98 protein-coding genes, 3 tRNA genes, 3 rRNA genes, 1 pseudogene and 2 riboswitches (2 of these 107 cut by a window edge) are annotated in these 115343 nt (G+C 65.0%); of the genes and pseudogenes, 45 read left to right on the top strand and 60 right to left on the bottom strand.

Annotated elements, in window-relative coordinates:
• From SBP01_RS03980 to SBP01_RS03970, 3 genes are all read right to left on the bottom strand, one after another.
• Nucleotides 1-247: the beginning of a C40 family peptidase gene (locus SBP01_RS03980; protein WP_275214560.1), read on the bottom strand. The gene continues 431 nt to the left of window position 1, outside the view; 247 of the gene's 678 nt are visible here — the first part of the coding sequence; its start codon is at nucleotides 245-247; its stop codon lies off the left edge, out of view.
• 70 nt (nucleotides 248-317) lie between these two features.
• Nucleotides 318-478: riboswitch (cyclic di-AMP (ydaO/yuaA leader) on the bottom strand.
• A 148-nt stretch (nucleotides 479-626) separates the two neighbouring features.
• Complete coding sequence (locus tag SBP01_RS03975) at nucleotides 627-1454, bottom strand: M23 family metallopeptidase (protein WP_320537545.1); 828 nt, start codon at nucleotides 1452-1454, stop codon at nucleotides 627-629.
• Nucleotides 1455-1457: 3 nt separating this feature from the next.
• A riboswitch (cyclic di-AMP (ydaO/yuaA leader) is annotated at nucleotides 1458-1695 on the bottom strand.
• A 147-nt stretch (nucleotides 1696-1842) separates the two neighbouring features.
• Nucleotides 1843-2535, bottom strand: coding sequence for a metal-dependent transcriptional regulator (locus SBP01_RS03970; protein ID WP_275214562.1), 693 nt, complete (start codon nucleotides 2533-2535; stop codon nucleotides 1843-1845).
• Nucleotides 2536-2802: 267 nt separating this feature from the next.
• Between SBP01_RS03970 and serC the strand changes: the two genes are divergently transcribed.
• Complete coding sequence (serC, locus tag SBP01_RS03965; protein ID WP_320537544.1) at nucleotides 2803-3933, top strand: phosphoserine transaminase; 1131 nt, start codon at nucleotides 2803-2805, stop codon at nucleotides 3931-3933.
• A 42-nt stretch (nucleotides 3934-3975) separates the two neighbouring features.
• On the opposite strand, the gene SBP01_RS03960 is transcribed toward serC, so the two are convergent.
• The 3 genes from SBP01_RS03960 to SBP01_RS03950 are packed head-to-tail and all read right to left on the bottom strand — an operon-like array spanning nucleotide 3976 to nucleotide 6333.
• Entirely contained in the window at nucleotides 3976-5295 is a 1320-nt protein-coding gene (locus tag SBP01_RS03960; protein ID WP_320538280.1) for an MFS transporter, read from the bottom strand.
• Between the two features lie 45 nt (nucleotides 5296-5340).
• Nucleotides 5341-5940: a DUF3027 domain-containing protein gene (locus SBP01_RS03955; protein ID WP_320537543.1), complete on the bottom strand. Its 600-nt coding sequence runs from the start codon at nucleotides 5938-5940 to the stop codon at nucleotides 5341-5343.
• Between the two features lie 9 nt (nucleotides 5941-5949).
• A complete protein-coding gene (locus SBP01_RS03950; RefSeq protein WP_275214565.1) occupies nucleotides 5950-6333 on the bottom strand; it encodes a cold-shock protein in 384 nt (127 codons plus the stop codon).
• A 296-nt stretch (nucleotides 6334-6629) separates the two neighbouring features.
• On the opposite strand from SBP01_RS03950, the gene SBP01_RS03945 reads away from it, so the two are divergent.
• From SBP01_RS03945 to SBP01_RS03920, 6 genes are all read left to right on the top strand, one after another.
• Nucleotides 6630-6863, top strand: coding sequence for a hypothetical protein (locus tag SBP01_RS03945; protein ID WP_275214566.1), 234 nt, complete (start codon nucleotides 6630-6632; stop codon nucleotides 6861-6863).
• A gap of 10 nt (nucleotides 6864-6873) precedes the next feature.
• The gene (locus tag SBP01_RS03940) at nucleotides 6874-9369 is read left to right on the top strand and encodes a helicase-associated domain-containing protein (RefSeq protein WP_320537542.1); all 2496 of its coding nucleotides are present in this window, start codon (nucleotides 6874-6876) and stop codon (nucleotides 9367-9369) included.
• 13 nt (nucleotides 9370-9382) lie between these two features.
• A complete protein-coding gene (locus SBP01_RS03935; RefSeq protein WP_275214568.1) occupies nucleotides 9383-11026 on the top strand; it encodes a DNA repair helicase XPB in 1644 nt (547 codons plus the stop codon).
• A 61-nt stretch (nucleotides 11027-11087) separates the two neighbouring features.
• Complete coding sequence (locus tag SBP01_RS03930) at nucleotides 11088-11801, top strand: response regulator transcription factor (RefSeq protein ID WP_056346636.1); 714 nt, start codon at nucleotides 11088-11090, stop codon at nucleotides 11799-11801.
• A 2-nt stretch (nucleotides 11802-11803) separates the two neighbouring features.
• Nucleotides 11804-13396 carry a HAMP domain-containing sensor histidine kinase gene (locus tag SBP01_RS03925; RefSeq protein ID WP_320537541.1) on the top strand — a complete coding sequence of 531 codons (1593 nt, stop codon included), beginning with the start codon at nucleotides 11804-11806 and terminating at the stop codon, nucleotides 13394-13396.
• Between the two features lie 107 nt (nucleotides 13397-13503).
• On the top strand, nucleotides 13504-13791 hold the full coding sequence (locus SBP01_RS03920) for a WXG100 family type VII secretion target (protein WP_275214570.1): 288 nt from the start codon (nucleotides 13504-13506) through the stop codon (nucleotides 13789-13791).
• A gap of 21 nt (nucleotides 13792-13812) precedes the next feature.
• On the opposite strand, the gene SBP01_RS03915 is transcribed toward SBP01_RS03920, so the two are convergent.
• From SBP01_RS03915 to SBP01_RS03890, 6 genes are all read right to left on the bottom strand, one after another.
• Nucleotides 13813-14859 carry a ribonuclease HI family protein gene (locus SBP01_RS03915; RefSeq protein WP_320537540.1) on the bottom strand — a complete coding sequence of 349 codons (1047 nt, stop codon included), beginning with the start codon at nucleotides 14857-14859 and terminating at the stop codon, nucleotides 13813-13815.
• A 182-nt stretch (nucleotides 14860-15041) separates the two neighbouring features.
• Nucleotides 15042-16670: a chaperonin GroEL gene (gene groL / locus SBP01_RS03910; RefSeq protein ID WP_275214572.1), complete on the bottom strand. Its 1629-nt coding sequence runs from the start codon at nucleotides 16668-16670 to the stop codon at nucleotides 15042-15044.
• A 294-nt stretch (nucleotides 16671-16964) separates the two neighbouring features.
• Nucleotides 16965-18263 (bottom strand): ABC transporter substrate-binding protein, encoded by a 1299-nt coding sequence (locus SBP01_RS03905; RefSeq protein WP_414004260.1) that lies wholly within the window; start codon nucleotides 18261-18263, stop codon nucleotides 16965-16967.
• Complete coding sequence (locus SBP01_RS03900) at nucleotides 18260-18466, bottom strand: cold-shock protein (RefSeq protein WP_275214573.1); 207 nt, start codon at nucleotides 18464-18466, stop codon at nucleotides 18260-18262. Before SBP01_RS03900 ends, SBP01_RS03905 begins: the two co-directional genes overlap by 4 nt.
• A gap of 167 nt (nucleotides 18467-18633) precedes the next feature.
• Entirely contained in the window at nucleotides 18634-19263 is a 630-nt protein-coding gene (locus tag SBP01_RS03895; protein ID WP_320537539.1) for a LytR C-terminal domain-containing protein, read from the bottom strand.
• A 51-nt stretch (nucleotides 19264-19314) separates the two neighbouring features.
• The gene (locus SBP01_RS03890) at nucleotides 19315-19644 is read right to left on the bottom strand and encodes a DUF3263 domain-containing protein (protein ID WP_320537538.1); all 330 of its coding nucleotides are present in this window, start codon (nucleotides 19642-19644) and stop codon (nucleotides 19315-19317) included.
• A 123-nt stretch (nucleotides 19645-19767) separates the two neighbouring features.
• Here SBP01_RS03890 and SBP01_RS03885 point away from each other — a divergent pair, with 123 nt between their 5' ends.
• Together SBP01_RS03885 and SBP01_RS03880 are read left to right on the top strand one after the other, a co-directional pair.
• Complete coding sequence (locus SBP01_RS03885) at nucleotides 19768-20538, top strand: uracil-DNA glycosylase (protein ID WP_320537537.1); 771 nt, start codon at nucleotides 19768-19770, stop codon at nucleotides 20536-20538.
• 14 nt (nucleotides 20539-20552) lie between these two features.
• The gene (locus tag SBP01_RS03880; protein WP_320537536.1) at nucleotides 20553-21392 is read left to right on the top strand and encodes a siderophore-interacting protein; all 840 of its coding nucleotides are present in this window, start codon (nucleotides 20553-20555) and stop codon (nucleotides 21390-21392) included.
• A gap of 23 nt (nucleotides 21393-21415) precedes the next feature.
• Here SBP01_RS03880 and SBP01_RS03875 read toward each other — a convergent pair whose 3' ends face one another.
• The 3 genes from SBP01_RS03875 to SBP01_RS03865 form a co-directional block, all read right to left on the bottom strand.
• Complete coding sequence (locus tag SBP01_RS03875) at nucleotides 21416-22795, bottom strand: threonine/serine ThrE exporter family protein (protein ID WP_414004287.1); 1380 nt, start codon at nucleotides 22793-22795, stop codon at nucleotides 21416-21418.
• Nucleotides 22796-22940: 145 nt separating this feature from the next.
• Entirely contained in the window at nucleotides 22941-24257 is a 1317-nt protein-coding gene (locus SBP01_RS03870) for a peptidoglycan bridge formation glycyltransferase FemA/FemB family protein (protein ID WP_320537535.1), read from the bottom strand.
• 92 nt (nucleotides 24258-24349) lie between these two features.
• Nucleotides 24350-25438 (bottom strand): lipid II:glycine glycyltransferase FemX, encoded by a 1089-nt coding sequence (locus SBP01_RS03865; RefSeq protein WP_414004286.1) that lies wholly within the window; start codon nucleotides 25436-25438, stop codon nucleotides 24350-24352.
• 141 nt (nucleotides 25439-25579) lie between these two features.
• On the opposite strand from SBP01_RS03865, the gene SBP01_RS03860 reads away from it, so the two are divergent.
• The gene (locus SBP01_RS03860; RefSeq protein WP_275214581.1) at nucleotides 25580-26134 is read left to right on the top strand and encodes a TspO/MBR family protein; all 555 of its coding nucleotides are present in this window, start codon (nucleotides 25580-25582) and stop codon (nucleotides 26132-26134) included.
• A gap of 128 nt (nucleotides 26135-26262) precedes the next feature.
• Here the strand turns inward: SBP01_RS03860 and SBP01_RS03855 are convergent, their stop codons facing one another.
• Nucleotides 26263-26802 (bottom strand): TetR/AcrR family transcriptional regulator, encoded by a 540-nt coding sequence (locus tag SBP01_RS03855; protein ID WP_275214582.1) that lies wholly within the window; start codon nucleotides 26800-26802, stop codon nucleotides 26263-26265.
• 66 nt (nucleotides 26803-26868) lie between these two features.
• On the opposite strand from SBP01_RS03855, the gene SBP01_RS03850 reads away from it, so the two are divergent.
• A complete protein-coding gene (locus tag SBP01_RS03850) occupies nucleotides 26869-28446 on the top strand; it encodes an MFS transporter (protein WP_320537533.1) in 1578 nt (525 codons plus the stop codon).
• A gap of 149 nt (nucleotides 28447-28595) precedes the next feature.
• Here the strand turns inward: SBP01_RS03850 and SBP01_RS03845 are convergent, their stop codons facing one another.
• Nucleotides 28596-29075, bottom strand: a complete 480-nt coding sequence (locus SBP01_RS03845) for a Dps family protein (RefSeq protein ID WP_275214584.1) — start codon at nucleotides 29073-29075, stop codon at nucleotides 28596-28598.
• A gap of 201 nt (nucleotides 29076-29276) precedes the next feature.
• Here SBP01_RS03845 and SBP01_RS03840 point away from each other — a divergent pair, with 201 nt between their 5' ends.
• Nucleotides 29277-29753, top strand: a complete 477-nt coding sequence (locus tag SBP01_RS03840) for a hypothetical protein (protein ID WP_275214585.1) — start codon at nucleotides 29277-29279, stop codon at nucleotides 29751-29753.
• Nucleotides 29754-29827: 74 nt separating this feature from the next.
• On the opposite strand, the gene SBP01_RS03835 is transcribed toward SBP01_RS03840, so the two are convergent.
• On the bottom strand, nucleotides 29828-30376 hold the full coding sequence (locus SBP01_RS03835) for a hypothetical protein (RefSeq protein WP_275214586.1): 549 nt from the start codon (nucleotides 30374-30376) through the stop codon (nucleotides 29828-29830).
• 313 nt (nucleotides 30377-30689) lie between these two features.
• Nucleotides 30690-30992 carry a DUF4193 domain-containing protein gene (locus tag SBP01_RS03830; RefSeq protein WP_275214587.1) on the bottom strand — a complete coding sequence of 101 codons (303 nt, stop codon included), beginning with the start codon at nucleotides 30990-30992 and terminating at the stop codon, nucleotides 30690-30692.
• Nucleotides 30993-31164: 172 nt separating this feature from the next.
• Here SBP01_RS03830 and SBP01_RS03825 point away from each other — a divergent pair, with 172 nt between their 5' ends.
• Nucleotides 31165-31512, top strand: coding sequence for a hypothetical protein (locus tag SBP01_RS03825; RefSeq protein WP_320537532.1), 348 nt, complete (start codon nucleotides 31165-31167; stop codon nucleotides 31510-31512).
• A 101-nt stretch (nucleotides 31513-31613) separates the two neighbouring features.
• Nucleotides 31614-32270 carry a serine esterase gene (locus SBP01_RS03820; RefSeq protein WP_320537531.1) on the top strand — a complete coding sequence of 219 codons (657 nt, stop codon included), beginning with the start codon at nucleotides 31614-31616 and terminating at the stop codon, nucleotides 32268-32270.
• Nucleotides 32271-32398: 128 nt separating this feature from the next.
• Here the strand turns inward: SBP01_RS03820 and SBP01_RS03815 are convergent, their stop codons facing one another.
• From SBP01_RS03815 to SBP01_RS03795, 5 genes are all read right to left on the bottom strand, one after another.
• Complete coding sequence (locus SBP01_RS03815) at nucleotides 32399-33874, bottom strand: aldehyde dehydrogenase family protein (protein WP_320537530.1); 1476 nt, start codon at nucleotides 33872-33874, stop codon at nucleotides 32399-32401.
• 134 nt (nucleotides 33875-34008) lie between these two features.
• A complete protein-coding gene (locus tag SBP01_RS03810) occupies nucleotides 34009-35208 on the bottom strand; it encodes a cytochrome P450 (RefSeq protein ID WP_320537529.1) in 1200 nt (399 codons plus the stop codon).
• An 82-nt stretch (nucleotides 35209-35290) separates the two neighbouring features.
• On the bottom strand, nucleotides 35291-36256 hold the full coding sequence (locus SBP01_RS03805) for a PDR/VanB family oxidoreductase (RefSeq protein WP_275214592.1): 966 nt from the start codon (nucleotides 36254-36256) through the stop codon (nucleotides 35291-35293).
• 165 nt (nucleotides 36257-36421) lie between these two features.
• Nucleotides 36422-37264: an IclR family transcriptional regulator gene (locus SBP01_RS03800; RefSeq protein WP_320537528.1), complete on the bottom strand. Its 843-nt coding sequence runs from the start codon at nucleotides 37262-37264 to the stop codon at nucleotides 36422-36424.
• A 149-nt stretch (nucleotides 37265-37413) separates the two neighbouring features.
• A complete protein-coding gene (locus SBP01_RS03795) occupies nucleotides 37414-38214 on the bottom strand; it encodes an SDR family oxidoreductase (RefSeq protein ID WP_320537527.1) in 801 nt (266 codons plus the stop codon).
• Between the two features lie 157 nt (nucleotides 38215-38371).
• Here SBP01_RS03795 and SBP01_RS03790 point away from each other — a divergent pair, with 157 nt between their 5' ends.
• The 6 genes from SBP01_RS03790 to SBP01_RS19735 all read left to right on the top strand — a co-directional run bounded on the left by SBP01_RS03790 (nucleotide 38372) and on the right by SBP01_RS19735 (nucleotide 44416).
• Nucleotides 38372-39751, top strand: a complete 1380-nt coding sequence (locus SBP01_RS03790) for an aldehyde dehydrogenase family protein (protein WP_320537526.1) — start codon at nucleotides 38372-38374, stop codon at nucleotides 39749-39751.
• Nucleotides 39752-39779: 28 nt separating this feature from the next.
• Nucleotides 39780-40706: an MBL fold metallo-hydrolase gene (locus SBP01_RS03785; RefSeq protein ID WP_320537525.1), complete on the top strand. Its 927-nt coding sequence runs from the start codon at nucleotides 39780-39782 to the stop codon at nucleotides 40704-40706.
• A gap of 43 nt (nucleotides 40707-40749) precedes the next feature.
• Entirely contained in the window at nucleotides 40750-42036 is a 1287-nt protein-coding gene (locus SBP01_RS03780; RefSeq protein ID WP_320537524.1) for an MFS transporter, read from the top strand.
• A 77-nt stretch (nucleotides 42037-42113) separates the two neighbouring features.
• Nucleotides 42114-43571, top strand: a complete 1458-nt coding sequence (locus SBP01_RS03775) for an MFS transporter (RefSeq protein ID WP_320537523.1) — start codon at nucleotides 42114-42116, stop codon at nucleotides 43569-43571.
• Nucleotides 43572-43672: 101 nt separating this feature from the next.
• On the top strand, nucleotides 43673-44065 hold the full coding sequence (locus tag SBP01_RS03770) for a YidH family protein (protein WP_320538278.1): 393 nt from the start codon (nucleotides 43673-43675) through the stop codon (nucleotides 44063-44065).
• A gap of 3 nt (nucleotides 44066-44068) precedes the next feature.
• The gene (locus SBP01_RS19735) at nucleotides 44069-44416 is read left to right on the top strand and encodes a DUF202 domain-containing protein (RefSeq protein ID WP_414004259.1); all 348 of its coding nucleotides are present in this window, start codon (nucleotides 44069-44071) and stop codon (nucleotides 44414-44416) included.
• A gap of 41 nt (nucleotides 44417-44457) precedes the next feature.
• On the opposite strand, the gene SBP01_RS03755 is transcribed toward SBP01_RS19735, so the two are convergent.
• From SBP01_RS03755 to SBP01_RS03730, 6 genes are all read right to left on the bottom strand, one after another.
• Complete coding sequence (locus tag SBP01_RS03755; RefSeq protein WP_320537522.1) at nucleotides 44458-46026, bottom strand: long-chain fatty acid--CoA ligase; 1569 nt, start codon at nucleotides 46024-46026, stop codon at nucleotides 44458-44460.
• Nucleotides 46027-46083: 57 nt separating this feature from the next.
• Nucleotides 46084-47451, bottom strand: a complete 1368-nt coding sequence (locus SBP01_RS03750) for an MFS transporter (protein WP_320537521.1) — start codon at nucleotides 47449-47451, stop codon at nucleotides 46084-46086.
• Nucleotides 47452-47491: 40 nt separating this feature from the next.
• On the bottom strand, nucleotides 47492-47947 hold the full coding sequence (locus SBP01_RS03745; protein WP_320537520.1) for a MaoC family dehydratase: 456 nt from the start codon (nucleotides 47945-47947) through the stop codon (nucleotides 47492-47494).
• 106 nt (nucleotides 47948-48053) lie between these two features.
• Nucleotides 48054-49295 (bottom strand): acyl-CoA dehydrogenase family protein, encoded by a 1242-nt coding sequence (locus SBP01_RS03740; protein ID WP_320537519.1) that lies wholly within the window; start codon nucleotides 49293-49295, stop codon nucleotides 48054-48056.
• A 1-nt stretch (nucleotide 49296) separates the two neighbouring features.
• Nucleotides 49297-50187: an amidohydrolase family protein gene (locus tag SBP01_RS03735; RefSeq protein WP_320538277.1), complete on the bottom strand. Its 891-nt coding sequence runs from the start codon at nucleotides 50185-50187 to the stop codon at nucleotides 49297-49299.
• A gap of 31 nt (nucleotides 50188-50218) precedes the next feature.
• Nucleotides 50219-51157 (bottom strand): SDR family NAD(P)-dependent oxidoreductase, encoded by a 939-nt coding sequence (locus SBP01_RS03730; RefSeq protein WP_275214604.1) that lies wholly within the window; start codon nucleotides 51155-51157, stop codon nucleotides 50219-50221.
• A 238-nt stretch (nucleotides 51158-51395) separates the two neighbouring features.
• Between SBP01_RS03730 and SBP01_RS03725 the strand changes: the two genes are divergently transcribed.
• The gene (locus SBP01_RS03725) at nucleotides 51396-51887 is read left to right on the top strand and encodes a MarR family winged helix-turn-helix transcriptional regulator (protein WP_275214605.1); all 492 of its coding nucleotides are present in this window, start codon (nucleotides 51396-51398) and stop codon (nucleotides 51885-51887) included.
• An 82-nt stretch (nucleotides 51888-51969) separates the two neighbouring features.
• Here SBP01_RS03725 and SBP01_RS03720 read toward each other — a convergent pair.
• Nucleotides 51970-52046 (bottom strand) — tRNA-Thr (locus SBP01_RS03720).
• A gap of 184 nt (nucleotides 52047-52230) precedes the next feature.
• On the bottom strand, nucleotides 52231-53121 hold the full coding sequence (locus SBP01_RS03715) for a DsbA family protein (RefSeq protein ID WP_275214606.1): 891 nt from the start codon (nucleotides 53119-53121) through the stop codon (nucleotides 52231-52233).
• A gap of 179 nt (nucleotides 53122-53300) precedes the next feature.
• Between SBP01_RS03715 and SBP01_RS03710 the strand changes: the two genes are divergently transcribed.
• From SBP01_RS03710 to SBP01_RS03695, 4 genes are all read left to right on the top strand, one after another.
• Nucleotides 53301-54803 (top strand): alpha,alpha-trehalose-phosphate synthase (UDP-forming), encoded by a 1503-nt coding sequence (locus tag SBP01_RS03710; RefSeq protein ID WP_275214607.1) that lies wholly within the window; start codon nucleotides 53301-53303, stop codon nucleotides 54801-54803.
• Nucleotides 54793-55623, top strand: a complete 831-nt coding sequence (gene otsB, locus SBP01_RS03705) for a trehalose-phosphatase (RefSeq protein WP_275214608.1) — start codon at nucleotides 54793-54795, stop codon at nucleotides 55621-55623. Before SBP01_RS03710 ends, otsB begins: the two co-directional genes overlap by 11 nt.
• A 232-nt stretch (nucleotides 55624-55855) precedes the next feature.
• On the top strand, nucleotides 55856-56938 hold the full coding sequence (locus SBP01_RS03700) for a sn-glycerol-3-phosphate ABC transporter ATP-binding protein UgpC (protein WP_320537518.1): 1083 nt from the start codon (nucleotides 55856-55858) through the stop codon (nucleotides 56936-56938).
• A gap of 144 nt (nucleotides 56939-57082) precedes the next feature.
• On the top strand, nucleotides 57083-58501 hold the full coding sequence (locus SBP01_RS03695; RefSeq protein ID WP_275214610.1) for a DUF4032 domain-containing protein: 1419 nt from the start codon (nucleotides 57083-57085) through the stop codon (nucleotides 58499-58501).
• Between the two features lie 110 nt (nucleotides 58502-58611).
• On the opposite strand, the gene SBP01_RS03690 is transcribed toward SBP01_RS03695, so the two are convergent.
• Nucleotides 58612-60006, bottom strand: coding sequence for an FAD-binding oxidoreductase (locus SBP01_RS03690; RefSeq protein ID WP_320537517.1), 1395 nt, complete (start codon nucleotides 60004-60006; stop codon nucleotides 58612-58614).
• A gap of 178 nt (nucleotides 60007-60184) precedes the next feature.
• Here SBP01_RS03690 and SBP01_RS03685 point away from each other — a divergent pair, with 178 nt between their 5' ends.
• Nucleotides 60185-61912, top strand: a complete 1728-nt coding sequence (locus tag SBP01_RS03685) for a glycoside hydrolase family 13 protein (protein ID WP_320537516.1) — start codon at nucleotides 60185-60187, stop codon at nucleotides 61910-61912.
• Complete coding sequence (locus SBP01_RS03680; protein ID WP_320537515.1) at nucleotides 61912-62958, top strand: LacI family DNA-binding transcriptional regulator; 1047 nt, start codon at nucleotides 61912-61914, stop codon at nucleotides 62956-62958. Before SBP01_RS03685 ends, SBP01_RS03680 begins: the two co-directional genes overlap by 1 nt.
• Nucleotides 62959-62975: 17 nt before the next feature.
• Here the strand turns inward: SBP01_RS03680 and SBP01_RS03675 are convergent, their stop codons facing one another.
• The gene (locus SBP01_RS03675) at nucleotides 62976-63473 is read right to left on the bottom strand and encodes an SRPBCC domain-containing protein (RefSeq protein ID WP_320537514.1); all 498 of its coding nucleotides are present in this window, start codon (nucleotides 63471-63473) and stop codon (nucleotides 62976-62978) included.
• Nucleotides 63474-63792: 319 nt separating this feature from the next.
• On the opposite strand from SBP01_RS03675, the pseudogene SBP01_RS03670 reads away from it, so the two are divergent.
• Nucleotides 63793-65427, top strand: a pseudogene (locus SBP01_RS03670) (IS1634 family transposase).
• A 235-nt stretch (nucleotides 65428-65662) separates the two neighbouring features.
• Here the strand turns inward: SBP01_RS03670 and rrf are convergent.
• From rrf to SBP01_RS03640, 6 genes are all read right to left on the bottom strand, one after another.
• Nucleotides 65663-65779: ribosomal RNA gene (gene rrf, locus SBP01_RS03665) — 5S ribosomal RNA — on the bottom strand.
• Between the two features lie 218 nt (nucleotides 65780-65997).
• Nucleotides 65998-69138 (bottom strand): 23S ribosomal RNA (locus SBP01_RS03660).
• Nucleotides 69139-69687: 549 nt separating this feature from the next.
• Nucleotides 69688-71213 (bottom strand): 16S ribosomal RNA (locus SBP01_RS03655).
• Together the 16S, 23S and 5S rRNA genes form the textbook arrangement of a ribosomal RNA operon.
• Before the next feature lie 514 nt (nucleotides 71214-71727).
• Nucleotides 71728-75408: a 1,4-alpha-glucan branching enzyme gene (locus SBP01_RS03650; protein WP_320537513.1), complete on the bottom strand. Its 3681-nt coding sequence runs from the start codon at nucleotides 75406-75408 to the stop codon at nucleotides 71728-71730.
• 1 nt (nucleotide 75409) lies between these two features.
• On the bottom strand, nucleotides 75410-77206 hold the full coding sequence (gene treS, locus SBP01_RS03645; RefSeq protein ID WP_275216428.1) for a maltose alpha-D-glucosyltransferase: 1797 nt from the start codon (nucleotides 77204-77206) through the stop codon (nucleotides 75410-75412).
• Nucleotides 77203-79284, bottom strand: coding sequence for an alpha-1,4-glucan--maltose-1-phosphate maltosyltransferase (locus SBP01_RS03640; protein WP_320537512.1), 2082 nt, complete (start codon nucleotides 79282-79284; stop codon nucleotides 77203-77205). Before SBP01_RS03640 ends, treS begins: the two co-directional genes overlap by 4 nt.
• Before the next feature lie 152 nt (nucleotides 79285-79436).
• Here SBP01_RS03640 and glgP point away from each other — a divergent pair, with 152 nt between their 5' ends.
• Nucleotides 79437-82055, top strand: a complete 2619-nt coding sequence (gene glgP, locus SBP01_RS03635) for an alpha-glucan family phosphorylase (protein ID WP_320537511.1) — start codon at nucleotides 79437-79439, stop codon at nucleotides 82053-82055.
• Nucleotides 82056-82058: 3 nt separating this feature from the next.
• On the opposite strand, the gene SBP01_RS03630 is transcribed toward glgP, so the two are convergent.
• From SBP01_RS03630 to glgX, 3 genes are read right to left on the bottom strand one after another with little or no spacing between them, the layout of a single operon-like run.
• Nucleotides 82059-82415 carry a barstar family protein gene (locus tag SBP01_RS03630; RefSeq protein WP_275216433.1) on the bottom strand — a complete coding sequence of 119 codons (357 nt, stop codon included), beginning with the start codon at nucleotides 82413-82415 and terminating at the stop codon, nucleotides 82059-82061.
• 8 nt (nucleotides 82416-82423) lie between these two features.
• Nucleotides 82424-82912, bottom strand: coding sequence for a ribonuclease domain-containing protein (locus SBP01_RS03625; protein ID WP_275216434.1), 489 nt, complete (start codon nucleotides 82910-82912; stop codon nucleotides 82424-82426).
• Nucleotides 82913-82929: 17 nt separating this feature from the next.
• The gene (gene glgX, locus SBP01_RS03620) at nucleotides 82930-85041 is read right to left on the bottom strand and encodes a glycogen debranching protein GlgX (RefSeq protein WP_320537510.1); all 2112 of its coding nucleotides are present in this window, start codon (nucleotides 85039-85041) and stop codon (nucleotides 82930-82932) included.
• A 136-nt stretch (nucleotides 85042-85177) separates the two neighbouring features.
• Here glgX and SBP01_RS03615 point away from each other — a divergent pair, with 136 nt between their 5' ends.
• Nucleotides 85178-85972: a carbon-nitrogen hydrolase family protein gene (locus SBP01_RS03615; protein ID WP_275216436.1), complete on the top strand. Its 795-nt coding sequence runs from the start codon at nucleotides 85178-85180 to the stop codon at nucleotides 85970-85972.
• Nucleotides 85973-86151: 179 nt separating this feature from the next.
• On the opposite strand, the gene rlmB is transcribed toward SBP01_RS03615, so the two are convergent.
• From rlmB to SBP01_RS03590, 5 genes are all read right to left on the bottom strand, one after another.
• Entirely contained in the window at nucleotides 86152-87141 is a 990-nt protein-coding gene (gene rlmB, locus SBP01_RS03610) for a 23S rRNA (guanosine(2251)-2'-O)-methyltransferase RlmB (RefSeq protein ID WP_320537509.1), read from the bottom strand.
• 92 nt (nucleotides 87142-87233) lie between these two features.
• Nucleotides 87234-88691 (bottom strand): cysteine--tRNA ligase, encoded by a 1458-nt coding sequence (gene cysS / locus SBP01_RS03605; protein ID WP_320537508.1) that lies wholly within the window; start codon nucleotides 88689-88691, stop codon nucleotides 87234-87236.
• Between the two features lie 9 nt (nucleotides 88692-88700).
• Complete coding sequence (ispF, locus tag SBP01_RS03600; RefSeq protein WP_414004257.1) at nucleotides 88701-89216, bottom strand: 2-C-methyl-D-erythritol 2,4-cyclodiphosphate synthase; 516 nt, start codon at nucleotides 89214-89216, stop codon at nucleotides 88701-88703.
• A gap of 2 nt (nucleotides 89217-89218) precedes the next feature.
• Nucleotides 89219-90001: a 2-C-methyl-D-erythritol 4-phosphate cytidylyltransferase gene (gene ispD, locus SBP01_RS03595; protein WP_275214765.1), complete on the bottom strand. Its 783-nt coding sequence runs from the start codon at nucleotides 89999-90001 to the stop codon at nucleotides 89219-89221.
• A 179-nt stretch (nucleotides 90002-90180) separates the two neighbouring features.
• Nucleotides 90181-90663: a CarD family transcriptional regulator gene (locus SBP01_RS03590; protein ID WP_026266570.1), complete on the bottom strand. Its 483-nt coding sequence runs from the start codon at nucleotides 90661-90663 to the stop codon at nucleotides 90181-90183.
• A 270-nt stretch (nucleotides 90664-90933) separates the two neighbouring features.
• Here SBP01_RS03590 and SBP01_RS03585 point away from each other — a divergent pair, with 270 nt between their 5' ends.
• Nucleotides 90934-91485: a hypothetical protein gene (locus tag SBP01_RS03585; RefSeq protein WP_320538275.1), complete on the top strand. Its 552-nt coding sequence runs from the start codon at nucleotides 90934-90936 to the stop codon at nucleotides 91483-91485.
• 117 nt (nucleotides 91486-91602) lie between these two features.
• On the opposite strand, the gene SBP01_RS03580 is transcribed toward SBP01_RS03585, so the two are convergent.
• Both SBP01_RS03580 and SBP01_RS03575 read right to left on the bottom strand, forming a co-directional pair.
• Nucleotides 91603-92283, bottom strand: coding sequence for a response regulator transcription factor (locus SBP01_RS03580; RefSeq protein WP_190990219.1), 681 nt, complete (start codon nucleotides 92281-92283; stop codon nucleotides 91603-91605).
• Nucleotides 92280-93497: a sensor histidine kinase gene (locus SBP01_RS03575; RefSeq protein ID WP_320537506.1), complete on the bottom strand. Its 1218-nt coding sequence runs from the start codon at nucleotides 93495-93497 to the stop codon at nucleotides 92280-92282. The genes SBP01_RS03580 and SBP01_RS03575 overlap by 4 nt, the downstream gene beginning before the upstream one ends.
• A 191-nt stretch (nucleotides 93498-93688) precedes the next feature.
• On the opposite strand from SBP01_RS03575, the gene phoU reads away from it, so the two are divergent.
• The gene (gene phoU / locus SBP01_RS03570) at nucleotides 93689-94342 is read left to right on the top strand and encodes a phosphate signaling complex protein PhoU (RefSeq protein WP_275214761.1); all 654 of its coding nucleotides are present in this window, start codon (nucleotides 93689-93691) and stop codon (nucleotides 94340-94342) included.
• Nucleotides 94343-94434: 92 nt separating this feature from the next.
• Here phoU and SBP01_RS03565 read toward each other — a convergent pair whose 3' ends face one another.
• The gene (locus tag SBP01_RS03565) at nucleotides 94435-95181 is read right to left on the bottom strand and encodes a phosphoglyceromutase (RefSeq protein ID WP_320537505.1); all 747 of its coding nucleotides are present in this window, start codon (nucleotides 95179-95181) and stop codon (nucleotides 94435-94437) included.
• Nucleotides 95182-95259: 78 nt separating this feature from the next.
• Here SBP01_RS03565 and SBP01_RS03560 point away from each other — a divergent pair, with 78 nt between their 5' ends.
• Complete coding sequence (locus SBP01_RS03560; protein ID WP_320537504.1) at nucleotides 95260-96093, top strand: class I SAM-dependent methyltransferase; 834 nt, start codon at nucleotides 95260-95262, stop codon at nucleotides 96091-96093.
• Here the strand turns inward: SBP01_RS03560 and SBP01_RS03555 are convergent.
• Together SBP01_RS03555 and SBP01_RS03550 are read right to left on the bottom strand one after the other, a co-directional pair.
• The gene (locus SBP01_RS03555) at nucleotides 96081-96419 is read right to left on the bottom strand and encodes a DUF2516 family protein (RefSeq protein ID WP_320537503.1); all 339 of its coding nucleotides are present in this window, start codon (nucleotides 96417-96419) and stop codon (nucleotides 96081-96083) included. The two genes, SBP01_RS03560 and SBP01_RS03555, sit on opposite strands and share 13 nt — an antisense overlap.
• 9 nt (nucleotides 96420-96428) lie before the next feature.
• Nucleotides 96429-97619 (bottom strand): aminotransferase class I/II-fold pyridoxal phosphate-dependent enzyme, encoded by a 1191-nt coding sequence (locus SBP01_RS03550; RefSeq protein WP_320537502.1) that lies wholly within the window; start codon nucleotides 97617-97619, stop codon nucleotides 96429-96431.
• Between the two features lie 53 nt (nucleotides 97620-97672).
• Between SBP01_RS03550 and tmk the strand changes: the two genes are divergently transcribed.
• From tmk to SBP01_RS03525, 5 genes are all read left to right on the top strand, one after another.
• Entirely contained in the window at nucleotides 97673-98329 is a 657-nt protein-coding gene (tmk, locus tag SBP01_RS03545) for a dTMP kinase (RefSeq protein ID WP_320537501.1), read from the top strand.
• Nucleotides 98326-99468, top strand: a complete 1143-nt coding sequence (locus SBP01_RS03540; protein ID WP_320537500.1) for a DNA polymerase III subunit delta' — start codon at nucleotides 98326-98328, stop codon at nucleotides 99466-99468. Before tmk ends, SBP01_RS03540 begins: the two co-directional genes overlap by 4 nt.
• A gap of 22 nt (nucleotides 99469-99490) precedes the next feature.
• Nucleotides 99491-101056 (top strand): alpha/beta hydrolase, encoded by a 1566-nt coding sequence (locus SBP01_RS03535; RefSeq protein WP_320537499.1) that lies wholly within the window; start codon nucleotides 99491-99493, stop codon nucleotides 101054-101056.
• Nucleotides 101057-101152: 96 nt separating this feature from the next.
• Nucleotides 101153-101225 (top strand) — tRNA-Thr (locus tag SBP01_RS03530).
• Nucleotides 101226-101387: 162 nt separating this feature from the next.
• Nucleotides 101388-101888: a hypothetical protein gene (locus tag SBP01_RS03525; protein ID WP_320537498.1), complete on the top strand. Its 501-nt coding sequence runs from the start codon at nucleotides 101388-101390 to the stop codon at nucleotides 101886-101888.
• Nucleotides 101889-102017: 129 nt separating this feature from the next.
• Here the strand turns inward: SBP01_RS03525 and SBP01_RS03520 are convergent, their stop codons facing one another.
• Complete coding sequence (locus SBP01_RS03520) at nucleotides 102018-102365, bottom strand: hypothetical protein (RefSeq protein WP_275214751.1); 348 nt, start codon at nucleotides 102363-102365, stop codon at nucleotides 102018-102020.
• A 149-nt stretch (nucleotides 102366-102514) separates the two neighbouring features.
• Between SBP01_RS03520 and SBP01_RS03515 the strand changes: the two genes are divergently transcribed.
• The 4 genes from SBP01_RS03515 (at nucleotide 102515) to SBP01_RS03500 (ending at nucleotide 104976) form a co-directional block, all read left to right on the top strand.
• A complete protein-coding gene (locus SBP01_RS03515) occupies nucleotides 102515-102913 on the top strand; it encodes a nuclear transport factor 2 family protein (protein WP_320537497.1) in 399 nt (132 codons plus the stop codon).
• A 128-nt stretch (nucleotides 102914-103041) separates the two neighbouring features.
• Complete coding sequence (locus tag SBP01_RS03510) at nucleotides 103042-103425, top strand: Hpt domain-containing protein (protein WP_275214749.1); 384 nt, start codon at nucleotides 103042-103044, stop codon at nucleotides 103423-103425.
• A gap of 302 nt (nucleotides 103426-103727) precedes the next feature.
• Nucleotides 103728-104684: a hypothetical protein gene (locus tag SBP01_RS03505; RefSeq protein ID WP_320537496.1), complete on the top strand. Its 957-nt coding sequence runs from the start codon at nucleotides 103728-103730 to the stop codon at nucleotides 104682-104684.
• 103 nt (nucleotides 104685-104787) lie between these two features.
• Nucleotides 104788-104976, top strand: a complete 189-nt coding sequence (locus tag SBP01_RS03500; protein WP_320537495.1) for a hypothetical protein — start codon at nucleotides 104788-104790, stop codon at nucleotides 104974-104976.
• A gap of 41 nt (nucleotides 104977-105017) precedes the next feature.
• Here the strand turns inward: SBP01_RS03500 and SBP01_RS03495 are convergent, their stop codons facing one another.
• The 6 genes from SBP01_RS03495 to SBP01_RS03470 all read right to left on the bottom strand — a co-directional run bounded on the left by SBP01_RS03495 (nucleotide 105018) and on the right by SBP01_RS03470 (nucleotide 110542).
• Nucleotides 105018-105494 (bottom strand): hypothetical protein, encoded by a 477-nt coding sequence (locus SBP01_RS03495; protein WP_275214745.1) that lies wholly within the window; start codon nucleotides 105492-105494, stop codon nucleotides 105018-105020.
• 6 nt (nucleotides 105495-105500) lie between these two features.
• Nucleotides 105501-106154, bottom strand: a complete 654-nt coding sequence (locus tag SBP01_RS03490) for a bacterial proteasome activator family protein (RefSeq protein ID WP_275214743.1) — start codon at nucleotides 106152-106154, stop codon at nucleotides 105501-105503.
• 60 nt (nucleotides 106155-106214) lie between these two features.
• Entirely contained in the window at nucleotides 106215-106418 is a 204-nt protein-coding gene (locus SBP01_RS03485; protein WP_275214742.1) for a YbdD/YjiX family protein, read from the bottom strand.
• The gene (locus tag SBP01_RS03480) at nucleotides 106418-108718 is read right to left on the bottom strand and encodes a carbon starvation CstA family protein (RefSeq protein WP_320537494.1); all 2301 of its coding nucleotides are present in this window, start codon (nucleotides 108716-108718) and stop codon (nucleotides 106418-106420) included. The genes SBP01_RS03485 and SBP01_RS03480 overlap by 1 nt, the downstream gene beginning before the upstream one ends.
• A gap of 211 nt (nucleotides 108719-108929) precedes the next feature.
• Nucleotides 108930-109556 (bottom strand): PadR family transcriptional regulator, encoded by a 627-nt coding sequence (locus SBP01_RS03475; RefSeq protein WP_275214740.1) that lies wholly within the window; start codon nucleotides 109554-109556, stop codon nucleotides 108930-108932.
• A gap of 2 nt (nucleotides 109557-109558) precedes the next feature.
• Nucleotides 109559-110542: an NAD(P)H-quinone oxidoreductase gene (locus SBP01_RS03470; RefSeq protein WP_320537493.1), complete on the bottom strand. Its 984-nt coding sequence runs from the start codon at nucleotides 110540-110542 to the stop codon at nucleotides 109559-109561.
• A 109-nt stretch (nucleotides 110543-110651) separates the two neighbouring features.
• On the opposite strand from SBP01_RS03470, the gene SBP01_RS03465 reads away from it, so the two are divergent.
• From SBP01_RS03465 to SBP01_RS03455, 3 genes are all read left to right on the top strand, one after another.
• Nucleotides 110652-110739 (top strand) — tRNA-Ser (locus tag SBP01_RS03465).
• Between the two features lie 145 nt (nucleotides 110740-110884).
• Nucleotides 110885-111652 (top strand): VOC family protein, encoded by a 768-nt coding sequence (locus tag SBP01_RS03460; RefSeq protein ID WP_320537492.1) that lies wholly within the window; start codon nucleotides 110885-110887, stop codon nucleotides 111650-111652.
• A 284-nt stretch (nucleotides 111653-111936) separates the two neighbouring features.
• Nucleotides 111937-115343, top strand: the 5' portion of a protein-coding gene (locus tag SBP01_RS03455; RefSeq protein ID WP_320537491.1) for an ExeM/NucH family extracellular endonuclease. Its footprint extends 1156 nt past the window's final position; the window shows 3407 of its 4563 coding nt (coding positions 1-3407); it begins with the start codon at nucleotides 111937-111939; the stop codon falls past the right edge of the window.

Here is a 115343-nt window from a genome sequence, read left to right as displayed (position 1 = left end):
CCGGCGCGATCACGGGTGCAGCCGTGGTCTTGACTACCGGGCGCTCGAAAGACACGGTGGCAGTGGGTGCGGCGGTGACGGCAAGAGCAGCCTGGGCAGATCCGGACTCGGTAGACGCGGACACACCAGCGGTGGTGTCCGCGGCGTTGGCCGGAAGCCCCATGGTCAGGATGAGACCTGACGCGGCTGCGATAACAGCAGCCTGGCGACCTACGGTCCCGGCGTTTGCACTTACTGCCTTGGACACGGAGCCCAAAGGATTGGTGCGAACCGTTTGCGCACGGTGGCGCGCAGAATTATGGCGTGAAGACACGAAGGTAGCCTCTCCCAATGCCTGCGAGGTGAGCTGTCGGATTCGGATGGGAGTCACCCGGCCGCGCTGCTTCCTGGGAAGCTTTGCGACTTAACCCCAAGGCCTTCAGAATCGAAGACCAAAATTGGTTCCCCCGCCCCTGCCAGACGATGTCATGCGAACGGACCTTGAGCGGTGGCAGAGCTAGGCAATCCACTCAAGAACGTCAACTTCGGAAAAGTTGACGCGACTTAGACGTTACAGGACTTCAGAGCGAATGTCACATTCAGGTCACGGCAAGCCGAAGAGATTTGAGAGTTTGCCATCATTTGGCTCAGAGCCAGCCTGTGGGGTCAACGACTTCGCCGTTGACCTGAACCTCGAAGTGGAGGTGGCAGCCGGTGGAGGCGCCCGTGGTGCCGCTGAGGGCCACCACCTGGCCGCGGGTCACGGTCTGGCCAACGGTCACGGAGGCTGAGGACAGGTGGTTGTACGTGGTTTCCAAGCCGTTGCCGTGGTCGATCACGACGCGGTTGCCACCGCCGTACTGATGCCAGCCTACGAAGGTCACGGTGCCGCTGGCGGCGGCCAGGACCGAAGTTCCGCATTGGGCCACGTAGTCCTGGCCGCGGTGAAAGTCGCCGGTACCACCCGTAATGGGGCTGATCCTGAAGCCGAACGGGGACGCCGTGATGAGCTGCGCGAGCGGCGCTCCCAGGCTCCCGGCGGAGGCAGCCCGGGTAATGGACCCGGCCGACTGCGCACTCAACAGTTGTTTCAGCTTGCCGTCCGGGTCACCCTGGGTCACCACGGAAGAACGGCTGAAATCAATCTGGGCCCCGGCCGCGGCCGAAATCTCCGGCTGCGGAGCGGCTGACACGGCCGCAACGGAGTTGCCGGGCTGCTGGTCTGCCATGATCGGGCCCGTTGCCGGAACGGTGACGGTCAGGATCAGGCCGGTGGCAGCAAGTGCCACGCCGGCCTTCTGCCCAACACCGCTGGCGGCGGCGAAGTCGGTGACCTGCCGGAAGGCGCCCCGACGGCGGCGCCGCGCTTCACGCTGGGGATCGCGGGGCCTCTCCGCAGTGTGATCCTCAACCGCGCGGGGCGCAGCAGCGGGGCCGGCCGCGCGGCGGCGGCCCCTGGAGTAATGCGTGGTCAAGAATGTTCCTCTCTGGATAGCCTGCGAAGTTAGCTGTCGGATTCGGGTCAGAGAGTTCTAAGACCCGGTCCGCCGTTGCAAGCACTCGGCGCAGAGATACCCATGAGGGTCCTGGGAGAGGCTTGCTGCTGACGGACTTCACCCCAAGGCAGCCTTGCGACTGCCGGTTGTGGTTCCCCCGCCTCTGCCAGTGGATGACTCGTGCACCTGATCCGCTGGCAGAGCTCGGCTCCGGATCAGGTAACGCTTTTATATCGACGCTTGGGTTTAAACTATAGGCGATCAAAACGGGCAGTAACAATTCCGTTATATTTGCGGAACTGACGGCCGTGCGCTAGCCCCTTGCGTCGGGGTGCCGCAGAGCGGCCTCCTGCTGGAGCTCCCGGCCCTAGCTGATGGAAACGAAAACGTGGGCCGCGACCTCGGGCGGCAACTCGAGCGCACCTTCAATGCCCGGAACCCGCACTGATATGTACTCGCCGACGCGCTCGAGGGAGACTGCCGCGCCGGGCCGGATGCCCCCTTCGTCGAGCTGCACCAGCAACTCGGGTTCCACCTGGATGGGCTCGGCCAGCCTGCTGACGGTCACGCTCGACGTCGGCCCGTATCCGCGCATGGCCTCAACGAGATTAATCACACCTGCTTCCGGCAGGGCGGCAGCACCCCCCAGCGCAGCCAGCCCGGGGATGGGGTTGCCGTAGGGCGACTTGGTGGGGTGGTCAAGGAGTTGGTAGATGCGCCGTTCCACACGCTCGCTCATCACATGCTCCCAGCGGCACGCCTCGTCATGGACGTACGCCCAGTCCAAGCCAATGACATCGGCCAGGAGCCGCTCGGCGAGCCGGTGTTTGCGCATGACTTCGGTGGCGCGCTTGCGGCCGGTGTCGGTAAGTTCCAAATGACGGTCTCCGGAGACCACTACCAGGCCGTCCCGCTCCATCCGGCCAACAGTTTGGGACACGGTAGGTCCGGAATGGCGCAGCCGCTCGGCGATGCGGGCGCGGAGGGCAACGATGTTTTCTTCTTCAAGCTCCAAAATGGTTCGAAGATACATCTCCGTGGTATCGATCAGATCCGTCATCCAGCTCAGCTCCTCGAGCACAGTACCTTGCGTTGACCCACCGTATCGCGTTCAAGCCGCAGCGAGGTCCAGTAAAAAGCTTAGCCTATTTTGAATTTGTCCGGATAATCGGCCGCCGTCTCACTGGCCAGACTGTGACGGTGCCGGTTGCAGCCCTGTCCAGGGTTTCAGGCAGAATAAAAGCGGCCCTCGTTGCAGTCGCCGCTGATTGCCGGCCACCCCACCGTCCCGGACGCCAAACATGTCCATGCCGAAATTGGAGCCCTTGTGAGCGAAACCAGCATCACTATTCCCGCCGATCTCCTGCCCAAGGACGGACGCTTCGGTGCGGGACCGTCCAAGGTCCGGCCGGAGCAGCTTGAGGCACTCCAGGCAGCATCGCGGACCATCCTGGGCACTTCCCACCGCCAGGCGCCCGTCAAGAACCTGGTGGGTTCCGTCCGGGAGGGCCTCAGCCAGTTCTTCCGCGCCCCGGAGGGCTACGAAGTTGTTCTCGGCGTCGGCGGCTCCACCGCATTCTGGGACATCGCCAGCTTCGGGTTGGTGGAAAAGAAGGCCCAGCACCTGTCCTTCGGCGAGTTCGGTTCCAAGTTCGCGGCCGCCACCAACAAGGCGCCGTTCCTGGAGGGCTCGTCCATCATCAAGTCCGAGCCGGGCACCCGGCCGGCCGCCCGGGCCGAAGCCGGCGTGGATGTTTATGCCTGGCCGCAGAACGAAACTTCCACCGGCGTCGCGGCTCCCGTCCAGCGCGTGGAGGGTGCCGACGCCGGCTCCCTCGTGCTGGTTGATGCCACCTCCGCCGCCGGGGGGCTTGATGTGGACGTGGCCGAGGCGGACGTGTACTACTTCGCCCCGCAAAAGAATTTCGCGTCCGACGGCGGCCTGTGGCTGGGCCTGTTCTCCCCCGCCGCCCTGGAACGCGCCGCGCGCATCAAGGCCAGCGACCGCTGGATCCCGGATTTCCTGGACCTGCAGACGGCCATTGATAACTCGAGGCTGAACCAGACGTACAACACACCCTCGCTCACCACGCTGGTGACCCTCGATGCCCAGGTTCAGTGGCTGAACAAAAACGGCGGGCTCGATTTCGCCAGCAAGCGCACTGCCGACTCAGCCGGCCGGATCTACGCCTGGGCCGAGGCCTCCGGCTACGCCACACCGTTCGTGGCCAAGGCCGAGGACCGCTCCAACGTCATCGCCACCATCGATTTTGATGACTCGATCGACGCCGCCGCGATCGCCAAGGTGCTGCGCGCCAACGGTGTGGTGGACACTGAGCCGTACCGGAAGCTGGGCCGCAATCAGCTCCGGATCGCCACCTTTGTCGCCATCGAGCCGGACGATGTTTCCGCCCTGCTGGCCAGCATCGACTACGTCGTGGGCGAGCTGCGCAAGTAACGTCCACACGGCATGAGCGTCCCGCAGGGGAGCGTAAGTGCGTCAGCGTTCGACGGCGTCGTCCGGGTTCTGGTCCCGGGCGGCGCCGTTTGCTGTGTCCCCCAGTGTGGAGACGACGCGGAAGAGGCGCAGGCCGCGGGCCCGCCGGTTGAATGTCAGCCGGAGCTGCCGCGCCCGGATGATCCACACCATGCCGATCAGGGCCGCGGCGATCCCGGAGGCGGCGGCCACGGTCAGCGACCAGCGGGGGCCGGCCACATTGGCCACCCACCCCACCAGCGGCGCCCCGATGGGTGTGCCGCCCATGAAGATGGCCATGTACAGGGCCATGACTCTGCCCCGCATGACCGGATCGGTGGTGGTCTGGACGTAGCCGTTCGCGCTGGTCATCATGGTGATTGCAAACAGGCCCACCGGCACCAGCGCAACACCGAACCAGAAGTAGTCCGGGGCCAGGGCGGCCAGTCCGGAGGTCACGCCGAAGGCAGCGGCCGCGCCGAAGATCATCCGCAGCCGGGGTTTGCCCCGGCCGGCGGACAGGAGTGCGCCGGTCACGGACCCGATGGCCATGATCGAATTCATCAGCCCGAAGGCGCTGGCGTCCAGCCCGAACTCCGTCCCCACCATGGCAGCGATGAAGAGCACGAAGTTGAGCCCGAGGGTCCCCACAATGAAAACCGCCACCAGGACCACCACAATGTCCGGCCGGAACCGCACGTAGCGCAGCCCCTCCCGGATACGGCCTTTTCCGGGCGCCGCGCGGGGAAGCTGCCGCAAGGACGCCGTCGGGATCCGCCACAGGCTCAGGAGCATGGCCAGGAACGTGACGGTGTTGATCAGGAACACCCAGCCGGGGCCAACGGCCACCGTCAGGAGCCCGGCCACCGCGGGGCCGATCATGCGGGCCACATTGAAGGAGGCACTGTTCAGTGCGACGGCATTGGGGAGGTAATCGTCGCGGACCAGCTCAGAGACGAAGGTCTGGCGAACCGGCGCGTCCAGCGCGGACACCAGGCCCAGGAGAAGGGCAAAGCAATATACGTGCCACAGCTGCCCGGCTCCGATAACAACCAGGATCCCCAGTCCGGTACTGAGCAGGGCCATCACCGACTGGGTCATGACGAGCAGCTGTTTGCGGCTGTAACGGTCCGCCACAAGCCCGGCCACCGGCGCCAGGAACAGCTGGGGTCCCAGCTGGAGGGCCATGGTGATGCCCATGGCACCGGCGTCCTGATCCGTCAGGTGGTCAAACACCAGCCAGTCCTGGGCCGTCCGCTGCATCCAGGTTCCGATGTTGGAAACCAGCGCACCAATGAACCAGATCCGGTAGTTGAGGATGTGCAGGGATTTGAAGGTGGACATCATGGCCGGCCTCCGTGTTGATCAACCCTGCGTGTTAGCAACTGCCTAGTCAGTCCCGCCGGCGGGTTCGTCTTCTTCGGAATCGGCAGGACCCTCCTCGGCGGGTTCACCCTCGGCGGCCTCATCGTCGGCGGGCTCGTCGGCGGGCTCGTCGGGGATCGGTTCGTCGTGCGCCGCGGACCCGGGCGTGCGGCCCCGGCCAGCCTGTGAGTCCGATTCCTCCACTGCCTGCGCGTCTTCGGGGCGGACGCGCTCGGCCCACGGCACCCATTCCGGGGACAGGATGGAATCCTCGGACGGGAGCAGGCCCAGCTCGCTGACGGTGACCACTTTGGAGCGCGAGTTCCGGGTCACCACCGCATACCATTGCCAACCCTGGTAGCCGGGCAGCTTGGATTCGAAGAGATGGGTGACCAGCCGGTCGCCCTCGCTTTTGGCGGCGATATGCTGCCCGATGTCCGACGGCGCCGTGATGCCCTCGAGCGCGGTCCGCGCCACGTCAACGGCAGACGCCAGAAAAGCATCCGGTTTGCCGGTCCGCCATACGGGCACGCCGGCGCGGCGTTTGGCTGCAGCCTTAACACCGGCCGGCTCCGCGGCAGCGTCCGGCTGTTCAGCGTCCGGCTGTTCAGCTTCCGGGTTCATAGCCAAGGCCTAAACGTCCAGCTCGTCGGCAACCTTACGCAGGGCCGCCGCGATGGCTTTGCCCTTGTTGCCTTCCGGGTATTTGCCCGCAGACAGGGTTCCGGAGAGGTTGTCCAGGACGCTCACCAGGTCCTGCACCAGCGGCGCCAGGTCCCGGGCGTTTGGCCGCTTGGCCTTGGCGATGGACGGGGTTTTGTCCAGGACGCGCAGCCCGAGCGCCTGGGCGCCTTTCCGGCCGTCCGCGACGCCGAACTCAACGCGGGTGCCGGCCTTCAGGTCCGTGACGCCTTCGGGCAGCGCTGATTTGGGCAGGAAGACCTCCTGGCCGTCTTCGCCGGCGAGGAAGCCGAAACCCTTTTCCTTGTCATACCACTTGACCTTGCCGGTAGGCACGTAATCAACCCTCTTCGTTCTGCGTCTTAAGACACGGCCGGCAGTCACCGCATCCGCACCAATATGCGGGTTCAGGGTATGACAGCGACGGACCGTGTTGGTCTGTTCCTTCAAGGTTATCCTGCCGGGGACGGATTTCCGCTTTCACCGGCACCTGGTGATGCCCCGGGCTGCCCCGTGGCCACGCCCTTTGTCCCGCCGTGGTCCGGCCCGTTCCCGATGGCTCCTGCCGGCCCGGTGGCAAGGGCGCCGGCCCGCCCCGCCCAGTGTCGGCCAGCCCTGTTAGCGTTACGTGCATGACACCCTCGCGTTACCGCCGCCCACTGATGATTTCCGCAGCGGTAGTTGCCGTTCTTTCCCTCGTGGCGGTCGGGGCGGTAATGGCCCTGGCCTTCGCTGGCATGGCCGCCCCGGTCTGGGTCACGTCCGTTGCCTTGTACGGACTGCCCGTGGCCTTCCTCCTGATGCTCTTCCTGGTCCTGGACAGCGTGGCGGGAAGGCGCCGGGCGGGAAAGTCCGGCGGGCTGTAACGTTGGACTGATGTCCCTTATCCGCGCGCTCAGCAAAGAGTTGGAGGCACGCAGCGACGACTCGCTGCGGGCCCTCTTCGCGGCGCGGCCGGACCTCATCTCTCCCCCGGTCCCGGATTTTCCCGCCCTGGCCGCGAGGGCCAGCGCTAGGGTCAGCGTCCAACGCGCCCTGGAGCGTCTCAACAGGCCCCAGATGCAGGTGCTGGAGACACTCCACCTGTGTACCAACACGGACACAGCGCACAGCGCTTCGGCGGCGGGCGTGCGGAAGCTTATTGCCGGGTCCACCGTGGCGGCCGTGGAGCGCATCCTGACCTCGCTCCAGGACCTTGCCCTGATCCACCGGGCCGAGCCGCCGCACGGAACTCCGGCAGGGCACCGTCAGCGCTACTACCTGCCCGTGGGGTGCCTCAAGGACGTGGTGGGCATCTACCCCGCCGGCCTGGGCCGCAGCTACACCGAGCTGGTCCGGCTTCAGCCGGCGTTCGCCCAGCGCGTGGTCCAGCTCGTTGCCGAACTGCGCCACAGCGGCGTCGCGATCCAGGAAGCCACCACCCCCATGGAGGCAGCGCTCGCGCTGCAGCACTGGACATCCTCACCGGAGGCGCTCGCCCAGGCTTTGGCGGGAGCCCCGGAACGGACGACGGCGTTACTCGCCAAATTCCGCAACTGGGCCATGGGCGCCGTCCCCCAGGCGCAACGGAAAGCGTCCGTCACACATCAGGGCACCGACGTCGGGCCCGTCGACTGGCTGCTCGCGCGGGGGCTCCTGGTCCCGCTCGACGCCGCCCACGTGGAACTGCCCCACAGCGTGGGACTGTCCCTGCGCGGCGGTGCCATCATCAACGACTTCACCCTTTCACCGCCGGTTCCGCAACTGGGCAGCACCACGGCTGCCCTTCGCCGGAACGCGGCCTTGGGCGCCATCGCGGAAACCCTCCGGCTGGTGGGCGAGCTCCTGCACGCCGTCAGGGCACAACCGCTGGTTACCCTGCGCAGCGGCGGAGTGGGCGTGCGCGAGATGAAGCGGCTGGCCGAATTCCTGCGACTCGATCAGCACCAGGCGGGCCTGCTGCTGGAGCTCAGTGCACTCTCGGGCCTGCTGCGGCTGGATGTTGACTCCTCCACCTGGGTACAGCCGCCGGATCTGGAGTGGCTGGGCCTCACCCGGCAGGAGCAATGGCTGTGGCTGGTCAACGCCTGGCTTGCCAGCGAGCGCGTCCCGTCGCTGGTGGGGCAGCCGGTCAGCGGGCCGGCGGGCGCGTCCGCCGCGCACCGGGGGCTGGCCGGGACCACGGTCAATGCCCTGTCCGCCGAGGCGCAGCGGCCCGACGCCCCGGTGGTCCGGAAACGGATCCTGGAGATACTGAACGAACTCACGCATGAGGCGGGTGCAGTCGACGGCACGGCCCCGGTCCTGGACGCGGCCGCTGTCCTGCAGCGGGCCGAATGGGCGCAGCCACGGATGGCCCGCCGGTTCAGTTCCCTGATCAAGGGGGTGCTGGCCGAAGCAGAGCTGCTGGGGCTGACCGGATCCGGCGCGCTGAGCCAGCTCGGCAGCGCCATTGCCGACGACAAGCCGGACGAAGCCTTGAACATCCTCGGCGAACACCTGCCCGCAGCGCTTAACCACGTCCTGCTCCAGGCAGACCTCACCGCCGTTGCCCCTGGCTACCTGGCCCCGGAGCTGAGCGAGAAGCTCCTGCTGATGGCCGACGCTGAAGGCCAGGGCCCGGCCACCATCTACCGGTTCTCCCCCGACTCCATCAGGCGGGCGCTCGACGCCGGACATGACGCGTCGAGCCTGCTGGGGTTCCTCCGGGAACATTCAGCCACGGCGGTGCCCCAGCCGCTCGAATATCTGGTGGAAGATACCGCATCCAGGCACGGCCGTCTCCGGGTGGGGGCAGCGGCCAGCTTCATCCAAAGCGATGACGAGGCCGCGGTCCTGGAGCTTGCGTCCGAATCACGGGCGGCCCTGCTGGGCCTGGCCCGCATCGCGCCGACTGTCCTGATCTCCGCGGTGCCGCCCCGGGAAACTGCCCAGGTCCTGCGGGGGCTGGGGTTCTCCCCGTCTGTAGAGGAATCCGAGCCCGCCCTGGTCCGGCTCCGGCGGACCACCGGCGTCCCGGGCGGCGTCCGGCCCGTTTACACCGCGCCGCGCACCGCGCCTGCGGAGGATGACCTGGCTGCCCAACTGGCTGTGCTGCGGAACGGCAGGCAGGACGGCCGCCCGGGCAGCGGTGGCCGCCCGGACACCGCCATCGGGTCCGGCGAAGCGGCCACCCAGCTAGGCCTTGAGACCCTGCAGCGCGCCATCCGGCTCAAGCAGCTGGTGAGCATGAACGTGGTGGACAGCCACGGGAATTCCATCCTGGAAACGGTTGTTCCCTTGTCTGTGGGCGGGGGCCGTGTCCGGGTCTTCGATCCGGCCAAGGAAACCGAGCGTGTCCTCTCCATCCATCGCATCATCGACGTCGAAGCCGCGGAGGAACTGCGGCAGTGAAGGATCTCCGCACGTGAACGACGGCCCGCTGATTGTCCAGAGCGACAAGACCATCCTGCTGGAAGTGGACCACGAGCTCGCTACCGAAGCCCGCCATGCGATCGCCCCCTTCGCAGAGCTGGAACGCGCCCCCGAACACATGCACAGTTACCGGCTGACGCCCCTGGGCCTCTGGAATGCACGCGCCGCCGGACTGGACGCGGAGCGGGTCCTGGACACGCTGCTCAAATACTCACGGTTCCCGGTGCCGCATTCGCTGCTGATCGACGTCGAAGAGACCATGTCCCGGTACGGCCGGCTCCGCCTTGAAAAAGACCCCCAGCACGGGCTGGTGATGCGCACGGATGACTACCCGGTCCTCGAAGAGGTGATCCGGGCCAAGAAGATCCAACCCCTCCTGGGGCCACGGATTGATGGCGAAACCATCGTGGTGCATTCCTCCCAGCGCGGCCAGCTCAAACAGCTGCTCCTGAAGATCGGCTGGCCGGCAGAGGATCTCGCCGGCTACGTTGACGGCACACCGCACCTGATTGCCCTCAATGAGGACGGCTGGAAGCTGCGCCCCTACCAACAGCTCGCCACCGAGAATTTCTGGGCCGGCGGCAGCGGCGTGGTGGTGCTCCCCTGCGGTGCCGGGAAGACCCTGGTGGGTGCCGCAGCCATGGCCACCAGTTCCACCACCACGCTGATCCTGGTCACCAACACGGTGGCCGCGCGTCAGTGGAAAGATGAGCTGCTCAAGCGCACCTCCCTCACGGAGGACGAAATCGGCGAGTACTCCGGAGCGGTCAAGGAGGTCCGGCCGGTAACGATTGCCACCTACCAGGTGCTCACCACCAAGCGGGGCGGCCTTTACCCGCACCTGGAGCTGGTGGACGGCCACGACTGGGGCCTGATCATCTACGACGAAGTCCATCTGCTGCCGGCGCCCATCTTCCGCATGACCGCCGATCTCCAGGCGCGCCGCCGGCTGGGCCTCACGGCCACCCTGGTGCGGGAGGACGGCCGCGAAGGCGAGGTCTTCAGCCTTATCGGTCCCAAACGGTACGACGCACCCTGGAAGGACATCGAGTCCCAGGGCTACATTGCGCCGGCGGACTGCGTCGAGGTCCGTATAGACCTGCCCCGGGACGAGCGCGTGGCGTACGCCATGGCCGAGGACGCGGACAAGTACCGGCTCTGTTCGACGTCGGAGTCCAAGACCCTGATTGTCGAAGAGTTGGTTGCCCGGCACCAGGGCGACCAGCTGCTGGTGATCGGTCAGTACATTGACCAGCTGGACGAGATCGGCGAGCGCCTGGGCGCACCCGTCATCAAGGGCGATACCTCGGTGAAGGAACGGCAAAAACTCTTCGACGCGTTCCGTGCCGGCGACGTGCAGACGCTGGTGGTCTCGAAGGTGGCCAACTTCTCCATCGACCTGCCGGAGGCCTCGGTTGCCATCCAGGTCTCGGGCTCGTTCGGGTCCCGCCAGGAAGAGGCCCAGCGGCTGGGCCGGCTGCTTCGGCCCAAGAAGGACGGGCGGGCTGCCCGCTTCTACTCGCTGGTGGCCCGGGACACCCTCGATCAGGATTTTGCGGCTAAAAGGCAGCGGTTCCTGGCGGAGCAGGGGTACGCCTACCGGATCATGGACGCGAAGGATGTGGGGGCCGCCTAGGCTCACGGAACACACACCTGCCGTCCAGAAAACTCACAGATTCTGGGAGCATGATGGGAGCATGAAGAAGACCGGTCCCGAAGCCAAGCTCCTCGTTGTTGACGATGAACCCAACATCCGCGAGCTGCTGTCCACGTCCCTTCGCTTCGCCGGTTTCGAGGTGGTTTCGGCTGCCAACGGACGGGACGCCCTGGCCGCCGCCGAGCTGCACGCTCCGGACCTGGCTGTGCTGGACGTTATGCTGCCGGACATGGACGGGTTTACCGTCACCCGCAAGCTGCGGGCATCCGGCAAACACTTCCCCGTCCTGTTCCTGACGGCGAAGGACGACACCGAGGACAAGGTCACCGGCCTCACCGTCGGCGGGGACGACTACGTCACCAAGCCCTTCAGCCTGGACGAGGTGGTGGCCCGCATCCGGGCCGTCCTGCGCCGCACGCAGCCGCTGCTGGATGACGACGACGCCGTCATCCGGGTTGATGACCTGGAGCTCGACGACGATGCGCACGAGGTGCGCCGCGGCGGCACCGTTATTGAGCTCTCCCCCACCGAGTTCAAGCTGCTGCGCTACCTGATGCTTAACCCCAACCGGGTGTTGTCCAAATCCCAGATCCTTGACCATGTCTGGGAATACAACTTCAACGGCGACGCTTCGATTGTGGAGTCCTACATCTCTTACCTGCGCCGCAAGGTGGACATTGATCCGGATGCCCCGGCTCTGATCCAGACCAAGCGGGGCGTGGGCTACGTGCTCCGGACGGCAGAGAAGCGCTGACCTTGCTGCAGCGGTGGAAGTCGGCCTCCCTGAGGTCCCAGCTGGTCGCCATCATCATGGCGCTGCTGATTGTTGCCCTGACGGCCACCGGGGCAGGAACCCTGGCGCTGCTGCACAGCTATCTGGTGGGCCAGGTGGACGACAAGCTGAACGCCGCCGTCGAACTCGCCAGCAAGCAGCGCTCGTTTACGCCGTTGCAGGCGCCCAATCCGATCGTGGTACCCACCGATTATTCGCTGACCCTTTTTGTTCCGGGCGAGGAACCGTACCCGTTCGGCGGAGACGCCAATGTCCGTCCCGATATCAGCAGCATCTCCCTGGAGGAGGCCCAGAGGCGGGGAACCCAGCCCTACCAGGTCCGGGGCACCGACGGGCAGAACTGGCGTGTGGTGGCCGTGACAGTCCTCAGCGGCGGGCGCCTTGCCGTGGTGGTCATCGGTTTGCCGCTGCAGAGCGTGGATGACGTCCTCAAACACGCCACCCTGGTGATCTGCGGGGCAGGCCTGCTCACGCTGCTGCTCGCGTCGCTGATTGCCAGCTGGACCGTGTCCCGGTCCTTCCGTCCCTTGGCCCGGGTGGAGAAGACGGCTGCCGCCATCGCCGCGGGGGACCTTTCCCGGCGCGTGGACATCGATAACCCCCACACCGAACTCGGCCGGCTCGGCAGCTCGCTGAATGCCATGCTGGCGCACATTGAGACCGCTTTTGCCGCCAGAACCGCCTCCGAGGCCAGGATGCGCAGGTTCGCGGCTGATGCCTCCCATGAACTGCGAACGCCGCTGGTGACCATCCGGGGCTTCTCGGAGCTTTACCGCCACGGCGCCCTTGCCACCGAGGAGGATGTGGCCACGGCCATGGGCCGGATCGAAAGCGAAGCCAAACGGATGGGGTCCATGGTGGAGGACCTCCTGTTGCTGGCGCGCCTGGACGAACAGCGCCCGCTCCAGCAGAAACCCGTTGACCTGCAATTGATTGCGCACGATGCCGTGGTGGACACGCAGGCGAGCGAGCGGACCCGCACCATCTCCCTGATCGGGCTCGACGGCGGCCCCGCCGCACCGGCCCCTGTGCTGGGCGACGAAGCGAAACTGCGTCAGGTGGTGGGAAACCTTGTGGGCAATGCCCTGCGCTACACCCCCGAAGGCAGTCCCATCGAGCTGGCCGTAGGCACCCGCACCTCTGACAGCGGACAACCACGCGCCGTCATTGAAGTCCGGGACCACGGCCCCGGCATCTCGGAAGAGGAAGCAGCGAAGGTCTTTGAGCGCTTCTACCGCGCGGACACCTCCCGCACCCGCGAGACCGGCGGAAGCGGGCTGGGGCTCGCCATTGTCGCCGCAATTGTGGGTTCGCACGGCGGGTCCGTCAGGGTGGCAACGACCGACGGCGGCGGCGCAACCCTGGTGGTCAGCCTGCCCCTCCGGAATGAGGCGGCTGACAGCAGCGCCGAGGATGAGGCTGAGCGGCAGACGGAGGATGACCCAAACGGGGGGAACGGGCAACCCGAAGGGAACGCCCTGCCCGCTGGGAACTCCATGCACGAGGGGAACTCACTGCACGGCGGCCCGGGCGACGGCAAGGTTATCCACATATAACAATCGGCCGTGGCGTGCCGGCTGCGCCGCTCCGTAGGCTCGTTGCAGTGGCCCGGGTCAGCCGGGCGGGCAGCCGGACTGCCCCACTACATCGAGAGGCATCAGCCATGAGCATCATTTCCGTCGACACCGAACTGCTTGAGCTCAAATCAGCGAACGTCAAAGCCACCGTGGACCGCATCAGCGCCGACGTCCAAACCATGAAGCGCGGCCTGGACGAACTGCAGGGCACTTGGCGCGGCTCGGCAGCCACGAATTTCCAGGCCCTGGTGACGGAGTGGACTCTGACCCAGGGCAAGGTCGAGGCGTCGCTGGCGTCCATCAACATGGCCCTGGCATCGGCGGCAAACACGTATGCCCAGGCCGAGCAGGGAAACACGCAACGTTTCAGCTGAGCCCGTTGCCGGTGGTAAAGCTCAGGCTTCGGGTGTGCCCTGATGGAACCGGAGCCGCCACTTGGTGCCGTCCAGTACCCACAGGGAGCTCCGGAGAACCGGGCCCGAGCGCGTGTAGCTTCGGTACGTCAGCAGGACCGCGTCGGCGCCAATCCGGTCCGCGCCCAGGATTTCGAGGTCCGTGTGGTTGCCCGGGTCCTCTTCCAGTGCCATCATCATGGCGTCCCGGGTCCAGACCCTGCCGGAGCTTCCGATCTCCATGAAGTCCGGGTGCAGGAGGACGCCGGTGCGGCCAATATCGCCCCTGGCTTCAGGGCCGGCCAGTTCCCGCTCGAGGGCCTCGACGATCGCCTCCGGGCTTGGCTCGGCCCCGGTGGCCTCCGCCTGATCGAACGCCTCGGCCTCGAGCTCGCTGAACAGGTCGGGCTCCGCAAAGGAGGCCTGTCCAAAGCGACCCGCACTGACGGCAGCAGAAGGCTCGTTGCGGGCGGCCGGGGCGGCGGTACGCCCGGCCCCGGCAGCAGCGCCCGCAGGCCCGGTGGCTTCGGCGGACTGGTTCCCGGCCTCGGCGGCACCGGCGGGCTGGCCCGCTGCAACGGGCGCACCGGCGAAGCCGGGCCCGGATCGGGCGGCGACACCCTGCTGGTAGGCGGTGGCCGCCGCGCGGGCCCGTTCATCGGCCGCCTCGTTGAGGTCATGACCGGCGTGGCCTTTAACCCATTCGAACGTGTACTTGCGGCCGGCAAGTTCACGGTCCAGTTCCTTGAGCAGCTCAAGGTTCATCACGGGCTTGCCGTCCCCTTTTCGCCAGCCTTTCCGTTTCCAGCCCGGCATCCATTTGGTGATGGAGTTGATAACGTACTGGCTGTCGCAGAGGACCTTCAGGTGTTCATCGGGAAGGTGGGCAGTGGCACGGAACAAGTCGAGGACGGCCATCAGCTCGCCCTGGTTGTTGGTGCCGTGCGGCCATCCGCCCGCCCGCCAGGAGTGGTCGTCCACGTACCAGGCCCAGCCGGCCGGCCCCGGGTTGCCTAAAGCCGAACCGTCGGCCGCTGCTGTAATTGTCACTGTTCCATCCTGCCAGAGATCCCGCCTGCCCTTGACGTCGGCGCCTAACACCTGACCTTGACGCCGGCGCCCTGACGCCTGCCCCTGATGTCGGCGCTTAACGGCCGACGGCGGCCCCCACCCTTGGTGAGGACCGCCGTCGAGCGTTGTGCTTTGGTGCTTCGTGCTTGGAAAGCCGGGGGCTAGAAGCCGCCCATGCCGCCCATCTCGTCGCCGCCACCCATGGCCGGAGCGTTCTTCTCCGGCTTGTCGGCCACAACGGCCTCGGTGGTGAGGAAGAGGCCGGCAATGGAGGCCGCGTTCTGCAGGGCAGAGCGGGTCACCTTGACCGGGTCGTTGATGCCGGCGGCCAGCAGGTCGACGTATTCGCCGGTGGCTGCGTTCAGGCCGTGGCCTGCGGGCAGGCCACGGACCTTGTCCACCACAACACCGGGCTCCATGCCGGCGTTGAAGGCGATCTGCTTCAGCGGGGCGTCGATGGCAACGCGGACGATGTTGGCGCCCGTTGCCTCGTCACCCGTGAGGTTCAGGTTGGCGAACGCCTTGGCGCCGGCCTGGATCAGTGCAACGCCGCCACCGGCGACGATGCCTTCTTCAACAGCAGCCTTGGCGTTGCGGACAGCGTCCTCAATGCGGTGCTTGCGTTCCTTGAGCTCAACCTCGGTTGCGGCACCGGCCTTGATGACTGCAACGCCGCCGGCCAGCTTGGCCAGGCGTTCCTGCAGCTTCTCACGGTCGTAGTCCGAATCGGAGTTTTCGATCTCGGCGCGGATCTGGGAAACGCGGCCAGCGATCTGGTCGGCGTCGCCGGCACCTTCGACGATGGTGGTTTCGTCCTTGGTGACAACAACCTTGCGGGCCTTGCCGAGGAGTTCCAGTCCGGCGGTCTCCAGCTTGAGTCCGACTTCCTCGGCGATGACCTGGCCACCGGTGAGGACAGCAATGTCGGCCAGCTGGGCCTTGCGGCGGTCGCCGAAGCCCGGAGCCTTGACGGCAACAGACTTGAACGTGCCACGGATCTTGTTGACGATCAGCGTGGCCAGGGCCTCGCCTTCGATGTCCTCGGCGATGATCAGCAGCGGCTTGTTGGACTGCATGACCTTTTCCAGGACAGCAACCAGTTCCTTGACGTTGGAGATCTTGGAGTTCACGATCAGGATGTACGGGTCCTCAAGGACCGTTTCCTGACGCTCGGTATCAGTCACGAAGTAAGCGGAGATGTAACCCTTGTCGAAGCGCATGCCTTCGGTGAGTTCGAGCTCCAGGCCGAAGGTGTTGGACTCCTCGACGGTGATGACGCCTTCCTTGCCCACCTTGTCCAGGGCTTCGGCGATCAGGGCGCCGATTTCATCGTCACCAGCAGAGATGGAGGCGGTGGCCGCGATCTCTTCCTTGGTTTCGATTTCCTTGGCGGAGGCAAGCAGCTCAACGGTGACGGCCTCTACGGCCTTCTCGATGCCGCGCTTGAGGGACAGCGGGTCAGCGCCGGCCGCGACGTTGCGCAGGCCTTCCTTGACCAGGGCCTGGGCCAGCACGGTTGCCGTGGTGGTGCCGTCGCCTGCGACGTCATCGGTCTTCTTGGCAACTTCCTTGACCAGCTCGGCGCCGATCTTTTCGTAAGGGTCGTCCAGTTCGATCTCCTTGGCGATGGAAACACCATCGTTGGTGATCGTGGGGGCGCCCCACTTCTTTTCGAGGACGACGTTGCGTCCACGCGGGCCGAGGGTGACCTTGACGGCGTCGGCGAGGATGTTCAGGCCCCGCTCAAGACCGCGGCGTGCCTCTTCATCAAATGCAATGATCTTGGCCATAACGGCAGTAGTCCTTTCGGGACAGTCGTTAAGAATGAACCGCACTGCAGTGCCCGCGACGGACGATCCTTCGCCCGTGGCCTCTGTACGCCGGGGCTGGGGATCTCACTCCAGCTAGGTATTTCTCTCGCTCCGAGCCCGGTGCCAAAGCTGCGGAAGCGGCGGATGCCGAACCTTGCTTTAGCAGTCGGTACGTCAGAGTGCTAACTCAATAATTAGCACTCCCCCGGTGAGAGTGCAAGCGAATGGACGCCTGAACCGCCTATCCGGCGGGTGGCCGTTCGCCGTTGGCGATCAGCCCGCGGTGCGGCCTGCGGCCTCGCGTCCGGTGAGCACGGCCCTGTTGTCCACGCCATAGGTGAAGACCATGAAGTTCGCCGCCGTGATATCGCCATGGGAGTCGAACGCAATATGCCCCGATTCGCCGTCGTAATTGATTTTTGCCCCCGTCTTCAGCACGGCCAGGCAGTCGGCGTAGGTGCGGCATGTTTTACCGGCCGGGGCGGTTTCCTGGCCGTCCGGGGTCCCGCCGGATGCTGTGATCAGGTTGGCTGCGATGGAGCGGCCGGCGTCGTCACCGGCCGTAGCCGCAGCCAGCGCCGCAAGGTTCACGGCATCGTAGGCTTCGGCCCCGAAGGACAGGTCCTTCAGGCCCGGACTGATGGCCAGCAGCCGCGCCTGGAACGCAGCCGAAGGGAGGCCGCCGGGCACCACGGCGCGGGCACCATCGAGGGCCTTCGAGCCAAGCCCCGAACCGTACTGCGCGAAGGCACCGTCACTGAGGATGAGCTTGCTGCCGGACAACCCTGCGTTGTTAAGTTCGGCGAGGGCACCCTGGGCGTCCTCCCGGGCGATCAGAACCACGGCGTCAGGTTTGGCTTCCCGGGCGGCCGCCGCTGCCTTCTGCGCGGCACCCGGCTTGAAGGCCGTGGTGCTGACCGTTTCCAGGCCGGCAGCCGTGGCAGCGGCGGCCACGGCCGCGGAGACGTCGTTGCCGTAGGCGCTGTCCTGGTGGACCACGGAGATTTTCCTGGCCCCGCCGTCCTTGGCGAGCTTCACCAGCACGGAGGCCTGGGCAACGTCCGTTGGCGCGGTCCGGAAATAGTAGCCGCCGCTCTTGTACGTGCTCAGCGCCGCCGCCGAGTTCGCCGGCGAGATCAGCGGTGTCCTGGCCGCGGACAGGACGTCGATGGCAGCTGCCGCGTGGCTGGAATCCGTCGGCCCAACCACGGCGTCGGCTTTGCCGTCAACGAGTTTCCTGGCCTGCTGCCCGGCATCGTCGCCCATTTCGATGATCAGTTCGACAGGCTTGCCCTTGTGTCCCCCGGCTGCGTTGATGTCCTTGACTGCAGCCTCCGCGGCGGCCCGCTGCGCATCATTGAGGAAGCTCTGCTCCCCCGTGTTGTCCAGGATCAGGCCGATCCGCAGGGTTCCGTCGCCGGAGGCCTCCACGGTGTCCAGCCGGGCGTTGCCCCCGGCGGCACCGGCGCACCCGGCGAGTGCCAGGAGGAGGGCTGCCGCCGCGGTGCCGCGGAGGATTGCCAAGGGCGGGGTGCCGCGGAGGATTGCCAAGGGCGGGGTGCCGCGGTTCACTCTGCGGGCCGGACGCTATCGGCCTGCGGGCCTTTCTCGCCTTCGCCGACTTCCAGCTCCACCCGCTGCCCTTCTTCGAGGGCGCGGAAGCCTTCGCCGTCGATGGCCGACCAGTGCACAAAGACGTCATCCCCGGAGCCATCCACGGTAATGAAGCCATAGCCCTTTTCGGCGTTGAACCACTTGACGGTTCCCAATGCCATGATGTCCACTCTTTCCGTAGTGCCGACGGTCCACCCCGCTGTGGGCCGTGTACGTCCGTGCGCCGCGAACGGGCCCGAAGCCTCAATTCACTCTAGCCACAACCCGTGGGGGCGGCCGGGCCGCCCGGCCCCGGCGGCCCGAACGTTATGGTCGCGTGACCGGGGCGCTACCGGTAATCGGGCCCCAGCACCACAACCAGGGGCACCTGGAACTCCTGGCTGTCGGCCAGCGTGGGGACGCCCAACAGGGTCCCGAGTGCTTCGGCGTTGGCCCGCTGCGCCGCACCAGCGTAGAAGATCCGGGACGCCTGCTGCGGTGCGCCGGCCCAGTTGCCGACCTGCCCCAGCGTCCAGCCGTCGTTCTGCAGCATCGAGCTGACCCGTCCGGCCAGCCCGGCTGTCCCGGCCGCGTTGTACACGGCGACTCCCTGGGCCTTGTTCAGGACCGCGGCCTTTTCGCTGGCGGACGGGGACGCCGAAGGCTCCGGGCTGGCTGAAGCCGCGGCGCCCGGGGAAGGCTCAGCGCTGGGCGATGATTCCGGGCTGGCCGACGGGGCGGAGCTTGCCTTGGGTGAGGCGGACGCCTCCAGGCTCGTGGAGAGTTCCGTGCCGGCCTGCGTGAACCCGAGTTTGGGAAGAATCAGGAAGGAAACAAGTCCAATGGCCAGCGCGGCGATCCCCACAGCCAGAACGGGCCAGAGCCTGCGCCGGGCGGCCGCCGTGGCCGTGCGGTGGACGCCTTGCCGCGAGGCGGTCTCCGGTACCTTGTCGAATTCATCGCGAGCGTATTTGGTCATGGTGCAGGGACGTCCTTGTTGATTGCTGCTGATGGCTCAGCACGAAATTAGTCAGGCGTCGGAACCCAGGCGGCGAGCAGTGCGTGCCCGGTGACGCGACGTACGTAGTCTACGCAATCTCTTCACCAGCATGGGATCGTGGGCCAGCGCCGCCTCGGAATCAATGAGGGCATTGAGCAGCTGGTAATAGTGCGTCGCGGACAGGTCGAAGAGCTCCCGGATGGCCTGTTCCTTGGCGCCCGCGTACTTCCACCACTGCCGTTCCAGGGCCAGCATTTGCTGGTCGCGCTCGCTCAATGGGGAGTCCCGCAGGGTGAAGTCAGCCAGCAGCCGGCTTTGCTCCGCGGCGTCCGGCAGGTGTTCCCGAGCAGGCTCCGCCACGGCACATCCCTTCGCTGGTGAGGTTGAAATCTCATCCCATGCTACGGCGTAAATAACATTGTTGTCATTTGAAGCCGGGCGCCCCGGGCCGGGTCCGGCGGAAAACTTTGCAAGAATGGGACGGTGTTTGAACCTGACGCCCTGTTCGAGCTTGCGGCGGAGCCGGCGGACGCCGTTGGCTTCGCCGAGCTGGCTGCAATGCCGCTGGGTGAGCTGATGACCCCCGACTGGGCGGCCGCGCTGGCCCCGGTTGAAAAGGAGCTGCGGGACGTCCTCACCTTCCTTGCGGCGGAGGTGGAGGCGGGGCACCGCGTGCTGCCGGCGCCGTCGAACGTCCTTCGCGCCTTCAGGCAGCCGCTGGCTGATGTCAAGGTCCTCATCGTCGGCCAGGACCCCTATCCCACCCCTGGCCACGCCGTGGGACTTTCCTTCGCCGTTGCCCCGCGGACGCGGCCCATCCCCCGGAGCCTGGCCAACATCTACCGCGAACTCGAGTCCGATCTCGGCATCCCACCGCGGGTCCACGGGGACCTGTCCGCCTGGGCCAATCAGGGCGTGCTGCTGCTCAACCGGGTCATGAGCGTCCGCGCGGGCGCCGCCGGCTCGCACCGCGGTAAAGGCTGGGAAGTGATCACGACGGCGGCAGTCACCGCAGTTGCCCACCGCCGCACGGCCGATGGCCGCAGTCTGCCGCTCGTGGCGGTGCTGTGGGGCAAGGACGCGGAAAGTGTCCGTCCCCTTCTGGACGGCGCGGCAGTGGTATACAGCGCGCACCCCAGCCCGTTATCGGCGTCGCGCGGTTTCTTCGGCTCCAAACCCTTCAGCACCATCAACAGGCTGCTGCGGGAGCAGGGCTCCACGGGCGTAACCTGGGAGCTCCCGCCGGTTGTTTAGCTTAGGGTTGCCTTATGAGCACAGTGCCGGCCGCCACGAGCGCAACGAAGAACACCCGTCCGCAGATTGACCTCACGGTGATCCGGCGTGAAGAACTGTCACCGCACATGGTCAGGATCGTGGCGGGCGGCCCGGGCTTCGCCGCCTATGTAAACAACGACTATGTGGACCGTTACATCAAGATTGTGTTCCCGCAGCCCGGCGTTGAGTACACCCGGCCGCTGGATCTGTGGACCATCCGCGAAACCCTGCCCCGGGCCCAGTGGCCTTTCACCCGTACTTACACGGTCCGCTGGGTGGATACCGCAGCACAGGAACTGGCCATCGACTTTGTGATTCACGGGGACGAAGGCCTGGCGGGGCCGTGGGCTGCCGGTGCACAGCCCGGGGACACGTTCACATTCACCGGGCCCGGCGGCGGCTACAACCCCTCCCCCGAGGCCGACTGGTACCTCCTCGCCGGGGATGAGGCCGCCCTGCCGGCCATCGCGGCCGTCATCGAATCCCTGCCCGCGGAGGCCCGCGGCCTGGCCTTCATTGAGGTGGACAGCGACGCGGACATCCAGCACATCGCAGCCCCGGCAGGCGTGCAGCTCAACTGGCTCCGCCGGAACGGGGCCCCCGCCGGCGGGGGTGACCTCCTGGTTTCGGCCGTGGCCGGCGCCGACTGGCTGGAGGGACGGGTGGACGTTTTCGCCCATGGCGAGCGCGGCTACATGAAGGCCCTGCGGACCGTGCTCTTCGCCGAGCGCGGCCTGGAGCGGAGCCAGGTTTCGCTGTCCGGCTACTGGGCAAAGGGCCGGGTGGAAGACGACTTCCAGGCTGAGAAGAAACTCCCCATAGGGAAGATCTAGGCAGGGAAGATCTGAGCCGGGCTTTACCGCCGCCGGGCGCGGCGCCGCTCGTTGCTGGCCAGGCTGCGCGTCAGGGGCCGGGCGAGCGTATCGCCGAGGACAATGCCGGCAGCCGTGCCCAGCACAATCGCCCCCGCGTTGAGCATTCCGCCGGCCCCGAGCAGGATCTCTGATTCCTCGATGGTCAGCACGTACATGGAGCGGAAGATGGTCAGGCCGGGCAGGAGGATCAGCGCAGCCGGAACGGCCACCACCAGCTGCGGGGCGCCCATCTTCAGTGCCACCACGCGGGCCAGCAGACCGATCACGACGGCGGCGATCGCCGGGGAGAACCGGTCGCCGATGCCCAGGGAACCGGCGCCCAGCAGGACGAAGTAGCCCACCACGCCCACTCCCGCAGTGGGCAGCAGCAGGTCCCACGACGTCTGCTCGGTGATGCCGATGGCCATCACGGCGATGGCCGTGAAGATCACCAGGACCCACAGATGGTAGGCGGGCGGGAACGTTTCGGTAACGTCAATGGCCTGCATCCCGGACATCGCCCCCACCACCGAGGCCACCGCGATCCCGGCCACGATCGCGCCGAAGGTCAGCAGTGTGGAAAGGAACCGGCCCGCGGCCGTCACGGGGAACCCGTTGATGGCGTCCTGGACGGCGGAAACCAGGCGGCCGGTGGGCAGGAGCAGCAGGATGCCGCCCACCACCACGATCGCCGGCGCGTTGGTGAGGTTGAAGCGCCACAACAGCAGCGCGGTGAGCGTGACACCGAAGGAGCAAGCCGCCGTCGTAAAGAAGTCCGGAACCCGCCACCGGCCCAGCTGGCGGGCCAGGAGGCTGACGCCGAGGTTTGCCACGAACGCGATGGCCGAGGACGCCGGGCCCCCGCCCAGGACACCCACGAAGACTGCCGCGAACACCCCGAAGGCCATGGTGACCATCCAGCGCGGGAACGGCTTGGGGCTGGTGATCGCCTCGTCCAGGCGGCGGATGGCCTCATCCCGGCCCACTCCCCCGGCCACAATGTCCGTCACCAGCCGGTGCACTTTCGCGAGCCCGGCGTAGTTGTTGGTCCAGGACCGCACCACCCGGAGCAACGCGATGGGCGGCTGGTCCTTGGGAGCGTAGTTGATGGCCACGGACTGGTTGGTGATGTCCACCTCGATGTTCTTCAGCCCGAGCGCCGCGGTGACCGCGATGATGCTGGTCTCCACTTCCAGGGCGCCGGCCCCGTACCGGAACATGGTTTCGGCGAGGTGCAGGGCAAAATCCAGGGTCTTGCGGGCAGAGGTGTCCACGCCCCCCACCTGGATCATGGGGTTGGCGTAGGGGCTCCCCGCGAGCCTGTCCACGATGCTCAGGGGCGCCGTCGGCGGGTTCTCGCCCTGGACCAGGCGCCGGAGCATCCGCTTGGCTGCAGCGTCGTGACCGAGCTGGGAGGCCGAGAGCGGCTCCGTTTTGGGCAGGCCGTCGGTGTGCGGCTTGCCGCGGTAATTCTCGGGACGTTTGTTCACGGTGGTCCGCCTCCCTCTGACGCTTGGTGGGTTGGTGCTACGCCTGCCGCTTCAGCGGCAGCTTGCCGAGGACAGTGCGGGCCACGGCCACGGCGGCCCGGGCCAGCCTGTTCGCCCGGAAGGGCAGGGGCCTGACCGGCATCACAAAATCACCCACGAGTTGGACCACTTCGCCGCCGAAGCCCTTCTTGAACTGGTAGCCGCCGTGGCCTTCCTCGTCCTGCCCCTCGATGCCGAAGGTGCCATAGAAGTTGTACCGCGCATAGCCCTGCTCCAGCCCGTGGAGCATCATGCCCCAGTACAGGGAGGTGGCGCCGTTGAAGTAGATGTAGTCCTGCACGGTCCCGCCGATCACGCACACCACTTCGTCGCCGAAACACACAAAGTGGATGGCAGCCACGGTGGCCACGCCCACGGAATCGGGGAAACGCTCAATGTCCTTGAGGCTGCGCTCGTAGCTGTCCGCCAGGTCCTGGACCACCTTGAGCCGGTTGGCCTTCTTCTTGCTGCCCGTTTCCTCAACCTCGCGGCGGAGCTCCGCCGCAGCCGCGGACTCGGCTTCCAGGCGTTCGGTGATGGACTTCCGGTAGGCCGGGATATCGATCTTGGCCATCATCAGTTTCGTAAACTCGGGCGAGGTGGTCCGCAGGAGCTGTTCGTAGTATTCGCGCTCCCGGTACACGAAGCCCTTCTCGTCCCCGGCGGTGCTGAGCGCGTTGTAAAACTCATCGAGGGTTTCCAGGGTGGCCTGCTCCAGGAACACCCCGTTCTTCTCAGCCTTGCGGATGGCTTTGCGGGTCCGGTAGCTGGTGCTCATGATGAGCTCTTCGGAATCCTTGATGCCTTCGAGCTTCTTGATGAACATCCAATTCACATTGACGAAGTCCATCTCCGAGCCCTGGTGTTCAAAGCCCAGGCGGGCCAGCTCTGCCACGAGCGGCCTGTTGTCCGTGATCTCGGGGTGCTCGGCGCCGTCTTCATCGCGGGCGATGTACGGCAGGTTCGGAGAAATCCGCAGTTCCGCTGCTTTGCGCCCGGCGGCGCGCTCTTTGAGAAGTCCGACGACGTCACGCACCAGGGCGGCGTCCGCGTAGTCCATCAGGGGGCCCTTGGCGCACTCGCAGACCTTGTAGCCCCAGCGGTTGGTGGTGTAGTTCAGTTTGCCGGCGGCGACGAGTTCGCCGTCGCGCCTGACGCCGAAGAGCTCCACCACCTGGCCGCGGGCACGCTGGAACCGGACGAAGTCAGCGGACTGGATGAAGTTGTTCTGCGGGTGTGTGAGCGCGAACGCTTCGAACTCTGCATCGCTGAGGACGCCGAGCTCAAGCCCGGTTCCTGCCTTGGTTGGATTCACGGAAGTAACCTCATCTGTGGCTGCGCCGCCGGGCCGGGGAAAGGCGCTGGCGTTCGTTGGTGTGTGGGTGGTGGGATGCGCGGGACGCGCTGTCAGTAGAACTGCTGGCCGGTGCGGGCTGTTTCGAGCCGGCGGAAGATCCGCTCCGCGCCCTTGACCCACAGGACGTGCCGGACCGGGGCGAGGACGTAATCGTGGCAGCCGACGAAGTCTGTGACAGTCTTCGTGAAACTGGTCTTGAACATGCCCATGCCATACAGGTTGTGCGTTTTGTCCTTGATCTGTGCCGCCGGCGGGGTGCCGCAGAAGTCGTATTCGGTGCAGCCCAGTTCCTGCATGCGGCGGATCGCCGTCCATTGGACCAGGTGGGAATCGCCGTACTGCTTGCGGTTCTGGGTGGACCCGCCGTCCTTGTAGGTTGCCTTGGCACCGTAGTTGATCACAAAGGCGCCCACACTCGGTTTGCCGTCCTCATGGGCGAAGAAAAACCGGCCCTGGCCGCGGCTGCAGAACTCGTCCCAGAACCGGGCATAGTACTCGTAGCTGCGCAGCGGCATGGAGCCCTTGGCGCTCACGGTGTCCGCCATCAGATCATAGAGGGCCCTGTAGGTTTCCGGGCTCTGTTCGCGCTCGACCACCGTGCAGCCTTCACGTTCGGCCCGGCGGATGGCGTTCCTGGCGCGGGATGAGATGGCGCGGAGCACCTCATTTTCCGGTGCCGTGATGTCCAGCAGCGCCGTGGAGTCGTTCGACTGGATGTTCGGAGCCTTGACCAGGCCTGCCGCGGTGAGCTGCACCTGGGCTTCGGGCGAGGAGACGATGTCCGGTTCAATCTTGATGGTGAAGACGTTGAGCTTCCGGCTCCGGGCGAACGCCGCGCAGGCATCCAGGGCCGGCTTCAAATCCGCGGCGGAGTCCAGATCCGGCCCCTTGATCAGGTACCAGAGACGGCCAAGTATGGGGAACTTCTTCTCCAGGACCAGGTTGTAGCTGGACGTACCCGCCCGCTCCAGGACGAGGAAGCGCACATTCCAGCCGCTCCCGTTCTTAACCGACGCGTAGGCCGCAGACTGCAGCATGTTGCCGCCATTGGGGTTGGCCGTGACGTGCTTGTCCCAGTTCTCAATTTCCTCCGCAGTGGCAAAGCGGGCGGTGAATTCTCGCAAGGGGGCCGTGTCCAATCTCAGGGTTTCGTTCGTGGTTCTGTTCTCGTGGCTGCGTGCGGACATGTAGCCACAAGTCTAAAGCCTGAACCGGCGCGGCCGTTTCAGGCCGGTGGCGTGCGGCTTGACCGGCGGCCCGCCCTTCGCAAGGGTTGACCCATGGAACCACTGCCGGAAAAGTCCACCCCAAGTCCGCCGCGAGCCAGCCCGTCCGGCAGGGAACCCGGCGCCGGAGCGCAGGTAGTTGTCCTCGCGGCCTTCCTGGCAGCGTCCGCGTTCGTCGCATGGCTGGGCGCGTTCTCCACAGTGTCCAATGTGAACGGCTGGTACGTTGACGCGGACAAAGCCCCCTGGTCACCACCCAACTGGTTGTTCGGGCCGGTGTGGACAGCGCTTTACACCGCCATGGCGGTGGCGGCCTGGCTGGTCTGGCGCCGCCACGTTCCGGCGTCACGGCCGGCGCTGGTTGTCTATGGGGTCCAGCTCTTCCTGAACCTGCTCTGGACGCCCACCTTCTTCAGCCTGTACCCGCTGATGGGGACGGCTGCGCTCTGGCTGGCTTTCGCCATCATCGTGGCGCTGATCGCGGCGGTCACGGTGACGGTCATGCGCTTTGGCCCCGTCAGCCGTTGGGCCGGGCTCCTGCTGTTGCCCTACATCACCTGGATTGTGTTTGCCGCGTCCCTCAACCTCTGGGCGGCTCTGAACAACTGAGGCTCTCCGGGATGAACCCGGCATCGGGTTCTGCGCCATCATTCCGGTGCCGGGTGCCGGGTGCCGGGCAAAGGAGCGTCCGGAGACCCGGGGCGCCACGGGGGCCCGCCCCGAATGAATGGGCAGAATCAGCCGCGGAGCCGCTCCACCGCCGCCAGGAGCACCTCGACATCGCCCTGCCGGCCGTCGGTCTTTGAGGCCGGCCCGCCTTCCCACATGGCGTTCAGGTACAACCCGTCCCCCATATACAGCACGGCCTTCGCCATCCCGGTGCCCACATCGGCGGCGATCAGGTCCAGCCATTGCTGCTGGATGCCGGCGAACCGGCGCCGGGCCTCCACATGGGCCACTTCCGCCAACCGGCTGGCGGCAAGGAACGAGCGGTCCAACGGTGACCCGGACCAGAGCGAGGTCCGGATGAAGTATGTGGCCGCACCTTCCGGCGCCGCGGACATGAGGGCGATGTCTTCCCCGGCCAGCAGATCCAACCGCTCCAGCATGGCCGCTATCAGCGCCTCCTTGTTGGGGAAGTGGTACAAGAGGCCGCCTTTGGACACGCCGGCCCGCTTCGCCACGGCATCCAGGGTGGCCGCACGCTCCCCCACACTGATCAGGAGTTCTTCAAAAGCGTCAAGGACGGCGTCACGGGCTACGGGCTTTCTGGGCATGGATCCCATCATGCATGGTCAGGGCGAGGTTCCTTAACTGTACCGTCTGGACGGTATAGTTAAAGGATGACGTTGTCCGCCGCCTCCCATCAGAACCCTGCGAGCACATCGACCTCAAACCTGCCCGCCGGACCCACCGGAGCGCCGTGGCGTGACTGGCTCGCACTGGCCCTGCTGATGTTCCCCGTACTCCTGGTTGCCGTGGACAACACCGCGCTGACGTTCGCGCTCCCCGCGATTGCGGGCAGCCTGCAGACAACCGGGATCCAGTTGCTGTGGATCGTGGACGCCTACCCGTTGGTGCTTGCCGGCCTGCTGGTGGCCATGGGCAGCCTCGGCGACAGGATTGGCCGCCGCCGCCTGCTGCTGATCGGCAGCGTTGGCTTCGCCACCGTTTCGGCAGTCACAGCCTTCGCCCCCAGCGCCGAATGGCTCATTGCCGGGCGCGCCGCGCTGGGCTTCTTCGGTGCCATGCTGATGCCCTCCACCCTGTCCCTGATCCGCAACATCTTTCCCGACCCAAACCGGCGCCGCCTTGCCGTGGCCATCTGGGCGGCCGGCTTCTCCGGTGGCGCAGCTCTGGGACCTATATTTGGCGGCTGGTTGGTGCAGGAGTTCTGGTGGGGTGCTGTCCTGCTTGTCGCGGTCCCCATTATGCTTCCGCTCCTGGTATTCGGCCCTGCATTCATCCCGGAGTCGAAGGACCCCCGCCCCGGGCGGCTGGACCTGCCGAGCATTGCCCTTTCGCTGCTGGTGATGGTGCCTGTGGTGTATGGCATCAAGGAGTTGGCCACCGAAGGTCTTGGGCCCGCACCGTTAGCGCTGATCGCCTTTGGCTTCGCCATGGGATTCCTCTTCGTCCGCCGCCAGCAACGGCTGGCCTGCCCCATGCTGGACATTTCGCTGTTCGGCAACCCGGTCTTCAGTACCGCCATCACGGCAAACGTCCTGGCACTGTTCTCCTTCAACGGCTTCATCCTGTTCCTTGCCCAGCACCTGCAGCTCTTGGATGGGATGACCCCCTCAGCCGCCGGTGTCGCCATGATCCCGGCCCTGATAGCCACGCTGGTGGCGGGCCTCGCGGTAGTGCCCTTGGTCAGGAAGGTGCGGCCAGGCTTCGTGGTGGCCGGCGGCCTGGCTCTCACCGCCGCCGGCTACGGGATCGTCGTCTTCGGCGATCATGCTTCCGGACCCGCTTTCCTGCTGGCAGCCCTCCTGGTCCTTGCCCTCGGAGTGGGTGCCTCGGAGACAATCTCCAACGACCTCATCCTGGGCGCCGTTCCTGCCGAGCAGTCAGGTGCGGCGGCCGCCATCTCAGAAACCGGCTATGAGGTGGGGTCACTGATGGGGACGGCCGTCCTGGGCTCGATTCTCACCGCGTCCTACCAGCACAACCTCCGCCTTCCTGCAGGGCTGGAGGAATCCTCCTCCGGCGGCGCCCTGGATCGGGCCGGTGAAACCCTCGCAGGGGCCATGGAACTGGCGGTCAGCGCGCCCGCCCCTCTGGGCGACGCGCTGCGCGAAGCAGCGCGCCTCGCATTTGATTCGGGCGTCCACATCACTGCCGCAATTGCGCTGGTACTGATGGCTGGAGCCGCGGCCCTCACCGCCGTCGTACTCCGCAGAATTCCGACGGCGGAGTAGGGGCCGCAGTCCGGCGTGCGGGATTGCGCAGACGGACTATGCACACGGGGATGCTGACAGCGCGTGCGCAGGCGGGGGCGGACAACAGAAGGCCGCGGTGCCGGAGATGATCTCCGGCACCGCGGCCTGCTCACGCTAAAGCCCGGGTGCTACTTCGAGTCGGGGGCGGTGACGCTGGCGGACGCCTTCATGGTCTCGGCATTGACCATCCAGGCGTACTGCTCCAGCTTGGCGATGAATTCGTGCAGCAGATCCGCGGTAGTGGGATCCTCTTCATCCACCTCGTCATGAACCTTGCGCATGGTGCCAACGGCGGCCTCAAGGGCGGCCACGATCCGCTCGATGGCGTCCTTGGTGCTGATGAGGCCTTCCGGGAACTGAGCCAGCGACGTGGACTTGGCCACGGTGGCGCTGCGGCCGTCCGGCAGGGCATGGAGTGCACGCATCCGTTCGGCTGTGTCGTCCGCGAACTGGCGGGCGGCATCGACGATTTCGTCCAGCTGCAGGTGCAGGTCCCGGAAGTTGGTTCCCACGATGTTCCAGTGGGCCTGCTTGCCCTGGATGTGCAGTTCGATCAGGTCTGCGAGAACGGCCTGCAGGTTGTTGGTCAGGGTCGGTGAAGCTTTCATGAATCCTCCTCGATTGGTCCAGTAATGCCGACGCTATCAGTCCGCCCGGGGCTGCGCGGGGGGCCGGGCCGGATTTCTCAGTGAGCTTACTAAGATGTCCTGCACGCCCCCAAATACAGGTGCTTTGGGGCGCGCCCTTGAGCGCGGACGGAAGGTTACCGGCGGGTAGGCGGGTGTGGAATACGTGCTACGTTTTCAGTCATGACGCTCACCCGAACAGCTTTGGTCCGGCTCCTGACGCACCCAGCGGGGAAGATCCCGGCGCCCCGGCTGATCGGGGCAGTTCTCCTGGGTGGTGCGCTGGCTGCGGCCGGGGTCAGCCACCTCACCGTCGCACGTCAAGAGTTTCAGGCGCAGGTACCGCCGTGGTTCCCGATGGATAAAGACTTTGTGGTGCTGGCATCAGGCGTGGTTGAAATCGGCCTCGGTGCCGCGTTGATCGCCCTGCGGAAGCGCCGTGTCCCGGTGGGTCTGGCGGCGGCGGCGTTCTTCGTGCTGATCTTCCCCGGCAACATTTCGCAGTACGTGACCCGCACCGACGGGTTTGGCCTGGACACGGACCGCGCCAGGCTCACGCGCTTGTTCTTCCAGCCAGTTTTGGTCCTCTGGGCACTGTGGTCCACCGGAGCCTGGAAGGAACTGCGCGCGGCGCTGCGCCAGGGTAACCGCCCGGAGTAGCCCGCCGTCGGGATTCATGGTCCGGCCGATGGGCACCCCTCCGAACCGATACGCGGCTGCGAGCGCACAGGCGCTCACCAGAAGTGCGCCACATCCACCACCAGCCGTGAGCCTGAATCGGGACCGTCCAGGGCGAAGACCCGGAACGGGAGCCGGCCACGCACGCCGAGCCCGAGGCTGGTATATCCTTCAAAGCTGCCTGCGTACGCCACCTGGCGGAAGGTCTGGTATCCGGACACGTTGGAAAGTTCCGCGGGCGGGGCCGGGTTGTAAGTGGGCTGGCCCTTGACGTCATAGGCCGGCGCGTTCACAGTGACCTGAAGGAAGGCCGAACCCCGCAGCGGGACAGCCATGCCGGAGCCGTCCTGGACCACTGCCGGTACATACCGAACCGAGTAACCCTTAACCGGACCGTTGACATCCACCACCATCCGGTCGAAGCAGTAGTGCTGCCCGGTCCTGACGTTGGTGACGGATGCGGAGCTCATTTCCGGGCCCGTCTTGGCCAGCGACCCCCAGGTGAGCCCGCAGTAGGAGGTTGCCGCCGAGGCGGGCCCTGGAGTCAGGAAACCCAATCCAACAGTCATCACGATGACTGCCAGCCAAGTATGAAACTTCTTCATTGTGGGCCACCCTTCGAGTCTTTGGATACATCAAGGGTAGGAGCCTCGAGGGCCGTAAATAAGGGCTGTGGCCGCTTCGGCGCGGAACCGTTAGGGGCGGGGATGTCCGGTCACAGCCGGGTAATTCCGGCGGGTTTTTGCCGCGCAACGAAACGCTATTAACACCGTTTCTGCATCGCGTCGTGATGCACCATAACGACGCCGGACCGGCCTACCGGAAAGCGCATCCAGGTTGTGCCGCGGGAGATGCAAAAGCCCCGTTCGGCCGCTGGGCTGACGGGGCTTTTGCTCGCGATCCGGGGAGTGGAGGCTGCTAGCCCTCGCACTCGATGCAGTACTTCAGGCCGTTCTTTTCACGGGCAACCTGAGACCGGTGCCGGACCAGGAAGCAGGACGAGCAGGTGAACTCATCGGACTGCTCGGGAACAACCACAACGGTCAGTTCCTCGCCGGAGAGATCGGCCCCGGGCAGGTCGATGCCCTCGGCGGTATCGTTCTCCTCGACGTCGATGACGGCGGTCTGGGCATTGCCGCCGCGGGATGCCTGGAGTGCTTCCAGCGACTCTGCGGACGACTCGTCGTCTGTCTTGCGTGGAGCGTCGTAATCGGTAGCCATAGCGGGATTCACTTTCGTTGCTGCGCGGCACCATTTCAGGCGCCTCAGTGAAGCAGTTTAGGTCATTGCCCCACCACTTAGGCAATAGTGTGGCCAATTCGACAGACTCCGGAGGCACCTGCGGGGTTACGCTGAATTTGCCGGCATTCGACGCTGAACCGCAGGAGGCACCATGGCCGCCAAGCTCAACCGCAAAGCTATGACCCACGCCCGCAAGCTCATCGAGAGCGGAAAGGTCGAACACGACGTCCGCGATGACTGGAGTGAACATGCTCCCAGCACGGACAAGGAGAACGCGTTCATCGACAAACACGGCTTCGCGGCTTTCGCCGAATGGCACCTCGGCCGGGACGATGAGCAGTCCGAAGGCACAAAGGGGAGCGTTAGCTTTCCGTTCGGAGATTTCAAGAAGGTCCACCGCTGCGCCGTCATTTCGCTGGAGAGCCGGGCCGCCCAGCACGGGCACGACGACATCCGGGACGCCGCCAAGAAACTGCTCGAGCTGATGGATTCAGACTGACGCGGCATGGATGCGGGCGGCCCGGCATTGACACCCGCCCCTACAGGCGGTCTAATTGTTGTATCTTCAACCATTAGACCGCCTTCCCGTAAGGATTACCGATGACGCTCCCCGCCGACCCAAGCCTGTCTCCCGCAAGTGCCCAGCCCGTTGTGGCCTCGGCAGGATCAACCGACCCGGCCGCACCCCTGGTGGTGCTGTTGCACGGGCGGGGCTCCAATGAGCGCGAAATCCTCAGCCTGGCCGCCCATCTCCCGGAAGCATTTGCCTACACTGCAGTCCGGGCACCCATAGCGGAGGGAGGCGGCTACGCATGGTTTGCGAACCGCGGGATCGGCCGTCCCACGCCCGAGTCGCTGGCTGAACAAATGGCCTGGTTCCGGCGCTGGCTCGATGACTACTCTCCCGCCGGCCGGCCCGTCATCCTGGTGGGCTTCAGCGGGGGCGCCGCCTTTGCCGGCGGGCTGGTCCTGGAGGATCCAAACCGCTACGCAGGGGCTGCCATCCTTTACGGCACCCTGCCTTTCGAGGCCGGGGTCCCTGTCACGCCCGGGCGGCTGGCAGGACTGTCCGTCTTCGTTGCCCAGGGCGACCAGGACCGGGTCATCCCGGCCGAACTCCTTGCCCGGACCTGGGAGTACCTGACTACCGACTCCGCCGCCACCGTCCATACCCGCCGAGACCCCGGTGGGCACCAGATTTCAGCTCAGACACTGAATGAACTCGGCACATGGATCAGCGCTTCGCCAGCTACCTAAGGTCCGAAGGGGCGGCATTGCCGAGCCGCCCGGACTGATCCGTTTCCAAGGCACAGGAGCTCGAAGGCACAAGAGCGGCCTGCCCGGTCCGTGACGGGCCGGGCAGGCCGCTTCGTGTGTATCGCCTGTTAGAGGCGGGTGACTCCGATGGTGTGGTCGGTGGTGAACTCCTCGATGGCCCACTCGCCGTTAAAGCGGCCCAGGCCGGAATTGCGTTGCCCGCCGAAGGCCACGTGCGCTTCATCCTGGACTGTCATCTCGTTGATGAAAGTCATCCCGGCCTTGACCTTTTGGGCGAACTGCAGGCCGCGGTCGAGATTCTGGGTAAAGACCGCGCTGGAGAGGCCGTAGGCGTGGTCGTTGGCAAGTTCGAGGGCATGTGCTTCATCCTCTGCCCGCAGAATTGCAACCATTGGGCCGAAGATTTCCTCGCGGGCGATCTCCATGTCAGCAGTGACGTCGGCGAAGACGTGCGGGGGCACAACCCGGCCCCGGATCTCGCCTTCCACCACGGTGCGGGCACCGGCTTCCTGGGCCCACTTGATTTTCTGCTTGAGCCCTGCCAGCTGGGAGTCATTGACCACGGGTCCCACCAGCGTGCCCTTGGCCGTGGGGTCGCCGTAGGGCACCTTCGCGGCGGCCTCGGCGAAACGCGAGACGAACTCGTCGTAGATCGGGGCTTCGACGATGATCCGGTTGACGGACATGCAGATCTGGCCGGAGTGCAGGAAAGCGCCGGGAATGGCGGCGCCCACGGCGGCTTCGAGGTTGGCGTCGTCCAGCACCACCATCGGGGCGTTTCCGCCGAGCTCCAGGGCCACTTTCTTCAGGTGTTCGCCGCTGGTGGCCACCGCGCCCACGTTCTGCCCGACCGGGGTGGAGCCGGTGAAGGAAATCAGTCCCGGTACAGGGTGGGCCACAAATTCGTCACCAATCTCCGAACCGGCACCGATGACGGTGGAGAGCACCCCAGCCGGCAGGCCGGCTTCCTCGAAAACCCGCGCCAGGATGAGCGCTCCGGTCACCGGGGTATCACTTGCCGGTTTGATGACCACGGCGTTGCCCAGCGCCAGGGCCGGGGCCACGGACCGCTGGGACAGGTGCAGCGGGAAGTTCCACGGGCTGATCACGCCCACCACGCCGATCGGCTTGCGGTAGACCCGCATCTCACGGTTAGGGGTGTTGGAGTCAAAGATCTTGCCGTGGACCCGGGTGGGGAACGACGCCGACTCCTGGGTGATTCCGGCTGCGAGCGAAACCTCGACATTGGCCTTCAGCAACGTCGAGCCGGACTCGCGGACCAGCCAGTTCACGATCTCTTCGCGGCGCTCCTCAAGGATCTGCGCGGCACGGCGCATCACTTTCTGGCGATCGGCCGGCGGCAGGGCAGCCCACCCTGCCTGGGCTGCCTCCGCGGCGCGGTACGCCTCGTCCACGTCGTCGGCGGAGGCCTGACGGATGGTGGTCAGGACGCTGTCATCGAAGGGGTTCATCACGGTGAGGGTCTTCTCGGACCGGCCCTCACGCCATGTCCCGGCGATGTACTGGAGGCTGATGTCCTGCCCGGCGAATGTCGCCGGAGCTTGGATGGTTGAGGTGGTCATAGGTGTCGCTCCTCTTCAGATATGCGGAAGGATGGCTGGACTTGGTGGCTTAACAGTCAGTCTGGCCGTCCCCCTGATGGAGAGCAAGTCGACGTGGTCCCCCGTCTTTGCTGCAGTCCCCAAACGTTGGGGTCCTACGCGGCCGTGATCCGCACCGGCAAGGACTCGAATCCGCGGAGCACGTTGTGCAGGATCGGCACCGGGGCGCCGTCGGGTTCGATGGCTGCCACCCGCTGGAGCAGCTGCTGCAGCACGATTTCCATTTCGAGCCGGGCGATCGGCTGACCCACGCACTGGTGCAGCCCCATTCCGAATGCGACGTGACCGGAGGCGTTGCGGTCCAGGTCGAACTCGTCGGCGTTGTCACCCCATTTGCGGGGGTCCCGGTTCGCGGCGCCCAGGAAGACCAGCACCTTCGCACCGGCCGGCAGATGCACTCCACCAAGGACGGTGTCCACTGCAACGGTCCGGTGAAACTTCTGGAACGGCGATTCCAGGCGCAAAGCCTCGTCGACGGCGAATTTGGCCATCTTCGGGTTTTCCCGCAACCTGGCCCAGGCCTCCGGGTAGCGGGCCAGCACCGAAAGGGTGTTGCCGATTCCGAAGATGGTGGTGTCCACACCGGCTGACAGCAGGGCGCGGACCAGCAGCGTGGCCTGCTGTTCAGTGATCAGCCCCTCCTTCACGCGTTCCCATATCTGGGCACCAAAACCGACGTCGTCCAGGTTTTCGCGCTGGCAGTTGCGCATCACCGCTGCGGCGTGCTCGTCACCCTGGGCAAAGGCCTGCTTGAAGATGTAGTTCTCCGGACCGAATGCGTTGAAAACCATGTTGCCGTACGGCAACAGGTGTTCACGGCCGACGTCGGGAATCCCCACCGCGTCCGGGAAGACTCGCAGGGGGTACTTCTCGGCGAGGTCGGTGATGGCGTCGAAACGCTCACGGCGGGCCAGCTGCTCCGTCAGCTCAATGGCCGGCGGCGTGAACGGCTCCCGGAGGGCGCGGACCGTTCCGGGATTAATGACACCGGTGAGCGCGCGGCGCATTACCGTGTGGATGGGCGGGTCCGATTCGAGAATGCTGGGCGGGCGCCAACCCGAGTCTTTCCGGATGTCCCGAGGGCCCAGTCCACCTGAAGAGATGTAGGTTTCAAAGTCGGTGAGGACTTCATAGACCTCCTGGTACCCGGCCACGGCATAGCTGCCGGTGCTCTCCAGATATGACACGGCGCCGGCATCGCGGAGCCGCCCCAGGAACGGGTACGGGTCCAGAAGGTTGGCGGTCTCGAAGGGGTCTTCGCCCAATACGTAGGCTTCATGGGTGGTAGCGGTCATGAGAAACACTCCTGGTGACAAATCTTGGCTGAACAATCCGGTGACCGGACCAAATCCGGATACCCGCGAAAAGCAGGATTTTTTAGAGATCCAGAACCAGGCGCGGGCACCCGGCAGCGGCTCGGGAAACGCAGACCAGCATGATCTCGCCCGCCTCGCGGTCTTCGTCGGTCAGCACAGCATCGCGGTGCTCGGGCTCACCGGAAATGATCTGGGTCTCGCAGGTGCCGCACAACCCGCCGCGGCAGGATGAGAGGACACGCACGCCCACCTCTTCCACAGCTTCGAGGATGGTCTTGTCGTTCGGCACTGTGACCGTTTTTCCGGTGCGGGCCAGTTCCACCTCGAACGGGGCGTTGGCCGATGCGGCACCCAGGGTGGACGCCACGAAGCGTTCCGTGTGCAGCGCACCGGGGGGCCAGCCCATGCAGCGTTCTTCCACTGCGCCGAGCAGTCCCCCGGGACCGCACGCGTATACCAGCATGTGCGCCCGGGGCATGCCGAGAATCTCGTCAAGGTCGAGCCGCCCAACCTCGTCCTCAGCGATGATCCGGATTCGTTCAGCGCCATACCGGTCCTCAAGCTGCTGTGCGAACGCCATCGTCCGGCGGCTTCGCCCACCATAGATCAGCGTCCACTCCTTGCCGGCAGCCTCGGCCGCTTCCAGCATCGGGATCAGCGGCGTGATGCCAATGCCGCCTGCGAGGAACAGGTAGCGCCGTGATTCGCGCATGGCGAAGTTATTGCGCGGCTCGGAGATGGTGATGGCTGTTCCGGCCAGCAGGGCGTGGACAGCTTTGGACCCGCCTCGGGAATCAGGCACGTGGAGCACGCCTATGCGCAGGTGATCCAATTCCTGCGGAGAGGAGCACAGGGAGTACTGGCGCACCAGGCCGTCGCCGACATGGACATCAATGTGTGCGCCGGGCTGCCATGGCTCGAACGGCTGGCCGTCCACCCGCCGCAGCACCAGGGAAACTACCTGGTCCGCCACAACGTCCACCTGATCGACAACAGCGTCAATGGTGGCTCCTGCAGATGCAGTCATCAGTCTTCACTTCCTTTGGAACGGCTCGCCTGCCATGCAGACTTCGGCCGGATATCCGGCCCGAAAGATGGCTTACTTGAGGTTAGGTGGTCTGCAACACATGCTGACGACGGCTTTCCATCCAACGGAAAGATTTGCCGGACGGGATCGGCCCAAAGCCGGAAACTACTGCGGAAGGTGCTCTACCCCGAGCCGCCGCGCAATCCCCCGTGCAGCGATGTTGAGTACGGGAACCACACTGCCCGCCGGCGCCGGGCGGCCCCGGGTCACGATGCCCAGGGCAGCCACCACCTGCTTGTTGGGCAGGAACACCGGGACGGCCAGGCCGTAGTTGTCCGGCCCGGCCTCTTCCTCGGTGGTGGCATAGCCGCTGGCCCGCACGCGTTCGATTTCTGTGCCCAGCACCACGGCATTGGTGATGGTGCGGGGCGTGTGCGGCTCCAAGTGCCGGACAGCGGCGGAAAACAGGTCTTTGGCCCCGTAAGCCAGCATGATCTTGCCCGCAGCGCTGGCATGCAGCGGAAGGCGCGCGCCTACCCGCCGGAACGGCTGTCCGGCGCCTGTGCCGGACATCCGCTCGACCAGCAGGACCTCCTGGCCATCCAGGATGAACAGGTTCACCACGTTGTGGGTGACGAAGAGGACGTCCTGCATGAACGGAGCAGCCACCTCGGCGATGTTCTGCTGCGCGGGGGCCAAGAGGCCAAGCCGCCAGATCCGTTGCCCCACCCGGTATTCGCCGTTCAGCTTCTCCAGACCGCCCCAAGCCACCAGTTCGCCGGCAAGGCGGTGTGCAGTGGCCACCGGCAGCCCTGCGCGCCGGGCCATGGCACTCAGGCTCTGAACGGAGTGTTCGCTGTCGAAGGTGCCCAGGAGAGCCAGGGCGCGGGAGGTCACGCTCACCGCTTGCTGCTGAACGGTACCGCTTTTGCCATCCGGCAGCGGCTTGGGCTTAACCGGTGACGCAGAGCTGCGGGTGGTCCTGCCCACCGGGGCAGCGTTTGCCATGCTTCACCCTTCTGAGCGTTGAGGAAAGCGGCTCCGCGGTTGGCATAGTGCCGTATCCTCCCATTTTAGGCCCGACGCCGGTGCCTCCCAGCGCGAAAGGTGAGGCACCGGCGTCGGGCATCAATGCATCCTCCGTGGGATGAAGGCGCTCAGCCGGGCACGGAGGTGAGCCCGGAGCCGCGGTAGGCCCCCAGGCCGCCGTCCACGCGGATATCGGAGCCGTTGACCCAGCCCGATTCGGGGCGGAGCAGGAAGTCGATGACGGGCGCAATATCGTCGGGGTCGCCGAAGCGGCCCAGCAGGGCACCGGCGCCCTCCACTTTGTCGCGGCCGTGGTCTTTCTTGAAGTCTTCAAGGATGGGGGTGGCCACGGGTCCCGGGCTGACGCTGTTGACGCGGATCCGCCGCGGCAGCAGTTCCGCCGCCAGGTGTTCGGTGAGGACGCGGACGCACTGCTTGGAGAAGAGGTAGGACTCGGCGGTGACCTCTTGATCATCAGCGATCGAATCCAAGGCAGCGGCGTGATCGTCCGCGAGCGCAAAAGTGGAGCACTTCGCCTTCACTTCCCGCCAGTTCACGGCAACGCTGGAGGCCAGGTTCACGACGGCGGTCCCCTCACCAAGCAGCGGGGCCAATGCCCGGACCAGTCCCCGGACACCGAAGACGTTGACCGAGAGCACAGTACGCCACGGTGCCGTGCCGGGCACGCCGGCGATGTTGGCCAGGCCCGCAATGCCGTGCGGCGCTGCGGCGGAAACTGCAGCCGCAGCCGCGTCGATGCCGGCCTGACTGGAAAGGTCCGCCTGCACGAACGTGCCGCTGAAGTCAGCGGGCGGGTTGCGGTCGATGCCGATCAGCGGCACGCCGCGAGCGGACAGGATCCGTGCCGTCCGGGCGCCAATGCCGGACGAAACCCCCGTCAGGACGATGGGCAGCTGCTCTTGGGACATGGAGACTCCTCGTTAGTGCGTGACGTGCTTCACTCCATAGTGGCAACGCGAACCAACCGATTCTCGCAGCCTTTCCGTTGGGCGGAAAGATCCGGGTGGAGTGTGACCGGTGCCATGACACTGGGATAAGAATTCGCACCCGGCCGAAAGGACCACCATGACGGCAGCACATTACGAGGTCCGCGACCCGGCCACTCTCGAGCTGGTGGGGCGCGCTCCGGAAAACACGCAGCAGGACGTCGAACAGGCAGTCGCGGCAGCCCGTGCAGCCGCACCCCGCTGGGCCGCCGACCGGGAGGCCCGCCGCAACGCCCTGCGTGCGGGAGCCGCCCTGATCCGCCGCGACCTGGACGCGCTGGCAACCCTGCTCTCGCTGGAACAGGGCAAACCCAAAACCGAGGCCGCGGGTGAATTCACCGTGGCGGCCGGACTTTTTGAGTACTACGCGAACCTGGAATGGGACGAAGCCGAGGCCCTCGCGCCGCGGGCCGACAGGACGCTGGAGGTTCAGTACCGGCCCGTCGGCCTGGTCGGCACCATTACGCCGTGGAACTTCCCCATCTCCCTGCTCAGCGTGAAACTCGCCCCCGCCCTGGTATCCGGGTGCACTGTGATCGCCAAGCCTTCCCCGTCCACTCCCCTGTCCACCATCGCGCTCGCGGATCTACTCAATGAGGTTCTCCCCGCGGGGGTGCTGCAAGTCCGGACCAGTTCGCGGCGGACGGTGAATGTTGCGCTGAGCACCTCGCCCGGCATCCGCAAGATTTCGTTCACCGGCTCCACGGACGTTGGCATATCCATCGCCCAGCAGGCCGCTTCCACGGTCAAGCGCGTCACCATGGAACTTGGCGGCAACGATCCGGCCATCGTCCTTGAAGATGCTGATATTGCCGTTACCGCGCGCGGAATTGTCGGCAGTGCCTTCCGCAACGCCGGCCAGGTGTGCATGGCGGTCAAGCGTGTCTATGTTCCGCGCAGCCGCAGCACGGAACTGGCCGAGGCCATCGCCGCTGAAGCTTCCCGTCATGTGCTGGGCCACGGCATCGTGGACGGCACCACCATGGGACCGATGCACAACGAGTCCCAGCTCAAACTGGTCCGTGGACTTGTTGACTCTGCCGTGGGCGCCGGTGCCCGCGTCCTCTCCGGCGGCTCCGCCGGCTGCGATCTGCCCGGCTACTTCCTCTCCCCCACGGTGGTCATTGACGCCGAGCCGGGCATGGACCTGGTGGAACAGGAACAGTTCGGGGCGGCCTTGCCGATCGTGGCGTACGACAGCCTCGATGAGACCATCTCCGGGCTGAATGCAGGGGAATTCGGACTGGGCGCTTCCGTCTGGACCCCCGACCAGGACCGCGCCTACGCAACGGCCTCGCGGATTGAGGCCGGGACGGTGTGGGTCAACCAGCACACCCTGGTGGAGCCGGACGCCCCCTTCGGAGGCTGGAAGGCATCCGGCATCGGCCGTGAACGTGGCCGCTGGGGGCTGGAGGAATACCTGGAAACCCGCGTCATCAATGCCCGTCCCCATTCCTGACCCCGCAACTCTGCAGAAGGACTTTCCTGTGAGCGTCGAACTGATCACTCTTGGCACCGCCGCCGGCCCGGCCATCCGCGGACCGGAAAACGGCATCTCCAGCGCACTGGTGGTGGGCGATGCCTTTTACATGGTGGATTTTGGCCTGGGCTGCTCCCGCGCAGCCCACGAGGCGGGGCTCCGCGGCAAGGATTTCGTGGCAGGTTTTGTCACCCACCTGCACTCGGACCATGTGGTGGAACTTCCCGGTTTCCTGCTGTGGAACTGGGGCAAGCCGGTGGAGGGCTTCACCGGGCCCGTCTCCATCGTGGGTCCGGGCAAGGATGCCACCCGCACCGGCGGTGCAGGGCTTTCCGGGACGGGTGAGCTGGTGTCCCACTCTTTGAAGGCCTTCTCGTATGACATCGACATCCGGGTGCACGATGAGGCACGCCCGGAGCTGGCGTCCCTGGTGCGCACCGTGGATCTGGTCACCCCCGCTCACGGGTCGGCCGCGGCGCAGCGCCCCTTTGACGTCTACGAGGATGACCGGGTCAAAGTCACCGGCATCCTGGTGGAACACCCGCCGGTTCGCCCGGCGCTGGCCTTTCGCTTCGAGACCGACGCCGGCTCTGTGGTCTTCTCCGGCGACACGGCGGAATGCGACGCCCTGGCTGTGCTGGCCCACGGCGCGGACGTTCTGGTGCACGAAGCAGTCAACCTGGGTTTCTATGCGGACAAGGGTTTCGCGCCGGAGTTCCTGAACCACCAGCGGATCGCCCACACCCCGCCGGAGGGAGCAGGCCGCATAGCGGCCGCCGCTGGCGTGGGACGACTTGTCCTCTCCCACCTGGCCGGCCGAGCCGAGCCGCAATGGTGGCGCAGCCGTGCCGCCTCAACATTTGACGGCCCCGTGGACGTCGCCGTCAGCGGCCAGCGGTTCCCCGTTGGCAAGCCGGTGCTGGCACCGGCCTAAGAAAGCTGAAACCGCCCCGCTATCCGTCAGCAAGGACCCCACTTTGAGACAGCCGCTGCCCGCGAAGGCATCCGATGACAGACGGACGACGGCGGACGGGGCGTGGCTTGCCGTCCTGGCGGCGGGGATCGCAGCGGCCATGCATATCTGGAAGCTCCCTGCTGCTCTGGCCGGCATTCAAGCCGATCTGGGCACAACGCTGATCCAGGCCGGGCTGCTTCTGGGGATTATCCAGCTCGCCAGCGTCGTAGGAGGGCTGGTCACGGCCGTGGGCGGGGAACTGGCGGGTCTCCGCAGGCTGCTGTTAGCCGGGCTCGTCCTGCTGAGCGTCGCATCGACGCTCGGCGCGATGGCCCCCAGCACCGAACTGTTAATGGCAGCGCGGACTCTGGAAGGCATCGGGTTCCTGCTGGCGGTTGTCGTCGCCCCTGCCCTGATCCGCCAGGTGACCCCGCCTCCGCGCTTGAACGTGGCGCTGGCAAGTTGGGGCGCGTTCCAGGGCATGGCCACCCTCATTGGGCTGTCCGCCGGGGCTTTGTTCCTGCAGGCGGCCGGCTGGCGCGAGTGGTGGCTGGTGATGGCCGTCGTTACCTTGTTGCCCGTGCCCCTGCTGCTGCGCCGGGTGCCGCGGGACGTGGTCCCTGCTGATACCGGTCTGCGGGCCGCGGTCCGCAAGGTGGCCCGGACTGTGTCCACCCGCCAACCGTGGATCATCGGCCTGGTCTTTGCCTGCTACACCGCGCAGTGGATTGCCGTGCTCGGTTTCCTGCCGTCCATTTACCGGTCAGCCGGGCTGGAAGGCCCGTTGCCTGGCATCCTCAGCGCTATTGTGGGCGGAGTCAACGCGTGTGGCGCACTCAGCGCAGGACCGCTCATCCAACGCGGTCTCTCGGAGCGCACAATTATTTTCTGGACCTTCCTGGCAATGGCAGCCGCCTCGGTGGCAACGTTCGCCGTGGACTGGGAAAGCACCGGCCTCGGTATCGTTTTTCAGGTCGCCTTCATTGCAGCGTTCTCCGCCGTCGGCGGGCTCATCCCAGCCGCGGTGACCAGGTACTCTGTCCGCATTGCCCCCGCGGACGGTTCCGTCACCGCAGTGCTGGGCCTGACGCAGCAGATCTTCAATGTGGGAAACTTTCTGGGACCCATGCTGTTTGCCCTGCTCGCCACCAGCACCGGGGGGTGGGGCACTACGTGGTGGCTGACCTGCGCGCTAAGCGGTGTGGGCATGGCGCTGCTGGCCTTCGTTGGCCACCGTGACGGCACCATTGACGGAGCGGCAGGGCACCCCGGAAAGCTGCTTTCCGCCCAACGGAAAGCTCAAATGTAAGGCCCATCACACGAGCTTAGAGTCAAGGAAACGCCGCTCCAAACGGCAAGACTTCCCCTTCAACGATTGGGCATCAAGTGTCTGAAACTCCCCTCACCGCAAAGCGGGGCACCGCGGCTTCCCGCGATCCCCGCACCTGGTCCCGGGCTAAGCGCAACCGCTACGGCTGGTTCATGACGTTCAGCCTTCTCTTCCTGATGATGCTCAGCTGGGCTGACAAGGCAGTCCTCGGCATCGCCGCCGTGCCGCTGATGAAACAGCTGGGCATCACGCCCGAACAGTTCGGTCTCGTGGGCAGTGCCATGTTCCTGACCTTCGGCGTGGCCCAGCTCGTGGCCGCACCCATCGCGAACAAGGTGTCCAGCAAGTGGATCCTGCTGGTCCTGTGCCTGCTGTGGTCCGTAGCCCAGGTCCCCATCCTTCTGTTCGCCTCCTTGCCTGCACTCTGGGCAAGCCGCCTGCTGCTGGGAGCCGGCGAAGGCCCGCTGGCGCCGGTTCTGATGCATGGCATCTACAAGTGGTTCCCCGAGAAGAAGGGCGCCACCCCGGCGGCACTGGCCTCATCCGGCGTGACCCTGGGCATCGTGGCATTCGCCCCCGTCCTGGCCTGGGTCATCGGGCAGTTCGGTTGGCAGACCGCATTCGCGGTGCTGGCCACCGTGGGGCTGATCTGGTCTGTTTTCTGGGTCACCGTGGGTAAGGAAGGCCCGTACACCAGCCGGAAGGCTGAGCAGGAAATCGACGGCATCGCGCCGAAAGAAGCTCCGGTGGTTTCGGAGGCCAAGGTTAGCTACTGGCGCACCATCCTCTCCCCCAGTTGGATCTTTGCGGTGCTTGCCTCCTTCTTTGGCTACTGGACGTTCACCCTTGCCATGTCCTGGGGACCTGCTTACTTCCAGAACGTACTGGGCTTCACCGGGCAGCAGTCCGGTGCCATGATCGCCCTCCCGGCCGCCTGGGGCACCATCGCCACCGTCGGTTTGAGCGCGCTGACCCAGCGCCTGCATCTGAAGGGCGTTCCCACCAGGAAGGCACGTGGCTGGGTACTGGGCGGCGCAGGCTCCTTTGCCGGGGCCTGCCTGGTTGGGGCGACCATGACCGCTTCCCCGGCGCTGTCGATCGCCCTCATGGTCTTCGGCTTCGGCACTGCCCCGGCACTCTTTGCCATCACCTACCTCGTGGTCGCAGAGCTCACCACCATTGGGCAGCGCGGTGCCAACCTGTCCATCGCCAATGCAGTCCTCACCACCGGCGGAGTCTTCGCGCCGGCGGTCTCCGGCTTCCTGATCGGCGGTGCGGCCACGCCTGCTGAAGGTTACCGGGCAGCTTTCGCCCTTGCTGGCGGTCTTTTGCTGACGTTCGGCATCCTTGCGCTGGTCTTCGTCAACCAGCAGCGCGACCGCCGCAGGCTGGGCCTTGATGCAACTGCCGTCCCCGCGGCCGCTGCATCCCCTGTTGGTTCGGCCACCGTTGCCGGCGCGGCGCCGGCGTCCATCGCGTCGCCGGCGTCCTTGGAGGCAGGCCACCGGGCATAAGCACCGCAGCCCAAGGCACGTGCGTGGCCCCGGAGAGGTAAGTCGCCACTCCGGGGCTATCACACTGCCGTAACTCAGGAAGGAACGTGGAAGGAAACGCAATGGAGGACCTCAAGCCTGGCAGGGAACGATCCGGCTTCTCGGAGCGTGTCCTGCGCGGCGGCACCGAGCCTGACCCCCGGTTCACGCTGGCAAACGAACGCACCTTCCTGGCGTGGATCCGGACCGCGCTCGCGTTGCTGGCCGGAGGGGTCGCCGTCGAAGCCTTCGCGGCCGAGCTCTTCGGCGCCGGATTGCGTAAGTCGGTAGCCGTTCTGCTGCTCGTGCTCGCACTCCTGATTGGGGGCGGGTCGTTCTTCCGCTGGCTGAAGGTTGAGCGCTCCATGCGTCGCAAGGAGCCGCTTCCGCTGCCTTGGACTGCCCCGATCCTGGCAATCGGCGGCGCACTCGTGGCCGGGACAATGATGGTGTTCGTCCTCGGCCGCCCCTTCTGAGCCGTGACCTCACAACGTAGACCACCTAGCCATGGGGACCCGGGACTCCAACCGGAACGCACGGATCTGGCCTGGGGTCGCACCACCCTGTCCCTTGTGGTTGCGGCCGCAGTGTTCCTGCGTTGGATGCCTCACCACGGCTTGGTTGTGAGCGCCCTGGTCGCGGCACCGCTGGCCACAGCGCTGGCCATCATCTTCTCCCGCAAGCGACGCTTCCACCACGCAATCAACGGCATCAACCAGGAAGCCATCACTCCCGACGTCGTTTCAACCGCAGCCATCGCGGCCAGCGTCCTTGTCCTCGCCTGCCTGGGGATCTATATCGTCCTCTTCCTTCCCATGGAGCACTGACTTCCTTCCCGTGGAGCGCTGGCCCGGCAGGGACCGACGCATCAGGGCTGGGCCGGGCTCTGCTTCCGCAGATCGGCCTTTCTGATCTTTCCGCTGGCTGTGCGCGGCATCTCATCCACGAACACCACCGACTTGGGGATTTTGTAGCGCGCCAGCCTGCCCTCAAGGTGGGTCCGCAACTCGGCCTCGGTGAGCCGGGCACCGTCCCGCAGCAGCACCACGGCACGGGGAACTTCGCCCCATTTCTCGTCCGGAACCCCGATCACTGCCACGCTGCCCACGGCGTCAAGTTCGCTGATGGCCTGCTCCACTTCTGCCGGGTAGATGTTCTCGCCGCCGGAAATGATCATGTCCTTGAGCCGGTCGGCGATGAACACGAATCCTTCCTCGTCCGTGTAGGCGAGGTCGCCGGATTTGAACCAGCCGCCGTCGGCATAGGATTCGGCGGTGGCGTCGGGCCTGCGCCAGTATTCCCTAATCACGTTGGGGCCCTTGATCTGAATCTCCCCCACGGTTCCCGGTGCCGCGATGCCGGCGATCGGGTCGGCGATCCGGACATCGGTGAAGAAGTGCGGAAGCCCGGCGGAACCGGCCTTGTCACGGGACCGCGACGCGGGGAGGACCGTCGCTCCCGGGGCGGTTTCGGTCATGCCGTAACCGGTGCCGATCTGGAGCCCCCGGGACTCGTAGGCGTCGAGCACCCGCATGGGGATCGCGGATCCCCCGCAGGTGAGCTTGTTCAGCGAGCTGAGATCGGTTGTTGCCCACGCCGGGTGTTCGCAGATGAGCTGATAGGTGGTTGGGACCCCGCTCATCGTCGTGACGCTGTACTGCTCGATCAGGCTCAGGATCCTGGCCGGATCAAATCTGGATTCGAGGATGACCGTTCCGCCCTTGAGGAGCGTCGGCAGGACGCCCATGTCCAGCGACGCCACGTGGAACATCGGCGAAATCATCAGCGCCACGTCCTGCGAGGAAAAGTCGAAGTCCACGATCACGTTGATGCAGTTCCAGGTGACGTTGCCGTGGGTCAGCAGGGCGCCCTTCGGACGGCCCGTGGTCCCGGAGGTGTAGAGGATCAAGGCGCCATCGTCGAGTTCCACCGGCACATCAACGTACTGGTCCGCACCTGAGGCGAGTACCGTGTCGAAGTCCTCCGCCGCCGTCGTGCCCTGTCCGCCGGCCGCTTCGGGGGCAGCCGCCGCCCCGGCGGAATCATCCACTGAGATGCGCCAGGTGACTCCCGTGCCTGCCACGCCGGCCGTGGCGAGGCCGGCCAGGCTCCCGGCGTGGATGAGTGTTTCTGCGCCGCAGTCCTGAAGCTGGAACTGGATCTCCGGCGGGGCCAGGCGGGTGTTGAGGGGGACGAAGATGGCGCCGAGCTGGCCGCAGGCGAAGAGCGTTTCAAGGAATGACGGGTGGTTGTCGCCCAGGTAGGCCACCCGGTCCCCCTTCGTCACTCCCCTGTCCCGGAGGGCGCTGGCCAGCCGGGCGCTCCGGTCAGCGAGCTCCCCGTAGCTGGTCTCCCGGTCGCCGCTGATGAGCGCGGCCTTGCTGCCGGACTTGGGACGGCGGCGCTGCAGCCATGAGCCGATGCCAAAGTTTTCCACGGCAAATCCTTTCTGCTGTGAGGTGGGGTCGCTGATACGGACTTTGAGGGCCGGGTGTCAGGACTTCACTGTCAGGAGGTTGTTGTTCTTCGGTTCCCGGGTGAGCAGGATGAAAACGATCGACACGACGGACATGACGGCCAGGTAGGTGACCACCGAGGCAGTGTCCTGGCCGGAGTCCTTGAAGATCTGGGCCACGATGCCGGGGGTGAAGCCTGCGCCCAGGAGGGTGGCCAGTTGGTAGCCCAGTGATGCCCCGGTGTAGCGGGACGTGGTGCCGAACTGCTCGGACACAAAGGCTGCCAGAGGCCCAAACAGGGTGGAGTGGATCATCAGGCCGATGGCGAAAGCCACGAAGATCAGCATGATGCTGTTCGAGGACAGCAGCTGGAACATCGGAATGAGGTAGATGATGAACAGGACCAGTCCGCCGATCATGACCGGTCGGCGTCCCAGTTTGTCGGAGAGTTTCCCGCCCAGGATGACAAACACGATGGACAGGGCTGACGCCGCCGCAAACGCGTACAGCACGCCCTGCCGGTCCGCGCCCTTGGATACGGCGTAGGTGACGGAGAAGGTTGCCAGGACCACCTGCAGGGCGAAGCCGGCGGCGCCGGCGAGCATGGTGAAGATCAGGGTCTTGGGCCGGCGCAAAACCAGCAGCAGCGGAATGTCGCGTTTGGCGGTGATGCCCGCCTGTGCGGCCTCCATGTCAGCCTGCGCCTGTTCAGCCTTTTCCTGTTCCAGCGCAGCCTTGAAGATGGGGCTTTCGGAAACCTTGAGGCGGACGAACATGCCCACGCCCAGCAGGACAAAGGAGAGAAGGAACGGCACGCGCCAGCCCCAGCTGAGGAACTGGTCGTTGGGCAGGGCAGCGAATGCGCCCATGGCGAGTGTGCCGAGGACGGCGCCTGTGGGAGCGCCCGCATTGACGAAGGAGGCCGCGAAGCCGCGCTTGCCGGATTCGGAATGTTCCAGCGCCATGAGTGCTGCACCGCCCCACTCCCCTCCCACGGCAATGCCCTGGAAAACGCGGAGGAGGACCAGGAGCACCGCACCCCAGGGGCCCGCCACGGAGGCATCCGGGACCACACCGATTAGCGTGGACGCGATGCCCATCATCAGCATGGAGATGATCAGCATGTTCTTGCGGCCGAGCTTGTCGCCGAAGTGGCCGAAGATGATGCCGCCCAGGGGACGGGCCACGTAGCCGGCGGCGAACGTGCCGTAGGCGGCCACCACGCCCACCCAGTCGTCCATCCCGCTGAAGAAGACCTTCGGGAATACTACTGCGGCGGCGGTGGCATAAAGCAGGAAATCGTAGTACTCGATGGTGCTGCCCAGGTAGCTGGAGGCGATGACGGTGCGCGCTTCCTTGCGCCGCTCGGCAGTGCCCATGGCTTGCAGCTGGTTGACTACGGACATTGTTGTTCCTTCTTTGACTGCTGTGGAGAAAGGTTGGGGTCTACTTGTAGAACCGGGCCAGGAACTCTGCCACAACGGCGGGGCGTTCCTGCCCTTCGATTTCGATGGTGCTGGCGACTTTGATCTGGGCGCCGCCCTTGACCTCGGTGACTTCGGCGATGGTGGCCTGCATCCGGATGCGCGAGCCCACCTTCACCGGGGACGTGAAGCGGACTTTGTCCAGGCCGTAGTTGACCTTGGTGGTGACGCCCTCGACGTCGAACAGCTCGCCCCAGAACGGGATGATGAGCGAGAGGGTCAGGAAACCGTGCGCGATCGGCGCGCCGAACGGCCCGTCTTTGGCGCGCTCAGGGTCCACGTGGATCCACTGGTCGTCACCGGTCGCATCAGCGAACTTGTTGATTTGTTCCTGAGTGATCTCGATGTATTCGGTGGCGCCGAGATCGGTGCCGGAAAGGGTGAGCAGTTTGTCAAAGTCGACGACGAGGTTGGGCATCTTTGCCTCCTGGTGAGGTGTGGTTGGTTGTTTTGTTTTTGTGTAAGTACGACGGCGGCTGCCGGGCTTCCGCCGTTGGCGCCGCTCAGCGGGTGGTTGGCGCCGCTCAGCGGGTGAAGGCGCTTTCGCCGGTGAGGGCCCGGCCGATGATGAGTGCGTTGATCTCGTGGGTTCCCTCGTAGGAATAGACGGCTTCGGCGTCCGCATGGAAGCGGGCAACGTCGGTGTCCAGGGTGATGCCGTTGCCGCCCACCACCTCGCGGGCCAGAGCCACTGTTTCGCGCATCAGCAACGACGTCTGCATTTTGGCCAGGGCTGAGTCCTGGTCGCGGTAGATGCCCTTGGCCTGCTGTTCGGTCAGCCGCACCACCAGGGACAGGGAGGACGTGACGTTCCCGAGCATCCGGGCGAGTTTCTCCTGGACCAGCTGGAACGAGCCGAGGCTCCGGCCGAACTGCTTACGCTCATTGACGTAGCCCAGGGCCGCTTCGAACGCGCCGGCCTGGAGGCCGGTGGCGATCCATGCGACGTCCGAGCGCATGGCCCGCAGCATCGCCGCGACGTCGCGGAAGGAGTTCACGTTGTGCAGGCGCATGACCTCGGGCACCCTGACCCCGGTGAGGGTGATGTGGGCGTTCTGCATCATCCGCAGGGACGTCTTGCCGTGGATCTTCTCCAGCGTCACCCCGGGCGCCTCCCGCTCGACGAGGAAGGCTTTTACCTGTCCGTCCGCCACATCCCGGGCGAACACGGCCAGGACATCCGCGGTGGAAGCGCCGCCGATCCAGCGCTTCTCGCCGTCCAGGATCCAGCCGTCCCCCTCGCGCCGTGCCGTGGCGGACAGTCCGCCGGCAATGTCCGAACCGGACTCGGGTTCGGTGAGTGAGAAGACACCCTTGAGCGAGAAGTCGATCACCCTTGGCATCCACTCCCGCTGCTGGGCCTCGGAGGCGCCCACACGGATGGCTGTGCGGAAAAGCCCCGCCTGTGCGGTGTACCAGGTGGCCAGCGAAGCGTCCGTGCGGGCGAGTTCGAAGATCCGGAAGCCCTGGTAGATGCCGCGGGCCGGAACAGGTTGAGCACCGGAGGCCCCGCCCGTCAGTTCGGCCGGTTCCATCAGGTCCAGGTCGATCAGCGGCTGGCCCAATTCGGCGGGGAACTCGCCGCGCTCCCAGTGATCGGCCAGCAGCGGGTGCGCCTTCTCGTCCAGGAAGCTGCGAAGCCTGCCCAGGACCCGGCGTTCGCCGTCGGTCAGCAGCGATTCGGCGTCGTAGTAGTCACAGACGCCGTACAGTCGTTCCGGGCTTGCCGTTGCCTGACCTGCGGCCAGGGTGGTTTCGGTGCGCATCTCAGCCTCCGAGCCCGAGCAGGCGGACGGCGTTGTGCTTGAGGATTTTGGGCCGGACCTCGTCCTTCAGGGGGAGGTCCGCGAACGCGCCGAGCCACTTCTGGGGAGTGATCAGCGGGAAGTCGGTGCCGAACAGAACCTTGTCCTGCAAGACCGAGTTGGACATCCGCACCAGGGACTCCGGGAAGTACTTTGGTGACCAGCCCGACAGGTCAATGAAGACATTGGCCTTGTGGGTGGCGATGGAGTTGGCCTCGTCCTGCCACGGCACCGAGGGGTGGGCCATGATGATCTGCAGTTCGGGGAAATCGGCTGCCACTGCATCAAGCAGGAGCGGGTTGGAGTAGCCCAGTTTGATGCCGTAACCGCCGGGAAGGCCTGCGCCCATGCCGTTCTGGCCGGTGTGGAAGATCGCGGGCAGTCCGAGTTCCTGGAGTGTTTCCCAGAGAGGGTAGAACTGCTCGTTGGAGGGGTCGAAGCCCTGCAGGGAGGGGTGGAACTTGAAACCGCGGGCCCCGAGTTCAATGGCCTGGTGCTTGGCCCTGGCGATCGCTTCTTCCCCGGTGCGCGGGTCCACGCTGCCGAACGGAATGAGCACATCGTTGTTCCTCGCGGCGCCCGCGATCAGGTCCGGGATGCTGTTCGGCTCGTGCTTGAGCTGGGTCCGCGCGTCCACGGTGAACACGACGGCGGCCATGTTCAGTTCCCGGTAGGTTTCAGCGATGCGGTCAAGGGACGGGGAACGGTCCTCGGCTTTGAAGTACTTCGCGGACGCCTCGGTCAGGGCCGGCGGCAGCGATTCATGGCCGTGGCCGTCCACCTCCAGGTGAACGTGCATGTCAATCGCATCGACTTTGGCGGCATCGATGCCGAGTTCGTAACGCATACAGATGTCCTTAAGTCAGGTGGCCGGAGCAGGGTGGCTAGCGGGTCGGGGCCGGCTCGGGCTTGAGCTCCTCGGGCAGCGGGAGGAATTCCTCGCCGTAGCTCTGGAGCGTGTCGGCGTTGAACAGCTCACCGGCGTTCTCGAGCAGGGCGTCGTAGCTCCACCCGCCCTCGCGGTATTCGGTGGTGGCTGCCTCGGGGTGCGTCCAAACCTGCAGCCGGTCTCCGCCGGCACCGATGACCTGCCCGGTGATCCCTGCCGCGGCATCGGAGGCGAGGAACGCAACCAGGCCGGCGACGTCGTCGGCCGTTCCGAAGCCCAGGTCATGCCGGAAGAAGGAGGGCATGACTTCGCCGCGCTCGTCGGCTTCAACGGCCTTCTGGAAGTACGGGACCGTTTTGGTCATGGCGGTGGCGGCCACGGGAATCACGCTGTTGACCGTGACGCCGGCCTTCTTCATTTCCAGGGCCCAGGTGCGGACCATGCCCACGATGCCGGCCTTGGCTGCCGCGTAGTTGGTCTGGCCGAAGTTGCCGCGCTGGCCCGTAGGGGAACCGATGGTGATGATCCTGCCCGGGATGTTGTTTTCCTTGAAGTAGGCGAATGCCTCGCGGACGCAGGTGAAGGTGCCCTTCAGATGGACGTTGATGACCAGGTCGAAGTCCTCGTCGGTCATCTTCAGGAGGGACTTGTCCCGCAGGATGCCCGCGTTGGTCACCAGGATGTCCAGGCGGCCGAAGGCTTTGACGGCGCCTTCTACCAGCGCCTTGGCGGCTTCGGTGCTGCCCACCGGAGCGACGACGGCGGTGGCGCGGCCTCCGTCTGCCTCAATTTGGGCCACAGCCTGGGCGGCCGTGTCGGCGTTGACGTCGTTGATGACGACGGCGGCCCCCTGGCGTGCGAGTTCCCGGGCGTAGGCGAGGCCAAGTCCCTGACCGCTTCCGGTGACGATTGCTACTTTCCCTGACAGGCTCATCGCTGCTCCTTTGCATTGCGCCCTTGCGGCGGATTCCCCGGGAGGCCGGCATGTGATGCCCGTCTCCCTTGTCTGGTTCAATAAGAAACCAAATCCTTGAAAAAGTCAATCATTTATTTCTGCATCCAAACTTGCGCTGCTTCCGACCCGCGCCGCGGGTCCGGAATTTCCGCCAACACGGCGTTCGGTGGGATCATTGAATAATTCAACGAAGCAGCCCGCCGGCCCGAAAGGCATCATGACACTCCAGGCAACGGACGCCGCCGTAAACTCCAGCGAGCCTTCCTCGAGACTGGCGGAATCCAGCATCAGCAATGACATGGGTTTCCTGCTGGCCAAGCTGCACGCGGCCGGAAGTGTGCTGAACAATGCCGCCCTGGCCGAGTTCGGGCTGAAAGAGCGCTCCTACTCGGTGCTCGCGCTGGCCTGCGGCAACCTCGGCCCTACGCAGCGGGAGCTGGCTGAGTTCCTCAGCCTTGACCCCAGCCAGATTGTCGCCCTCATTGACGAACTGGAGCAGCGCGGCCTGGTGGAACGGAAGCCGGGGGTTTCGGACCGGCGGCAGAAGCTGGTGGCCGCCACCGCGGAAGGCCGGAAGGTCCACGGCTCGGCACAGAAGGCCACCAAGGCCGCCGAAGCCCGGCACCTGAGCATGCTCTCCGAGCGGGAAGTGGCCTCGCTGCGGGCAATCCTCCGCAAGGCCGTGTGGGCCGAAGAGACGCCCGCTTAAGAGTGCCCTGCGGCAGGTCCGCTGTGGATTGTCCGGCTATGCCACCCGGCAGGATTCCGCGGAAGACTACACACGGGAGAACTGGAGCCTCCTGTCAGATTCGAACTGACGACCCCCGCTTTACAAGAGCGGTGCTCTGGCCAACTGAGCTAAGGAGGCGCACCCATACCGGGTGTGCGCCTGAACGGCGCTAGATAAGGTTAGCCCAAGTCCGCCCGCTCGTAAAAACGCGCGCACCGCCGTCGTCAATGGCCCAGCGCAGCGCGGCCCACAAAGAAACGACAATGGCCCGGCCCCGGAGCGAACCGGGACCGGGCCATTTTTCAGCTGGGCTGCGGACGGATCAGCCCTTCGCGGCGATCGCGGCCTGGAGGAAGTCCGGGAACGGGGTCTGGGCGCTGGCGCCCTTGCCCCACTGCTGGCCATCAACAAACACGGTGGGCGTGCCGGTCACACCGATGGCGGCGGCTTCCTTGGTGGTGAACTTCACGAACGGGCGGTAGGTCTTATCATCCACACAGGTGTCGATGGGCTTGGCCCCGACGTCGGTGGCCATCTTCTTCAGGTCATTGTCGGAGATGCCCGCGGAGCCTTCGGCAGGCTGCTTGGCGAAGAGCGCATCAACGAAGGCGGCGTACTTTTCCGGGGACTCATTCACAACGCAGGCGGCCGCGTTGGCTGCACGGGAGGAGTAGTTGGTGGAGGACCGGCTGTCCAGGAAGCCAAGGGCGCGGTATTCGACGCTGATCTTGCCCTCGTTGCGCAGCGAGGTCAGCTGCTCGTTGTACTGGGCCTCGAAGTTTTTGCAGACCGGGCAGATGAAGTCGATGTACAGGACCACCTTGACCGGCTTGCCGGCTTCGGCCTGGGCGCCCGGCGCAACCACCTCGGCAGGGGCGGCCTGCGGCGGTTCACCCACGGACGCGGCGTCAACGGTGGCCGGTTCGGACTTGGCAACCTCGGAGTTGGCGAGCAATGTGATGCCGCCGTGAATGTTGCCGTTGGCCGGAGTTGGTCCCTGATCGGCGATGGGCGCGTTCTGCCGCATCGTCGTGGTCACCACCAGAGCCACCACCGCAAGGATGGCCACCACGGCCACCACGATGCCCCAGCCGATCAGCAGCTTGTTGCGCTTGTCCTTCTTAAGCTGGGCCTCCCGGATCAGGCGGGCCTTCTCGCGCGCCTCCGAAGTGCGCTCAGCCTTGGACTTACGTATTTCATTTGCGGGGCTCATGTGTTCCTAGGGTCGATCGACATAGGGGGACCACTCTGTGGCGACTCCATCCATTTTAGGACAGAAACCTGAGAGCTTGCCTTTTCAAGTATTAGTCCCTGATACCGGCGGACGAATGGCCCCGAAGTATCCATCCTATTAAGGTGGCTTAAAGGCACAAGCAACCCCAGGGGGCCGCAATGCAAACACCCGTCCAGGAAAAACCTACAGCCGTACCCGAAGGCCACCCGGCCCCGCGCGGCCACCGGTCGCCCACCAAGTACGACTTTATGGTGGTGTCCAACAGGCTGCCTGTTGACCGCACCGCGCCCGGTGAGAGCGGAGACGACGGCTCCGGCTGGCGCCGCTCCCCCGGCGGGCTGGTGACAGCCCTCGCCCCCATGATGACCAAAACGGACGGCGCGTGGGTGGGCTGGCACGGCGCCCCGGACGAAACCGTCAAGCCCTTCAGCCACGGCGGCATGGACCTGGTCCCGGTCCAGCTGAGCACGGACGACGTCGAGCTCTACTACGAGGGCTTCTCCAACGCGACCCTGTGGCCGCTCTACCACGACGTCATCGCCCCGCCCGAGTTCCACCGGACGTGGTGGGACGCGTACCGCAAGGTCAATCAGCGGTTCGCCGACGCCGTCGTGCACCACGCGGACCACGGTGCCACGGTGTGGGTCCAGGACTACCAGCTGCAGCTTGTGCCGCGGCTGCTCCGCGAGGCGCGGCCGGACCTGAGGATCGGGTTCTTCAACCACATCCCTTTCCCGCCGCCGGAAATCTTCGCCCAGCTGCCCTGGCGCAAGGCCATCATCGACGGCCTGATGGGAGCCGACCTCGTCGGCTTCCAGCGCCCCAGCGACGCCGGCAACTTCATGCGTTCCGCCCGCCGGTTCCTTGGCGCCAGCGTTAAGCAGCAGCAGGTGCATGTGAAGGGCCACGACGGCAAAATCACCCACATCGCACGGGCCCAGGCCTTCCCCATTTCCATTGACGTCGCCCACATCAATGAACTGGCGCACAAGCCGGAGATCATCGAACGGGCCCGCCAGATCCGCCAGGACCTCGGCAACCCCAAGACCGTCCTGCTGGGTGTCGACCGCCTGGACTACACCAAGGGCATCCGGCACCGGCTCAAGGCGTTTGAGGAGCTCCTCAACGAAGGCAAGCTGGCCGTCACCGATGCCACGCTGATCCAGGTGGCCAGCCCCAGCCGGGAACGGGTGGAGCAGTACCGGCTCCTGCGCGAGGAGATCGAGGGCACGGTGGGCCACATCAACGGCACCTACGACACCATCCAAAACACGGCCGTGCGCTACCTGCACCACAGCTACCCGGTGGAGGAGATGGTGGCGCTGTACCTCGCCGCGGACGTCATGCTGGTCACGGCCCTGCGTGACGGCATGAACCTCGTGGCCAAGGAGTACGTCACCGCCCGCAAGGACAACGACGGCGCCCTCGTGCTCAGCGAGTTCGCCGGCGCGGCCGACCAGCTGAAGCAGGCACTGCTGATGAATCCGCATGATATCGACGGCCTCAAGGACACCATCATGCACGCGGTCAACATGTCCCCGCGGGAGGCTGCACGCCGCATGCGCGCCATGCGCAAGCAGATCCTGGAGCACGACGTCGACCACTGGTCGGCGGATTTCCTCGCCGCCCTGAACGAAAAGGTTGTCCGCGATGACTCCTGAAAGCCGCCCCGCCAAGCATCCCCTCGCCCTGTCCCCCGAACTCCGGGAGGCCGTCCGGCGCATCGCCGGGACCGACCACCTGCTGGTGGCTTTGGACTTCGACGGCACCATTTCCCCGATTGTGGACCGCGCCGGAGACGCCCGCCCGCTCCCGCGTTCGGCTACCGCCCTCGCCGGGCTGGCCGCCCTTCCGCGCACGACGACGGCGCTCCTCTCAGGCCGTGCCCTCGCCTCCCTGCGTGCGGTGGCGTCGCCCCCGGTGGACACCCTGCTGATCGGCAGCCACGGGGCTGAAGCCTGGCTCGGCCCCGGCTCCACGGAGCTGACCCTCGACGAGGACCAGCGAATCCTGCTCGCCGAAGTACGCGGCCTGCTTGAGGAAATCGTGGAGCAGGCGCCGGGCACGCTGCTGGAAGACAAGCCCGCCGGCGTGGTCCTGCACACCCGCCTCGCTGAGGACGACGTCGCCGAGGACGCGGTGGCTGCGGCCCGTTCCCTCCTCCAGGACCACAAAGGCGTGTTCCTGAAAACCGGCAAGCGCGTCCTGGAAACCTCTGTGGTCAACGCGTCCAAGGGGGAAGGCCTGACCTTCCTGCGCCAGATTACGGGGGCGACGGCGGTCCTCTTCGCCGGAGACGATGTCACCGACGAGGATGCCCTGGGCCGGCTTGAGCCCGGCGATGTGGGCGTGAAGGTCGGACTGGACTTCACCCAGGCAGAGTTCCGGGTGGAGTCGCCGGTTCACGTGGCGGAACTGCTGGAGGCGCTGCTGCAGGAGCGGAGCCTGGTGGTGGCCGAAGAAGAACCCGGGCCCGCCTGAGCCTGGACCGCATGGTCAACCTCACATGTGACCTCCGTAACATTTGCAACAATAACCACGGCGTCTGACATACTCTTGGTTGTGATGTGGCGCACAGAACCGTGCGGCGTCACGCGATACTCCTCGGCTTCGGCCGGGGAGTACACGGCTGCAATGCCGTGGATAACTGAATTACATGACCATTCACTACGGATCGTCCGGCACGTACCTGCCGGTGAAGGGATTGATAACTGTGGCTACAGTTACTTTTGATAACGCTACGCGTCTGTACCCGGGCACAGAAAAGCCCGCTGTTGACAAGCTCAACATTGAAATCGCCGATGGCGAGTTCCTGGTCCTCGTTGGACCCTCCGGTTGCGGTAAATCCACCTCCCTGCGCATGCTCGCCGGCCTTGAGGACGTCAATGCGGGCCGGATCCTGATCGGCGACCGTGACGTCACCGATGTTCCGCCGAAGGACCGCGACATCGCAATGGTGTTCCAGAACTACGCTCTCTACCCGCACATGACTGTTGCGGACAACATGGGCTTCGCGTTGAAGATTGCCGGCGTCTCCAAGGAGGAGCGCGCCGAGCGCGTCCGTGAAGCAGCCAAGCTTCTTGACCTTGAGCCGTACCTGGACCGCAAGCCGAAGGCACTCTCCGGCGGTCAGCGCCAGCGTGTTGCCATGGGCCGCGCCATCGTCCGTAACCCGCAGGTCTTCCTCATGGACGAACCGCTCTCCAACCTGGACGCCAAGCTGCGTGTCCAGACGCGTACGCAGATCGCGTCCCTGACCCGCCGCCTGGGCGTCACCACCGTCTACGTCACCCACGACCAGGTCGAGGCCATGACCATGGGCGACCGCGTCGCCGTGCTGAAGGACGGCCTGCTGATGCAGGTTGACACCCCGCGCAACCTCTACGACAAGCCCAAGAACGTCTTCGTGGCCGGCTTCATCGGCTCCCCCGCCATGAACCTGCTGGAACTTCCCGTCGTCGACGGCGGTGTCCAGTTCGGCGGAACGGTCTACCCCGTGCCGCACAACGTCCTCGAAGAGGCCCATGGCAGCACCGTCACCCTGGGCAGCCGGCCGGAAGACCTCGAAGCCGCCCCGCAGGGCGAGGGCCTCAAGGTTGAAGTGGACGTTGTTGAAGAGCTCGGCGCCGACGCCTACGTTTACGGCCACACCACGCTGGACGGCAAGGACCACGACATCGTGGCACGCGTCGACGGCCGCCGCCCTCCGATGAAGGGCGAGTCCATCTACGTCCGTCCGCAGTCCGGCCACGTGCACCTGTTCGACACCAAGACCGGCCTGCGCCTGGGCGACTAGTCCCCACCGGCGCCTTGGCCACCCGGTGATCGAGACTCTCGAGAACCACTGAACGACGGCGGCCCTCCCCCACAACGGGAGGGCCGCCGTCGTTCGTTGAAGGCATTTTGCCACTGGCACCCTGATGTACGAAAGAATTGACTCATGACCGATGAAAACAGCGCCCAGTGGCACGATGAGCCCACCGACTACGCGCAGGTGGGCAAACTGCCACGGTTTGAGGCGGCAAGCGCCAATGATTCCAAACTCGCCGCCGTCTCGAGTTCGCTGAGCATCACGGCGGCCGCGGCGGATCCCGAACTCCTTGACCTGCCCTGGCACATCGCGTTGGAGGACTGGCCCGCGGAGAACCTCGCGGCCCTCCCCCGCGGCATCTCACGCCACATTGTGCGGTTCGCGCATCTGGGTGGCTCCGTCATTGCCATCAAGGAAACGTCGGAGCACATCGCCCGGCATGAATACCACATGCTCCGTAAGCTGGCGCGCCTGGATGTCCCGTGTGTGGACCCGGTGGCGGTCATCACCGGCCGCACCACCGTGGACGGGCGGCCGCTGAACCCGGTGCTGGTCACGCGCCACCTGAAGTTCTCCATGCCGTACCGCGCCCTGTTCTCCCAGATGCTGCGCAAGGACACCCTGACCCGACTCATCGACGCCCAGGCGCTCCTGATGGTCCGGTTGCACCTGGTGGGCTTCTACTGGGGCGACGTTTCGCTGTCCAACACGCTGTTCCGCCGTGATGCCGGCGCCTTTGCCGCCTATCTGGTGGATGCCGAAACGGGCGAGCTGTACCCTGACCTGTCCACGGGCCAGCGCGAATATGACCTTGAGATCGCCCGGGTCAATATCGCCGGTGAGCTGATGGACCTCCTGGATGGTGGCCTCATCGAGGAGAAGGTGGACCCGGTAGCCACCAGTGAACTCATCATGGAAAGTTACCGCCGGCTCTGGGCAGAACTGACGGAGAAGGAGTCCTTCGAACTCGGCGAACGCTGGCGTGTGGCCGCCCGCATCCGGCGGCTCAACGAACTCGGCTTCGACGTCGAGGAATACGCCATCAAGACCACCCAGAACGGGACCACCATCCAGCTCCAGCCCAAGGTGGTGGACGCCGGCCACCACATGCGCCGGCTGCTCCGCCTGACCGGGCTGGATGCCCAGGAAAACCAGGCCAGGCGCCTGCTCAATGACATGGACACCTTCCGGGCGGACAACAACCCGGGGATGGACGAGGAATACAGCGCCCATCTGTGGGTCAGCCAGGTGTTCGAACCAATCGTCCGGTCCATCCCCCGCGACCTGTCCCGCAAGCTGGAGCCTGCCGAGGCCGTGCACGAGGTCCTGGAACACCGCTGGTACATGTCCGAGGAGCAGGCCCGCCACATCCCCCTCGCCGAGGCTGTGCAGTCCTACATCGATTCGATCCTTCGCCACCGCCGCGACGAGGCCGCTATCATGCTCAACCCGGACACCGGCATGCTGAAGATCCTCGAAGCGGAGAACGAGGAGTCCCGGTACGGGGATGAGGAAACCATCGACGAGTATCCGGACGTCGACGACTAAGACCCGCCGGGGCTGCAGCACGCTTGGGTTAAAACCCAACTAGGTAGCAGTAAGTGTCGTTATGGGCGCTCAAAACGACACTTACTGCTACCCAGTTTCGTAAATGCGGCTCAGATGGCCTTGCCGGGGTTGAGGATCCCGGCCGGATCAAAGAGCGCCTTGATGCTGCGCTGGAGCTCCCTGACCGGCTCCGGCTGCTCCAGGCCCAGCCAGCGCAGTTTGTACTGGCCCACCCCGTGCTCCCCGGTGATGGTCCCGCCCATGTCGAGTGCCGCGACCACGGAGGCATCCAGGGCCAGGTTCAGCCGCTCCATGGCATCCGCGTCGACGGCATTGTCCTGCCGGTCGATCCAGAATGTGGGGTGCAGGTTGCCGTCCCCTGCGTGCGCCACCACCTTCAGCTTTACATGATGCTTCGCTGCCAGGTCTTCGAGGGCGGCCACGTAGTCCACCAGGCGTGACCGCGGCACCGCAACGTCCTCCCCCACCCGGTATTGATCGTCCACTTCAACGCCGCGGCTGTTCCGGCGGAGCTCCACCAACTGTTCCGCTTCAGCAGTGGATTCGGTGCTCACCGTTGCCCCGCCGGCGGCGAGCACGGAACGCACGACGTCGGCCTCCGCCGCGGCCCCGAACCCGTCGGTTTGGATCAGGAGCAGCGAACGGCCCCGTGAACTCAGATCCGAGCCGTGGAGGTGGTCCAGCTGGGCCAGCGTGCCGCCGTCGAGCAGTTCCATGATGGCCGGCTGCACCCGGGCCCGTCCCACAGCCAGGACGCCGGCAGCGGCCTGCCGGAAGTCCGGGTAGAACGCGGCGACGGTGCGGATGTCGCGGGGCAGGTACTTGAGGCGCACCGTCACCCCCACCACTATTCCGAGCGTCCCTTCGGAACCCACGAACAGGCCGGTAAGGTCGTAGCCGGCAACACCCTTGAATGTCTGATGCCCGGTGTGGATGAGGGACCCGTCCGCCAGCACCACATCCAGGGCCAGCACCGAGTCCCGGGTAACGCCATATTTGGCGCACCGCAATCCGCCGGCGTTGGTAGCTACGTTGCCGCCGATGGTGGAGGTGCGGAAGCTCGCCGGATCCGGCGCATACATCAGCCCGTACTCCGCCGCGGCCTCGTTGAGTGCCGCGTTCACCACCCCGGGCTCGACGACGGCGGTCTCGTCGTCCGCGTTCAGGTCAAGGATGCGGTTCATCCGTTCCAGTGACAGGACAATGCAGTTCCGGCTCGCGTGTGCGCCTCCGGAAACACCGGTCCCGGCTCCCCGGGCGACCACCGATACCCCCTGGGCGGCGCAGAGCCGGACCGCGGCCTGGACTTCCGGCACCGTGCGGGGGAAGACCACGGCCAGGGGCAACTGGTAGTCCAGCACGGGGGCCTCGTCCACGGCATAGGTGGGCATGATTTCTTCCGCCGTGCAGACTTGGCCCGCGCCGAGTGCGCCAACCAGCTCTTCAACCAAGCTGCCCACGCAGCCTCCATCCGTCGTCGTCATTGGTGCTCCTAGTCTAGGACGCGCCATCGTGACGATACTCGGCAGTAATGTGTCTTGGGCGGCTGCTGCAAACGTTTCCACAGGTCAGCAGGAAGTTCCCCAGGAATCGACGCGGAAACTGCACGGCCGTGATGGAAGCGTTTTCACACTTTCACGCATTCGCGCCTAGGCTGTCCCCATGTCCGTAGATACAGTGACTTACGCCACACCACCACTGACGAGTCCTTTGACGCTCATCCACGAGGCCAGCCAGGCCCCCGGGTGGTGGAGATCGGCGGTCATCTACCAGGTGTACCCGCGGTCCTTCCGCGACTTGAACGGCGACGGCATCGGTGATCTTGCCGGGATCACGGCGGAACTGCCCCACCTGGCTGACCTCGACGTGGACGCTGTCTGGCTGTCACCGTTCTTCAAGTCGCCCCAACGGGACGCCGGGTATGACGTTAGCGATTACTGTGATGTCGACCCGATTTTCGGTACGCTGCTGGATTTCGACATCCTGATGGCCGAGGCCAACCGCCTGAACGTGCGGGTCATTGTGGATCTGGTACCCAACCACTGTTCTGACCAGCATGTGGCCTTCCAGGCCGCCCTCGCCGCGCCGGCAGAAAGTCCCGAACGGGACATGTTCATCTTCCGCGATGGCACCGGACAGGACGGCAACGAACCGCCGAACAACTGGCAGTCCCATTTTGGCGGACCGGCGCGGACCCGGATCACGGGTCCCGGCGGCCAGCCCGGCCAGTGGTACCTGCACCTTTTTGATTCCTCCCAGCCCGACTTCAATTGGGACAATCCGGCCGTTCATGCCGAATTTGAACGGGTGCTTCGCTTCTGGCTGGACCGTGGCGTCTCCGGCTTCCAGGTGGACGTTGCACATGCCCTGGTCAAGGCTCCCGGACTCCCCGGCTGGGGCGGCCGGGCCGATGGCGGCAGCTCGGACGGCTTCCCCGGCCACGAGGCACCCATGTTCGGCCAGCCCGCGGTGCATGACATATACCGGGCCTGGCGACGGATCCTGGCCGAATACGGGGCGGACAGGATCCTGTGCGCCGAGGCGGGCGTGGACCTCCCCCGTCTGGCCCACTGGGTCCGGCCCGACGAAATGCACCAGGCCTTCAACTTCCCATTCCTGCACGCCGGGCTCGATGTGTACCGGCTCCGCGGCGTCATCACCGACTCCCTGACAGTCCTGAACGGCGTGGGCGCACCCAGCACGTGGGTACTCTCCAACCATGACGTCGTCAGGCATGCCTCGCGCTTCGGCTACAACGGTCATGGGCCCCGCGACGGCGACGGCATCGGCCCCGCCGATCCCCAGCCGGACACGGACCTCGGCCGCCGGCGTGCAGCGGCCGCCTCGATGTTTATGCTGGGCCTGCCCGGCGCCGCCTACCTCTATCAGGGTGAGGAACTCGGTCTGCCGGACGGCACTGACATCCCGGGGCACCTGCGGCAGGATCCCACGTTCGCCCGCACCGGCGGGGAGCGCCTGGGCCGTGACGGCTGCCGTGTCCCTTTGCCGTGGCGGGCTGCCGAACGGCATCTGGGGTTCGGCGCCGGGGCAGATCCCTGGCTCCCCCTCCCGGCGAGCTTTGGGGAACTGGCGCGGGACGCCCAGGCCGCTGCGCCGTCGTCGCACCTTAACCTCTACCGCAGCATGCTTGCGCTCCGCCGCGGGCTGGACCTCGGCAGCGGGTCCCTGGCCTGGGCGGAGGACTGGTGCAGCGGTTCATCCCTCGCGTACGTCAACGGCACTACGCTGGTGATCATGAACCTCAACCACGAGCCCCTCGACCTGCCGGCCGGCCGCGTCCTCCTGCGGAGCGCAGGACCGGAGACAGGCCATCGCCTCGCCTCAGGTGAAACGGCGTGGCTCTGCCTTGATGGAGGCGGCGCGGAATAGTGGGACTCGCGGGCATCAAAGACGTTGCCGACCGCGCCGGACTTTCGATTGCCACGGTGTCGAGGGCGCTCAGCGGCAAGGCGAATGTGTCGGCCAGGAGCCGGCAGTTGGCCAAGGCCGCCGCAGACGAGCTCGGCTTCGTCCCGTCGTACCACGCCTCGAGCCTCGCCTCCGGCCGCAACCACAATGTGGGCCTGGTGGTGCCGTCCGTCCACCGCTGGTACTTCTCATCAGTGGTCGAAGGTGTCTCCGGCGCGCTCCTGGACGCGGGCTATGACCTCACGCTGTACAACGTGGGCGATCAGCCGGACCGCCGCCAGAGCGTCCTCACCGATTTCCTGCTCCGCAAGCGACTGGACGCCGTGATTGCGGTGGCGCTGGTCCTCAGTGAGGCCGAGATTCAGCAGCTTCTGGCCATTCACCGTCCCATCGTGGGCATAGGCGGTGCGCTGGCCGGCGCCTCCACCATCAGGATCGATGACGCTCGCCTGGCCCGCGCCGCTACTGAGCACCTGATCGGACTAGGACATACGCGTATCGCGCACCTGACGGGAGACGGAGAGCTCAACCGGGACTTCAAGCTTCCCGGGATCCGCCGCGCCGGCTTCGAAGCCGCGATGGCTGCCGCAGGCCACATTGTCCGCCCGGAATGGACCGTCTCTGCGGATTTCACCATCCAGGGCGCCAACGCCAGTGCCCGCACACTCCTCGCCACCGCGGCCGAGCGGCCCACGGCCGTATTCGCTGCCTCCGACGAAATGGCCATCGGCACCATTCTCGCCGCGCGCGACTTCGGGCTGCGCGTGCCGCAGGATCTTTCCGTGATCGGCATGGACGGCCACGAACTTGGCGAGGTGGTCGGACTGACCACCATCAGCCAGGATCCCCGCGGGCAGGGGGCACTTGCCGCCCGGCTGCTGCTGGAAAGGCTCGACGCCGCCGCGGAGCCGCGTTCCAAAGGCGCGTCGCCGGCTCCGGAGCCTACCGACCGGGAATACCCCACCGAATTCCTGGTCCGGAACAGTACGGCTGTTCCGCCGTTGTGAGGTGGCGACCCGCCGGCCTACCGGCCCGTGTCCCCACCCATGAACCGGACGAAGCGGTCCAGCACTACAGGCCAGCCCTGCGCGTAAACGGCCCGGGCCGCGGCCGGGTCCTCGGCGCCTTCCCAGCCGTCATGTACCAGCCTGACCTCCGTCCCCTCCGGTACCGCCCGGAAGGCAACCCGCAGCTCAGTGGACCACATGGCGGTGGTTCCCGGGTGCCAGGAGGCGTGAAAGGAGAGCGGCGGCTGCCAGTCATCAATGCTGCCCCAGACCGCGGTCCTGCCATCATCGGCGGTCTCCAGAATGAGGATGTCCTCGAATTCGACGTAGGAGCCTGCCCCAAAGACGCTGTTGGATTCCATCGGCCACCACAAGTGGGTGTGGTCCGTGAACCCGGCAAAGGCCTGGGCCACCGGCCCCGGCACCGTCACTGCGTGGATGACAGGCTCGAGGCTTTCCCTGGGCTCAGCTTGGCCGGACGGGGCATCTTCTGCGTGACTGAAAAGGTTCTCCATGGACGTCAACTGTACGCGGCCCCCTTTGAAACGCTCTCTCAGTTGATGTGGGTTTTCCGTGGATGCTCTCGCAGTTGATGTGGGTTCCCGGCGGACGCTCCCGCGGTTGATGCTCCGCTGGACGGCGGTGGGCGGGCGTATGCCGTGGGTGTGGGGTGTTGTGCCGTGGCGGGGTGCGGGAGGGTTTGGGGATTTCCCGCGTTAACCTGACTTGGCTCACGGGCCGGGATATTTCGGGAGCGTATCGCGCTGACCTGCGGTGATGCGGGCTGCTTAATGGTTTTTCACGCACTAATGGGATTTGTTCTAGTGTCACGGTGTGGCTTTCATCAGGAGGGTGCGAACGGCCTCGGGGGCGACCGGTGTGCAGATCGCGGAGTACGTGCGGGGCCGTCAGCGGATAGTGGAGCACGTCGGTTCGGCGCATACGGAAGCCGAACTCGGTGTCCTGCTGGAGCGTGCGCGCGAGTTGCTGGAGAATCCGGCGCAGGGCGTCCTTGAGCTTGGTGTCGAGCGCACGCCTCCAGTGAAGAATCTGGTTGCCCCTGCTGATAATCCGGGACTGTTCGATATTGCCCGCCCGGCAGCAATTCCTGGGCGCGAAGGCCCTGCCCGCGTGGTGGGCACCGACTCCCGGTTGCTGTTCAATGCGTTGGCCTGGGCGTTCACGTCGTTGAAGTTCGATGGCCTCGGTGACGAGGTGTTCCGGGATCTGGTGATCGCCCGGGTCGTGGAACCAACTTCACTCCTGGATGCCGGCAGAGTCCTGCGGGACCTCGGCCAAAGTCCTGCCAGCTACGCGACTATGAAGCGGACCCTTGCCCGGGCAGCTGCGGGTAACTACCGCGACCGGGTCGCGACCTGGTGCTTCGAGCACGCCAGGACCGACGGGGACGTCTCACTGGTGCTCTATGACGTGACCACCTTGTATTTCGAGGCGGAGAAGGAAGACGAGCTGCGGAAAGTCGGGTACTCCAAGGAACGTCGCGTTGATCCCCAGATCGTTGTCGGTCTGCTGGTGGATCGCGGCGGGTTTCCGTTGGAGATCGGCTGCTTCGAAGGCAACAAGGCCGAGACGGCAACCATGATCCCGATTATCAAGCAGTTCCAGGTCCGCCACGGTCTGGCCGACATGGTCGTCGTCGCCGACGCAGGCATGCTTTCAGCCAGCAATCTGCGCGAGCTGGATGAAGCGAACCTGCGGTTCATTGTCGGGTCCGGAATGACGAAAGCGCCGAATGACCTGGCCTCGCATTTCCGCTGGCACGGTGACGCGTTCAGCGACGGGCAGCTGATCCATACGCTCACCCCCAGGACCGGCCACACGAACGAGAACAACCCTGATCTGCGTGCCGAACCCGTCTGGGACCCTGCCGCGCACCCGGGATCCTGGCGGGCGGTGTGGGCCTACTCCCGCAAGAGAGCTGTTCATGACAACACAACGCTCACGGCCCAGGAGAACCGGGCACGGGAGGTCATCGAGGGACAGAAATCAGCCCGGACCCCACGGTTCGTCAAGACCGCCGGCGGCAAACCGAGCCTGGACGAGGCCTCGATAGCGCGTGCCCGGCAACTCGTCGGACTGAAAGGCTAGGTGACAAATATCCCCGCAAACATCATGCCCGCAGGGGAAGTAATCGGCTCCTACCACGACCTGTGGCATGTCGAGCAGTCGTTCCGGATGAGCAAAACTGACCTGCGCGCCAGGCCCATGTTTCACCGCACCCGTGACGCGATCGAGGCGCACCTGACCATCGTGTTCACCGCGCTTGCGGTCTCCCGGACTGTCCAGAACAGGACAGGGCTGGCGGTGCGTAACGTAATCCGACAACTCCGGCCCTTACGCTCAGCGACCATCGCCATCAACGGCACCACGCAGACATTCGCCCCCGATATTGCCGCCGAGCAGCAGGCCATTCTCGACGCCATCCGCAACCCAAAACTCACGCACTAACGAAATGAGCCAAGTCAGGGGCGCCGGGGGTTGGGTGTCCGGGGGCGGAGGTTGGCGCGGGGGTGTTTTGCCGTGGCGGGGTGCGGGAGGGTTTGGGGATTTCCCGCATTAAGTGAGAGAGCGTTTTGTGGGTGCCGCGGGTGCCTGGCTGGTTTTGGGTGGGTGGGTGGGTGGTTAAATGTGGGAGACCCCCCGACACGTGTGTGTCGGGGGGTCTCAACCATTTTTAATGGTGTTCCGGCGGTGACCTACTCTCCCACACCCTCCCGGGTGCAGTACCATCGGCGCTGTGGGTCTTAGCTTCCGGGTTCGGAATGGGACCGGGCGTTTCCCCCACGCTATGACCGCCGTAACCTTATGTCCGCACCCTGGACAGTGGTGTCCGGGCGGGAAATCTGTGGTTACAACATTGTGGTGTTGTTTGTATTGTGTTGTGTTTTTTGTTCCCTGACGCAACGGACCCGTGGCGGGTTTGTTGGTTGGGAACCACATAGTGGACGCAAGCAGTCTTGTTTCTTTTTACCACTGCTGGGTGTGAACGTCTTTTGAATGCCGTTCACGCAGTGGTGTGTGGTGTAAGTTATCGGCCTATTAGTACCGGTCAGCTTCACGAGTCGTTAGTCCTCGCTTCCACATCCGGCCTATCAACCCAGTGGTCTGGCTGGGGGCCTCTCACACACAAGGTGTATGGAAATCTCATCTCGAAGCGAGCTTCCCGCTTAGATGCTTTCAGCGGTTATCCCATCCGAACGTAGCTAATCAGCGGTGCACTTGGCAGTACAACTGACACACCAGAGGTTCGTCCGTCCCGGTCCTCTCGTACTAAGGACAGCCCTTCTCAAATTTCCTGCGCGCGCAGCGGATAGGGACCGAACTGTCTCACGACGTTCTAAACCCAGCTCGCGTACCGCTTTAATGGGCGAACAGCCCAACCCTTGGGACCTACTCCAGCCCCAGGATGCGACGAGCCGACATCGAGGTGCCAAACCATGCCGTCGATATGGACTCTTGGGCAAGATCAGCCTGTTATCCCCGAGGTACCTTTTATCCGTTGAGCGACGGCCATTCCACAATGTACCGCCGGATCACTAGTCCCGACTTTCGTCCCTGCTCGAGATGTCTCTCTCACAGTCAAGCTCCCTTGTGCACTTACACTCGACACCTGATTGCCAACCAGGCTGAGGGAACCTTTGGGCGCCTCCGTTACTTTTTAGGAGGCAACCGCCCCAGTTAAACTACCCATCAGGCACTGTCCCTGACCCGGATTACGGGCCGAAGTTAGATGTCCAAAGTGACCAGAGTGGTATTTCAACGATGACTCCACCCGAACTGGCGTCCGGGCTTCAACGTCTCCCACCTATCCTACACAAGCCACTCCGAACACCAATACCAAACTATAGTAAAGGTCTCGGGGTCTTTCCGTCCTGCTGCGCGTAACGAGCATCTTTACTCGTACTGCAATTTCGCCGAGTTTATGGTTGAGACAGCGGGGAAGTCGTTACTCCATTCGTGCAGGTCGGAACTTACCCGACAAGGAATTTCGCTACCTTAGGATGGTTATAGTTACCACCGCCGTTTACTGGGGCTTAAATTCTCAGCTTCGCCCGTAAGGGCTAACCGGTCCTCTTAACCTTCCAGCACCGGGCAGGAGTCAGTCCGTATACATCGTCTTGCGACTTCGCACGGACCTGTGTTTTTAGTAAACAGTCGCTTCCCCCTGGTCTCTGCGGCCCCGATCCCCTCCCACCAGCGTGTGGTGTTCAAGGTTGGGGCCCCCCTTCTCCCGAAGTTACGGGGGCATTTTGCCGAGTTCCTTAACCATAATTCTCTCGATCGCCTTAGTATTCTCTACCTGATCACCTGTGTCGGTTTGGGGTACGGGCGGCTAAAACCTCGCGTCGATGCTTTTCTCGGCAGCATAGGATCACCAAATCCCCCCACTAAAGGGGGTCCCATCAGATCTCAGGCATCATGAACAGCGGATTTGCCTACCGTTCGCCCTACATCCTTAGACCGGGACAACCATCGCCCGGCTCGGCTACCTTCCTGCGTCACACCTGTTAATACGCTTGCCTCCCAGGATCAGGTCCCGCGCTCCACCAAAACCCGCACACCACAAGGGCGATTGGGCAGGTCTCGGGCGGTTAGTATCCCCTGTTCAACATGGACGGTTTTTCGCCGGTACGGGAATATCAACCCGTTGTCCATCGACTACGCCTGTCGGCCTCGCCTTAGGTCCCGACTTACCCAGGGCAGATTAGCTTGACCCTGGAACCCTTGATCATTCGGCGGACGGGTTTCTCACCCGTCTTTCGCTACTCATGCCTGCATTCTCACTCGTGTAGGCTCCACCGCTGGTTTACACCGCGACTTCACTGCCCACACGACGCTCCCCTACCCATCCAAACGCCTGAACCACAAGGGCTTAGCAATATTTGAATGCCACAACTTCGGCGGTGTACTTGAGCCCCGCTACATTGTCGGCGCGGAATCACTTGACCAGTGAGCTATTACGCACTCTTTTAAGGATGGCTGCTTCTAAGCCAACCTCCTGGTTGTCTTCGCAACTCCACATCCTTTCCCACTTAGCACACGCTTAGGGGCCTTAGTTGGTGGTCTGGGCTGTTTCCCTCTCGACTATGAAGCTTATCCCCCACAGTCTCACTGCTGCGCTCTCACTTACCGGCATTCGGAGTTTGGCTGACGTCAGTAACCTTGTAGGGCCCATTAGCCATCCAGTAGCTCTACCTCCGGTAAGAAACACGCAACGCTGCACCTAAATGCATTTCGGGGAGAACCAGCTATCACGAAGTTTGATTGGCCTTTCACCCCTACCCACAGCTCATCCCCTCCATTTTCAACTGAAGTGGGTTCGGTCCTCCACGACGTCTTACCGTCGCTTCAACCTGGCCATGGGTAGATCACTTCGCTTCGGGTCTAGATCACGCCACTGCAACGCCCTATTCAGACTCGCTTTCGCTACGGCTTCCCCACACGGGTTAACCTCGCGACGTAACACTAACTCGCAGGCTCATTCTTCAAAAGGCACGCCGTCACAGCTACTTGTGATAAATCACGGCTGCTCCGACGGATTGTAAGCACACGGTTTCAGGTACTGTTTCACTCCCCTCCCGGGGTACTTTTCACCTTTCCCTCACGGTACTGGTCCGCTATCGGTCATTAGGGAGTATTTAGGCTTATCAGGTGGTCCTGACAGATTCGCACGGGATTTCTCGGGCCCCGTGCTACTTGGGATACTCTCACAGGCGGCACAAAACATTTCGGTTACGGGGCTCACACCCTCTCTGGCCGGCCTTTCAAGACCGTTCACCTATGCCTGCACATCACACCCCACCAGTCCGGCAGAACTGGTATGGAAAGTCCCACAACCCCGACCATGCAACGCCCGCCGGCTATCACACATGGAACGGTTTAGCCTGATCCGCGTTCGCTCGCCACTACTAACGGAATCACTATTGTTTTCTCTTCCTGCGGGTACTGAGATGTTTCACTTCCCCGCGTTCCCCCCACGCACCCTATGTGTTCAGATGCGGGTCACCAGGCAGATCGCTCCCCTGGCGGGGTTTCCCCATTCGGACACCCTGGGATCACAGTCCGGTTATCGACTCCCCCAGGCTTATCGCAGATTCCTACGTCCTTCTTCGGCTCCTAATGCCAAGGCATCCACCGTGTGCTCTTAAAAACTTGACCACAAAAGATCAATTCAGAAATTTTCGAGAGAACCACGAAAACCAACCACACCCAACAACCACACCCCCAAAAAAGGAGATGCCATCATCACGCGCAGCCAGATCCAGGTTCATATTCTTGGAAATTGCTTCTTATAAAAGATGCTCGCGTCCACTATGTAGTTCTCAAACAACAACCCCAAACCACACACCCCACACACACCCGCCCCCGAAGGAAACAAGCAACCGTGTGATCGGTGCAGCCAGGAAACCAGAAACAAACAAGTCCCGAAACCCTCCCCCGAAGGAAAGAACCCCGGTCCTGTTGCCTCAGGACCCAACAGTGTGCCAAACACTACCCAGCAATACCACCGGCAAACGTTCCAGAACCCCGGACCCCGAAGGACCCACGATTCGTACTAGCCACCGGCAAGCGCCGCCAGGCACCTATTTGTTGATATTCCACCCGTGAGCACCCGCCGCAGAACTTGCGTCTGCGCAACGGGCGTACTCCTGACAACACCACCACACAGACATAACGCCTGGCAGGGTTGTTGTAGGTGCTCCTTAGAAAGGAGGTGATCCAGCCGCACCTTCCGGTACGGCTACCTTGTTACGACTTAGTCCCAATCGCCAGTCCCACCTTCGACAGCTCCCTCCCCACAAGGGGGTTAGGCCACCGGCTTCGGGTGTTACCAACTTTCGTGACTTGACGGGCGGTGTGTACAAGGCCCGGGAACGTATTCACCGCAGCGTTGCTGATCTGCGATTACTAGCGACTCCGACTTCATGGGGTCGAGTTGCAGACCCCAATCCGAACTGAGACCGGCTTTTTGGGATTAGCTCCACCTCACAGTATCGCAACCCTTTGTACCGGCCATTGTAGCATGCGTGAAGCCCAAGACATAAGGGGCATGATGATTTGACGTCGTCCCCACCTTCCTCCGAGTTGACCCCGGCAGTCTCCTATGAGTCCCCGCCATCACGCGCTGGCAACATAGAACGAGGGTTGCGCTCGTTGCGGGACTTAACCCAACATCTCACGACACGAGCTGACGACAACCATGCACCACCTGTGAACCGACCGCAAGCGGGGCACCTGTTTCCAGGTATTTCCAGTCCATGTCAAGCCTTGGTAAGGTTCTTCGCGTTGCATCGAATTAATCCGCATGCTCCGCCGCTTGTGCGGGCCCCCGTCAATTCCTTTGAGTTTTAGCCTTGCGGCCGTACTCCCCAGGCGGGGCACTTAATGCGTTAGCTACGGCGCGGAAAACGTGGAATGTCCCCCACACCTAGTGCCCAACGTTTACGGCATGGACTACCAGGGTATCTAATCCTGTTCGCTCCCCATGCTTTCGCTCCTCAGCGTCAGTTAATGCCCAGAGACCTGCCTTCGCCATCGGTGTTCCTCCTGATATCTGCGCATTTCACCGCTACACCAGGAATTCCAGTCTCCCCTACATCACTCTAGTCTGCCCGTACCCACCGCAGATCCGGAGTTGAGCCCCGGACTTTCACGGCAGACGCGACAAACCGCCTACGAGCTCTTTACGCCCAATAATTCCGGATAACGCTTGCGCCCTACGTATTACCGCGGCTGCTGGCACGTAGTTAGCCGGCGCTTCTTCTGCAGGTACCGTCACTTTCGCTTCTTCCCTACTGAAAGAGGTTTACAACCCGAAGGCCGTCATCCCTCACGCGGCGTCGCTGCATCAGGCTTTCGCCCATTGTGCAATATTCCCCACTGCTGCCTCCCGTAGGAGTCTGGGCCGTGTCTCAGTCCCAGTGTGGCCGGTCACCCTCTCAGGCCGGCTACCCGTCGTCGCCTTGGTAAGCCATTACCTCACCAACAAGCTGATAGGCCGCGAGTCCATCCAAAACCACAAAAAAGCTTTCCACCCCCCACCATGCGATGAGGAGTCATATCCGGTATTAGACCCAGTTTCCCAGGCTTATCCCAGAGTCAAGGGCAGGTTACTCACGTGTTACTCACCCGTTCGCCACTAATCCCCCCACAAGTGAGGTTCATCGTTCGACTTGCATGTGTTAAGCACGCCGCCAGCGTTCATCCTGAGCCAGGATCAAACTCTCCGTTGAAGTAAAACAAAAACAGAAAACAACCAACACCCCCGGAAATAACGGGAAAAGAAGGCTGCAAAATTTGAAACCAGCTGTAAAAACCAGACCCAATCCACGGGGTGGACAGGCCTGGCCAATTCAACCAATTCAATACAATAAATTGGTATCAACAAACTTGGCACACTATTGAGTTCTCAAACAACAGACACACCCGGCACCACCACCAGCACTAAACAGCCGTGGATCGCTCCGGAGCAACTTTTCAAACTTACCGGCTGGTCTCACTCTTGTCAAACCGGCATTCGCGACTCTCAACGCCCTAGGGCTTTCGTGTCGGTTTTTTCGGTCTGACTCCGTGGAGCAGCGCGGAAATAAACTCTACCACCAGATTTTAGGGTTGGCCACCCGATCCCGGGACAGCCTTGTGCTACCTCTCCATCATCCAACGAAAATGCCCGGAATCTCAAGGGATTCCGGGCATTTACGCAGCCTTTTAAGAGACCGGCTTCACAATAGAGGGGGCCGCGGAGGGCTATCCAACAGCCGGCTGGGCGCCGGGCTTGAAGTAGGCAGCACCCAAGGGCGGCAGCGTCACCGTCAACGTGGCCGGCTGCCCATCGCGCCCCTTCTCCGCGGCGGTCAGTGGGCCGGCGTTGAGAACACCCGATCCGCCGTAGGCCTCGGCGTCGGTATTAAGTACCTCAACCCAGTCCCCTGCGGCGGGAACACCCACCGGGTACCCCACATGGGGGCCGCCGGAGAAGTTGATGGCACAAACCAGCGGATTTCCGTCCTTGTCCCAACGGATAAACGTCAGGACGTTGTGGTCCGCATCCCCACCGTTGATCCACTGGAAACCGCCCGGTTCGTTATCCCGCTCATAGAGGGCCGGCGTCGCGCTGTAAATCTCGTTCAGGTCCTTGGTGAGCAGCTGCATCCCGCGGTGGGCAGGAATGTCGGCGAGGTACCAGTCGAGTCCGTGCTGTTCAGACCATTCGGCTTCCTGGCCGAACTCGGTACCCATGAAGATGAGCTGCTTGCCGGGGTGGGCCCACTGGTACGCGCTGAAGGCGCGCAGGTTGGCCAACTGCTGCCAGCGGTCCCCCGGCATCTTCCGGAGCATGGAACCCTTGCCGTGCACAACCTCATCGTGGCTGATGGGCAGCAGGAAGTTCTCCGTGAATGCGTATACCAGGGAGAACGTCACCGTCCCGTGGTGCCACTTGCGGTTGATCGGGTCCTCGGCAACGTACTTGAGGGAGTCATGCATCCAGCCCATGTTCCATTTCAAGCCAAAGCCCAGGCCGCCATGGCTTGTCGGGGCCGTCACGCCCGGGAAAGCTGTTGACTCCTCGGCGATCATCACCGCACCCGGGTGGGTCTTGTAGACGGTGGCATTGACTTCCTGCAGGAAGGAGATGGCCTCGAGGTTTTCACGGCCACCGAAACGGTTGGGCGACCACTGCCCGTCTTCCCGCGAGTAGTCCAGGTACAGCATGGAAGCCACGGCGTCCACGCGGAGGCCGTCAATGTGGAACTCGTCGAGCCAGTACAGCGCGTTGGCTACCAGGAAGTTCCGCACCTCGGTGCGGCCGAAGTCGAAGATCAGCGTTCCCCAGTCCGGGTGTTCGCCGAGGTTCGGGTCAGCGTGCTCGTACAGCGGCTGGCCATCGAACTGCGCGAGCGCCCAGGCGTCCTTCGGGAAGTGCGCCGGGACCCAGTCCAGGAGCACACCGATGCCGGCCTGGTGCAGGGAGTCCACCAGGAACCGGAATTCGTCCGGGTGGCCAAAGCGCGAGGTCGGCGCAAAGTAGGACGTCACCTGGTAGCCCCAGGAACCGCCGAAGGGGTGTTCTGCCACGGGCATGAACTCCACGTGCGTGAAGCCGAGCCATTTGACGTACTCCACCAGTTCCGTGGCGAGCTCGCGGTAACCGAGGCCGAGCCGCCATGATCCGAGGTGGACTTCGTAGATGCTCATCGGGGAATTGTGCGGGTCCCTCTGGGCCCGTGCCTCCATCCACTCGGCGTCCTTGAATGCGTAGGAGGGCTCCACCACCCTCGAAGCCGTCAGCGGCGGGACTTCGGTGCCGAAGGCCAGAGGATCAGCCTTTTCGACCCAGTTGCCGTGCTTCGTCTTGATCTCAAATTTGTAGCACGCCCCTGCTGGAACGCCGGGAACGAAGACTTCCCAGACCCCTGAGGACCCGAGCGAGCGCAATGAATTTTCGCGGCCGTCCCAGGCGTTGAAGTCGCCCTTGACCCGGACGGCCTGGGCGTTCGGGGCCCAGACGGCGAAGGACACGCCGTCGACGTCTCCCAAGGAGGACTTGTAATGCTGGACGTGGGCACCAAGGACTTCCCACAGCTTTTCGTGCCGGCCCTCGCCGATCAGGTGCAGGTCCACTTCCCCGACGGTGGGCAGGTACCGGTACGGCTCGTCCACGGTCACGGGTTCGGCCCCGGCGTAGGTAACTTCGAGGCGGTAGTCGGGCACGTGGCCGGCCTGGAGCGGTTCCATGACCGCTACCCAGACGCCGTGGGCTTCATGGGTCATGGGAACGGAACCGGCGGCGGTTACCACGTTGACCGATTCCGCCAGGTGCTTGACCGTCCGGACCGTGACGTGGCCATGGTTGTCCAAGTGGGCTCCGAGCACGGAGTGCGGGGCATGGTGCTCGCCGTTGGCGACCTGGCCCAAAGTATCCGGGTCCACGTGAAGCGGCACACTCGGCCTGTCTGTTGGTGCTGAACCTGTCATGTTGATACCTTCCGATGCTGCCCGGGCATGATCGCCGGAGCCTATAACGCTGAGGAGCCGTCTGGACGCATTCGTTGGAATGGCCAGCCAGTCAGGTCTGTTCCGCAATTCGTAAACAACTTCGTAGAGGGCTTTGTCCAGCCACAATGCCACAAAGAGCGGGGAGTCACGGTCGATGGTGCCGGGCGTGACGGCGGCATAGCCCTCGAGGAACGCGTCAGAGCAGTCATCCACCCAGGAGTCGGGAACATTGGCCCCCTGGTACTCCCGTTCAGCCGCGCCGGCCGCGTAGTCGAAGGAACGAAGCATGCCCACAACGTCGCGGAGCGGGACGTCGGGGAAGTTGCGTTCCGAGATGGGCCGGAGGGGCTCGCCTTCAAAATCGAGGATGGCCCAGCGGCCGGGTTCTGTGCCCGGCCCGGGCACCTGCAGGATCTGCCCGAGGTGCAGGTCCCCGTGGATCCGCTGCAGGGGACCGGCCTCCACGCCCTGGAGCGCGTCCAGCAGTGCCTGGAGCTCCTGATCGTAGGGCCCGACGGCGGCAGCGGCTTCCGCCCACGCCTGACGCACCCGCTGGGCTACTCCGGGCGCGGTGACGTGGCCCGGGACAGCTTCAACGGAGGTTCCAAAAGCGGCAGCCAGCCGCTGGTGGACGGTGGCCGTAGCCGTCCCGAGGGCCCGTGCCTCCGCTGTGAAGTCAGCTCCGCTCCGGGCGGCATCCACGGCGAGTCGCCAGGCGTCGCGGCCGCCGGCGAGGAATTCGTGCGCGACGGCCAGTTCGCCACGTGCCGGCCGGGGAGCCTGCAGGGTCGCCCCCGGCAGCTGCCACTCGCCCCGCACCCAGCCCAGCGTGGCGGGAACCTCAGACGTTCCCTCAGCGGTCAGGGCAGCCCCCACCTCGACTTCCGGATTGGTGCCCTCGGAGAGCACCCGGAAGAATTTGACGATTGCCGCGGACTCGCCGTCGTCAACGATCACGGAGCTGTTGGACTGCTCACCGGAAAGGACTTTGACCATGCCGTGCGCCGTGGGAAGGCGGTGGGTCGAGGACGTCCGGTGGCCGGTCGCCTTACCTGCGCGGGAGGCCGACTCCGAGCGGATCAGCTCCAGCCAGGCGGAGACAAAGGAGGGGTCGTGCACGGCGTCGTAAATCCATGCCATGCCCGCCTCCGGGGCCCGGCCCACAACAGCGCCTTCACCGCCGGACAGCGGCGAGTCCCGGAAACTCAAAGGCACCTGGACCACATCCGTGCGCTGTCCGCCGTCGGCTGACCGGGAAGAAACGGCCAGCAGGAAGACCTCCAGACGGGCCTGCCCGGCCGTATCCGCCAGACCCAGGCTGCCCGCCTGCTCCAACGAAAAATCGCCTGACTTGACCGGGAACCAGCGCTGGCGCGGGAGCCATTCCTGCAGGATTGAGCGCAACGCGGCCGTGAGAGTTGGCTGAGTCATATCAGTTCTCGATGGACAGAATAGGCAGCGCCTGCGTCTGCGGTGAAGCCGGATTCGATGCTGCCGAACGCACCCGCAGCCAGAAGAAGTCGTGGCTTCCCAGCGTCAGGGTCAGGGATCCGTCGTCATCGATCCCGGGAAAGGGCTGGCCGCCAAACACATCGCGGAGGCCGCGCCCGGCATACTGCGGAATCCTCAGTTTCGCCGCAACCGGGTGCTGGGAAAGGTTGAACGCGCACAGAATGACTTCACCGGGTTCCCCGGCCGCGTTGTCGTCCCCCAGTTCCCGAAGATAGGACACCACGGCGTCATGGTCGGCTTCGACGTGCTTGAAGCTGCCGAGGCCGAACGCCGGGTGGTTCTTCCGGACGCTCAGGATCTGGCGGGTCCAGCGAAGCAGCGATCCGGAGTGCGCGGCTTCGGCCTCAACGTTCGCCATGCCGTAGTTGTACACCAGCGACTGGATGACCGGCAGGTACAGCTTGCCGGGGTCTGCGTGGGAGAAGCCGGCGTTGCGGTCCGGGTTCCACTGCATCGGCGTGCGGACGGCGTCGCGGTCCTCGAGCCAGATGTTGTCGCCCATGCCGATCTCGTCACCGTAGTACAGGAACGGGCTGCCGGGCAGGGACAGGAGCAGGGCGTTGATCAGTTCGATCTCCGCACGGGAGTTATCCAGCAGGGGCGCCAACCGGCGTCGGATACCGATGTTGGCCCGCATCCGCGGGTCCGGGGCGTACCAGCCCAGCATGGCGGCGCGCTCGTCGGCAGTGACCATCTCCAGGGTCAGCTCATCGTGGTTCCGCAGGAACGTCCCCCATTGGGCCCCTTCGGGAATCTCCGGAGTATCCTGCATCGTCTCGATGATGGGAGCGGCCTTCTGGTCGCGCAGGGCGTAGTAGAGCCGCGGCATGATGGGGAAGTGGAAGGCCATATGGCACTCCGGCTCTTCGGCTGTCCCGAAGTACTCCACCACCTCGTTGGGCGGCTGGTTGGCCTCGGCGATAATGACACGTCCCGGGTAGCTTTCGTCCACCATGGCCCGCAGCTTGCGCAGGAAGTCGTGGGTCGCGGGGAGGTTTTCGCAGTTTGTCCCCTCTTCTTCAAAGAGGTACGGAATCGCGTCGGCCCGGAAGCCGTCAATGCCCTGGTCAAGCCAGAACCGCACGACGTCAAAGAGTGCTTCGATCACCCGCGGGTTTTCGAAGTTCAGATCTGGCTGGTGACTGAAGAAGCGGTGCCAGAAGAACTGGCGCCGGATGGGATCGAAGGTCCAGTTGGACTCCTCCGTGTCCACAAAAATAATGCGGGCATCCTGATACTTCTCGTCAGTATCGCTCCACACGTAGAAATCGCCGAACGGGCCCTCGGGGTCCTTCCGCGATTCCTGGAACCACGGGTGCTGGTCCGATGTGTGGTTCAGGGGCAGGTCGATGATGACGCGCACACCGCGGGCATGGGCTTCGGCAACCAGCCGTTTGAAGTCGCTGATGGTCCCGAACTCGTCCAGCACGGAGTTGTAGTCCGAGATGTCGTAGCCGCCGTCCCGCAAGGGAGACTGGAAGAACGGCGGCAGCCAGAGGCAGTCCACCCCGAGCCACTGCAGGTAGTCCAGCCGGTCAATGAGGCCCGAAAAATCGCCTGAGCCGTCCCCGTTGGCATCCGCAAACGCCCTGACAAGCACTTCGTAGAACACGGCCTTCCGGTACCACAGAGGATCGTGGGCCAGGCCCGGGGCGTTTAGTTCAAACGTGCTTCTGGGGGTGAAATGCTGGCTGGAACTCTGCGGGTTAAAACTCACTGATGCGCTCTCCTGACGCTAAGGATGTGTGCGGGTTCGACGTGCGCGTCCAGGCGGACGTAGTTGTATTCGCCCCACTCCCAGGTTTCGCCGGTGATGAGGTCCTCCACCCGGAACCCGCCGTTATGGGTCAGGTCCTCGGGGTCAAGTTCCAGGGCGGCGAGATCCAGCGAGACCGTACTCTCCCGGGTACCGTGCGGATCCACGTTGACCACCACGATGATGGTGTCCTTGGTGCCATCCGGCAGGTTCTTGTGCTTGGAGTAGACCACTGTGGCGTCATCGGTGCTTTGGTGGACGGTCAGGTTCTGCAGGTCCTGGAGCGCCGGATGCGCGTGCCTGATGCTGTTGAGCCTGGTCAGGTACGGCGCGAGCGTACGGCCGGATTCCGCAGCCGCATCCCAGTCGCGGGCCTTGTACTCGAACTTTTCATTGTCGATGTACTCCTCCGCACCGGGGCGCGCCACGTGCTCATAAAGTTCGTAGCCGGCGTAAACCCCCCACAGAGGGCTGGCGGTGGAAGCCAGTGCCGCACGGATCTTGAACGCGGCCGGACCGCCGAACTGGAGGTATTCGGTGAGGATGTCCGGGGTGTTGACGAAGAAGTTGGGCCGGAAATACGCTGCCGACTCGTGGCTGACCTCGGTGAAGTAGGTCTCCAGTTCCGTCTTGGTGTTCCGCCAGGTGAAGTAGGTGTAGGACTGCTGGAATCCTGCCCGGCCCAGGGCGTGCATCATCGCGGGGCGTGTGAATGCCTCCGCCAGGAACACCACGCCGGGTGTCTTTTTGTTGACCTGGGCGATGAGCCACTCCCAGAACCACACCGGTTTGGTGTGCGGGTTGTCCACCCGGAAGATCCGGACGCCGTGGCTGACCCACAACTGAACAATGCGCAGGATCTCCTTGGCGAGCCCCTCGGGATCATTGTCGAAGTTGAGCGGGAAAATGTCCTGGTACTTCTTGGGCGGGTTCTCCGCGTAGGCGATGCTGCCGTCCACCCGCGTGGTGAACCATTCCGGGTGCGATTCAACCCACGGATGGTCCGGGGCGGCCTGCAGGGCAAGGTCGAGGGCGACCTCGAGGCCCAGTTCATTGGCGCGGGCCACAAATGCGTCGAAGTCCTCGAAGCTGCCCAGGTCCGGGTGGATGGCGTCATGGCCGCCCTCTTTGGCGCCGATGGCCCAGGGCGAGCCGGGATCGTGCGGGCCTGCGATGAGCGTGTTGTTCGGCCCCTTGCGGTGCTGGATGCCGATCGGGTGGATCGGCGGCATGTAGATGACGTCGAAGCCCATGGCCGCCACCGCGTCGAGCCGCTTGGCTGCCGTCCGGAAGTTTCCCGAGGTCCAGGCCCCGGTGGTGTGGTCCCGCACAGCACCTTCGGAGCGGGGGAAGAATTCGTACCAGGCCCCGCGGCCGGCAAGGTCCCGCTCAACGAGCAGCGGGAACTGCTGGGAGGCGGTGACCAGTTCCCGGATCGGCTGGCGGTCCACGACGGCGGCCACATCGGCACTGAAACCGCCCGCGAGGCGCTCCTCGGCCGTCAGGGAGGCGTTGCCCAGGATCGAAGCAGCCATGCGCAGGGTGCGCCGGTCCGATGCGTTGCGGGAGACGTCGTCGGCCGCGTCTGCGAGGAGTGCCTCGCCTTCGGCGAGCATCAGTTCTACGTCGATGCCCGCGGCCACTTTGACTTCGGCGTTGTGGTGCCAGGTGCCATAGCGGTCGTGCCAGGCCTCAATGAAGAACGTCCAGTTTCCAACGGCCGACGGCGTGAGCACGCCCTCCCAGCGATCGGTGCCGAGGCCGCGTTCCCCCCTGGGCGGCGCCAGCCGGATGCGCTGGCGTTCCTTTCCGCGCGGGTCCAGGAGGACTGCGCTGACGCCGAGTTGGTCATGCCCTTCCCGGAATGCGGTGGCACCGACAACGATTCCTTCGCCCGGCAGAGCTTTGGCAGGGTACTTTCCACCCTCAACCACAGGCTCTACGGCGGTGATCGGAAAACGGCCGAACGTGAGGCCGTCGGTGATTTTGCCTTTCGGCTTTTTCTTGGAGGCGGCGGTGGTTCCTAGGTTAGTCGTCACATGCTCGACGTTAGCGAGAAATGGGCGAGATAGCTAAGCCTGCGTGGTTTTTTATCGCGGCGATTCGTCTTATCCATGGCGTCAACTGTCATTTACCTAAAAGAAGGCCAAAGCAGTTCCAGCTGTTGAGGTTGTCGGTTAGTGTGGCGCAGGTGAAGGCTATCCGCAGATTTACCGTCAGAACCGTCCTCCCCGAACCGATCCGGCCGCTGGTCCGGCTCGCGACCAACCTGCGTTGGTCCTGGCACCGGCCCACGCGGGAACTTTTCGCCAGCCTGAACCCGCGGAAATGGGAGGAAAGCGAGCAGGATCCGGTCAGCTTCCTGGGCCGGGTCAGCCGCGAGGAGTTCCAGGCCCTGGCCGCGGACCAGTCCGTGGTGGAACGCGTGCGGGCCGCCGCTGAGGACCTTGACCGCTACCTTGACGAGCCTCGCTGGTACCAGGGACTCGGTGCCGACGCGCCCGCCGCGATTGCCTATTTTTCGCCTGAATTTGGTATCACCGAGGTCCTGCCGCAGTACTCCGGCGGCCTGGGCATCCTGGCCGGCGACCACCTCAAGGCGGCATCCGACCTCGGCGTGCCCCTCATCGGCGTTGGGCTCCTCTACCAGGCCGGCTATTTCAAGCAGTCGCTGTCCCGTGATGCCTGGCAGCAGGAAACCTATCCTGTGCTCGATCCGGACGGCCTGCCCCTGACCCTGCTGCGCGAGCCCTCTCCCGACGGCAACGGCCGGCCGCTCCAGATCACCCTGCCGCTGCCCAACGGCAGGCGGCTCCTGGCACACATCTGGCGTGCCGACGTCGGACGTGTTCCGTTGCTGCTGCTGGATTCCAACGTGCCAGGCAATGACGACGCCGCACGCGGGGTGACCGATCGGCTTTACGGCGGAGGCGGGGACCACCGGCTGCAGCAGGAACTCCTGCTGGGCATGGGCGGCGTGAAGGCGCTGCGCGCTTACCAGCGGCTCACGGGAACACCCGCCCCTGAGGTGTTCCACACCAATGAAGGCCATGCCGGTTTCCTCGGGATCGAACGGATCCAGGAGCTCATGTCTGGGGACGCGGCCCTGACGTTCGACGAGGCGCTTGCCGCCGGCCGGGCGTCCACGGTCTTCACCACCCACACCCCCGTTCCCGCCGGGATCGACCGCTTTGAGATCGCCCAGATCCAGCACTTCTTCCAAGCCGGGCTGGCGCCTGCCGTGCCCGTGGACAGGATCCTGGAGCTCGGCCGCGAAAACTACGCCAACGGCAACCCGGCAGTCTTCAACATGGCGGTCATGGGGCTCCGCCTGGCCCAGCGGGCCAACGGTGTGGCAAAACTGCACGGCGAGGTGTCCCGCGGGATGTTCTCGGCGCTGTGGCCGGGTTTCGACCACTCCGAGGTGCCCATCACCTCCGTCACCAACGGCGTCCACGTGCCCACGTGGGTTGACAGCCGCATCTCCCAGCTGGCCCGGAAACAGTTCGGCCCGGAGGCCGAAAGCCAGGGACGCTGGGACCTGGCCTACAACGTTCCCGACGCCGACGTGTGGGCGCTCCGCCGGGAAATGCGCTCCGCCTTGGTGGATGATGTCCGCCGCCGTCTCCGGGCCGCCTGGAAGAAACGCGGCGCCGCTGACGCTGAACTGCGCTGGACGGACAGCGTGCTGGACCCCGACGTGCTGACGATCGGCTTCGCGCGCCGCGTCCCCACTTACAAACGGCTCACCCTGATGCTGCGTGAGCCGGACCGGCTCAAGGCACTGCTGCTGCACCCGGAGCACCCCATCCAGCTGGTCATCGCGGGAAAGTCCCACCCCGCGGATGACGCCGGCAAGAAGATGATCCAGGACCTGGTGCGGTTCACCGACGACCCCGAAGTCCGCCACCGGATTGCGTTCCTCCCCAATTACGACATCGCCATGGCCAGGACACTGTTCCCGGGCTGCGACGTCTGGCTGAACAACCCGCTGCGCCCCCTGGAAGCCTGCGGCACCTCGGGCATGAAGGCGGCCATCAACGGTTCGCTGAACCTCTCGGTGATGGATGGCTGGTGGGATGAGATGTACGACGGCGAAAACGGCTGGGCGATCCCCACCGCCAACAATGACGCGTCCCCGGAGGAGCGCGACGACATTGAGGCTGCCGCGCTGTACGAGCTCCTGGAGACCCAGGTGGCGCCCCGCTTCTACGGCAGCACCGTGTCCGACAGCGCAGGCGCCGCAGGCCCGTCCAGCAGCAGCACCGAGAAGGTCCCCACGCACTGGGTGTCCATGATCAAGCACACCCTGACTCACCTGGGCCCGGCAGTGTCGGCAGACAGGATGCTGCACGACTATGTCAACATCCTGTACCGCCCGGCTGCCGAGGCCGGACGCAAGGCAGTGGCGGACTCCTATGCGCAGGCACGCTCGCTGGCAGCCTGGACCGCCCAGGTGCGCGCAGCCTGGCCGATGCTGCACGTGGAGCATGTCGACTCCGTGGGCGTTTCTGAGGACCCGCAGATCGGTGACACCCTGCAGGTGAACGCGTATGTTGCGTTGACCACCCTGACACCGGACGATGTCTCCGTGGAGGTCGCCTACGGACGCGCCGAGGAAAGCGACAACCTGACCGATGTGACCATGATGGAGCTGCAGCCCAAGGAAGACCTGGGCGGCGGCCGCCACCTGTTCAGCGGCTCCCTGGTGATCGATCGCTCCGGACCGTTTGGTTACACGGTCCGCGTCCTGCCCCGGCATGAGGCGTTGGCGTCGAAGGCCGAGCTGGGGCTGATCGTCAACGCCTAGTACCTAAAGAAGGACGGCGGTGACCCTCAGGTCATTACCGGCGTAGCTTTCGGCATCCTGAAGGATCTCGCAGATGATCCCGAAGGAACGGTCGCCGCGGAATGCCGCGGCGACCTGCCAGAGGAGGGTGACCGGGGCGTTGCCGTTCTCGCTGATGCTGTCCGCAAAGTCGTGGAGTGAATCGTTCAGCGCGTCCAGGTTCACTCCGTAGTGCTCGGGGAAGCCCAGCACCTCACCGAAAGTTTCCAGCACCGCCCGTTTGCTGTCCGCGGCAGGGACCCGCAGGCATCGGCGACCGGCGTCGGCCACCTGCTCCTGCAGTTCTTCCATGGTCCACGTATCGGCGGAATAGATCTTCATAACGGGGTTCAGCTGCCTTCTGCGATGAATTTGAACGAGTCGTAGTGGTCCTGCGTGTAGTACTTTTCTCCCCCGCCGCCCGCAATGATCCGGCGGGCTCCGCGGTCCGGTGCTCCCGGGGTGGGAACGGTGTATTCGCGGTAGTAGCCCGAAGCCTTGCGCGGGAGGATTCGCTCAAAGTTGCCGAAAGTCTGGTCATCCTGGCTGTACGGGTACGGGCCGCCCTTGCGGATCAGCGCGAGGGTCCTGCGGGCCTCGGCCGGGAGCGCGGACTCGCTGATCGCCGGCAGGCCCGAAGGGTTGGCGGGGACCGCCGCGGACCTCGAACCTTCAGCAGGGCCAGGTACGGGAGGCTCCGAACCAGAGGTTGCGCCAGAGCTTGCCGCCGGCGTCGGGCTTCCCGTCAGGGAGTCAAAGAGCCCTGTGCCGCCCAGGGCGAACAGTGCAATGGCCACCAGTCCAGTCAGCACCAGGGCAACGGCAGAGCGGTTGCGCATTCTTGTCCCCTCCGCAGCTACGTGCGGTAGATGTTGATCGAGTTTGCCTCAATGAGGTCGGTCTCCCCGGATGCCACGCGGACGCCCTGGCGGATCTCGTGCAGTGGCGAGGTGGTGAGCCGCAGTTCGAACATCCGGCGGGGCGTGCCGTCGTCGTTGGTCACTTCCGGGAGGGTGATCTTGACGTCGGAAGTGCTGCCGTTGACCACCACGAGGCCTGCCAGGGTGCCGTCGTCAGAGCCCAGCAGGAGCTGCATGACCCGGTGGCGGGGATCGTTCCACCGCTCCATGGACATCGGCTGGCCGGCGTGGTCGAACCAGTGAAGGTAGGACTGCTCGTCCCGGGCCGGGAAATCGTGCGGCTGGCCGGCCAGGAACTCCTTGCGCAGCCGGATAAAACGTTTGGTGCTGCGGAGCATCTCATGGGATTCCGGCGTGCGCGTCCAGTCGATCCACGTCAGGGGGTTGTCCTGGCAGTAGGCATTGTTGTTTCCCTGCTGGGTGCGCGCCAGTTCGTCGCCGGCAGTGATCATGGGAACGCCAAGGGAAATCAGCATCGAAGCCATGAGGTTGCGCCGGGACTGGGCCCGCTGGGCCAGGATCGCTTCGTCTTCGGTGGGGCCTTCGAAACCGTGATTGTAGCTGCGGTTGTCCCCGTGGCCGTCCCGGTTCTGCTCGCCGTTATCCTCGTTGTGCTTGCGGTCGAAGGAGACCAGATCGTGAAGGGTGAAGCCGTCGTGGGAGGTAACGAAGTTGAGGGAGGCCAGCCTGGAACGGCCCGAGGCTTCAAACAGCCCGGCCGAGCCGGACAGGGCATCAGCCAGCCGGGCGACGGAGCCGCCCTGACCGCCGGACTCGATGGCTGCCCGGTCAGCGAGCCAGAAACTACGGACCCCGTCGCGGAAGTGATCGTTCCAGTCAACCCAGCCGGCAGGGAACCGGCCGGTCTGCCAACCGCCGTAGCCCACGTCCCATGGTTCGGAAATAAGTTTCACATCCGACAACACCGGATCAGCCGCGACGGCCACCAGGAACGGGTGGTGGGGATCAAATTCGTTGTCTGCATTCCGGCACAGTGTCACGGCGAGGTCAAAGCGGAAACCATCGATGTGAAACTCGTCCACCCAGTACCGGAGGGAATCCAGGACCAGCTGGACAACCCGGGGGTGGCCAAAATTCAAGCTGTTCCCGCAACCGGTCGTGTCCAGGTATTTGCCGTGGCCATCGGTTCGGTAATACGTTTTCTCGCCAAGCCCGCGGAAGCTGATGGTCGGCCCGTCGGGGCCGCCCTCGGCAGTGTGGTTATAGACCACGTCAAGGATCACTTCCAGCCCGGCCGCGTGGAGCAGCTTGACCATGCCCTTGAATTCGTCCTGGACCGCCTGCGGGCCGGCTTCCTGGGCAGATTTGGTGGCATAGCCCGGGTGCGGCGCGAAGAACGCAGCGGTGTTGTACCCCCAGTAGTTGGTCAGCCCCAGGTCCTGCAGATGCATCTCATCGAGGTGGAAGTGCACCGGGAGCAGTTGAATCGAGGTGATGCCCAGGCTCTTGAAGTGTTCGATGATGGCAGGGTGGGCCATGCCTGCATACGTTCCGCGCAGTTCCTCGGGAACATCGGGGTGCAGCATGGTCTGGCCACGCACGTGCGCCTCGTAGACGATGGTGTTCCGCCAGTGCAGCCTGGGCCGCTGATCGGCTCCCCAGTCAAAATCGGCAGCCATCCGCACACTCGCCAGGAATCCCTCGTGCTGATCCACGGCGCGGCCGTAAGGATCGAGCAGCAGCGGCTGCCCGGCGTCGTCGTCCAGGTCCAGCATGGGAAAGGACAGCGGCAACGCCTCGGAAGTGGGGGCCGCACGGAACCCGTAGCGCGAGCCGTAAGGAAAGTCCTCCACAATGCCGTGGTGGACGCCGTGGGTGACGTTGGGAAGGAGCTGCCTGCGCCACGCAATGCCCGGGGCTTTGTAGACAATCTCGAGGTTTTCAACTCCCGGCGCATAGACAGCAACATTGGCGCTGGACGGCAGCGCACTGTCCGGACCGACCCCGGGGCGCGGCACAGTAACACCGAGTGGATGAGCCGAAGAGGCATCCATGGTGGAAGCAGTGTCAAAAAGCGGCATAACCATCACGTCAATGGTAGCGGCCAGTGCCGTTTCAGCTGCATTGATGTGTTTGTGTCAGCGGCCGCCCACCGCCGGCCTGTGCACCCGGGGGCCGTGTGACGTTGCATACTGGAGGGAGACGTCAACACGGAGGTACACAGTGCGGATTGCCTTGGCTCAGATCATCAGCGGCCGGGACGTGGCCGCCAACCTGTCCGCCCTCGAGCAGCAGGCTCACAAGGCCAAGGCTGGTGGCGCGGACCTGGTGGTGTTCCCGGAGGCATCCATGCGGGCATTCGGAAACTCGCTGCATGACATTGCCGAACCTTTGACCGGGCCGTGGGCCTCGCACGTTCGGAGCGTGGCGGCCTCCCTGGAGATCGTGGTGGTGGCAGGCATGTTCACTCCCGGCGCTGCGGGAAAGGTTCGCAACACGCTGCTCGCAACAGGGCCCGGAGTGGAAACCAGCTACGACAAAGTCCACCTTTTCGACGCCTTCGGTTTCCTGGAATCGGACACCGTGGACGCGGGCACGGAACCTGTAACGTTCGCGGCGGGCGGCCTGACCTTCGGGCTTGCCACCTGCTACGACATCCGGTTCCCGGCGCTGTTCCTGGCCAACGCCGATCTGGGCGCGGATGCCAACATCGTCTGCGCGTCCTGGGGCTCCGGACCCGGCAAGGTGGACCAGTGGCAGCTCCTGGCGCGTGCCCGGGCGCTGGATTCCACCACCTACGTCCTCGCCTGCGGGCAGGGTGATCCGGTCAGCCAGGGAGTTCCGGCCAAGGCCGGCGCGCCCACCGGTGTGGGGCACTCCGCCGTCGTCTCGCCCTTTGGGGAGGTACTGGAAGAGCTCGACGGCGCCCCCGGGCTGCTCTTCGCCGACCTGGACCCTGCAGTGGTCAAGGAAGCCCGCCAACAGCTCCCGGTGCTGGCCAACCGTCACGAGTTCTAACCCCGCCTCTCCCCTCCCCCCGTCTCCCCCCACTCCCCCCGACGCTCTCTCACTTAATGCGGCTTAAACGCCGACGCTCTCTCACTTTCTTCAAGAAAGTGAGAGAGCGTCGAGCCAAAACCGACGTTAAGTGAGAGAGCGTCGAGCCAAAACCCACATCAAGTGAGAGAGCGTTTGGCTTACTTGACGGCGCGCTGCCGGGAGATTTCGTACAGCGAGATGCCCACGGCCATGGAGGCGTTGAGCGACTCCATGGCGGAATCAATGGGGATGGAGACAATCTGGTCGCAGTTTTCGCGGACCAGCCGACTCAGGCCCTTGCCCTCGGAGCCCACCACGATGCAGACGGGTTCCGTGCCGAGGGTGAGGGCGGGCAGCGAGACATCGCCGTCGCCGTCGAGCCCCAGGACGAAGATGCCCATGTTCTTGAACTGCTTCAGCGCGCTGTTGAGGTTGCCCGCGCGGGCAACCGGGACGCGCACGGCCGCGCCGGCGCTGGTCTTCCAGGCCGAGGCGGTGACGCCCACGGAACGGCGCTCCGGCACAATGACGCCGTGGCCGCTGAATGCGGACACGGAGCGGATGATGGCGCCCAGGTTGCGCGGGTCCGTGATGCCGTCCAGCGCCACGAACAGCGGCGCATTTGAAACGTGGCCCTTCTTCCATCGGTCCACGGTTTCTTCGGCAAGATCGTAGGCGTCCTGGTATTCGTACGGCGGGATCTGCAGGACGAGGCCCTGGTGAACGGCGTCGTCGGTCATACGGTCGAGTTCGGGCTTGCCGGTCTCGAGCAGCGGGATGCCGCGTTCTGCCGCGATCTTCAGCGACTCCTTAACACGGTCATCCATTTCAATCCGGATGGCGATGTGCAAGGTCTTTGCTGGGATGCCGGCACGGAGTGCTTCGACCACAGAGTTGCGGCCGGTGACAACTTCCTCGGTGGCCCGCCCCTTGGGACCTGAGCGGGCTGCGCCGGCGCTGCGGGCACCGGTACCGCGCTTGGCGGCAGAACGTTCCGCGAGCTGCTTGCTCTTGTGCGCCTTGTGATACGGGCGGTCCTCCGCCTTGGGGGTTGGGCCCTTGCCCTCCAGAGCCTTGCGGCCGTGGCCACCGGTTCCGATGGTGGGCCCCTTCTTTGCTTTGACCGACCGGCGACCGTTGTTGGCCATGAGAATTCCACCCTTGATTGTTTGGCTGAGTCTGCTTAACAGTCTACTGAATCAAGTAAAATCGCCTGACCTTGGCGAAAACGCCGGGGGCATCAGTCCCGCTGCAGGCTCCACGTGGCGCCGTCCGGGCCGTCCTCGACGGCGATCCCGGCCGCCTTCAGCGTGTCCCGGATGGCGTCCGACGCAGCCCAGTCCTTGGTTGCCCGGGCCTGGGCACGTGCCGCGAGCTGGGCTTCGACCAGCACCTCAAGGGCAGCGGTTTCGCGGGCATCCGATACCGCGCCGGTTGCCACCGCGTTCAGGCCAAGAACACGGAGCATGTCGTGTACCGAGTGCAAGGCCTGTTGCGCATCCTCCAGCCGCCCTTCCGTCAGCGCGGTGTTCCCGGACCGGACGGTTTCGTGGAGCACTGCCAGCGCCTGGGGCACGTTGAGGTCGTCATCCATGGCCCGCTCGAACGGCTCCGGGACCTTGCCGTAGGTGGCGAACGCGTAGTTGCCGCCCTCGGACAGGGCGCGGACGGCGCGGCTGATAAAGCCGTCAATGCGTTCGACGGCGGCGGCGGCCTCTTCGAGCGAGGTGGGCCGGTAGTCCAGCACCGAGCGGTAGTGCGCCTGGCCGAGGTAGTACCGCACCACCCGTGGCGAGGCGAGCTGCAGCATCTCCGCCGGGCTGATGGTGTTGCCGATGGACTTGGACATCTTTTCACCCTCGTAGGTGACCATGCCGTTGTGCATCCAGAAGTTGGCGAAGCCGTGCCCTGCCGCCTGCGACTGGGCCATCTCGTTTTCGTGATGGGGGAAGCGCAGATCGAGGCCGCCACCGTGGATGTCGAACTCGGTGCCGAGGTACTTGGTGACCATGGCGGAGCATTCCAGGTGCCAGCCCGGACGGCCGGCACCCCACGGCGAAGCCCAGCTCGCCGTCGTCGGCTCTCCCTCTTTATAACCCTTCCACAAGGCGAAGTCGCGGGGGTCTTTCTTGCCGCGGGGATCGGCGTCGGGCGCCCCCTGCATGTCATCAATGTTTTGGCGCGTGAGGGACCCGTATTTGTCCCAGGACCTCACGTCAAAGTAGACATCGCCGGAGCCGTCCAACGCCGGGTAGGCATGCCCGCGGTCGATCAGATGCTGTATGAGCGCGTGCATCTCCGGGATGTGCCCCGTGGCGCGGGGTTCGTAGGTGGGACGCGATACGCCCAGCGTGTCGTAGGCCTTCAGGAATTCCTGCTCGTAGCGGTAGGCCAGCGCCCACCATTCCTCCTCGCGGACGGTATCCGGTCCGTCTTCGAAATCCGGGTCGAAGGACTCCGCGGATTTGCTGAGGATCTTGTCGTCGATGTCCGTAACGTTGCGGACGGCTGTGACGCGCAGGCCCCGGTACTCAAGCCAGCGGGTGAGCTGGTCGAAGGCGATGGCTGAGCGGATGTGGCCCACATGCGGCATGCCCTGCACCGTGGCACCGCAGTAGTACAGGCTCACCTTTCCCGGGACGAGGGGAACGAAGTCGCGGACTTCGGCGGATGCGGTGTCGTAAAAACGGAGGGTCACCGCTCCAGATTAGCCGATCCGGTCCGGTTGCTTGGGATAGACCAAGGCGGTGGCAATGGCGGAAATGCCTTCGCCGCGGCCGGTGAACCCCAGCCCGTCACTCGTGGTGGCCGTGACGCTGACGGCGGCTTCAGCTGCCGCGCTCAGGACATCCTGCGACTCCAGCCGGCGTGGACCGAACTTCGGCCGGTTGGCCACAAACTGCACGGCCACGTTGCCGATTTCAAAACCGGCTGCCCGGACAATCCTGGCTGCCTCCTTCAGCAGGGTGACCCCTGAGGCCCCGGCAAACTCCGGGCGGTCCGTCCCGAAATGTGTACCCAGGTCCCCGATGCCGGCGGCTGAGAACAGCGCATCGGCGGCGGCGTGGGCCACGGGATCCCCGTCCGAGTGCCCGGCAAGGCCGCGCTCGCCTTCCCAGAACAGGCCGCCGAGCCACAGCGGACGTGGCTGGTCCTCCGATGCGTACGCGTGGACGTCCAGGCCGATGCCTGTGCGGGGCAGGATCATCTGCGGCCCTTCCATGGTCAGCCTTCCACCCAGCGGATCCCGAGTGGGCCCTCCAGCAGGCCCTCGGCAATGATCAGGTCCAGGGGGGTGGTGATTTTCAGGGACTGGGTGGAGCCGTGGACGGCATGCACGGGGACGCCCAGAAGTTCCACGAGCATGGCGTCGTCGGTGACGGCAGCGGCCTGGGCTTCGTCGAACCGGGAGGCCGCCCGGTGGGCGTCGTGCAGCGTGGAGAGCCGGAATCCCTGGGGTGTCTGGACGGAGCGCAGTTCCTCCCGCGGGGCAGTCCCGGTCACAAGTTCCGGGGCAATGGCGGCGTCCTCGCCGCTGGTGCTGGCCACGGTCTTGACCGTGTCCACCACCGGAACTGCCGGAATGACCGCAACGGCGCCGGCGGCCAAGGAGTCCACCACCCGGTGGAAAACATACTCCGGGGTCAGCGCGCGGGCGGCGTCATGAACCAGCACGGCTTCAATCCCCTCCATCAGGCCTCCAAGGCCAGCCCGAACCGACTCAGCCCGGGTGGCACCGCCGTCCACGAGGGTGAGGACGGGCCCGCCGTCGGCCAGTTCCTCCCTGAATTCCTCCAACAGCTCGTGCAGTCCGTCGGCACCCGCCGGCAACACGATGCACACCTGGCTGCTCACCCCGGAGGCAACGACGCCGCGGAGCGCGTGCATCAGGATTGGTTCTCCGCCGAGGGGCACCGCGGCCTTCGGCATCCCGTGCCCAAGCCTTTCGCCGGAGCCGGCGGCCACAAGGATGACGGCGGTAACGGGGCGGGGCAGTGCGTTGCTCATGGCGTCTAGCCTACGTCCCGCCCGGCCAGTCCGGCTGGACCCTGCGACGGAATTGGTGGGCGCCGGCGATCGTCTGCAGTGGCAGTCGGACCCGAGGCCGCGCCACGGGGACGCGCCACGGGCTGAAATTGGGCAAAAAGAAACCCCGGAGGTGCTTTCGCATCCCCGGGGCTCAATTCTTAGGAAGCCAGGACCTCGTCGAGAACGCTTGCCGCCTTCTCTTCATCAGTCTTTTCAGCCAGTGCAAGTTCTGAAATCAGAATCTGCCGGGCCTTGGCCAGCATGCGCTTCTCACCTGCGGAAAGGCCCCGATCGTGATCGCGGCGCCAAAGGTCACGGACAACCTCTGCTACCTTGATGACGTCACCGGAAGCAAGCTTCTCCAGATTTGCCTTGTACCTGCGTGACCAGTTGGTGGGCTCTTCAGTGAACTCGGCACGAAGCACGTCAAACACGTGCTCCAGGCCTTCCTTGCCCACTACGTCACGTACCCCAACAAGGTCAACGTTCTCTGCTGGAACTTCAATGGTCAGATCACCCTGAGCCACCTTGAGCTTGAGATACATCTTCTCTTCGCCCTTGACAGTGCGCATCTTGATTTCTTCAATTTTTGCAGCACCGTGGTGAGGGTAAACTACTGTCTCGCCGACCTCAAATACCATGTAAACATTCCCCTTTCCCGGCAACCAGTTTATCACGATTAAGGCATATGACTGGCCGGGAACCGGGCCCGGAACCCCGTGATTCCGCGGAAAATGGGCCAAATCAGACCCTTCGGACCCCTTGACGGATGCGGATAATAGTGCATGCGGGGCCTGCTGCCAAGGACATTGTGACCGCGCGGAATCCTCGTTTCGGCCCGTTTGCGGCTAGGCTATGGCTGATTAATGTTTCCACACTCTCGAGGAGTACGTGACGTGCGTTTCACTGCGATGAACCGGGCCCAGAGCGGCAAACTGGCACTGGCGGCAGGAGCTCTGGCCCTGGGCTTGGCCACGATGACAGGCTGCGGCTACATCACCCCCCAGCAGACCACTCACCAGTACTCCTCCTCGGACGGCATCCGCGCCGACCTGGGTCCGCTGCAGTTGCGGAACATGCTGATCGTCTCCGCCGGTGAGAACAAGCCCGGCCGCCTGCTCGGCGCCGTCTACAACTCCTCCTCGCAGGACGTGAAGCTTACTGTCAACGGCGCCAAGGGTTCACAGACCCAGGTGCCCGTCAAGGCCAACTCCTACACCCTGCTCAACGAATCAACGGACGAGGCCATCCTCAGCACGAGCGGCGGCATTCCGGGTTCCCTCGTGGACATCAAGGTCACCGAGGACGGCACCAACGTCAACAAGACCGTGCAGATGCCCGTCCTGGATGCGACGCTGCCCGAGTACAAGGAATACCTCCCGGCGGGCAGCGAACCCACCGGATCAGCTTCCCCCACCCCGTCGTCATCAACGTCGGCAAGCGCCACCGCCGGCGCGCACTAGTCACGGCCGCAGCCGGGCAACAGCCACCAGGCAAACCGCGGTAACGCAAAAGGAGGGGCTCCCCAGGGGAGCCCCTCCTTTTGCGTTACCGGCGCCGTTGGACTGCCGGGATACCGCCTACGGCTCGAACTTGTAGCCGAGACCGCGGACCGTCACCAGGTAGCGCGGCGCTGACGGATCCGGCTCGATCTTGCCGCGGAGCCGCTTGACGTGCACGTCCAGGGTCTTGGTGTCCCCCACATAGTCGGATCCCCACACCCGGTCGATCAATTGGCCGCGGGTCAGCACCCGGCCCGAATTCCGCAGCAGCATTTCCAGCAGCTCGAATTCCTTCAGCGGCAGGAGGACCTGCTCACCGTCCACGCTGACCACGTGCCGTTCGATGTCCATCCGGACGGGGCCTGCCTGCACTGTGGCGGAGATCAGCTCTTCCGGCTCACCCTGCCGGCGGAGAACGGCCCGCACACGGGCCACCAGTTCTCGGGACGAGTACGGCTTGGTGACATAGTCGTCGGCGCCCAGTTCGAGGCCCACCACCTTGTCGATCTCCGAGTCCTTGGCCGTCAGCATGATGACCGGAACACCGGAACGCTGCCGCAGCTGCCGGCAGACCTCCGTTCCGGACAGGCCGGGAAGCTGCAGGTCCAGGAGGACCAGGTCCGCCCCGTTCCGGTCGAACTCAGTGATCGCGTCCAGGCCGTTGTCCACGACCTCGACTTCGAATCCTTCCTTGCCCAGCAAATACGACAACGGGTCGCTGAAAGACTCTTCGTCCTCAACAATCAAAATCCTGCTCAAGCGCTGGCTCCTTGCTCATGTACGCCGCGCTCTTTGACACGCTCGGGTACGGCTCGATCTTTGACAACTGGGGTATCGGGTTCGTCCTGGCTCTCCATCTCAGGAAGCCTCAGGGTGAAGGTGGACCCCTGGCCGGGCCGGGACCACAGGGTCACCTCGCCGCCGTGGTTGGAGGCAACGTGTTTGACGATGCTCAGGCCCAAGCCGGTGCCGCCGGTGTGGCGGGACCGTGCCGCGTCCACGCGATAGAAACGTTCAAAGACCCGTTCCTGGTCCTCCGGGGTCATGCCCTCGCCCTGGTCCGTGACCGAAACGGCGATGAGTCCGTCCTTGGAACGGACCCCCACGCCCACCTTGGTGTTCTCCGGCGAATAGCGGATGGCGTTATCGATCAGGTTCCGCAGCGCGGTTACCAGCAGATCCCTGTCACCGTACACTGTGGCAGCTACGGGTTCCCCGACGACGATCTGGATTTTCTTGCTTTCGGCGGGCAACTGGGACCGGTCCACGGCTTCGGCGATGACGGCGTTAATGTCCACCGCGCTGCCGCCCTGGGACACGCTGGCGCCCTGGAGCCGGGAAAGTTCGATGATGTCCTGGACCAGGGCCGCGAGCCGGCCCGATTCCTTGTGCATCCGTTTGGCGAACCGGCGCACCGCCTCTTCGTCATCCGCGGAGGACTCAAGGGCCTCGGCCAGCAGGGAAATCGCGCCCACCGGGGTCTTCAGCTCGTGGGACACGTTGGCGACGAAGTCGTTGCGGATCTCTTCCGTGCGGGTGATCTCGGTGCGGTCATCGGCCAGCAGCAGGATGTATTCCTCGCCGAGCATGGCTGCACGCACCTGGACAATAATGGTGCCCTGGCCGAGCGGTCCGCGCGGGAGCTCCAGCTTCTTCTCCAGGATCACGCCGTCGCGGCGAACGCCGGCCGTCATGTCCAGCAGCTTCTTGTGGACCACCGTGTGGCCGCGCACGAGGCCGTAGGCGTAGGCCGCGGGGCTGGCCCTGACCACACCGTCCACCGCGTCCACCACCACGAAGGCCCTGCCAACCACGGCCAGTACCTCCGCTGCGCCTGCCGGCAGGGACGGCTCGTCCATGTCCACGTCGACATACCGCCGCTGTTTTTCACTGACCCTGAAGGCGAGCACGCCGAAGGTGCCCAGCGCCAGGCCGACGAGGCCGGCGATGACACCGATAAGCGTAGGATCCACAGCTCCAGCTTATGCTGAGATGAGTGGCTGGCCGGTGCGTCCGGGGCCGTTGCACCGACGGTTCAGCTAACGTTCATTTACAAGAGACTTGCCGTTCACCGCACGCTGGCAGAGTTACGGGTTGGAGTGCCGAACGGCGACATGAATTCCGTCTGCCATTGGGGGCGGGGTTCCGAAGAAAGGACGCCCCCGTGCGTAAGGTTTTTCAGGAAGAGCTGACCCAGGTCGGTGAACAGCTGGTTGAGATTTCAAAGTTGGTCAGTGAGGCAATGGAGAAGGCCACCACGTCCTTCGAGGTTGCTGACGTTGACCTTGCGGAGGACGTCATCGCGGCTGATGCCCGCATCGACTTCCTGCAGAACAGCCTGGACGAACGTGCCATCGACATCCTCGCGCTGCAGGGCCCGGTTGCCAGCGACCTCCGCATGATCGTTGGCTCGCTTCGGATGAGTGCCTCGCTGGAGCGGATGGGTGACCTTGCCCGGCACGTCGCCCAGCTGGCCCGGCTGCGCTTCCCGTCCACCGTGATCCCCGCATCCATGACGGAAACGTTCAAGAAGATGGCCGAGCTGGACCAGCTGATTGCGGACAAGCTCACCGTGCTCCTGGAAACCCGGGACCTCGAGGTGGCCCGCGACATCCTGAAGGCCAACACCACCATCGATGACCTTCACCTGAGCGTCTTCAAGGCCATCGCTTCGCCGGACTGGGCCGAGTCCCCCGCGACCACCGTGGACGTTGCCCTCGCGAGCCGCTACTTCGAACGGTTCGCTGACCACGGCGTCTCCGTGGCCCGCAAGGTCACCTACCTGGTCACCGGCGAATGGCAGCCCCAGGCCCTCTAGCCCAAAAAGTTCACCGCGTACGACGGCGGGCCGGTCACCTGAGGTGACCGGCCCGCCGTCGTCAATTAACCGTCAACGCAACCCGCGGAGTCTTATTTCTTACCCTGGTTCGCCACGGCCAGGATGGCCTCGGCGGCGGCATCGGGGTCCAGGTAGGTGCCGCCGGCCTTGATGGGCTGGAAGTTCTCGTCGAGGTCATAGACCAGCGGGATCCCGGTGGGGATGTTCAGGCTGGCAATGGCGTCGTCGCTGATGCCGTCCAGGTGCTTGACCAGGGCGCGGAGGGAATTGCCGTGGGCGGTGACCAGGACGGTCTTGCCGGCCTTGAGGTCTTCCTTGATATCGGATTCCCAGTACGGCAGGAGCCGGGTCAGGACGTCCTTGAGGCACTCGGTGCGCGGCAGGGCGTCGCCGAGGTCCGCGTAGCGCGGATCATGGGCCTGGGAGAATTCGCTGTCATCCGAGAGGGGCGGCGGCGGGGTGTCATAGCTGCGGCGCCATTCCATGAACTGCTCTTCACCGAACTCCGCCAGGGTCTGGGCCTTGTCCTTGCCCTGCAGCGCCCCGTAGTGGCGTTCGTTCAGGCGCCAGTCCCGCTTGACCGGGATCCACCCGCGGTCCGCCTTGTCCAGCGTGATGTTGGCCGTGTTGATGGCGCGCTTCAGCAGTGACGTGTAAACAACGTCGGGCAGGATGTTGTTCTCCACCAGGAGCTCACCGCCGCGGGCCGCTTCCTCGCGGCCCTGGTCGTTAAGGTCAACGTCCACCCAGCCGGTGAACAGGTTCTTGGCGTTCCATTCGCTGTGGCCGTGGCGCAGCAGAATCAGCTTGTAAGTCATGATTTTCATCCTAGCCGAGGGCACGCTTGAGCCCGCTGTGCGTTACACCACAGGACGTTCCGGGGCTAAAGTTGGGCCGTGGTGCAAAAGGCTGAACGGGTGAACGCTCCCCATCATCGGAACGGCAAACCCGTAGGAAACGTCACCCGCGGCACCACCAACCCGAACCGGATGCGCCGGGTGGACCGCTGGCTGACGGGGCCGCAGTCCTGGCGGCTGCGCGCGGCCAAAGACCCCTTGGTGGTTGACCTGGGCTACGGCGCAACGCCAGCCACCGCCGTCGAACTTTTTGAACGCCTCCGCGCTGCCCGGCCGGACGTGCGCGTCTGCGGGATCGAAATCGAACCGGAACGGGTCCGCGCTGCCAAGGCCCTGGAACAGCCGGGCCTGCGCTTCCAGGTGGGCGGCTTCGAGCTGGCCCTCCCCGGCCGCCCGGTCCTGGTCCGGGCGTTCAACGTCCTGCGGCAGTATGAGGAGGCCGACGTCGCGGACATTTGGCGCCTGGTTCAGGGCAGGCTCGCCCCCGGCGGCCTCTTCATCGACGGAACGTGCGATGAGATCGGCCGGCGCGTGGCCTGGATAGCCCTCGACGCTGAACGGCCGCTATCGCTGAGCATGTCCGTGCGGTTCGGCAGCTTTGACCTGCCATCGGACGTTGCCGAGCGCCTGCCCAAGGCCCTCATCCACCGGAATATCCCTGGTGAGCCAGTGCACCGGCTGATGCAGGCCATGGACCGCGCGTGGCTGGAATCGGCGCCGCTGGCTTCGTTTGGGAACAGGCAGCGCTGGCAGGGCATGTGCAAGGCACTGCGCGACGGCGGTTGGCCGGTTCAGGACGGGCCGTCGCGGTGGCGTCTGGGCGAGCTGACCGTGGACTGGGATGCCGTAGCTCCCGGCGGCTACCAGCCGTAAGGGCGGCTTCCGCCCCGGCCCGCGTCCTTGACGGCCGGGCGGACATCGGCGAGGTAGACGGACGCTGCCACAACGGCAGCCAGCCCGAACAGGCCCAGGGTGCCGAACAGGCCGCCGCTGCTGAACAGGGAGATGACTCCGATGAGGGTTGCGCCGCCGGTCAGTGCCAGCCAGAACGTCTTGGTCCGCTTGCCGGTGGCCTCAAACGCGGCGGACTTGTGGCGAACGCAGTCCAGCAGCGCCCACGCCTCGAGGCCCAGTGCCACCAGGGCAAGGACAAAAAACACTGCGCGCTCGACATAAAAAATTATCATTTGACCGTCCACTGTCCAAGCCTAGCCGCCCAGCGCGTCCAGTGCCTGCTTCAAATCGGCCCAGAGGTCCTCAACATTCTCGATGCCCACACTCAGCCGGACCAGGTTCTCCGGCACACTGAGGGGCTCGGCAGTGTGCCGGCGCCGCCGTTCGATCAAAGACTCGACGCCGCCGAGGGAGGTGGCGGGCAGCCAAAGGTGCAGGGCACGCACCAGTTTGTCCGCGGCGTCGGCTCCGCTAAGGCCGGCCACGGGCGCGATCTGAACACACACGATGGATCCGAAGCCCTTCATCTGGGACTTGGCCCGCTCATGGCCGGGATCGGTGGGGAGCCCGGGGAACCGGATGCTTTCGACCAGGGGGTGCTGGCTGAGCCGCTCGGCCAGGACCGCCGCTGACGCCTGCGACCGCTCCACGCGCAAGGCCAGGGTGCGGAGTCCGCGCAGCGCCAGCCAGGCCTCGAACGGGCCGGCGATGCCACCGTGGATGGTGCGGTTGTGCAGCAGCGCCGCCCGGATGTCCGGGTTTGAGGTCACCAGGGCGCCGAGGACAACGTCGGAATGGCCGGCCAGGTATTTCGTCACCGAGTGCAGCACCACGTCCGAGCCGAGGGCCAGGGGCTGCTGGACCAAGGGGGTGGAGAAGGTGTTGTCGGTGACCACGATGGCGCCGGCGGCGTGGGCCGCGGCGGTCAGTTCGCGGATGTCCGCGATTCCCAGCATGGGGTTGGTGGGGCTTTCCAGCCAGAGCATCCTGGCGGCCTTGGCCCCCGGTCCCCGCGGGGCCAGCTGTTCCTTGACGGCGTCCGTGTCCGCGATGTCCACGGTCCGGAGCTCGAGGAATCCCTTCTGCGCCATTTCGCTGGCCATCACCATCGAACCCGCGTAGCTGTGCGAGGGCATCACCAGGACGCCGCCGGCCGGCAGCAGCGACAGGGCGGAACTCACCGCCGCAAGACCCGATGCGTAGAGCAGGCCGGGTAGTTCGGAGCCTTCCAACTGTCCAAGGGCCTCTTCGAAGGGATCCCAGGTGGGGTTCGCGTAGCGGCCATAGCCCCGGTCGCCGTCGCCCAGTGCTCCGGTGCCGAAATACGTCGACGAGAGGACGATGGGCGGGTTCACGGGCTCGTCGTGCTCCCGCGGGGGCCTGCCGGCGGCAACCACCACGGTTTCGGCGGACAGGGACGCTGCGTGCTGTTCCGTGAGACTCATGGTGAAAGCGTACTTTGACGCGCGCGGAGCGCTGAAGTCGGTAGGCTGGAGCAGTGACCACCACCAACAGCCCTGGACTTTTCATCGCCTTTGAAGGCGGTGACGGCGCCGGGAAATCCACGCAGGCGGCCCTGCTGGCCGAGGCCCTGGAATCACGCGGCCTGACGGTCCTGCGGACCCGGGAACCGGGCGGGACACCCATCGGCGAGAAGCTGCGTTCCCTCGTCCTGGATCACGGCCACGGCCACATTGACGCCCATACCGAGGCCCTCATTTTTGCTGCCTCCCGCGCCGCCCACGCCAGCCAGGTGATCCGTCCGGCGCTGGAGCGGGGTGAGGTGGTCCTGACTGACCGCTACATCGATTCGTCCGTGGCCTATCAGGGAGCCGGCCGCGATCTCGGCGCCGATGCCGTGCGTTCGCTCAACGAGTGGGCCACTTCCGGGCTGCAGCCGGACCTGACGGTGTTGTTGGACGTGGACCCGGCCGTCGGCCGACGCAGGCGGACTGCCGGTGCCGCCGCGGAGGACCGGCTCGAATCCGAAGCTGACGAGTTCCACACCACCATCCGTGACGCCTTCCTCGATCTTGCTGCCGGCCGCCCGGAAGCGTACCTCGTCCTGCCGGCCCACCTGCCCGTCGCCGACCTCGCGGCGCGGATCCTGGCGAGCGTCGACTCCCTGCTGACGACGGCGCGGGGTGCCGCATGACCGTATGGGATGACCTCCAGGGCCAGCCCGCCGTCGTCGAACAGTTGCGGCAGGCAACCCTCGGTGAGGGCCTGACCCATGCGTGGCTGTTCACGGGACCGCCCGGTTCCGGGCGCTCCAACGCCGCCAAGGCCTTCGCAGCGGCGCTCAACTGCGACCAGGAGGATGTGACCCGGCGCGGCTGCGGCGAATGCCACGCCTGCCAGACCATCCTCGGCGAGACCCATTCGGACGTCACCTTCGTCCGGACCGAGAAAGTCACCATCACCATCGACGAGGCCCGCGACCTGGTGTCCACGGCAGGCAACCGGCCGTCCTCGGGGCGCTGGCGGATCATCGTGGTGGAAGACGCGGACCGCATGGCCGAACGCACCACCAACGTCCTGCTGAAGGCGATCGAGGAACCTACCCCGCGGACCATTTGGATGCTGTGCGCGCCATCACCCGCCGACGTGCTGGTGACCATCCGGTCCCGCTGCCGTGCCGTGGCCCTGCGCCTGCCCCCGGCCGCCGACGTCGCGGCGTTGCTGGTCAAGCGCGACGGCGTGGAACCGGCCCTCGCTGAACGCGCGGCCCGCGCCGCGCAGAGTCACGTGGGGATTGCCCGCCGGCTGGCGCGGGATCCGGAGGCTCGCGAACGCCGGATGGAGACCGTGAAGTTCCCGCTGGGGCTGCGCGGGGTCACCGCGGCGGTGATGATGGCGGACAAGCTCGTAAAGATCGCCACGGCCGAGGCGAACAGTTCCAATGAAGAGCGCGACGCCGCGGAGAAGGCGGCGCTGCTGGCCACCTTGGGCGCCCCTGAGTCCGGGACGCTGCCTCCGTCCATGCGGAGCCAGATCCGGCAGCTGGAGGAGGACCAGAAACGCCGGGCCAAGCGGTCCATCACCGATTCGTTGGACCGGACCCTCACTGACCTGCTTTCCTTTTACCGGGACGTGCTGATCATCCAGCTGGGGAACAGTGTTGAGCTGGTGAACGTTGAGCTCAGGAGTGAACTGGAGGAATTTGCCGGCCGGTCTGCCCCGGAGACCACGCTTGCCCGCATGGACGCCATCAATAAAGCCCGCCAACGCATCACCACCACCAACGTTGCTCCGCTGTTGACCATTGAGTCCATGGCAGCCAGCCTGATCTAGCCCTTCCAAGGAGACCACTCGAATGACTGCTCGCCCCCTGCCCGCACGCTCCCGATCCATGGGGAGCGCACTGCGGGCTGCCGGCGCCCTGGTTCTGGCTCTGACGCTGGCATCGTGCAGCCTCCTTGGCGGCAACAAGCCGGACACTGCGCCCGCCACCGGGAAGGCAGACCCCTCCATTGTGGCTTCCGCGCCCGCCGGGCTCGACTCCTACTACTCCCAGCAGGTGGTGTGGGAAGCCTGCGAGAACGGCTTCCAGTGCGCCAAGGTGACCGTGCCGATGGACTACGCGAAGCCTGACGGGGACAAGATCCAGCTCGCCGCCCTGCGGGCTCCGAGCACCGGCAAGAAGCAGGGGAGCCTGCTGGTCAACCCCGGCGGCCCGGGAGGCTCCGGCTACGACTTCGTCAAGGACGCCGCCGGCACGCACTTTTCGCAGTCCGTCCGCGCCAACTACGATCTGGTTGGCTTTGATCCCCGCGGCGTCAAACGCTCCGCCCCCGTGACGTGCATGACAGATGCGGAGCGGGATGCGGCGCGCGCCAAAATCTACGACCTCCAAACAGACTCCGGGCTGGCCACCGCGCTGGCGGACAACAAAGCCATCGCCGAACAGTGCGCGGCGCAGACCGGTCCCTCACTCGGGCATATCGACACCATCAGCGCCGCCAAGGACCTGGACATCCTGCGCGCCGTGGTGAACGACGCCAAGCTGAACTACCTGGGGTACTCCTACGGCACCTTCCTCGGTTCCACCTACGCCTCGCTGTTCCCGAACAACGTGGGCCGGATGGTCCTGGACGGCGCCCTTGATCCGTCCATCAGCAATGAGGAACTGACAATGGGCCAGGCCGTCGCCTTCGAGAAGGCCATCAGGTCCTACGTCGCCAACTGCCTCCAGAATGACGGCTGCCCCCTCAGCGGCACCGTGGACAGCGGTGTCCAGCAGATCCGCGGCATCATCAACTCCGTCCAGGAGACTCCGCGCCCGGCAAAGGACGGCCGCATGGTCAACGCCACGATGTTCGTCAGTGGCCTGATCACGCCTCTCTACAACGATCAGAGCTGGCCCGCCCTCACGCAGGCACTTGCGGCCGCTGCCACCGGTGACGTGAGCCTGATGCTCCGGCTGGCGGACCTCGGCGCCGACCGCGGCTCCAACGGAAAATACACCTCCAATTCCACCTTCGCCTTCAACGCCATCAACTGTCTGGACTACCCCATGGTCTCGGACACGGCCTCCATGCGCGCCGAAGAGCAGCGGCTGCGCCAGGCTTCACCCACCCTGGGCTACTACTTCGCCTACGGCGGCACCAACTGCGTTGACTGGCCTTATAAGAATGTGCGGACCCCGGCCCCGGTCGAGTACACCGGGCAGTCCCCCATCGTTGTCGTCGGGACCACCGGAGACCCCGCAACTCCGGTGGAATGGGCCGCATCGCTGCGTAAGCAGCTGGGAAACGCCTCACTGATGACGTGGCGGGGCGAGGGCCATACCGCCTACGGGCGGGCGAACAGCTGTCTTGAGGACGCGGTGGACAGCTACTTCGTGGACGGCAAGGTTCCGGCCGACAATACGGTGTGTTAGACCGCCTGTCGGCTCCCATTTTGACCCGGACGGCGGGACTCTATTACAGTTGACTCTTGCATGAACCGCCCGGTTAGCCGGGAGATTTCATGCGGTGCTTCCTTAGCTCAGTCGGTAGAGCGTTTCACTCGTAATGAAAAGGTCATCAGTTCGATTCTGATAGGAAGCTCGGGACAAACCCCCTAGAAATCAAGGTTTCTGGGGGGTTTTTCGCTGGCTTGTGGACAAGCGGGGAATCGTAGGGTTCCCCGCTTTTTCCGTTGATGCCCAACCTGTTCGTCATGTCCGCACGACGGTTGGGTGCAGCACGCATGAATAATTTGGGGGAATTATGAAATTGCTTCCGCACGCGGCCATCGCAGGCGCCCTGGCTGCAAGCCTTGTTGGCTGCACGTACTCGGGACCTCCTGCGGAGGCCGGGAGCCCACCACCGGCAAGTCCTTCGCCGTCCCATCCTGCTCCCCTGGCCGGCCCCCAATGGCTCGAAGGGCGCTTCCAGTCCCAAGCTGCCGTCACCAGAGGCGTGGCCACCATCCGCGTGACGGACACGGGAGCGGTGCTGGAGCTGAAGGAGTTTTCAACCGCTCCGGGTGTAGACCTCCGCATCATGCTGAGCCCGGGAACCTTGAGCCCCGGAGCCAACGGCGAGGCGGGACTGACCTCCGCCACGCTGATTGACCTGGCTCCGCTCAGCGACCAGCCCAGCCAACGGATCGACATGGACATCAAGATGTGGTCCGCCCTCCCGGCACCTGTCCGGAGCGTGGTTATTTACAACTATGCCGACCGGACCGCCCATGGCACTGCCAACCTGACCCCGGGGCACCCCTAACCGGACCACGCGACCCCCTCAGCGCCTCCGCGAGGGAACGCGATGGATCTAGGGCTTGGCTGCGGTGCGTAGGCGATGCGGGCAGTGCCGTCGGCGCACCCCCGGAGCTTCTGCACCCTTCCTGACACCTCAGAGAATCTGGGTTGTCACGAAGCCGTAGACCGCGAAAATTAGTGCCCCGCCTGAGATCACCAAAGCTATTGCCCCGGGCATTCGCCCACTCTTTTTCACCAGGGACGCGACGCCGAGGATGACCACGAGACAGGTCGCCGGCAGGTTGAACGCGAGGAATATGCCGACCCACAGGAGCCCTGAGTCAACGCCGCCACCCGCGGCCCAGATAGCCCATAGCAGCACTGACGCATCGACAATCAGGATGATGAGCGCAAGCAGCCCTGCGGAGACCGCCCGGCGTTCCGCATTGGCTCCTGGGCCGTGGTCTTCCCCGTGCTCACTTCCAGGCAGCGGTCCGGACATGGTTCGTTGCTCCGATGCTCGATGGGTGGTCCCTGCCTGAACCGCTACGCCAAACAATAGCCCGGAGGGTCATGCCGGGCAGCGGGTTCGAGGTCCGCTTTTCGAAATTTCCGCATGCACGCCTGACTGGCCGGGCTCATACTGGTGGCATGACCGATCGCGATGAATTCCTGGCGTGGGTTAAAACCGACCTTTACGAAGCGGAACTCGCGCTGCACAACGGCGATTCCGGCCCGCGACGCAGGCTTTGGTCCCGGAGCGAACCCGTGAGCGTGCTGGGGGCGTGGCGGAACGCTTATGGGCAGCGTGAACTGGACGAACTGTTTACTTCCCTCGAACAGAGCTTCTCGGCCTGCACCGCCTACGCCTTTGAGTTGCAGGCGTATGACGTGGCCGGCGACATGGCCTATACCGCAGGGCTCGAACACATCTCGGTCTCGGTCGACGGCGGCCCGCGCACCTTCACGCTGCGGGCCACACAGGTCTACCGGCGCGAACACGGCGACTGGAAAGTGGCCCACCGGCATGGCGACACCGTTGGTGGATGACGGGGATTTCGGGTGTTCCCACAGGCAAACACGAGTACCACCTACTCGTGTTTTCATCCTTGCGAGCCAGTAACGTCCATTACAGGTCCTGGGGGGTCGTTGTAGGCACTTCGACGCTCGGGGGAGTTATGGACACCAATGCTTTACCGCTACTGGATCGGGGAGTTCTGCAAAAGCTGCGGGACGGTCTCGACGACGAAGATGTCTGCAAGCACTTCGTCCTGAACTTCATTGCACTCTTGCCCGACCGGGCTGAAAAAGTCCGCCTCACGCTGACCACCGGTGATCTGAGGGGCGCTCTGGATGCCGTCCTCAGCCTCAAGTCGTCGAGCCAGATGGTGGGCGCGGAACGCCTCGCAGAGTTTGCGACCGACCTGGAGCACTGCCTCCGGGTTGATACCCGCCATGCCGAACCCGCGAGGCTGCTCCCGCAGTTGGCGGCTGCCAACATTTCACGGATCACCAAATGCGGCAGGCAGACTACAGACCTGCTGCAGAAATACGTCGCGTGAGCCGGGCCCGCCATGCATCCACTGACCTTGATTTGTATCGTCCTCGCGGCCGCAGTGCTGTGGGTGGTCATTATTTCGAGCATGCTTGGCCTGCTCGGCCGCGCTGAACGCAAGGCCGGACTCAGGGCCCCCCGCAGGAGCCCTCACGGCACCCGGCGACGGAGCACGCCCAGGGGTCCCCGGAGGCTGAGGGTGCACCGCCGGGGATCCAGACAGGTGCCTGCGCGGCCCTGAACAGTCGCACGGTCAGGCCGGGCGTGCGCGTACCCGGGACGCCCGCCTGCCCGCCTATGATTGCGTGCATGGATGACAAGGCGCTCAGTACCATCGCGCTGGAACTCTACGCCGTGCCATTTGATGAGTTCATGGCTGCCCGGACAGCTGCCGCCAAGGCCGCCACCGGTTCCGGGAAGGACCTCGCCGCCGCCGTTAAAGCCCTGCCCAAGCCCTCAGCGGCGGCCTGGGCCGTCAATATGATGGCGGTGCATGAGTCCGAAATACTCGCACAACTCGCTGACCTGGGCCGACGGATGCGTGCCGCACAGTCAGCCCTCGACGCCCGTGCCCTCCGTGAACTGGCGCGGGAGCGCCGTGCCCTCCTGGACACCGCCGTCGGCACCGCCCGTTCCGTCGCCGAGCGCAACGGGCGCGCCATCAGCACGGCAATCGCCAGCGACGTGGAACGGACCCTGGGCGCGCTGATCGCGGATGAAGGGGCAGCTGCCGCCGTTCAGAGCGGACTGCTGGTCCGGACGCTATCCGCAGACGGCGTGGACACGGTGGACCTCGAAGGCGCCGTGGCCGTGCCAGGGGCAGTTCCCGCACCGCGCACCTCCCCTCCGCCGGTCCCGGAGCATAAACACAAACAACGCGCGACGGCGGCAGGCGCCGCTCGTGCGCCGTCGGAGCAGCCGCGCCTCGAGGCTGTCCGGGAGACTCCGCGGCGGACGTCGCCGTCCGCTTTGGAGAAGGCCAGGGCCGTCCTGGCAGACGCCGAGGCGGCCGAACAGGACGCCTCCGCACTGGCAACCGAACGCCGGGACCAGCTGGCGAAGACAGAGCAGAACGTGGCCGAACTGACCCGCGAAACGCAGGACCTCCGGGCACGGCTGAAAGCCAGCGAGGAACAGTTGGACAGCGCCCGGAAGGGACTGTCCTCTGCCGCAGCCGAAGCAAAACAGGCGGCCAGGGCGGCCGAAAAGGCACAGCGTTCAGCCATGCTCGCTCAGCAGCGGGTACTCCGCCTGTCGGCGCGGTGAGCAGCCGCCCAAATCATTGGCGGGAGACAGATCCGACTTCATCACCTGCAACACGCCGCACGGCTGCCCGGTGATTGTCAGACCCCGGTTGCAGACTGGATTTATGGAAAACAACAACGCGGCCCACGAATACCACGTCACCTACTTCGACGCCGATTGCGGCCGGATCCGCCATGAAAGCTTTGACTCACTGGCGGACGCCGAGCGTTTCGCCAGCCGGCAGTGCGCAGGCGAGGAATCCTGGGCAGTCATCGACGAAGTTACTGCAGAGCCGGTGCGCATCGCCGCCTGAGGCTTCACCCCGCCGCAGCGGGGCAGGCCAGCCGCGCCTTGTCAGCCGGACAGCGTCTCCGGGCGCCCCCCGGCGGTATCCTGCGCGAGCCGACGTTCGGCGTCGGCCACCTGCTCGAACACCGATTCCGCGCGGCGCCGCACCGACGCTGCATCCACCGGCACCGGCCCCACGGCGAGCCGCAGCATGGCGGCGGCTTCGGCAGTGGTAGCCAGCGAGTTGCCGGCCTTGGACAGCGAGCGGTGCACCCCGGCCAACGCTCCCGGAATGTCGAGCCCGTCGCTGGGTGAGCGCCGCTGGGCCTCCACGCAGACTGTACGAACCCGCTCCAGGAGCCCTGTCAGCTCATTGGCAATTTCCACCAGCTCGGCGTAAAGCTGATCGTCTTCCACGCCTTCAAGCACTTGGTGATACCGGTCCAGTCCCCGGTGGAACCGGTCGTGGGCGCGGCGCCATAAGCCCTTGCCCAGTTCGGCGTCGTCCTTGCGCCCTTGGCGGGCTGCAGTAAAGAATCCCACTTAAACCTAGAGGTACTGTCCGGGGCCGTGGTCCGGGTCTTCCGGGCGGCCGGGTGTGGGTGCGCCGGGACGCTGACCGGCGGTGGCCCGCTGCGGTTCACCGTTCTCTCCGATGACCACTCCCGGAGCGATCATGGTGCCCGGCGGCAGCTGCTTGAGCTGCATCTGCGCGACGGCATGCTCCCGCGCCGCATGCTGGGCCGCGATGGCCGTCTGGATACCGTGGAAAAGACCCTCCAGCCACCCCACCAGCTGAGCCTGGGCGATCCGGAGCTCGGCGTCCGACGGTGTGGCATCCTCCGGGAACGGAAGGCTTATCCGTTCCAGTTCATCCACCAGTTCCGGGGCAAGCCCGTCCTCCAGCTCCTTGATGGACCGCTCATGAATCTCGGCCAGGCGTCCGCGGGCGGCCTCGTCCAGCGGCGCCGACTTAACTTCCTCCAGGAGCTGCCGGATCATGGTCCCGATCCGCATCACCTTGGCGGGCTCGTCCACCAAGTCCTGCAGGTTGCTGCCTTTTGGTTTGCCCGGGCCGCCGCCGGCAGCAGCCGGACCGGTTGGGACTGGCCCGGCAACCACCGGCTCGGCCGGGCCCCCGTCCTCGAGCATGGTGCCCTCCACGGGGATATCGTCAGGCTGAGTGTCTTTCGGATCGCTCATGCGTTCATACTCTCACGCGCCGGCGACGCCGGGTCCAGTCCATGACGCCGGACGGCACGTTCAGCAGCACCGCCCCTGGGGGTTGGAGTCCTGGCGGTCCGTATGGTCCCGCCAGAACTCCCGCTCCGTCATCGGCGGCTCCTGGTGCCCGGCCGCCTGCCAGTGCTCAAGGTACTTGGCATACGCATCCGCCCCCATAACGCCGCCCAAGTACCGGGCGAAACCACGGAAGCCACTGGCAACAGCGGCCAGGCCGGCACTCATTAGTTGTGCCCAGCCCTTTCAAACCGCAGCTCGGCGGGCACCTTGTCCCATTCGGCCAGCAGTTCCTTTTCAGCCGGCGTGGGAACCAGCCCGGCAGGAGCGAAGACGCGGGACGGAAGGGCCGGGTCCTCGTTGTCCTGGTTGGTGATCCCCGACTGCTGGTTCCGGAAGGCCTTGATGGTGGCCACAACCGCCATGGCGATCACAATGATGCTGAGCACCACAAAGATCACGGACAGCCAGCCCTGGATGGCGGTGTTGCGCACCACCGCTTCCATGGCGGCCACGCTCTTGGCCGTCCCGAACTCGGTCTTGCCGTCGGCAAGGGCCTTGCTGAACGCCGCATTGTTGGCGAAATAACCGACCGCCGGGGTGGACGAGAAGATCTTCTGGTAGCTGGCGGTGATGGTCACCACAGCCGCAAACGCCAGCGGCACCGCTACGATCCACAGGTACTTGAAGTTCCCCCGTTTGGCCACAATGGCCAGGCAGACGGAGAGCGCAATGGCGGCCAGCAACTGGTTGGCGATGCCGAACAGCGGGAACAGCGTATTGATGCCACCGAGCGGATCCGTCACACCCATCAGGAGCACCAGACCCCAGGCTGCCACCATAATGGCTGTGCACAGCCAGGCACCGGGGCGCCAGGAATGTTCCTTGAACTTCGGGGCAAAGTTACCGATGGAGTCCTGCAGCATAAAGCGCGCCACGCGCGTTCCGGCGTCGACTGCGGTCAGGATGAACAGCGCCTCGAACATGATGGCGAAGTGATACCAGAACGCCATCATTGCCGTACCGCCGACGAACTGCTGCATGATGTGGGCCAGGCCCACAGCGAGGGTGGGTGCGCCGCCGGTGCGGGACACGATGCTTTCCTCGCCCACGTTCTTCGCCGTCTCGGCAAGCAGCTCCGGGCCGATGTTCACGCCGGACAGCCCCAGGCTGTTGACCCAGGCGGCCGCGGTTTCCACCGTCCCGCCGGTGAGGGCGGCAGGCGAGTTCATGGCGAAATAGAGTCCGCGGTCAATGGAGATGGCCGCAACCAGGGCCATGATGGCCACGAAAGACTCCATGAGCATGCCGCCGTAGCCGATGTAGCGCGTCTGGCGTTCCTTCTCCACCAGCTTCGGTGTGGTGCCGGACGAGATCAGCGCATGGAACCCGGACAGGGCGCCACAGGCGATGGTCACAAACAGGAACGGGAACAGCGCGCCAGGGAAGACCGGCCCGTTGTCCCGGCTCGCGAATTCGCTGAAGGCCGGAACTGTGATCTCGGGGCGGACCACGATGATGGCCAGCGCGAGCATCACGATCACGCCGATCTTCATGAACGTGGAAAGGTAGTCACGCGGCGCCAGCAGCAGCCAGACCGGCAGGATGGCGGCGATGAAACCATAGACGATGAGGCCCCAGGCGATGGTGACCTTGTCCAGGGTGAAGAATGCGGCACCCCATTCGGTGTTGGCCACCAGGCCGCCGCCGATGATGGCGGCCATCAGCAGCACGAAGCCGATCAGGGAGACTTCCATGATCTTGCCGGGGCGCAGGAAGCGGAGGTAAACACCCATGAACAGGGCGATCGGGATGGTCATGCCCACCGAGAAGACACCCCAGGGGCTTTCCGCCAGGGCGTTGACCACCACGAGGGCCAGGATGGCGACGATGATGACCATGATCAGGAGTGTGGCTATCAGTGCAGCCGTGCCGCCGATGACGCCGAGCTCTTCGCGCGCCATCTGGCCCAGGGAGCGGCCGCCGCGGCGCATCGAGAAGAACATCACCACGTAGTCCTGAACCGCTCCGGCGAGGACAACACCGATGATGATCCAGATGGTTCCGGGCAGGTAGCCCATCTGGGCGGCCAGGATCGGCCCCACCAGCGGACCCGCGCCGGCAATGGCGGCGAAGTGGTGTCCAAACAGGACGTTGCGGTCCGTCCGGACGTAGTCTTTCCCGTCGGCCTTGTACTCGGCCGGTGTGGCGCGGCGGTCATCGGGTTTGGTGATGTACCGCTCGATGACCTTGGAGTAGAAGCGGTAACCAATCAGGTACGTACAAACCGAGGCAAAAACGAACCAGATGGCGTTCACCGTCTCGCCCCGGATGATGGCCACCATAAACCAGGCCACACCGCCGAGCAGCGCGATGGCTGCCCAGAGGGCGATCTTGGCCGGCGTCCATTTGTTCTCTTCAGCCTCCCGCACAGCGTCATCCACTGCGGTGGGTGGCAGGTCCGGGCTGGCCGTCAGCGGACCGCCCCGTTTCGCTGAACCTGCCGGTTCCTCAGGCCTGTTGGCCATGTCTCCTCCTCGAGAATTCCTGCTTCGATCGGTTGCTCCAAGGCACCCTACCAATGCGGCCCAGCCGCAAATGCAGCCCTGCGCCAGCGGTCGGCGTCCATGCGGTGAACGGCAGGCTGGAGGCGCTCAGTGACGGACCTCGTGCCTCTTACCGTAGGCCCGCGCCGGCCTTTGGCAAAGACCCAACTCCATAACGGAGCGTGACGGCCACTTACCTCCGCTTTTCCGCTGAGAGCGGGTGAGCCTCTTCCGGCGTGACCCCGTTGGACGATTTGCGGGTACCCGCCTGGCCGGTCGCGCCCAGGGAGGCAGCCTGCGCCTGCTGCACCATCCTCGCTTCACACAGGTCCAGCCAGCGGACCTCCGCTTCAGTCTGGAAGATCAGCGAATCGAGCACCAGCAGCCAGGCGGTGTCCGCCGCCCGCTGAGTAGCGGCGGTGTCCCGCCGGGACTTGGTGTAGTCCTGGAGCGCGCGGATGGAGGCCACCCGCTGTGCCTGGATGATGGCCTGCACATCCACGCCCGGAAGAGTGACCGCGAGCGCGAGTTTAATGGCGAGCTCATTGCGCGGCGGGTTGGCGCGCTCCACGGGGGCGGCAAACCAGCCCTCCACCTCAGCCTTCCCTGCCGTAGTGATGCTGTAGACCACGTGGCCTTCGCCGTCGCCGCCGTCGTTGCTGACCAGCCCGTCGCGTTCCAAGCGGTCCAGGGTTGTGTAGACCTGCCCGATGTTCAGCGGCCAGGTGGCGCCGGTGCGGTTCTCGAACTCAACGCGGAGCTGGTAGCCATAGCGCGGCTGGTCCTGCAGCAGGGCGAGGAGGCTGTGGCGGATGGACACCCTTACATCACCAGCAGGATCTTGCCCACGTGATCGCCGCTGTCGAAGTAGCGGTGCGCTTCGCTGACCTGCTCGAGCGGGAAGGTCTTAGCCACCAACGGGCGGATCCTGCCGTCAGCAATCAGCGGCCAGACCGATTCGCGCACCGCACTCATGATGGCGCCCTTCTCCTCGACCGGGCGCGGCCGCAGGGCCGTGGCCACCACGGCGGCGCGTTTGCGCAGGAGCTGGCCGAGATCCAGCTCCCCCTTGGCGCCGCCCTGCAGTCCAATCACCACCAACCGGCCGTAATCGGCGAGCGCATCAACGTTTTGCGCCAGGTACTTGGCCCCTACGACGTCGAGGATGACGTCGGCTCCCTTGCCCTCGTTCTGACGGCGCAGGCTGTCCGGAAAGTCTTCCTCTTTGTAATTGATGGCAATGTCCGCGCCCAGGAAAGCCTTGGCCGTACCCACTTTCTCGTCTGTCCCTGCAGTGGTGGCCACCTTGGCGCCGAAGGCCTTGGCCAGCTGGATGGCCATGGTGCCGATGCCCCCGGTGGCGCCGTGGATCAGGACGGTCTCGCCCGGCTGCAGCTGGGCCGTCATGATCAGGTTCGAATACACCGTGGCCGTCACCTCCGGCAAGGACGCGGCAGTGACCAGGTCAACGCCGTCGGGAATCCTCAGTACCTGCTCGGCGGGCACGGCAACCTTTTCCGCGTAACCCCCGCCGGCCAGCAGGGCCACAACCTTGTCTCCCACCGAGAAGGCCTTGGCGACGCCGGGACCGAAGCCTGCGATCCTGCCCGAGACCTCGAGCCCGGGGATCTCCGATGCGCCGGGCGGCGGCGGATAAAAGCCCCGCCGCTGCTGGACGTCTGCGCGGTTCAGGCCCGCAGCGACGACGTCGATCAACACTTCGCCCTGCCCGGGGACCGGGTCGCTAACTTGGCGGACTTCCAGCACCTCCGGGCCACCCGGTTCGGCGATGTAGACGGCTTTCATGGCAACTCCCGTTTTCTAGCTAATTCGTGCCCCGGAAACCAGTCTGCACCGGAGGCGCGGCAGACTCTGTTTTGTTGCAGCCAACTGCCTATGAAACACTACTCGTTAGGGAAGGTTGTCCGAGCGGCCGAAGGAGCTAGTCTTGAAAACTAGTGTGCGGTAACCCCGTACCAAGAGTTCGAATCTCTTACCTTCCGCGACAGGAACCCCGGTCCGCCAGCAATGGCGGACCGGGGTTCCGTCGTTTCCGGGGCTAATGCAGCGGTCAACGGGCCATTGAAACTGTCAGGGCCCCCGCATAGGGTCATTCGTGTCGCCACCCCTTCAACGAAAGAGTCCACTATGCCTGCACCTGAGAGCACCCCCGGCGCACCCTGCTGGATTGACCTGATGACGTCAGATATCGCCAAAGCGCGCCACTTCTACGGTGAACTCTTCGGCTGGGAGTACCAGGCCGGAGACGAGGAAAAGTATGGCGGCTACACCACTGCCCGGAAGAACGGCAAGATGGTGGCCGGCCTCATGCAGAAGGATGCGGAACAGGCTGGCATGCCGGACATGTGGTCCACCTACCTCCGATCGGACGACGCGGCGGCCACCGCCGCAGCAGTGACAGCCAACGGGGGTCAGGTGTTCATGCCGCCCATGGATGTCCCGGAACAGGGCCATATGGCGGTCTTCGGCGACGCCTCGGGCGCGGCCGTGGGTGTGTGGCAGCCCCGTGAAATGCGGGGGTATGAACTGGTTGCCGAGCCCGGTGCTGCCGCGTGGCATGAACTTCACACCAAGGACTACGACGCCGCCGTCAGGTTTTACCAAAACGTCTTCAATTGGGATACGGACGTCATGAGTGACACCCCGGAATTCCGCTACACCACCCTGGGCGCCGGAGATTCCGCCAAGGCAGGCATCATGGACGCGTCCGCCTACCTGCCGGCCGAGGTTCCATCGAACTGGCAGGTCTACTTCAATGTGGAAGACACCGACGCCTCGATCGAAAAGGCCGTGTCCATGGGCGCCACCGTCCTCGACGGCCCCCAGGACTCTCCTTTCGGACGCGTGGCCATGCTGGCGGACCCCACCGGAGCAATCTTCAAAATCATTGCGTAAGTAAATTCCTTCGAAAAATACCGGCCGGCAGCTTCCCTCAAAGCTACCGGCCGGTATTCTTTTGTGATGGCCGACACCTGAGGGGGCTCGGCCACCTTTCACCCTGCAACCCCACGCCGCAAGCAGCGCTACACAGGGAATCAACCCTGCGTTCATCCAGTGCTGATTTGCTGTGCCGGACCCCACTTGACCAGGAGCGGAGTCCGGCTTCCTGCCTCTGGGCACAACCCGGGAGCGTTCCATCGGGTCCCCAATCCGGGACACCCCTATGAAAGTTAGAGCGGATGCAAAACACACCTTGGAATTTAGCGCTGGGCACCGCGCTGTCCGTGGGGCTCATCGCAGCTCCGCTGGCAGCGGTGCCTGCCGCCGCAGCGGAGGTCTCACCAGCTGCCGGCACCTCACCCGTTGTGATCAGCGAGGCCTATCTCAGCGGCGGCAGCGCCGGAGCGGCCTACAAGAACAAGTTCGTGGAACTGTACAACACCTCGGACGCCCCGGTCTCGCTTGACGGCTGGTCCGTCCAATACCGTGCCGCCCCCGGCACGGCCGCTCCCACGGGTGTCGCCCCGCTGGCCGGCTCCATTCCGGCCAAGGGCCACTTCCTGGTGAAGGGCAGCACCAACAACAGCACCTCAACGGCGCCGGACCTGCCGGCCGCCGACGTCGATGCCGGGAACTTCAACCCCTCAGGCGCCAGCGGAACCATCGTCCTGGCCAAGCAGGCTACGGCCCTGACCGGCCTCGCAACCGGCTCCGTCATCGAGACGGCAGGCGTCGCAGACCTGCTGGGGTACGGCGCGTCAAACACGTTCGAAACCAAGGCCGCCACGGCACCGGCGGGCAACACGGACGTCAAGAGCCTGAACCGCACCGGCTTCGCGGACAGCAACAACAACTCCGCCGACTTCACGCTCAGCGCAACCATCACTCCCCAGGGCGCCGGCACGGCGACTCCGCCAGTGGACCCGCCGGTCGATCCCCCCGCGGACCCGGGCACCCCGGTCCTGAAGACCATCGCAGAAATCCAGGGCACCGGCGTCAAAAGCCCGCTGACCGGGGCTACTGTCACCACCCAGGGCAAGGTCACCGCAGTCTTCCCCACCGGCGGACTGAACGGCTACTACCTCCAGACCGCGGGCACCGGCGGTGACCTGACGGCCACCAATCACGCTGCGTCCGACGGCATCTTTGTGTACTCCCCCGCCACCGCGGCTGCAGTCCAGACCGGAGACTACGTTCAGGTCACCGGAGTCGTCAGCGAGTACTTCGGCATGACACAGCTCAACGTCAACGCTGCTGCTGGCCTCACCAAGCTCGCTGAGGCTGCCCCCGAGGTCAAGCCCACCACGTTCACGCTGCCGGCCAACGAGACCTTCCGGGAATCCCTCGAAGGAATGCTGCTGGCACCCCAGGGACCGCTCACTGTCACGGACAACTACAGCCTGAACCAGTACGGTGAGATCGGCCTGGCCGGCGGGACCACTCCCTTGGTCCAGCCCACCGCCGTCGCGCCCTTCGGTTCGGCGGAATACAACGCCGCGGTGGCGGACAACGCCGCCCGCGGCATCAAGCTCGACGACGGCTCCAGCACGAACTTCCTCAAGGATGCCAGCACCAAGGCGCAGGTTCTCCCGTACCTGACGGCCACGGACCCCGTCCGCGTCGGCTCCCCGGCGACGTTCACCACCAACGTGGTGCTCGGCTACACAAACAACTCCTGGAAATTCCATCCGCTGACCCACCTCACCGAGGCCAACAAGGACACTGTCCAGCCGGCCACGTTCGGCGCCACGCGCTCCGAAGCTCCGGCCACCGTGGGCGGCAACCTTAAGATCGCCTCCTTCAACGTGCTGAACTACTTCCCCACCACCGGCGACACGATCGCCGGCTGCAAGTTCTACACCGACCGGGCGGGCAACCCGATCACCGTCAGCGGCGGCTGCGACGTCCGCGGCGCCGCCAACGCCGAGAACTTCAAGCGCCAGCAGGACAAGATCGTTGCCGCCATCTCGAAGTCCGGTGCCGACGTCGTCTCCCTCATGGAAGTCGAAAACTCGGCTCAGTTCGGCAAGACCCGGGACGATGCCCTCGCCAAACTGGTGGACGCCCTGAACATTGAAACCCCCGGCATCTGGGACTACGTGCGCACACCCGCGAACGCTCCCCCGCTGGCCGATGAGGACATGATCCGTACTGCCTTCATCTTCAAGAAAGCCAGTGCAGAGCCGGTGGGCGAGTCAATCATCCTCAACGACACCACCGCCTTCGCCAATGCCCGCAAGCCGCTCGCCCAGGTCTTCAAGCCCGTCGGTGCTGCCGAGGACAAGAAGTTCATCGCCATCGCCAACCACTTCAAATCCAAGGGCTCCGCAGCCACCCCGGAGGACACGGACAAAGGCCAGGGCGCCTCAAACCTGGCCCGAACTGCCCAGGCGCAGTCCCTGCTGGCCTTCTCGGACGAACTGCAGAAGTCCAAGGGCACCAACAAGGTCTTCCTGATCGGCGACTTCAACTCCTACGCCCACGAAGACCCGATGAACGTGTTCCGGTCCGCCGGGTACGTCAACCGGGACGAGAAAGCCAAAAACGCCGACGGATCCGCGAAGCACTCCTACCTCTTCGGCGGCCTCGTGGGTTCCCTGGATCACATCGTCGCCTCACCGGCGGCCAACGCCGTTGTCACGGGCGCGGACATCTGGAACATCAACTCCGTTGAATCCGTGTCGCTCGAGTACAGCCGGTACAACAACAACGTCACCAACTACTACGCGCCGGACCAGTTCCGCGCCAGCGACCACGACCCCGTGGTAGTGGGCCTGGATCTTCCCGCCACACCCGCCAGCGTTGACCTGAACTTCCTGGGCATCAACGACTTCCACGGGCGCATCGACTCGAACACCGTGCAGTTCGCCGGGACCATCGAGCAGCTGCGCGCCAAGGCTTCCCCGGGTGCAACTGCCCTGCTGTCCGCAGGGGATAACATCGGCGCCTCGCTGTTCGCCTCGGCCGTCGCCAAGGACCAGCCCACCATCGACGTCCTCAACGCCCTGGAACTGAAAGCCTCCGCCGTGGGCAACCACGAGTTCGACGGCGGCTGGGCAGACCTGCGCGACCGCGTCATCGCGGGCGGCAGCAACGCCGCGTTCCCGTACCTGGGTGCGAACGTGTACAAGAAGGGCACCACCGAGCCGGCCCTGCCCGAGTTTACGGTTCTGGACATGAACGGCGTGAAGGTGGCCGTCATCGGCACCGTCACCCAGGAGGTCCCCTCCCTGGTAAGCCCCGGCGGCATCGCAGACCTGGACTTTGGCGACCCGGTGGAGGCCATCAACAGGGCAGCAGCAAAAATCACGGCGGAGAACCTCGCCGACGTGATCATCGCTGAAAACCACGACGGCGCCGGATCCGGCACCCCCGACGGCACCACCCTGGAGCAGGAACTCGCAGCCGGCGGCCCGTTCGCCAAGCTAGTCAACGAAACCTCCGCAGACGTGGACGCCATCTTCACGGGCCACACGCACAAGGAATACGCCTGGGACGCCCCGGTTCCTGGCCAGGCAGGCAAGACCCGCCCGATTGTCCAGACCGGAAACTACGGCGAGAACATCGGCCAGATCCAGTTGACCGTGGACACTGCCACCAAGAACGTCACCGCGTACAAGGCCGGCAACGTCAAGCGCACCACAGC

Origin of the sequence: Pseudarthrobacter sp. IC2-21 (genome assembly GCF_034048115.1) — a bacterium.
GTDB lineage: Bacteria > Actinomycetota > Actinomycetes > Actinomycetales > Micrococcaceae > Arthrobacter > Arthrobacter naphthalenicus.
Note: the sequence above shows the minus strand (reverse complement) of the source record. Positions and strands in the feature narration are given on the sequence as shown.

Coding starts and splice junctions, on each gene's coding strand:
- SBP01_RS03750 (WP_320537521.1), bottom strand. CDS start 47,451: ATGTCCGTAGTCAACCAGCTGCAAGCCATGGGCACTGCCGAGCGGCGC.
- SBP01_RS03845 (WP_275214584.1), bottom strand. CDS start 29,075: ATGAAAGCTTCACCGACCCTGACCAACAACCTGCAGGCCGTTCTCGCA.
- SBP01_RS03485 (WP_275214742.1), bottom strand. CDS start 106,418: ATGAGTGCCGGCCTGGCCGCTGTTGCCAGTGGCTTCCGTGGTTTCGCC.
- SBP01_RS03920 (WP_275214570.1), top strand. CDS start 13,504: ATGAGCATCATTTCCGTCGACACCGAACTGCTTGAGCTCAAATCAGCG.
- SBP01_RS03490 (WP_275214743.1), bottom strand. CDS start 106,154: ATGAGCGATCCGAAAGACACTCAGCCTGACGATATCCCCGTGGAGGGC.
- SBP01_RS03940 (WP_320537542.1), top strand. CDS start 6,874: ATGTCCCTTATCCGCGCGCTCAGCAAAGAGTTGGAGGCACGCAGCGAC.
- SBP01_RS03550 (WP_320537502.1), bottom strand. CDS start 97,619: ATGAGTCTCACGGAACAGCACGCAGCGTCCCTGTCCGCCGAAACCGTG.
- SBP01_RS03945 (WP_275214566.1), top strand. CDS start 6,630: ATGACACCCTCGCGTTACCGCCGCCCACTGATGATTTCCGCAGCGGTA.
- SBP01_RS03480 (WP_320537494.1), bottom strand. CDS start 108,718: ATGGCCAACAGGCCTGAGGAACCGGCAGGTTCAGCGAAACGGGGCGGT.
- SBP01_RS03715 (WP_275214606.1), bottom strand. CDS start 53,121: ATGAGCCCCGCAAATGAAATACGTAAGTCCAAGGCTGAGCGCACTTCG.
- SBP01_RS03590 (WP_026266570.1), bottom strand. CDS start 90,663: ATGGTATTTGAGGTCGGCGAGACAGTAGTTTACCCTCACCACGGTGCT.
- SBP01_RS03740 (WP_320537519.1), bottom strand. CDS start 49,295: ATGCGCACCGAAACCACCCTGGCCGCAGGTCAGGCAACGGCAAGCCCG.
- SBP01_RS03815 (WP_320537530.1), bottom strand. CDS start 33,874: ATGACCACCTCAACCATCCAAGCTCCGGCGACATTCGCCGGGCAGGAC.
- SBP01_RS03970 (WP_275214562.1), bottom strand. CDS start 2,535: ATGACGGATCTGATCGATACCACGGAGATGTATCTTCGAACCATTTTG.
- SBP01_RS03685 (WP_320537516.1), top strand. CDS start 60,185: ATGTCCGTAGATACAGTGACTTACGCCACACCACCACTGACGAGTCCT.
- SBP01_RS03505 (WP_320537496.1), top strand. CDS start 103,728: ATGGATGACAAGGCGCTCAGTACCATCGCGCTGGAACTCTACGCCGTG.
- SBP01_RS03630 (WP_275216433.1), bottom strand. CDS start 82,415: ATGAAGATCTATTCCGCCGATACGTGGACCATGGAAGAACTGCAGGAG.
- SBP01_RS03820 (WP_320537531.1), top strand. CDS start 31,614: ATGACGCTCCCCGCCGACCCAAGCCTGTCTCCCGCAAGTGCCCAGCCC.
- ispD (WP_275214765.1), bottom strand. CDS start 90,001: ATGAGCAACGCACTGCCCCGCCCCGTTACCGCCGTCATCCTTGTGGCC.
- SBP01_RS03675 (WP_320537514.1), bottom strand. CDS start 63,473: ATGGAGAACCTTTTCAGTCACGCAGAAGATGCCCCGTCCGGCCAAGCT.
- SBP01_RS03900 (WP_275214573.1), bottom strand. CDS start 18,466: ATGGCATTGGGAACCGTCAAGTGGTTCAACGCCGAAAAGGGCTATGGC.
- SBP01_RS03830 (WP_275214587.1), bottom strand. CDS start 30,992: ATGGCTACCGATTACGACGCTCCACGCAAGACAGACGACGAGTCGTCC.
- SBP01_RS03690 (WP_320537517.1), bottom strand. CDS start 60,006: ATGACGACGACGGATGGAGGCTGCGTGGGCAGCTTGGTTGAAGAGCTG.
- ispF (WP_414004257.1), bottom strand. CDS start 89,216: ATGGAAGGGCCGCAGATGATCCTGCCCCGCACAGGCATCGGCCTGGAC.
- SBP01_RS03625 (WP_275216434.1), bottom strand. CDS start 82,912: ATGCGCAACCGCTCTGCCGTTGCCCTGGTGCTGACTGGACTGGTGGCC.
- SBP01_RS03535 (WP_320537499.1), top strand. CDS start 99,491: ATGACTGCTCGCCCCCTGCCCGCACGCTCCCGATCCATGGGGAGCGCA.
- SBP01_RS03790 (WP_320537526.1), top strand. CDS start 38,372: ATGACGGCAGCACATTACGAGGTCCGCGACCCGGCCACTCTCGAGCTG.
- SBP01_RS03520 (WP_275214751.1), bottom strand. CDS start 102,365: ATGTCCGGACCGCTGCCTGGAAGTGAGCACGGGGAAGACCACGGCCCA.
- SBP01_RS03835 (WP_275214586.1), bottom strand. CDS start 30,376: ATGAAGAAGTTTCATACTTGGCTGGCAGTCATCGTGATGACTGTTGGA.
- SBP01_RS03880 (WP_320537536.1), top strand. CDS start 20,553: ATGAGCACAGTGCCGGCCGCCACGAGCGCAACGAAGAACACCCGTCCG.
- glgX (WP_320537510.1), bottom strand. CDS start 85,041: ATGGTTATGCCGCTTTTTGACACTGCTTCCACCATGGATGCCTCTTCG.
- SBP01_RS03470 (WP_320537493.1), bottom strand. CDS start 110,542: ATGAAAGCCGTCTACATCGCCGAACCGGGTGGCCCGGAGGTGCTGGAA.
- SBP01_RS03650 (WP_320537513.1), bottom strand. CDS start 75,408: ATGACTCAGCCAACTCTCACGGCCGCGTTGCGCTCAATCCTGCAGGAA.
- SBP01_RS03525 (WP_320537498.1), top strand. CDS start 101,388: ATGAAATTGCTTCCGCACGCGGCCATCGCAGGCGCCCTGGCTGCAAGC.
- otsB (WP_275214608.1), top strand. CDS start 54,793: ATGACTCCTGAAAGCCGCCCCGCCAAGCATCCCCTCGCCCTGTCCCCC.
- SBP01_RS03745 (WP_320537520.1), bottom strand. CDS start 47,947: ATGCCCAACCTCGTCGTCGACTTTGACAAACTGCTCACCCTTTCCGGC.
- SBP01_RS03725 (WP_275214605.1), top strand. CDS start 51,396: ATGACACTCCAGGCAACGGACGCCGCCGTAAACTCCAGCGAGCCTTCC.
- SBP01_RS03695 (WP_275214610.1), top strand. CDS start 57,083: ATGACCGATGAAAACAGCGCCCAGTGGCACGATGAGCCCACCGACTAC.
- groL (WP_275214572.1), bottom strand. CDS start 16,670: ATGGCCAAGATCATTGCATTTGATGAAGAGGCACGCCGCGGTCTTGAG.
- SBP01_RS03730 (WP_275214604.1), bottom strand. CDS start 51,157: ATGAGCCTGTCAGGGAAAGTAGCAATCGTCACCGGAAGCGGTCAGGGA.
- rlmB (WP_320537509.1), bottom strand. CDS start 87,141: ATGGCCAACAACGGTCGCCGGTCGGTCAAAGCAAAGAAGGGGCCCACC.
- SBP01_RS03855 (WP_275214582.1), bottom strand. CDS start 26,802: ATGCCCAGAAAGCCCGTAGCCCGTGACGCCGTCCTTGACGCTTTTGAA.
- SBP01_RS03515 (WP_320537497.1), top strand. CDS start 102,515: ATGACCGATCGCGATGAATTCCTGGCGTGGGTTAAAACCGACCTTTAC.
- SBP01_RS03840 (WP_275214585.1), top strand. CDS start 29,277: ATGACGCTCACCCGAACAGCTTTGGTCCGGCTCCTGACGCACCCAGCG.
- SBP01_RS03510 (WP_275214749.1), top strand. CDS start 103,042: ATGGACACCAATGCTTTACCGCTACTGGATCGGGGAGTTCTGCAAAAG.
- SBP01_RS03540 (WP_320537500.1), top strand. CDS start 98,326: ATGACCGTATGGGATGACCTCCAGGGCCAGCCCGCCGTCGTCGAACAG.
- SBP01_RS03565 (WP_320537505.1), bottom strand. CDS start 95,181: ATGACTTACAAGCTGATTCTGCTGCGCCACGGCCACAGCGAATGGAAC.
- SBP01_RS03770 (WP_320538278.1), top strand. CDS start 43,673: ATGGAGGACCTCAAGCCTGGCAGGGAACGATCCGGCTTCTCGGAGCGT.
- SBP01_RS03460 (WP_320537492.1), top strand. CDS start 110,885: ATGCCTGCACCTGAGAGCACCCCCGGCGCACCCTGCTGGATTGACCTG.
- SBP01_RS03710 (WP_275214607.1), top strand. CDS start 53,301: ATGCAAACACCCGTCCAGGAAAAACCTACAGCCGTACCCGAAGGCCAC.
- SBP01_RS03895 (WP_320537539.1), bottom strand. CDS start 19,263: ATGACCAAATACGCTCGCGATGAATTCGACAAGGTACCGGAGACCGCC.
- SBP01_RS03500 (WP_320537495.1), top strand. CDS start 104,788: ATGGAAAACAACAACGCGGCCCACGAATACCACGTCACCTACTTCGAC.
- SBP01_RS03850 (WP_320537533.1), top strand. CDS start 26,869: ATGACGTTGTCCGCCGCCTCCCATCAGAACCCTGCGAGCACATCGACC.
- SBP01_RS03960 (WP_320538280.1), bottom strand. CDS start 5,295: ATGTCCACCTTCAAATCCCTGCACATCCTCAACTACCGGATCTGGTTC.
- SBP01_RS03825 (WP_320537532.1), top strand. CDS start 31,165: ATGGCCGCCAAGCTCAACCGCAAAGCTATGACCCACGCCCGCAAGCTC.
- SBP01_RS03875 (WP_414004287.1), bottom strand. CDS start 22,795: ATGCTCCGGCGCCTGGTCCAGGGCGAGAACCCGCCGACGGCGCCCCTG.
- SBP01_RS03810 (WP_320537529.1), bottom strand. CDS start 35,208: ATGACCGCTACCACCCATGAAGCCTACGTATTGGGCGAAGACCCCTTC.
- SBP01_RS03930 (WP_056346636.1), top strand. CDS start 11,088: ATGAAGAAGACCGGTCCCGAAGCCAAGCTCCTCGTTGTTGACGATGAA.
- SBP01_RS03955 (WP_320537543.1), bottom strand. CDS start 5,940: ATGAACCCGGAAGCTGAACAGCCGGACGCTGAACAGCCGGACGCTGCC.
- SBP01_RS03805 (WP_275214592.1), bottom strand. CDS start 36,256: ATGACTGCATCTGCAGGAGCCACCATTGACGCTGTTGTCGATCAGGTG.
- SBP01_RS03800 (WP_320537528.1), bottom strand. CDS start 37,264: ATGGCAAACGCTGCCCCGGTGGGCAGGACCACCCGCAGCTCTGCGTCA.
- SBP01_RS03585 (WP_320538275.1), top strand. CDS start 90,934: ATGAACCGGGCCCAGAGCGGCAAACTGGCACTGGCGGCAGGAGCTCTG.
- SBP01_RS03795 (WP_320537527.1), bottom strand. CDS start 38,214: ATGTCCCAAGAGCAGCTGCCCATCGTCCTGACGGGGGTTTCGTCCGGC.
- SBP01_RS03860 (WP_275214581.1), top strand. CDS start 25,580: ATGGAACCACTGCCGGAAAAGTCCACCCCAAGTCCGCCGCGAGCCAGC.